Below are 115,343 nucleotides of genomic sequence, written 5' to 3' on the forward strand. Positions count from 1 at the left end.
GCGCCAATGGTACTATGGCTCAAGCCCTGGGAGAGTAGGTCGCTGCCAGGCCTGCAAAGGACATCCCCTCTTCACAATCCAAAACAACAACGCCGCGCTGAAACCTCAGCGCGGCGTTGTCGTTTGTCATGGTGCGGTCGTTCGCGCGGCGACATGCTGCCGGGGTCGAAGCTCGAGCCCCGCCGAGATCTCGAGGCCAGAGTCCGCCGGCGATGACTCGCGGCGCGACCGAGGGCAGGCTGCGATGCTAGGATGACCACGCCGCATCGGTTCGCCTGTGCGGCCAACGCGGTTGAATTGATCGAGAGGCGCGGATGGAAACGACCTCGGCAGCGCAGCCGCATCGCCTGAGCGCAATTGCGAGCTTTCATGCCCACATCTATTTCGATGATGCCACTCGAGCCGAAGCGGCACAGCTGCGGCAGTGGATGGCCGACCGCTTCCTCGTGACGCTCGGACGTTGGCATGACGCGCTGGTCGGGCCTCACGAGCGGCCGATGTATCAAGTTGCCTTCGCGGTCGACGTGTTTCCAGTGCTGGTGCCATGGCTGATGCTCAATCATGGCCGCCTCAGCGTGCTCGTGCATCCGAATACGACGGAGCCGTTGGCCGATCACACCGCGCACGCGTTGTGGATCGGACCGCCGCTCGGCATCCGCGGTGAGAATCTTCCTTCGCACGGCGAGGCAGAGCTGCCGCGCGAACCGAACACCACGCCGACGATCGCCGCCTGAGCTCGCGTGCCCATTGGTGACCGCTCCGTCTCGGCACGCTCGGAGCCTTCAGACTTGCGGGACTACAGCGTGCGCGCGAGATCAAACGCGCGGAGAATGACCTCGGCGGCATCGATGTCGAAATTGCTCGGGCCGAGCAGGCGCGGCGCCAGCGGGCGGCGGCCGGGCAGGGCATGTCCGCCACCTTCGACGCGATACAGCGACACGCCGCCGATCACCTGACAATCGCGCCAGCTGAGTTGCGTGACGGAGGTGTCGCCGGCGAGATCCCGATGCGGCAGCGCCACGGCCTGCCGTGCGCTGCAACCGTCGCGCCGCGCAAAGAACTCCGCCGTCTTTTCAGCGCTCCACACCCGGCCGCGCCCGCCGCGCAGCCCGACCTCGCCGCCGCGATAGGGCACCATGGGATCAGCCGTGCCGTTGATCATCACCACCGGCACCGGCCGCGCGGTGCAGGGCTCGATGCCTTCAGGCATGTTGGCGATCACCGTGCCGATGCCGGCAAACAGCTCCGGCGCCTTGCAGGCCAGGGTGAAGCTCATCATGCCGCCATTCGAGATGCCGGCGAGATAGATGCGCCGGGAATCGGCCGTGCCGTCGGCGACGAGCTGCCGGACCAAGTTGCGGATGAAGCCGACATCATCGGGACCGCCGGAGCGGCCGTCGCGGCCGTCATTCCATTGCCGGTCGACGCCGTCGGGAAAGACCGCGGCGAAGCCATGGGCTCTCGCGGCTTCGGCAAAGCCTGTCGTGCGGGCGGTGCCGGCGCCGCTGCCGAGCGCGCCATGGAGCACGATCACGGTCGGCTGTGGCGTCCTGCCCGTGGTCATCACCAGCGCATGACGCGGACCGTCGCTTGTATCGAGGATGATGCCGCGCTCGGCGGCGAGCGCCGTGGTCGACACGAGCAGAGCGGCCGCCATGGCGGCCATGAATGATCGGCGATGTGACATCATGAGCATCCTTCTCGGCTGGCGGGGGACTCCCCTTGGTGGAGCTTCTCTCCGGGCGCAGCGATCAGCACGCGCAGCCGCATCGCCCAGCTCCGGGCTGCCGCGAGATCGCGGGCGATCGCAAGCCATTCGCCAAATGCGATCCGCAACGGATTGACGCTCGGCGCAACGCCGACGAGGCCGTAGCGCAAGGTCTCGCCGGCCGGGGCCTCGGCGAAACTACCGAACAGCCGGTCGAAAATGATGAGCATGCCGCCATAATTGCGATCGAGACAGGACGCGTTGGCCGCGTGGTGAACGCGGTGATGTCGCGGCGTGTTCAGCACATATTCGAGCGGACCGAGACGCGGTGCGAGCTCGGTATGGATGAAGAATTGGTAGAGCAGATTGACGCCGAGCATGGCGATGATCGCGAGCGGATGGAAGCCGAGCAGCGCCAGCGGCAGATAGAACAGAAAATGTCCGGAGATCTCGCTTGTCCAGCCGAGACGAATGGCCGCCGTCAGGTTCAGATGCGTCGAAGAGTGATGCACGGCATGCGTGGCCCACAGCCAGCGAACCCGATGCGAGGCGCGATGGTGCCAATAATAGACGAACTCACTGGCGAGAAACAATGCGAGCAGGGCCAGCGGCCGGCTCGGATCGAAATCGAACATCCTGTGGCGATAGGCGATGATGAAGGGAACGGCTGCGACGAGCGCGACCATTGCGCGGATGAGGTGCTGTCCGACCGCGATGGCGAACGAGGCCGCGGTCTCGCGCAGGTCGTGAGTCTCGCGACCGGCGAGCCGGCCGAGCCCATATTCCAGCGTCATGAAGCCGACCGCCGTCAGCAGCACGATCATGCGGGTCGATGGGGGCAGGGAAGGGAGGATGGGCATGGCGCGTGTCCGGCGTCATCGGATGGAGACGGCGCGCCGGTCCGCTCCGGAACAGCAAGCGGACCGGCGATGTCAATTGCTTCGGGAGGACCACGGCCAGCGGCGCCGCGGCGTCCGTTCAGCGCGTGACGGTGCGGCTGTAGCTGTAGGAATTGCCGCGCGGTCCCGTGCCCTGGCCCTGCCGGGTGCAGCTGCCGTCGCTGCAGCTCGCGGAGCCAGAGCGCGACCAGCTGCGGCCGGCGGGACCCGTGCCGCCACCCTGCCAGGCGCAGGCACCCCCGGAGCAACTACCGGAGCCGCCAAATGAGGTGGTGCCGCGCGGTCCGGTGACCGAGCCGCTGCGGGTCCAGGCATTCGCGTCGACCGCTGCTGCCGCCGAAAGGACTGCCACGAGCAGAAATGTCGCGATGGATGTCTTCACGTCAGTCTCCCAATTCGTTCGCGCGGGCGATCGTGTCGCCTGCAGAGGGATACTGCGCGTTCGATGTCGCGGCCGGATGCACCGCCGGTGTCGTTTGGTCGCGGCGATTGGCTGGATTGTCACGGCTTGTCACACGACGGCCGTCCGATGCCGCAACCTCGAGCGGGGCGGACTCCGGCCCGCCGCTCCCGTTCAGGCCGCTACCGGCCCGCCGTTGCGCTTCACCACCGGGTCTTTGTCGCCGTGTTGACGTTGATCACCGCGGTGGCCGTGTTGGACGTCGTCGTCGCCGTGTTGTTGATCAGGGTCAGAAGCTTGTAGTAGTCGACCACCTTGGCATTGGCGACGTACATCACGTCCTTGCTGCGCATCTGGAAGCCCGAAGCCAGCAGCATGCCGGAGGGATCGCGCAGGTTGACGTGGTAGATGGTCGGAATGCGGTCGTAGATGAAGCGGCTGGTATCGATGCCGAGCTTCTGCAGTAGCGGGCGCTCCTCGTAGCGATAGAGGAAGACCTCGGCGGGATCCGATTGCTGGTCGTTCAGGCCGCCCGCCTTGCCGATCGCCTGGGCCAGCGTCAGCGTCTCCGTATCGAACGCAATCTCGGAATTGAAGCCGAAGACGTTCTGGTTGAGGGCGCCGAGGGCCGTAAACGTCGGGGATTCCCGCGTGATGTAGATGACGTCGTTCGGGCGGATGAAGATGTTCTCGCGCGGATCCTGCACCACGCGGCTGAGCAGCACGCGCACGCGCTTGCCGTCCCGCTGCAGGGTCACGTAGCTTTCGATCGCCTCGTGCCTCGGGCCGCCCGCACGCGCGATCACCGCCAGCAGGCGTTCACCCACGCTGTTGAGGGCCAGCACGCCCGGCGTGTTGACGTCGCCGAGCACGCTGACCACGCTGGAATGCTGCTGGTTCAGGCTGACCACGACCTGCGGCTCGAGGGCGCGCTTCTGCAGCCGGAGGACGATCTCCTGCTCGATCTGCGGCAGCGTCCGGCCGGCGGCGGCGATCTCGCCCGCATAGGGAACGCGGATATTGCCTTGCTGGTCCACCGCCTGCGCCGGCAGATCCACGAAGTTGCCAGGTCGGGCGCCGGCGGCCGTGGCCGGCGTGAACAGCCCGCCTGGGGCGGCTTCGAAAATGGACACGTTCAGCACGTCACCGATGCCGGCGAGCTGCACCGGCTTCGGCCGCTTGTCGGGAAACACGCCCTGGAACGTGACCATGTTGGGCTGCGACAGGAAGCCGATCGTCTCGGGGCTGACGTCGACCAGCGCATAGGGGAGCGCCGTATTCGACCGCACGCTGGCCGTGGCATTGTCGCTCACTGCGTCGCTGGTCGGCCCCGTCCCGGGAAGCAGGGAGCAGGCTGGCAGAAGCGCCAGGATCGCCAGAGTTAAGAGCGCGCGCGAGCCACGGCGAAGGCCACGAAAGCCCTTCGGGCCCGCTGCGCTCTTGCGCACAGCAGCCCCGCCACCGGTCGACCCGGGCGGCTTGATCAAGGCTTTCAAACGCTTCCCCAAATACAGCAAAAATACGTTCCCCACGCTGCTCCCTCACCAAGAAGGGAGAACGTCCCACTTGTTTCAACCTACCCGGCGGCCATACCGGACGAAAGCGCACCGCCATTCCGGTTGGTCCGCTTTTGCCCGGCCGTGCCAATTAGGCCACAGTCTGACATTACCATATTACCACTCAAGGCTGTCGACGCCGCCGGAGGGTCCCACGGTGGAGGGACGATCCATTCGACCTAACAGAACCCGAGCAATTTTAAGCACAAAGCCGTTGCGCAACGGTTAGCCTGAGTCGCTTCGCTCGAGCAGGCGCGACGACATCGCAGTCCGCGCAGCGCGTCGGTGAGCCGAGGCAGCCGGACAGCCGAGGGAGGCGAACCCGCGCCGCCCAGGCGCCTCTGTAATCGGCGAGATTCGAAGGCCGTGCGGGCGGCGGGACCGCATGCGGGCGGCCGGTTTTCCTAGGCCGCCGATCAAGTCTATGCTGCTGCGCCAGCCTTTGAGGCTGTTTGCAACGGAGCACGCAATTGTCGAACGTGATCAGGATCGCCGCAGGCGCTTTCGCGATCGCCCTCACGGGCCTATCCGATCCCGCGTCGGCGCGCGGCCTCTATCCGCTGACGGAGTGCGGGCCGGATCTCAGCCGACTCTGCCGGCTGCACGGGGCATTCGAGGCCACTCCGTTTCATTACAATCTCGCGCTTCATCCCGGATGCATTCGGCGCGTCGCCGTCGAGACGCCCCGGGGCGTGCTGTACCGCCGCGCGCTGGTGTGCGGGGCGCCGGCGCGGCCCATGTTGTGGTAACCTGGGCCCCTTCCTCGACGTCTCCGAACGGCGCTGGACGCTCCGCTCGGCCGAGTCATGGTCAATCTCGGCGCAAGATGGCGGCCGCGATGGCCGATAAGGGCGGTGCTCGGCCGGTCCCGCCGCGTTCGGGGAGCGTCGATCATCGCGCAGACGATTAAATGGGCAGCTCCGCACCGTATTCTTACGTAATCTAGAATTAAATTAATTGTGTAGAGACGATTCTGCACGGTCGGAGACATAAAAGGGTAGACTGAACAAACTAAAGCTTCAATTGTACCGGACGAAAGGTACTTAAAAATACCTTTCTGGCAATGCGGTAGCATTTTACTGCAAACCGCAGCGAGCGCTAGAAGTATTTAATGTCTTGATGTCAAATGGTAAATTAACTTGTCGCGAGTGGTTAATTTAATGCCGAAAATCGAATTCGTGCATCGTTGCGATGACGGTTCGGCGGCATTCGGCGAAGAAGCCCTCGAAACTCGCCAACGAGTGGGGTCCGTCCTTGTGTGACGAGCTTGGTGCCGCGTTGATTGAGGATATTGAGATGGGTGGCGGCGGTAGCGCTTTGAAGGCCGTCCTGAAATCGCTGAATAAAATACGCCTTGCCAAATTACGTTTCGGCCGGCCAACGTCGGGCCGTTCGCAGCAATCCGCGCTGCGGTCGCAGATCGAGCTTTGTGATGCCTTGCTCGATGAGATCCAATCCATCAGCAGCAGCCTCGGCAAACGCGCGAAGAAGTCCACGGCTTCCAGGCGTCGCCCGATGGCCACGCGGCACGGCCGCGGGACGGCGCACTTGATTCCGCCCCGGCCGGCGGTGCCGGGTCGAACCAGGCAGCAGAAATAATCGCATCGGAATTTGATCGCCGCGCCGGCCGGCCGTCATGGCCGCGCCGGTTGCCGGCGCGAGGCGACAGCCGCTCGGCATTGACCCCTGATGACGCATCAGGTCGCCCAGTGCGGCTGTCGGTGGCGCTCGACGGCCGGATGTCATCTGGACGTTCTTCAGCCGTCGTGTCCCGCAAGACGGCGCTCCGAGACGGGCCGGAAACCATATCGCGGCGAACCATGCGATGCTGCCGCTTCACCTGGCGCACGGGCCTCTGACGTAGCCCCCACGAGCGATGACTTTGGACAACGGGTGCCGGGATCGGCCGCCGGGTGTCCGCAGCCGTCCTCAACCTCACGGCCGATCGCAGCGGCAGTTAGTTCCGCTGCCGATGGTGTGCCCGTCTGACGCCGCGCGCCCCCCGGATGCTGTCGGCGCGACGTGAGCGAGTCTGATTCGCGCGAACGCTCCTGAAGGGTTCAATATTTGGGGAAGGCGTTTGATTCGCCGGAACAATGTCGGCGGCTTTGCGGCATATTCACGATGGCGTGCTCAATTAAACTCGCTCGCGACATTTTGTGCGCATGCAAAAATATCTCGGTCCGGGTTATCAGGGTGCTCGCTCGAATAGGTTGTAAGTCCGCCGCGGCAGCTTTGAAAACCATGGCGTGGGGAGAATATCAGCTATCAAATACGCGCAAGTTCGATCATCGAAACTACGTCACTTTGACGCGGTCTTGCCGTAATATGCTGCGAATTCGTCGCAGAATCGTGTTGATTCGGCGACTTCTTCCGGTGTGCAGACGAATGCTGCCGCAATCTCGAAGGCGGCGCGACATCGTTTCGGAAACGGGGTTGCAGGTTGCACTTTATTTGAGTTACAACCATTTGGCTTGGCCGGGGTGGTATAACTCAAATATTCAGTTTTTCCGACCACGAGCCACTTGCGGAACGAAATACCGAATTATATGACGTTAATCCGGCAGGATAGAGATCACAGACAAAGGTCGCTGTATGTCCACCAAGAAGATCGATTTCGAGGCGATGTCCTTCGATGACCTCTGGTCTCTCCACGAGCAGATCAGTCAGATCCTCGCCGTGAGGATCACGTCGGAGAAGCGCGAGCTCGAACGTCGACTGGCGGTTCTCAACCGCAGCCGCGGTGCCATCGAAGGTGCCGGCAGCGAGAGTGGGCAGTCCTACACCACGAGCGGCAAGGCGCGGCGCAAATATCCCCGCGTGCTGCCGAAGTATCGCAATCCGCAGACCTCCGAGACCTGGTCCGGCCGAGGCAAGCAGCCGCGTTGGCTGGTGGCGGCGATCAAGACCGGGCATCGGATCGAGGAGTTTGCGATCAATGGGGCTGCCGCTTCGAAAAGTCGCCGTCAGCGCGCCTGATCGAGGTAGCTTCAGTCAGGCCCGTTCAGAGTTTGAGCGACGTGCCGCGTCGATGCGGCACCTGATTCGCACTGTCTGCATTGGGGAGCGACATGTGAGCGGTCTGACGCCCATGTTGCGATCCGCCGGCCAAAACCCTGAAATCGGTCCGATCTGCCCGCACGGCTCCGCCGATGGGCTCGCGATCATCATCCGTTGCGAATGCGCCTAATAGGCATTGTTGCCGCGGATCAGCTCGATCGGCGTCCTCAGCAGGATCGCGATGTCGAGCGACAGGCTCCAATTGTCGATGTACCAGAGATCGAATTCGACGCGCTGTTCGATCGACGCACGCGTGGGCGTCGGGCCGCGGCAGCCATGCACCTGCGCCCAGCCGGTCAGTCCGGGCTTGACGCGGCGACGGAACGCGTAGTTGCGCACGAGCTTGTCGAATTCGTTGTCGTGCGCCAATGCGTGGGGGCGGGGACCGACCAGGGACATGCTGCCGTCCAGGACGTTGAGCAGCTGCGGCAGCTCATCGATGCTGGTCCGGCGCAGCCAGGTCCCGAGCCGGGTGAACCGGCTGTCGCCGATCTGGGCCTGGACGATCGAAGGCCCGTCCTCGAGAACGGACATCGTGCGAAACTTGTAGATCTGAAAAGATCGGCCGTTGAATCCACAGCGCTGCTGCCGGAACAGCACTGGCCCGGCCGAGTCGAGCTTGATGGCGATCGCCACCAGCAGCAGCAGCGGCGACATCAATGCCAGCGCGATGCCCGCCAGCATGACATCCATGAGCCGCTTGGTGGCGTGTTCGAGCGGGCTCAGCAGGCCGCGCTGCAGCTCGATGCAGACCGCATTGCCGAGCTCGCGGCACGGCCGCTTGAAGAGGTCCGACGCCGTTCCGAGCGGCACGAAACTCACTGGAAACGGCAGGACTCTCAGCTCGGCGCCGAGCGTGCGCAGGTCGGACAAGGGTTCGGGATTGGCGCCGACGACGATCTCTTCGATGTCGGAGCCGCGCACATAGTCGATCACGCTGGAGACGATCCGCTGTCGCTGATCCGGATCCGCGTCGGGCTCGGGAAGCAGGAAGTGTCGCTGGACGCGAAAGCCGGTGTCGGTGAGCACCTGGGTCAGTCCAGGGTTGTCCTTGCTGGCTTCATCGGTGATCAGAACGATGTTGCGGCCCGAAAACCGTCTCTCCGCCAGCCCCTTTGCCAGCAGATAGGCGGTGGTCCGGCGATGCAGGATCAGCGCCACGAGCCCGAGCATCGCGAATACGATGCTGCTGCCGCGTGAGAATTCGCTCCCGATCTTGAGCGCGAACAGCGCGCCGGCCAACACGAGGAACGCCGTGACCCAGGTCAGGCAGGCCGCGCGGATCTGGCGCGGCAGGATCAGCAGCTCGGCCGGCCGGTACATCCCGCGGATCTTCATCAGCGAGACGAACAGTGCCGACACGAGGATCGCCAGGCCGAGCGATTTACTGACGTCGTTGGCGCCCGCCGCATCCTGCAGGTGATACAGAAACCCGGACAGGACGCTCGACATGGTGATCGTTGCGATGTCCGCCACGATCGCGAAGGGCTCCACCGAGTCGTAGTGGACGGGCCATTTGCGCCCTTGGAATTGCCGTTCCACGAGGACGGTCGGCATTCCGTTTCGGTCGAGAGTCTCGGGCTGATCCACGTAATGCATGGGATGTCGGTGTTCGAAACTCGGTTAAATAGCGGTTAGCCGTCATTATATGTTTTGGTATTTAATTTAAACAGTTAAAAATTGCCATTGGGATTTATTCGCGCCGCCGGATTATCTCCCGATACCGCGGATCATCTCCCGATACCGCGACGAGGTCGATGACACCGGAATGGCGGTTCTTGAAGCGCGGAAACGATGCCGAGCGCGCGCCCTCCAGGCGGTCCCGGCAAATGCCGGTGTGGCGGATTAATGTTCGTGCGGCGGATATTTCAATGCCGGACGCCAAGAACGGCATTTAAAAATAAATATAATTGGATTATTAATCCGGAGCCGGGCGCCCGCGACGCGGGTGACGTCCGCAGCAGACCGAATGCAGGGGAGGTTTTCCTCGCGCAGTCGGGAGGGCGAAACGGGGGCACGGCGAGCCGTCTCCGAGGCCGGCCGGCGAGATTGGAAGATAATGATGCTCATTTCAACGATCGAGAACCCGAAGGACGTCGCGCCATGAAGGTCGTATTGTTCTGTGGAGGACTCGGGACGCGGATCCGGGAATACTCCGACAGCATTCCGAAGCCGATGATCCCGATCGGCCATCAGCCGATCCTCTGGCATGTCATGCAGTATTACAGCCAGTACGGGCACCGGGATTTCGTTCTGTGCCTGGGCTACAAGGCCAATGTGGTGAAGGAGTATTTCCTGAACTACAATCAGGCGTCCACCACCGACTGTACGATCTCGCAGTTCGGCAGGAAGGTCGAGCTGCTGGGCGATCGCCCACCGGATTGGCGGGTCTCGCTGGTGGACACCGGCATCTGGCGCAACATCGGCCAGCGACTGCGGGCCGTCCGGCACATGGTCGAGGGCGAGGAGATCTTTCTCGCCAACTACAGCGACGGCCTGACGGACGCGCCGCTGCCGGAGATGATCGATCGTTTCAAGCGCAGCGGGAAGATCGGCTGCTTCATCGCCATCCATCCGCCGATCAGCTTCCACCTCGCCGAATTCGACGCCGACGGCACCGTGGGCCGCATGGCGGCGAGCAATGATTCCAACATCTGGATCAACGGCGGCTACTTCATCTTCCGCAAGGAGATCTTCGACTATATCGAGGAGGGGGATGAGCTGGTCGTGCAGCCGTTCAAGCGGCTGATCGACCGCGGCGAGCTGATGGCCTACCGCTACGAAGGGTTCTGGCGGGCCATGGACACGCTCCGCGACCGCCAGGTGCTCGAGGAGATGATCGAGCGCGGCGACACGCCTTGGCATCTCGGCTCCAGCCTTCCGGCTGTGGTGAACGGATGAGGGCGCTGCAGCTCGCCGGTCGCGGCGACCGGCTGTCGGTCCTGTGCCTCGGTGCGCATTCCGACGACATCGAGATCGGCGCCGGAGGCACGCTGCTGTCCTGGCTCGACCAGGGCATCCGCCTGGATGTTCATTGGTGCGTGCTCAGCGGCAATGGCGAGCGCGGCGTCGAGGCGCGGGCGTCTGCCGAGGATTTCCTCGCCGAGGCCGCCGGCCGCAATCTCGAGATCATGCAGTTCCGCGACGGCTTCTTCCCCGAGCAGGGCGAGGAGATCAAGGCCTGGTTCGAGCAGCTCAAGGGCCGCATCAATCCCGACGTCATCCTCGCCCACCGCCGCGACGACGCCCATCAGGACCATCGGCAGGTCAACCGCCTGGTCTGGAACACGTTCCGCGATCATCTCGTCCTGGAGTACGAGATTCCGAAATGGGATGGCGATCTCGGACGGCCCAATGTCTACATGCCCGTCTCCGAGCGGATCATGAAGCGGAAGGTCGCGCTGCTGATGGCGCATTTCGGCAGCCAGCGCTCCAAGCAATGGTTCGACCCGGAAACGTTCATGGGACTGGCGCGGTTGCGGGGCATGGAATGCCGCGCCGCCGAGCGCTATGCCGAGGCATTCGTCGCGCGCAAGCTGTCACTGGGGTGAACGGCGGCCGAAGGCGCTCGCCGCGAAGGGCGCATCGATATCCGATCGGCGAGGAGATGATCGGCGCTTGGCCGCGATGCGTCGCTGCGCCCGGCGGTCAGCCGGCCGCCCGTCGGGGAAGTTCGACGATCTCCTCTGCCGGCGGCCGCTCGATTGCGGTGGACGGCACCTTCTCCAGCCAGACCTCGCGCCACCACGCATAGATGCCGCGTGGGCAGAACAACCGGTTCTCGCTGTAGCGCGACTGGCAATAGACGCCGTCGAGGATGACGGCCGGCGTCTTCATCCGCCGGATGTAGCCGGTGCGTTCGTCGATGAACTTCTCGACCCGCGTTCGCACCCGGAACACCTTGCCGCAATAGGGCACCATCTCGGCGTCGAAGCCCATGCCGCGGTTGTTGGTCTGTTTGTCGATGGTGGCCAGGATGTCCTGGTGCGGGCGCACGCGGACAAGATCACCGGGCTGCAGCCCGAGATCGGCGATCGGCGCGTCCTTGTCCGTTAGGAGATCGCCGCGCTTGCGCGGAAACGGTACGCCGCCCCACAGCGACTGGACGCGGTCGTAGATCCAACGCGCGGGCCGGCCGAGCCGGGGACGACGCGCCATGGTGGCGCCGACATAGGCGAAGTAGAGGAAGCCCCGGAACATCTTCGCGAGCGAGACATTGCCGGACGCGATGTCCTCGGCGTATTGCCGGGCGTCCCACCATTTGAGCGGCTGGGTGTAGGTCGGCAGCTCGGTCGCCTGGCAGGCGTAGCGCGGGCCCTTTCCCGGCTGCTGGTCCGGCGACTTGGTCGCATCCCACACCGCGCGCACCGTGCAGCCGCCGGGCGGCGGAAGGGGAGCCGCGCGATCCGGGCCGGCCGACGCTGGTTTGGCCGGATCGACCGGGGTGAGCCACGCCTCCTTCCAGAAGATCAGGCAGGCCGCCTGGCAGCCGCCATAGGCCTCGCCGTCGCAGCGATGCTCGAGATGCACCGCGTCGGGGAGGCGCCGTCCGAGCCACTCTCCGGTGTTGTATCCGGTGACCGTGTCGCAGGTCTTGTGGGCGCGCTTGTAGACCTGGAAGCGCTGGCCGCACCATTTGAACATCTGCGGCATGAACGGCAACCCTTCGAGGCGTCCGTTGGCATCGAGCGTCGCCAGGATCTCTTCCTTGCTGCGCACTTCGACCCAGTCGCCGGCGGATAGTGTCATGCTCTGTCTTTCAATGCTTCAATCAATGCGTCATCGAGGCGGGCGGGGCATCCCGCGCGGGACGCCTCATTTGCAGGGATCGAATTAAAGCTGCCGAGGTCTGCGATCAACATTTGTTCGTTTTGCGGCATTATTTAATTGAGCGAATTAATTAAATCAAGAGGGGGCCTGATGCCGCGCCGGCCGGATGATCGCAACATCAGGCGGGTCGGGGTAAATACACGGGTTTTCCCGGAGTTTTGTGCGTCGTGCCGGAGAAATCGGCGGGCGGCGTCGCTTGCCGACGGATTCACTGGACGCTGGCTAGAATATTAAATTATAATCCACTACAGGATGATTTAAATTCTTGTTTTGGCTTGTGGCATAGAGGGTGCGATTTTGAAGGTACTGATCACCGGAAACATGGGCTATGTGGGTCCGGTCGTCGCGCGGCATCTGCGGGCGCAGCGCCCGGATGCGACGCTGCACGGCTTCGACAACGCCTATTTCGCGCACTGCCTGACCGGAGCGCCGGTTGTTCCGGAGCGATGTCTCGACGAGCAGATCCATGGCGACGTCCGCGACATGTCGCTCGACCTCCGCGGTTATGACGCCGTGGTCCAGTTGGCGGCGATCTCCAACGATCCGATGGGCAATCGCTTCCAGGATGTGACGCTCGACGTCAACCAGAATGCCACCGTATCGCTCGCCAGGAGGGCTGCGGCGGCCGGCGTGAAGAATTTCGTGTTCGCGTCGAGCTGCAGCGTCTACGGCATCGCCGACGGACCGCCGCGCAAGGAGAGCGATCCGCTCAATCCCATCACGGCCTACGCCAAGTCGAAGATCGGATCGGAGCAGGAACTCGCCGCGATCGACACCGGCATGACCATCACCTGTCTGCGCTTTGCGACGGCCTGCGGCATGTCGGATCGGCTGCGGCTCGACCTCGTCCTCAACGATTTCGTGGCCTGCGCGCTCACCCGTCGCCAGATCAGCGTGCTCTCCGACGGCACCCCGTGGCGTCCTCTGATCGACGTCGCCGACATGGCGCGGGCGATCGACTGGGCCATCGACAGGCCGGCGGCGACGGGCGGCCGCTTCCTCACCGTCAATGCCGGCTCGGACGACCGCAACTACCAGGTCAAGGATCTCGCCAACGCGGTGGCTGCGCGCGTGCCGGGGACCAGCGTGTCGATCAACACCTCCGCGCCGGTGGACAGCCGCTCCTACAAGGTCGATTTCGGCCTGTACCGCTCCCTCGCCCCTGATCATCAGCCGCAGGTCACCCTCGACCAGTCGATCCAGAACCTGGTCGATGGTCTCAAGAGAATGCAGTTCAAGGATGCCGAGTTTCGCTCGTCCGATCTGATCCGTCTCAAGGTCCTGCAGGAACACATGGAGACGGCCAGGATCAACGACAGGTTGCAATGGACGTGATCGCGCCGGGGCAGACGCTTCGCCTCAGCCGGCAAAGACAGTAGTGACGGAGACATCATGGAACTGACCCTTCCCACCGCCGTCGGCGTCGCGCCCAAGTGCCGGCACTGCGGCGACGACCTGACCCTCAAGCTGATCGACCTCGGCGCCTCGCCGGTTGCGAACGACTACATCGATCCGGCCAACTACATGCGCGCGGAGCCGTTCTATCCGCTGGAGACCTTCGTCTGCCGCGAGTGCCGTCTGGCGCAGACACGCGACCTCCTGGCCGCGTCCGAGATCTTCCGCGCCGACTATGCCTATTTCTCCTCGCACTCCACCTCGTGGCTCGAGCACGCGCGGTGCTACGTCGAAGCCATGGCCGATCGCTTCAAGCTCGGTCCGGCCTCGCGGCATGTCGAGATCGCGTCAAATGACGGGTATCTGCTGCAATACTCCCTCCAGAAGGGGATCGACTGCCTCGGCGTCGAACCCTGCGAAAGCGTTGCGCTGGCCGCGCGCGCCAAGGGCATCGAGACCCGGGTCGAGTTCTTCGGCCGCGACTATGCGGCCCGCCTCCGGGAGGAGGGCTGGTCGGCCGATCTCCTCACGGCCAACAACGTGCTCGCACACGTTCCCGACATCAACGACTTCGTCGGCGGCGTCAAAATCCTGCTGGCCCCCGAGGGCGTCGCGACCTTCGAGGTTCAGCACCTGCTGACCTTGATGCAGCGGCATCAGTTCGACACCATCTATCACGAGCATTTCTCCTATCTGTCGCTGATCGCGGGCCTGCGCATCTTCGCCCAAGCGGGCTTGCGGGTGTTCGACGTCGAGCTCCCGGAAACGCATGGCGGCTCGATCCGGTTCTTCGTCTGCCACGCGGGCGCCGCTCATGCGGAGAGCCCGAACGTCGCCGATGTTCTGGCACGAGAGCGGGCCTATGGGCTGCATGACGACGCGATCTACATGGCCTGGAACGAGCAGGTCAAAGAGACGAAGCGGGCGCTGCTCGAGCTGCTGACGGCGCTGAAGCGCGACAACAAGAAGATCGTCGGCTACGGAGCCCCGGCGAAGGGCGTGACGCTGCTCAATTATTGCGGGATCCGCACCGATTTTCTCGACTTCACGGTCGATCGCGCCCCGTCCAAGCAGGGCCGCTACATGCCGGGCGTGCGCATTCCGATCCTGCCGCCGGAAGCGATCTTCGAAGCCAGGCCCGACTACGTCCTGATCCTGCCGTGGAACATCAAGAGCGAGATCAAGGCGCAGATGGCGGCCATTCGCGATTGGGGCGGCCGCTTCATCGTGCCGGTCCCCAAGGCCACCATCGAGGAGTAGAGCAAGGCATTGCCGCACGATTGCGCGAAGAGTTTTGAGCCATGAGGTTTGTCCAGCTGGGACGTTCGGATGCGCGGCTGATCGAGCTGACCGTTCGCTCCGACGAGCGCGGCAGCTTCACGCGAACCTGGTGCGCGAAGACCTTTGCGGAGCAGGGCATCGCGTTTGTCCCGGTGCAGGGCAACAGCTCGGTGACCCGACGCCGCGGCACCGTCCGCGGAATGCATTTCCAGCGTGCGCCGAAGCCTGACGCCAAGATCGTCCGCTGCAGCGCCGGCTTGATCCACGACGTCATCGTCGACATCAGGCCGGAGTCTGCGACGCGCGGCGAGGTCTATGCCTGTGAGCTCGGTCCCTCGACGGCGCGGATGCTCTACGTCCCCGCGGGCTTTGCCCATGGATTCCAGACGCTGACCGACGACGTGACGGTCGAGTATCTGATGGGCGAGGATTATGTCGAGGAGCTCTCGGACGGTTTCCGGCACGACGATCCGATGATCGGCATCCGATGGCCGCAGCCGGTGACGGTGTTGTCGGCCAAGGATGCTGCCTGGCCCTCGCTTGCCGAACGGGGGCTGTGGTGAAGCAGCACGGCGGCAGCGAGGTGTCTTGGGGGAGGAATCTGGCGGCTCCGGAGCGGCCCGATCGCCTCGAAGGTTCTGACGATTTGTCGAGGAGGATCACGGAATGACGAACATTTTCGTTGATGCCATCATGCCCGATGACGAGCGGCGCCAGAAACTGTACGAGGGTGCGCTGTTCCTGTACTCGCCGACGCCTTCGCTCGATGCGCTGGTGGCGTTCGCCAGGGAGCTGATCGAGGAGGCGTTTCATCCTTACGATCCGCGGACGGCGCAATTCGAGCTTCCTGTCGAGCGCTACGTCGAGATTCTCGTCAGGCTGAAGCCATTCTTCATTCATCACGCCCGGTCGAAGGAGCTGGTGCAGGGAGCGCTCCGCGAGCTTGGCTGCGACCCCGAGCTGACCTATTTCGACGTGCCGCGGCTGCGGTCGGCAACGAGCGACGACTATCTCACCACCGGGATCGCATTCGCATTCCACCCTCATCGCGACACCTGGTACTCGGCGCCGCCGTGCCAGCTCAATTGGTGGCTGCCGGTGTATGACATTGCGCCGGACAACGGCCTTGCATTCCACCCGCGCTATTTCGACGAAGCGATCAAGAACGGCTCCAGAAACTATAACTATTACGAGTGGAACCGGACCTCACGCGCATCGGCGGCGCGGCACATCAAGACTGATACACGGGTGCAGCCGAAGCCGGAGCAGGAGATTGCACTGGATCCACAGATACGGGTGATCGCGCCGAGCGGCGGCGTCACGATCTTCTCCGGAGCGCATCTGCATTCGTCGGTGCCGAACACCTCGGGCGTGACGCTGTTCAGCATCGATTTCCGCACCGTGCATTTTGCCGACGTCAGCGGCCGGCGCGGCGCCATCAACGTCGATTCGGAGTCGACAGGCACGAGCCTGCGCGACTTCCTGCGGGTGACCGATCTTGCGCGGCTGCCTGAGGAGGTCGTCGCGCCATACGATCAGGTGGAAGCTCCCGCGGAGTATCTGGTCTACCAGCCGACGATCGTGCCGCTGCCGACCGGCGATCTCGCAGCCGATGCCGCGCAGGCGTCGGCCTGAATGATGGTGTAGGGTCGACGCGCCATGTTGGACATCCTCAAATCCACGGCTGGTCCGAGAATGCCGGCGATCGATCTCCACGATCTGGTCGCTGAGCTGTTTCCGATCAATCGCAGCCTCACCGGGGCGGGTGTCCGGCAGACGCTCGGCATTGTCGCGCGTCACGTGGGTCTTACGATTCACGAGGTACCCTCCGGGACGCCCGTCCTGGACTGGCATGTGCCGGCGGAGTGGAACATTCGTCGCGCGACGATCTCGACCCTGTCGGGTCGCGTTCTCGTCGACTTCGCCGACAACAATCTGCACGTGATGGGCTACAGCAAGCCGGTCCAGGCAGTGCTCAGCCGTGCCGAGCTTGCCAAGCACGTCCATAGCTTGCCGGATCAGCCTGATCTCATTCCATACCGGACAGGCTACTATGCCGACGATTGGGGCTTCTGCCTGCCGGACCGTCTGTGGCGGGAAATGACGGAGGACAGCTACCGCGTCGAGATCGAGAGCGAGCTCTCGCAGGGATCGTTGACCTATGGCGAATTCTTCGTCCCTGGACAGACGGACAAGGAAGTCCTGATCACCTGTCACATCTGTCACCCGAGTCTCGCCAACGACAATCTCTCAGGGATTGCCGTCATGACGGCGCTGGCGATGCGGCAGGCGCAGCGGACCCGCCGGCTCGGGTACCGATTTCTGTTCCTGCCGGCAACGATCGGCGCGCTCGCATGGCTCGACCGCAACGAGCGGAATCTCGGCCATGTCGAACACGGCCTCGTCCTCACCTGTCTCGGCGATCCCAGTGGATTTCACTACAAGCAGAGCCGGAGCGGAGCGAGCATCGATCGCGCCGTCGCCCATGTCCTGAAGCACGCCGGCCATCCGCATGAGATTCTGCCATTCAGTCCCTATGGATACGACGAGCGGCAGTTCTGCTCACCGGGATTCGATCTGCCGGTCGGGTGCCTGATGCGCGGCGTGCACGGCACGTTCCCCGAATATCACACCTCGGCCGACAATCTGAATTTCGTCAAGCCGGACTGTCTCGACCAATCCTACGCGGTCATCGAGGAGGTGCTGGATCTGCTCGATCGCGACTGCATCTATGAGCGCGTCGATGGGCGAGGGGAGCCGCAACTGGGACGGCGCGGCCTGTATCGCGCGATTGCCGGCCAGCGCGAGGCAGGCGGTGCGACGCAGATGGACCTCCTGTGGGTCCTCAACCTTGCGGATGGCAAGCACAGCCTGCTCGACATGGCGGTCCGGGCCGACGTTCCGTTCGCGCGCATCGATGCCGCCGCACGGATCGCGCTGGACGCGGGTCTCATCCAAACGCCGGTTTCATCGTCGTGACGTCGCCGCCTTCTCCGCACAGCACCGTGCAAGTGATCCAACAACACCAGAGTGAGGCGTCATGAGTTCGCAGCCGGGCAAGCCCCGCATCGCCGTCTTCTCACTTCGAAACATCTTCGGCAAAGCCCTCAATCGCGGTCCTCACGTCGAGTTCGAGGACATCATCTGCGAGGTCGATTCAGCCGAGATGTTTGCGCCCGTGCTCGACCCGTCGAGCCGACGGGCGAGCTTCGCCACCCGGCTGGGCTACCACGCGCCCGTGCTGTTGAATCCCGGGCTGGCGCGGATCGAGCCGCAACAGCAATACGACGTTCTGTTCGCGATCTGCGGATTCCCGCAGGACCTGATCATGTTCGATGCGATCGAGGATCTGAGAGGCGCGTGCAGGACCTCGGTGTGTCTGCTGGATGAGCTCTGGGTGAAGGAGATCGCCAAGCACCGGCATTTCCTGAAGATCCTCGCCAAGTTCGACGTCGTGATGCCGTTCCAGATCAGTACGGTGAAGCCGCTCAGCGAGGAGATCGGCAAGGCATGCGCGCATCTTCCGCTCGCCATCGATGCGATCCGGTTTTGTCCCTATCCCGATCCGCCCGCAAGGGTCATCGACGTCTTTAGCATGGGACGCCGCTCCCGTGTCACGCACCAATCACTGCTCGCGATGGCGCGGGACAGCGGCCTGTTCTATCTCCACGACACGATCGGCGGCAGCCAGGCCATCGATCTCCGGGAGCACCGGACGCAGATGGCAAACCTCGCCAAGAGGAGCAGGTATTTTCTGGTCAATCCCGGCAAGTTCGACGAGCCGCAGGAGACCGGGCGGCAGGTCGAGTTCGGCTATCGGTATTTCGAGGGCGCGGCGGCGGGAGCCATCATGCTCGGCGAGCGTCCCGACAACGAGCTGTTTCCGCGGCTGTTCGATTGGCCCGAGGTGATGATCGACGTGCCGCATACATCGCCCGACATCGACCGGGTCATCAGGGAACTGGACGACGATCCGGTCCGCCAGGACCGGATGCGGCGAACCGGCATGGTCCAGACGTTGATGCGGCATGACTGGGTGTATCGGTGGGAGACGATCCTGGAGGCCACGGGTCTGCAGCCGATGCCGGGCCTCGCTGCCCGCAAGGATCGGCTGAAGAGGCTGGCCGCGATGGCGGCCGGTCCGGCGATCACGCGCGAGCAGGAGTTAAATCGCAAGCCGGTATTGTTGGCGCAGTGACGTTTCAATCCTTTTCTCCGCCACAAGGAGACGTCATCGCTCCCCGCGGCCTCCGATCTCGGCCGCGAACGATTCTATACCGGCTGCATTTTCGATGGTCGGATTTTCATGGCCCTGGACGGATCTGTTTGGCCCGTGACTGGGAATCGGAAGGTTGGTTACGATGATTGAAAGCGATTGAACGGAGATGTCAGAAGCCGTCGCCGCCTATTTCGAGGAACATCGGGAGTCGAGCGATCTCGGACGCCGCGCGCTGCGCGGCGGCCTGATTTCCATCGTCATCCAATACGGCAATTCCGTGCTTCAGATCGGAGCGGCCATCGTTCTGGCCCGGCTGCTTGCGCCAGAGGATTTCGGGCTCGTCGCCATCGTCACCGTGCTGACGAGCTTCGCGCCGCTGCTGATCGACTTCGGCCTGCTCGATGCCACCGCCCAGCGCAGCAGGATCACTCCGGCCCAGGTCAGCGGTCTGTTCTGGGTCAGCACCGGCATCGGCGTTGCGGTGGCGATCGTCGTCGCGGCATCCAGCCCACTGATTGCCTGGATCTACGGTGATCCGCGACTGGAGCCGATCGCGCTCTGCGTCGCGATCACCTTCGTGCTGTCCGGGCTGACCAACCAGCACATGGCGCTGCTCCGGCGCACGCTGCAGTTCGGCCGCATCGGCCGGATCCAGCTGTTCGGCACGCTGGCAGGGACGGTTGCCGCCGTCGCCATGGCGTTCGAGGGCTACGGCTATTGGGCGCTGGTCATTCGCCCCGTCGTGACATCGATTTGCGTCGTGGTCGCCGCGTGGTCGGCCTGCCGTTGGCGGCCCAGCGCGCCGGTGTTCGACGCCGAGGTGCGATCGATGGTGCGTTTTGGCCTCCACGTCGTCGGATTCACGGTGGCCTATACGTTGTCGCGGGCGGTGGACCGGATCGCGCTCGGTCTGCTCTACCGGCCCGATCAGGTCGGGTACTACCAGAATGCGATGAACCTGTACGACAACTCGATCTATGCGGCGCTCAATCAGACGCATGCGGTGGGAAGCTCGGCGCTGAGCAAGTTCCAGGCAAATCCGGCCGCGCTTCGGCAGAAGTATGAGGCGGCACTGTCGATCCTGGCCTTCTTCCTGATGCCGGCGGCGGCGATCCTCTCCGTCACGGCGGAGGACCTCACCGTCGTGCTGTTGGGGCAGAAGTGGCAGGCTGCGGGAGCGCTGCTCAGCATCATCGCGCTGCGCGGCATTTCGCACGTCGTCGAGGGCTCGCAGGGCTGGCTGCATCTGTCGCTCGGGAGGGCGGACCGCTGGCAGACCTGGGGCATCATCTCTCTGGTCGCGCAGGTCGTCGCGGTGCTGGCCGGGCTGCCGTTTGGTCCGGTCGGCGTGGCCTGGGGCGTCGTGGCCGGATACTCGCTGATCGCTTTGCCGTCGGTGATGTATGCCGGACGTCCGATCGGGATCGGTGCCGAGCTCGTGGTCCGGGCCGTCGGAGCGCAGACCATCGGCGCCGTCGCAACCGCAGCGACCGGCTGGTGGCTGCAAGCGACGTTTCTCGGAGCCTATCCCGCGCTCGTGCGCATGATCCTGTCCGGCTGCTTCTGCGGCTGTCTCTATCTCGCGATCGTTGTCGGCGTGTTCCGAGTCCGCGAGCCGCTCAGGATCGCAGGTACGATCGTCCGGGACTTCATCGGCAAGCGTTGAGAGGGAGCGAAAGGAGCCCGGAACCCCGCCCTCGTGCCGCGATTAACTATCGCAATCGTTAAATGCCACATATAAAATATCCCGTGATTTAAATGTTTTAAATGGTCATGACCAGCGACAACCACCCAGGCTTGGATGTGATGGAGGCGGAGCCTGCGCCGTCGGCGCAGCGCGACCCCGAATGGTCCGCGTACGGTTTCGCCGATCGCCGGCGGCTCAGCATCCTCAGCGTCTCGCACATGCCGGCGAGCCCGCCGCGGTTCGGGGCACAGGCGCGCATGCACGGGCTGATGACCCAGCTCGCGCGCCGCCACGACCTCACGGCGGTGATGATGGTCGATGACGCCTTCGACATCGAGGAGTGCCGGCGGGCCATGCAGGCCTATTGCCGCGACGTGGTGCTGGTGCCGAACCCTTACGGCCGCGACGGTCTTGCGAAGCGGCTGCTGCAACTGCGCTCGCTGGTCTCGGTGCGGAGCTTCGACCGGCTGCGCGTGGCCCTGCCGGAATTGCAGCGGGTGCTGGATCGGGTGCTGCGGACCACGCGGTTCGACGTCGTCAATCTCGAATTTCCCTATCTGGGCCACTGCCTGTTCCGTCAGGCGCCGGCCGGCGCGCCGCCGCCGCGGCTGATCATCGACTCGCATGAGATCGCCTACGATCTGGCGCGGCAGTTCGCCGCCACGGGCGCGAGCCTGGGCCGTCGTCTCTACGCCGGTGCGAACTGGCGCAAGCTGCGCCGCGAGGAGATCGCGGCCTATCGCGAAGCCGATGGCGTCTATCTCTGCAGCGCGGACGACGAGAAGCGTCTGCATGACGACATTCCGAACGCCCGCACTGCGGTCATCCCCAACGCCGCCGATGTCGAGTTCTATCAGCCGCGCAGCACCGACCCCGCGCCCGACGGCCGTACGCTGGTCTATTTCGGCTTGCTGTCGACGGTGCCCAACATCGATGCGGTCACGCATTTCGTGCACGACATCTGGCCTCGTATCGCCGCCCGGCACCCGGATGCGCGCTGCAAGATCATCGGCGGCCGGCCGCCGCCGGCGTTGACGGCGCTGGCCGGGCCGCGGATCGAACTGACCGGCTTCGTGCCGGACCTGCGGCCGCACCTCGCCGCGGCAGCGGCGGTGATCGTCCCGCTGCGGCTCGGTGGCGGCACGCGGCTGAAGATCGTCGAGGCCATGGCGATGGGCAAGGCGATCGTCTCGACCAGCCTGGGTGCCGAGGGCATCGAGGCGATGCCCGGACGCGACATCCTCATCGCAGACGAGCCCGACGCCTTTGCAGATGCGGTCAACGGGCTGCTCGCCGAGCCCGATCTTGCGGTGCGGATCGGCGGCGCGGCGCGGCAGGTCGCGGTCGAGAAATATGCCTGGAGCGCGGCCGCACAGGCGCTCGAAGACTTCTATTGCGAAATCCTGGAGACCCGTTCGTGATGAAGGCCGTGCTCATCGGGGCAGGGCAGATCGCCCGCCAGCATCTCGCCTGCCTCAACACCTTGCCGGGCGTTCAACTGGCCGGCATCTGCGACCTGTCGCCGGCAACGGCGGAGGCCGCGGCCGAGCGTTACGCGATCCCGTCCTGGTTCACCGATCATCGCACGATGCTGCAGACGGTGCGGCCCGATGTGGTGCACGTGACGACGCCACCGACCTCGCATTTTCGACTCGCGATGGACGCGCTCGAGGCCGGCGCGCATGTGATCGTCGAGAAGCCCGCGACCTCGACCTTCGACGAGCTGCAGACCCTGACCTTGCGCGCCAAGCAGACCGGCCGCCATGTCGTCGAGGACTACAACTACGTCTTCAACCGGGCGCCGCAGGAGATACTCCGTCGCATCGAGACCGGCGAGTTCGGTGCCGTGACCCATGTCGACGTGCTGATCTGCCTCGACATCCTCGGCCCCGACGGCTTTGCCGATCCGAATTCGCCGCATCCGGCGCTCAAATTGGCGGGTGGTGCGATCGCCGACTTCCTGCCGCATCTCGCCTCGCTGTCGCATGCCTTCGTCGGCCCACACCGCAAGGCGGAGACGGTCTGGAGCAAGCGCAAGGCCTCGCCGCTGCCGTTCGACGAGTTTCGCTGTGTGGTCGAGGCCGAGCGCGGCACGGCGACGCTCGGCTTCAGCGCGAGCGCGCAGCCCGATGCGTTCTGGCTGCGGGTCTATGGCGAGCGGATGCAGGCGACCGCCAATCTGTTCGAAACGCGGTTGACCTTCGATGGCCCGCGCAACGTGCCGAAGCCGCTGCGCCCGTTCTTCAGCGGACTGGAGGAGGGCCGCGACATCCGCCGCGCGGCGCTTTCGACCTTGCTGCGCAAGTTCAAGGGCCCAGGCGCCTATGAGGGGCTGTGGGAGTGCCTGGCGCGCACCTATCAGGCGCTCGGCTCGGGAACGGCCTTGCCGATCACGATCGAGGACGTCCTGGCCGTCAATCGGATGGTCGAAGCGATGAAGCCGACGGAGCAGGCGGACATGAGGAAGCTGGCGATATGAAAGCCCTGGTCACTGGCGCCAACGGGTTTCTCGGCCGGCATGTCGTCGATGCGCTGCTGGCCCGCGGCATCGAGGTTCGCGCCATGGTGCGTCCGGCGACGCGCGTTGACGCCCTTGGCTGGCCGTCGTCGGTCGACATCGTCAGGGCCGACCTGCGCACCTCGCGCGACCTTGCTCGCGCGTTCGAGAATGTGGATGTGCTGATCCATCTGGCGGCCGTGGTCGCCGGCGGCGAGGACGCGCAATTCGCCGGCACGGTAGGCGGCACCGAGCGGCTGCTCGAGGCGATGGCAGGCAGCGCCTGTCGCAGGCTCGTGCTGTGCAGCAGCTTCTCGGTCTACGACTACACTGCGACCCGCGACGTCCTCGACGAAAGCGCGCCGCTGCAGCAGACCCCCGACGTCTACACCCGCGGCGGCTACACCGTCGCCAAATGGTGGCAGGAGCGGGTGACGCGCCGCTACGCCGAGAAGAACGGCTGGGATCTCACCGTGCTGCGTCCCGGCTTCATCTGGGGACGCGGCCACGGCTATCTCGCCGCGCTCGGCCAGCAGATCGGACGCCACCACGTCGTCATCGGGCCGCTGACCCGCATCCCCATGACCCATGTCGAGAACTGCGCCGACGTCTTCGCGCTGGCGGCCACGGATTCGCGGGCGATCGGCCAGACGCTGAACATTGTCGACGGTCCCGGCGAGCGGGTCTGGACTTATCTGTCGGACTACATGCGCGGCACCGGCGAGCGCGGCCTCCGGTTGCCCATCCCGCATTGGCTCGCCAGCAGCATCGTACGGCTGGCGTTTGCGACCGTGTTCAGGCGGGCGACCAAAGTGCCGGCGATCCTGACGCCCAAGAAGTTCGACGCGATGCTCAAGCCGCTGCGCTTCGACAACCGCAAGCTGAGGGAGACGCATGGCTGGACGCCGCCGCTCGACTACGAACAATGCCTGGCGCGGACCTACGGTCCGCTGCCGGCTTCGGCGCCAGCGCCGGCGTCCTGGTCGTCCGGAACGGCTGCTTCCATTTGAGGGCCGAGATGGTCCTGCGATGCCCGAGGTCTGGTCGCACGCGATCTCGCGCGCGAGGCCGTTCCGTGTCGTCGGTCATTTTGACGTCGCGCGTCTCAAACGGAATGTTCTGATGTGTGGCATCGCTGGGATCATCGGACGGGTCGACGACGACAACCGCGCAGCGCTGCAGCGGATGAACGATGCCATGCTCCATCGCGGTCCGGATGCCGGGGGAGTCTGGACCTCGCCCGCGGACGAGCGTGGCTGGGGCGCGCTGCTGGCGCACCGCCGGCTCGCGATCCTCGATCTGTCGCCCGCCGGTGTGCAGCCGATGACCGATCCGGTCACCGGGCATGTCATCGTCTTCAACGGCGAGATCTACAATTTTGCCGACCTGCGGCAGCGGCTGGTCGCCGGCGGCCAGCAGTTCAGCTCGACCGGCGATACGGCGGTGATGCTGCGCGCGCTCGGCCTGCATGGGCCGGAGGCGGTGGCGTGGTTGCGCGGCATGTTCGCGTTCGCCTGCTGGGATCCGAAGGAGCGCCGGCTGCTGCTGGCGCGCGATCCCCTCGGCATCAAGCCGCTGTACGTCGCCCGCGCGTCGAAACCCGACGCCGGCTGGTCGGTGGCCTTCGCATCCGAGCTGCGTGCTCTCCTGGCATCCGGCCTTCTGGGCAGGGCCCAGCTCGATCCGCAGGCCGTCGCCAGCGGCGTCTGGAACGGTTTCGTGGTCGGTCCCGACACGGCGGTGAAGGGCGTCGAACTGCTGCCTCCGGGCCATCTCACCACGTTCGACGGTGTCGGCAACATCATCCGCGATGAGGATTTCTGGTCGATCCCGGAGCGGGCTCCGGACCCGACGATGGACGAGGATCAGCTTGCCGAGATCCTCGAGGAGGGGCTGAGGCTGCATCTCGCCAGCGACGTGCCGCTCGCAGTGTTTCTCTCGGGCGGCATCGATTCCTCGGTCATGGCCAACCTGGCGCAGCGCGCGGCCACGGGTCCGATCCACACCTTCACGCTGGCTTTCGAGGAGCAGGAGCTGAACGAGGGGCCGATCGCGCGCCAGATCGCCGCCGCCATCGGCACCGAGCATCACGAGGTGGTGCTGACGGAGCAGCACTTCGTCGACAACCTCGATGCCGCGCTCGACAGCCTGGACCAGCCGACCTTCGACGGCCTGAACTCATACTTCATGTCGCACGCCATCCGCGGCGCAGGCTTCACGGTGGCACTGTCGGGGACCGGCGGCGACGAGCTGTTCGGCGGCTATACGTCGTTTCGCGACCTGCCGATCCTGCAGCGATGGTCGGAGCGCACGGCCTGGGTGCCGGCCGGCGTCAAAGCCGCTGCGGCGAAGCTGGCCGCGCAGATGCTGTCGCCGTCGCGCGGTACGGTGGCGCCGCAGACGCGCTGGGCCAAGCTCCCGGAGATGGTTCGACGCGGCGACGATCTTCTGGCCCTCTACCAGATGGCCTATGCGCTGTTCCTGCCCGGTTTTCAGCGCGAGCTGCTCGCGCCTGATCTCGTCGATACGCTGACAGATGGGCTGCCGGCCGCGATGAGAGCGAAGATCACCGCGGAGACGCGCGCGCGCACTCCGCTGTCGGCGATCAGCGTCATGGAGCAGCGCCTGTTTCTCGGCGAGCGCCTGCTGCGCGACAATGACGTGGCGAGCATGGCGGCCTCGCTGGAGCAGCGGGTGCCGCTGGTCGATCAGGTGCTGTTCGAAAGCGTCGACCGGCTGCCCGATGCGACGCGCTACGCGCCGCTGCGAAGCAAGGCGATGCTCAGGCGGATCGGCCTGCGTGGCCTCGATCCGTCGCTGTTCGACCGGCCGAAGAGCGGCTTCGTGCTGCCGCTCGATCGCTGGATTCGGCGCGGCCTGCAGGATGCAATGGACCGGACCCTGCGGGACCCGCAGGCCGTTGCGCCGGTGGGGCTGGACCCCACGGCCGTGGAGCGCCTCTGGCGCGCCTTCCTCGATGGGGCGCCGGGGATCTATTGGTCGCGCATATGGTCGATCTACGTGTTCGTGCGTTGGTGCCACCGTCATCGCGTCTTCCGCTGACGCGCGATCGACATCACGAGAATCGGCCGCATCGAGGCGCGCGTGCTCAGGCCTCCGGCATGACGACTCCGCCGCACACCGGCACGCGAACGCCGGTCACGAAACCGGCGAGGTCCGAGGCCAGAAACGCGATCATGTTGGCGACGTCCTGATCGTAGCCGCGCCGTCCGAGCGGCACGGACCGCTCGTAGAGCGGCTGCACCTCGTCACGGTCACGACGGTCCTTGTCGGAGACGACCCAGCCCGGGGCGACCTGATTGACCGTGATGCCATGCGGTCCGAGCTCCCGCGCCAGGGACCGCAGCATGCCGTCCATGGCGCATTTGGCCGCCGTGTAGGGCGCGCGGTTGGGCAAGGCCAGGCTCGTCATCTCCGTGCCGAGAGAAATCAGGCGTCCCCATTTTCGCTCGATCATCGGGCCGGAAAACACCCGCGCGGTCGCCCAGGCCTGCAGGACCGAGGAGCGAAACACCTTGTCGAACTGGTCGGGCGTCTGCTCGACGACGGGGCGTTCGTCGTACCATGTCACCGCATTGTTCACGACGATGTCGACAGGGCCGAGCACACCCTCGGTGACGCGGCGCATGGCCTGCACATCCTCGAGCTCGGCAACGTCACCCGAAATGGTGCAGGCGTGCTGCGGCTGGAGCTCGTTCAGCTCCTCGCACAGCCTCTCCGCAGCAGCGCGCGCCGTCAGATAATGGATGGCGACCTTTGCACCACAGGCCGCCAGTGTCCGGGCGATCGGGCGGCCGAGCTCTCCCGCCGCTCCCGTGACCAGCGCGACCTTGCCCGAGAGATTGATCTGGAGCGGGGACCTCAACGGTCGCAGTGCCGGATCGTCCGGCAGGGGACCGAGCGTATGTCGTCGAATTCGTCGTGCAACTGCGCTCGCGATCCGCATCCACCCGTCCCCGAAAGTATTCATTGGTCGGGGTCGCAGTATTAAATGCGGGACTAATTATTTAAACTGCACAATTTGACGCATTTGTGCAGCAGGCGATGGAGCGGTGAAGGGGTGCCGATGCGCTCAGGATGCGCGCGGCGTCGGACTCTCGGCGAGACGGTTGCCGAGCCGCCAGTCTGCGCCGGACGCGTCCTGCGCTGCTCTCGCAGCAGGCGCCGGCCTGAACTTGCGCCGGAGCTGTCTGAAATACGGCTCGATGAAGCGCTCGATCGCCGCCGCGTAGATGACGGAGATCAGGAGCGCGAGCGGAAACAGGAGGTAGGGCTTGGCAGCGATCGCGGGCAGGTTCCTGTCGATCGTCCGGATCACGACGTTGTGGATCAGATAGATCGCATAGGAATAGGTGCCGAGCGTCATCACCCAGGAGCGGTTGAGATGACGAAACAGCGGCGCGTCGGCGAAGCGGACTGCGAAGTAGAACAACGGCATCAGCGCCAGCCCCTGAAGGCTGTAGCGGGCGGTCTCCCGGAACACCGCATCACGGTAGACCAGCGAAGCCAGCAGCGCCGCCGCGGCGACGGCCAGCAGCGCCCATTGCGCCGCCGACATCCGCCCCGAGGCAGAGCGCTGCCGCACCGGGTTCATGACCAGCGCCAGAATGCAGCCATAGGCGATCGAGTCGATGCGGGTGTCCGAGGCGTAATAGGTGCGGTCGGAGAAGAACCCAGGGGCATGCACGAGATGGATGCGCCAGGCGAGGACGCCGAGGCAGACGAGCCCGAGCAGCGCGCCGATGGTGCGCGGCCGCAGCGCCGATCCGAGCAGCAGCGTCATCAGCAGGGGATAGACGATGTAGAAGTGCTCCTCGACCGCGAGCGACCAGAGAATGCCGGTGCCGTCGGGCACCGTGTTGCCGGGATCGAAGAACAGACCGTAATAGTTGGCGAAATACAGCACCTGGGCCGCCAGGCCCTTGACGGTCATTCCGCCGTCCAGCAGGCCGGCGGCGGTGAGGCCGTAGGCGATCGCCAACGACAGCAGCAGAGGCGGCATCAGCCGGAACACGCGCCGCGCATAGAAGCTGGGAACGTCGAGCGCGCCGGTGCGCTGATGCTCGGCCAGCATCAGCGTGGAGATCAGGAAGCCGCTCAGGAAGAAGAAGATGGTGACGCCGAAGCCGCCGGGGACCATGGCCTGAAGCCCGGAATGGCCCAGGACCACGATCAGCACCGACAGCGCGCGGATGCCGTCGAGTGATGGAATGAGCGGGGATGCGCTGCCATGGGCGTTCGTGCTGCGGGACGCTGCCGGCGCGGTCGCCTCGCCGCCAGGCGCCGTTATCGGCGGCACGGCGGAAGCGGCACGAAAGCGGCTGAGCTCGAGAATCTTGGCCATGTTGTCCAGACGGGGTCGGAGAAACACGTAGCTTCGTCGTCGTCGTGTCAATGCCGCGGCGATCGGCCGCCGAGCGTCATCGCGTGTCGGCCGCGGCGTGGCTGGCGCGCCAGAGTTGGGCCCGCTCCGCGTTGATCCGGGCCGTGGCGGCGCGCTTGCCCAGGCGCAGGCAGGCATGCTGATAGGCGCGGAGGAAGCGGCGGAATTCGAGATCGTCGTAGCGCGGCAGGCCCGTCAGCCAGCTCCGGAAATAGCCCCACAGCATCGCGGTGCTGCCGATCAGGGCGGGATAGGCCGGCAGGTGATAGACCGCCACCGCGAGCTGATACAGCGGCGACGTTCCCATGAAGTACTGGCCGAAACCCTTGCGCAGCCGTCCGGTCCAGATGCCCTTGTGACTGGCGCCCTGCGGCCGCAAATGGATGAAGCGCAGCGCTTCGGTGTCGATGCTCTCGGCGATCCAGCCGAGCATGCGGCAGCGGTGGCAGTCGATGCCGTCCCACATGACCTGGCGCACGAAGCCGCCGATCTCCTGGAAGCAGGCGACGCGGTAGAACTTGGTCATCCCGACCGACATCTCGTCGCCGCAGACCTCCGGCTCCAAGGCGCCGGTCTGCGGGTGGACGAACCACGGCTTGCCCGAGGTGGTCCCGACCCGCGGATCGCTCTCCATCCGCTCCATCAGCAGCTCGAAGTAGCGCGCGGGCAGATCGAGGTCCATGTCGAGCTTGCAGAGATAGTCGAAATCCTCCAGCCGCACGCTCTCCAGGCCGGCATAGAATGCCTCGATCACGCCGGGTCCGACCTTGCGTCCGCCGCGGTCGGCGCGGCGGATCACGCGCAGATAGGGCAGGCGCTGGGCGTACTCGTCGAGAATGGCCGGGGTGTCATCGGTCGATCCGTCATCCACCACGATCCACAGCGCCGGCGGCACCGATTGCGCAGCGACGCTGTCGAGAGTCCGGCGGAGATATTGGGCCTCGTCCCGGCAGGGCGAGATGAGCAGGTAGCGGCGCGATGGCGTCACGTATCAAATCCCTTGCCGAAGGCGGAAGATTGGGACGAAGCTCTGCCGAGCAGGGCGTCGCCGGCCGCCTTTCAATAAATTAAATCGTGAATTAATATTATGTCATGGCGCGTGTCAAAGTCATGGTGTTTTTAAATCGGCGCCCGTTTTGGCTGTGTGACCGGTCCTGCGAGAGGTTCCCATGGATGACATCGGCCTCGTGATCCCCGGCTGCACCCAGGCTTCGTCCCGGCCGGTCGCGCGCGTGACGCGCCGGATCGACGCCGCCTGCATCCGGGCGCTGTTCACGGCAGCGCTTGCCCTGCTGTTCCTTCGCGGCGTTGCCGCGGCCGCCGAGCCGACCGCGTCCACCGGGCCGTCACTGGCCGGCAATCTGCTGCCGGTGGAGCGTCTCGCCGCCTGGAATCCCGGGCTGATGTCAGCCGGCGGTATTCCGAACCGGACCATCATTTACCGCACGCTGTCTCCGAGTGGGAGAGACGACAGCAGCGCGATTCAGGCTGCCTTGACCGCTGCACCCGCCGGCCAGGTGGTGATGCTCGGCCCCGGGACGTTCATCGTCAACGAGCCGCTCCTGATCAGCCGGCCAGTGACGCTGCGCGGCGCCGGCGCAGGCGCGACCAGGCTGGTGAAAACCAACGGTGCGCGGGCACGAACGCCGGTCGTGATTGCCGGCACCAAGGGAATCCTGACGCCGGTCGACCCGAGCTCGTACAGCTACGACGCCAAGCCTGTCATCATCGTCGGACCTTCGCGCTGGAACAATGGCCCCGACAGCAGCGCGTCGCAGGACCTGTTGGCGGACGGCGATCAGGGGACGTCGACCGTCGCCCTCGCCAGTGCCGCGGCCTTGAAGCCGGGCGATTTCGTTCTGCTCGACGAGGTCTCAGGCGCATCGTGGCAGGCGACGCCGGCGGGTTTTCCAGCGGGAGCGAAGGTCTGGCAAGGCGACCGCGTCGCCTGGAACATGCACTATCCGGTTCAGCCGGGCGACGACAATGCCGGTGCCAATGCCGGAGGTCCCTATGACCAGGCTCCCGGCGTGTTGCCGAAGTCGATGTCGTGGTTTGCCCGGACCGACCGGGCGACCGCCGAGATCAAGGAGATCGCCTCGGTGACCGGCAGCACGGTGACATTCACCTCGCCGCTCACGATCAGCTATCGCCGGGATCACCAAGCGCAGCTCACGCCTTATAGCACCGACCCGAACAGCGGTCGCCACGCCGCCAACAATCGCGACATCCACGTTGCCAAGGTGGGCGTCGAAGATCTGAGCATCGTCGGCGGGGCGGACGGCGCGTTGCGGTTCGAAGCCGCTGCTTATTCCTGGGCCAGATCCGTCGAGGTGACGCAATGGCTCGGCGAGGGCGTGGCGATCGACAATTCGTTCCGGGTCGAGCTCCGCGACTCCTACATCCACGCCGGCTCGTGGCCGCAGCCGGGCGGCGCCGGATACGCGATCAGCCTGGCGACGGGCTCCTCGGAGGTCCTGATCGAGAACAACATCCTCGTCGACGTCTGCAAGAACATGGTGTTCCGGTCGTCCGGCGCCGGCAGCGTCGTCGGCTACAATTATGCCGACGACTCGTTCGATTTCGACAATCCCGGCTGGGTCGAGGTCGGCATCAACGCGTCGCACATGGCCGGCGCCCATCACGTCCTGTTCGAAGGCAATCTGTCCCACAATGCCGACAGCGACTACACCCATGGCAACGCGATCTATCTGACCTTCTTCCGCAACCATCTCACCGGCCAACGCCAGCGCTTCGTCGATCGTTCGGGCGTTCGAGCCGTCGGTCTCGCCTATGGCTCGTGGTGGGATTCGTTCGCCGGCAATGTGCTGGGCCAACCTGGACGCATGAGCGGTTGGAGCTACGACGATCCATCGATGCGGGCCGGAACGGCGGTTTGGGGGCAGGGCGGTGTCGGCAACGTCTGGGTGCTTGGCTACGACCCGGAGCGATGGACCATGGCGCCTGATCCGAAGACGCTGGCCACGGTGATCCGCGGCGGCAATTTCGACTATCTCACCGGCAAGGTGGTCTGGACGGACGCTCTCGCGGCGCAGCCGCTGCCGGCGTCGCTGTATCTGAGAGCCAAGCCCGGCTTTTTCGGCAGTCATCCGTGGCCCTGGGTGGACCCAACCGGGGATACCAAGCTGCATACGTTACCGGCCAAGGCGAGATTCGATGCGGGCGCGCCATTCGCGGCGGCGCCGGGATCAACGCAATAGCGCTGGCGTGACGCTTCAACGGGCCTCCCGTCAGGTGCGGACGCCGAGCCGTGGCCGCCAAGCCGGCCGTGTACGGCTCCAACGAGCCGACCGCCTGTTCGCCGGCTGAGCGGCGGGCATGCTCTGTTGCGACCTCCGCCAGTATCGCGCGGCCTCGACCGTGACGAGCACGAATACCACCCAGGTCACGTCGAACGCGCGCAGCCACAGGGTTTCGAGCAGGTTATAGAGCATGACGAACAGCGCGACGGACAGCAGGATCCACGCCCGCTTGTAGTCGTGCTTCATCACGCGGCCGATGACGTGAACGGTGGCCGCCAGAAACACGAGGAGAAAGGCAAATCCGACATAGCCAAGTTCCAGCATCGCATCGTAGTAGCCGTTGTGGGAGTTCGGCATGGCCTTCACCCAGCCGGGTGCATCGGTGATGCTTGGTGCGTCGGCACCGACCAGCCAGAAGCTCTGATAGCCCCATCCCAGGAGCGGCCTCTTCGCGATCTCCAAGTTAGAGAAGGCCCATATGGTGGTTCGGCCGGTGAAGCTGGAATCACCCGTCAGCAGATAGGCGATGCGGCTGGTCGTGAAGCCCGCGAGCTCGCCGACCACGAAGTAGCCGAGGATGATCGCCACCAGGATCAGAAGCGGTGCAACCCGCAGCGTTCTCGCAAGCGCCAGCGTCAGGATGGCCAGGATCGGGGCGACCAGAGCGAGGCCGAGCGCGGTCTTCGAGCTCGAGAAGAAGATCAGGACGATGGCACCGACGGCAACGACGATCCCGAGCGCGCGGCGCGTTCCGGGATAGAGCAACTCGTGAACCGAGAGCAGGAACGCAATGGCGGCAAACTCGCCCAGCAGGTTCTTGCCCGAGAAGTAGCCCTGGTAACCGATGTCGACCAGCGCGTTGCCGTACTGCGCGTAGGTCGCGTAGCCGCCGGGGATCAGCAGAACATTGAGGATCACCCCTGCTGCAAAGCAGAGGAACACGCCGCGCAGGATGTCGGCGCTCGGCCTCGATAGCAGGGCGGGCAGCACGATGGCGGTGAGGACCATCGCTTCCTGGACGAAACGGACGAAGGCGAATTCGGGTTTGAATGCCCACGCGATGCTGGCGCCGGCCAATCCAAAATAGACGCAGAGACTGATGATGTTGGGCGCAGCGGCAAGCCGCTCGCCGCGGGCGAGGCGTTGCATCGCAACGACGATGGCGATGGCCGCGAGGACAGGCCAGAAGATCCGGTTCTCGATCCGGCTCTCGAGCAGGCCCTGGAGCCCGGGCGATGGCGGGAAGCCAAAATAGATCAGCGGCTGAATGAGGGACGAGTAGGCGAAGGCGAGGACCGGAATCAGCGCACAGACATCGAACGTCCCCGCGGAGGCGCGCGGCCCGGCCGACATCGACGTCGTCGCTGAAATTCTCGGCATCGATCTCACCCGGATATTCGAACGGCGTGGCCCCGGCAGCCGCCGGGAATACCGTCCGTGAACATTATCCGGAGATGCAATTAAATAAAAGGACTTCGACGTGCGCCGGGAAGGTATTGCTGCAGCCGCGCCGCAAATCTGCCCTGGCATTTACAAATAAACCGTATTAAATAAATGGTATGATTTAAAATTAAATAGTGGCTTTTGGGTCGCACGTTATTCGGTCGGGGAGGTGCGGCAGGGATCCGCAACCCGGAATCCTCGTGCGGCGGGCAGATTGAGGGAGAGCGGCGGATGCTGACCACGCATGAATTGCAGGAGCCGGGATCCCCCCTTTATCGCGTGGGGCGCTCCGGGGCGGGTCGCGATCGGCCGGAGGTCGATGCTGCCGCCCTGGCCGACGCCGCGATTCCCGACGACCTCGCGCGCGACGTCTATTGCGTCCTCGGAATACCGGTCGATGCCATCGGCATGCGCGGCGTACTGCGCCGCATCCGCGACGCTGCCCGACGCAGGACCCGGCTTCTCATCTCGACTCCCAATCTCAACTTCCTGGTCGCCAGCCAGTCGAACAGGAGCTTCAGGGAGTCGCTGATCCTGAGCGATCTTTGCACGGTGGACGGCATGCCGGTGGTCTGGATCGCTAGGCTGCTTGGGATTCCGATCAAGAGCCGGACGGCCGGCGCCGATATCTTCGACGCGCTGAAGTCGGAGGCCGCGCCGGCAAACGCGCTGAAGCTCTTTCTTTTCGGTGGCCCGGAGGGGGCCGCCGAACGGGCCGCCCGGACGCTGAACGGCCAGTCGGCGGGATTGCAGTGCGTGGGCTGGTTGAACCCCGGCTATTTGTCGGCCGAGGAGTTGAGCCGGGATCACATCATCGACGAGATCAATGCCAGCGGGGCGGACTTCCTGGTTGCCTCGCTCAGCAGCGTGAAGGGACAATCATGGCTGCAGCGCAATCATGAGTGCCTCGAGATTCCAGTTCGCGCCCACCTCGGCGCCGCGCTCAACTTCCAGGCCGGCACGGTGAAGCGCGCACCGGCGATCCTGCGCCAATCAGGCTTCGAGTGGCTGTGGCGCATCAAGGAGGAGCCCTATCTCTGGCGCCGCTATTGGAACGATGGCACGGCGATGCTCGGCCTCATGCTCACCCACGTGTTGCCGTTCGTGGTGTGGACCTGGTGGATGCGCCGCACGCATGAGCGGGGTGAGGCGCTGACCATCACGCAGGACTATGGGACGCGCGCGGTCACGCTCAGCCTGTCGGGGCCCGCCGATGCGCGTCACGTAGACCGGGCCATTCCGGTGTTCCGCGCCGCTTCGGCGTCCCGCAAGCCGGTCACGATCGATTTCTCGAACGTCTGCGCCATCGATGCGCGCTTCCTTGGATTGTTGCTCATGCTGAGGAAGCAATTGGAAGCCCAGGGCTGTACCGCGACCTTCGTGGGCGTTTCGCCGCTGATGGCCCGCATCTTCCGCTTCGGCGGTCTGGACCAGCAATGAGAGAGGGAGGCCTGTCATCGGTCGCATCACGGCTTCAGCAGTCGGTGGTTCGATGATCGCCGCCGCGACGCTTGCCCGCGTTGCGAAGGATTGCCTGAGCCGTCAGTCCGACCGGCGCCCATCGGCTGACCGTCGCCCATGGAGCGACGTGTGTTCGGAGATTGAGCGGTGAGCGCAGCAGGCCAGAAGAGGCGCGAGCTTCTGATCGACTTCTATCGAAGCTGCGCGATGTTGTTCGTGTTCTATCATCACACGGCCAACGTCTTTCCGGACTCCGTCGATCTGTTCACGAAATTCAACCCCTTCGCCGAGCTGTTCGTCGTGATCTCGGGGTTCATGGTCGGGTACGTCTATCTGCACAAGGAGAGGCACGGAGAGCTCCTCGCCCGCGGCTTGAAGGTGCTCGCCGCCTATTTCGTCATCTCGGTGCCGGTCGCGGTCGGCATGGCTGTTCTGGGGAACAAGCGAGAGCCGGTGGGGCAGGCGATTTTCGACGTGCTGACGTTTCAGTCCGAGCCGACCGCCATCACAATCCTCAAGTTCTACGGGCTGATGTTCCTGCTGCTGCCGGTGATCCTGCCGATGTTCAAGCGCGGCAGGCTCCTGGTGCTCGCGTTGTCGGCTGCGATCTTCGTGGCCTCCACCTGGTTCAGCAACACGAGCACGGCAGCCAAGCTCGAGAGTCCCGCCATCATTCTGTTGCTGTTCTCGCTCCAGGCGCAGATGTTCTTCGTGATCGGTATCTGGCTCGGAGATCTCCATCGGTCCAACCGCTTGATCGGACCCGCGTTCTATACGGCGCTGGCGGGGATCTTCACCTTCGGGCTGCTGCTCGATTACAGCCTCGGCTTTCCCAGCAACGGCGAAAAATACCCCTATCGGTTCGACAAGCTCCTCAACCTGCTTTGGACATTGCCGCTGCTGTTGGCGCTGCTGTGGGCGGTGTTCGCGCGCACCCGGCGATCGCCGGCGGTCGCGCTCATCCTCAACGTCGGCCAGAACTCGCTGATCGCGTTCCTCGGGTCGGAGGTGGTGCGGCAATCGGTCAAGCTCGCGCTCCTCCTGGGCGGCGTCCACCCGCAGGTTTACGGCCAGACCGTGATGGGCCTGTTCGATGTCGTCCTGGTCACCGCGGTGCTTTGGCTCTACCGGGCGCACTGGCTGAACCGCCAGACAATGCTGCACCCGCTCAGCGGGCCGTAGCCGCATCTTTCGCCTGAAAGTGTTGCCCTGATGCGCTTGTTCGAATCCTCCCGGGCGGCTTAGCTCATCGCTAACCAATGGCCGCTAGCCTCTCGAAACGCCCGAGGAGGCATGAACTGATGTGGGTGATCGCGCTTCATTTTACAGCCGGGGTGGTTGCCGGGACGATGTTCACGGTTCGCACGCTGCTGGCGCTCGCCGCGATCGTCTTCATGGAGTGCATCGCGGCGTCGATCATCAGCGGGCTACCGGCCGCGCTCTATGCCGGCGCCGGTCTGATTGCAGTCCAGGTGGGCTATCTCTCGGGCGTCTATGTCCGCAGCGCTCTGGAGCGTGCCGGCATCGCCCATCCCTCCATTCGCCCCGAGCACCAGCGCTGACCGTCGATCGATTTCCGTTGCCGGCCGCGGCCTATGGCGCGCACCGGCCGGCGCGCGCTGATCGACCTACTCGGCCATCACGCTCCCGTAACGGGCGTAATATTTGTGGTTGTAGTAGTCGCCGAAATGATTGGCGTAGCGCTTCAGCGCCTTCATGTTCGTCTTGTTGAGCACGACGCCGAACAGAGCATCGTAGACGTTGGGAGCCGTGTTCAGCGCGTGCTCGACCACCTCGGCCGGCGTGCGCCCCCATTCCACGACGAGGACGAAGCTGTCGAGCAGCGCGGAGATGGCGCGCGCGTCGACAACGGGCGCGAGCGGCGGAAGATCGACGATGACGTAGTCATAGGCTGCCCGCAGCTGCTCGAACAGCTTGCGCATCTGCTCGTTGCCGAGGATGTCGCTGGTGTCGCGCTGCATGGCACCCGTTCCCGGCAGGAAATCCAGGCGCGTCAGCGGGTCGGTCCAGACTGCGTCTGCGAGCTGGCATCCTCCCAGGACGATGTCGGCGATCCCAGTGCTGGCATCGGGGGCCAGCATGGCGGAAAGCGACGGATTCCTGAGGTCGCAATCGACCACGATCACACGCTTGCCTGAATTTGCGATGAGCTGAGCCAGCGACGCGGCGATGATCGACTTGCCTTCGTTGGGCAGGGCGGACGTCAGTCCGAAGACCTTCCGCGAAGTCGGGCTTGGATCCTGGTCGATGGCGACTTTCAACGAGCGGATGGATTCGGCGAAGCGCGATGTGGGCATGGCGGATGCGGCCCAGCAGGTCCCGGGGCCTCTCGTCACCATTCGCGGGCTGGAATCGGGTTCGACCTTGGAAACGGCGTTGACCGTCGCTTTCTTGGTGAACCGGTCGACCTCGCCTCGTTTGAGCAGAGGGACGACCGAGAGGCAGGGCAGGCGCAGGCGATCCTCGACCTGGTCGGTCGTCCGAAAGCTGCGGTCCTTGACTTCTGCGAGCAGGCCGAGGCCGCCGCCGAGCGCCAGGCCCCCGAACAGGCCGAGCGCCATCAGCACGATGGACTTCGGCTTGATCTTCTTCTTCGGCGGCGTGGCCGCTGAGATCACCCGCGCCTTCGCAATCGGGAAGGAGCCCTGCTGGACTGAGCCCATGTAGCGCTGAAGAAAGGTGTCGTAGAGCGTGCGATAGCTCTTGGCGCTGGTCTCCAGCTCGCGGAGGCTGAGCTCGGCCGCCCTGGTATCCTGCGACCGGACAACGGCCTGTGCAAGCTGCTTCTCGATCTCCTGCTGCTGCTGCTTGGACTCCTCGTAATCGTGCTTGGCGACGTCGGCAAGGCGCCGCACCTCGTCGACGATGGCCTGGCGGATGCTCTTCATCGTCGCGCGAATATTGACGACCGCGATATGATCCTTGCCATATTTGGCGGAATACTCGTACTCGCGCTTGGCGTTATCGAGGTATTGCTGACGCAAGCTGTTGATGATGAGCGTGCTGTTCGAATTGCTCAAGGAGAGACCGTCGGGCGGATTGACATTGCCGCTGAGCTCTGCCGGGGAGAAGTCGGAGACCGCGGCTACGCGGTCGATCGTCATATCGGCACTGCTCGTCGCGAGCATGTCGTCGAACCGATTGAGCCGGGTCATCAGCGAGGCGGTACGCGTGCGCACTGCCACCAGGCGGTTGGTGAGCTCGGTGACCTGCTGCTGGTCCATGAACCTGCCGTCGGCCGAGACGATGTTGTACCGGCTTTTCAGCTCGTTCACGGAACGTTCGGTCGCGGTCGCGTCGTTGCCGAGATCCTGCAGGCGGTCGTGAAGCCAGGCGGTGATTGTGCGGTGCTCGTTCGCGTCCGCCTTCAACTGCTGATCGAAATACTCCTTGACGATGGCGTTGGCGATCATCGCCGCCCGATTGGGGTCGCTGGCGCTGAAATCGACCTCGACGACCGTGCTCGTGCCAATTCGGAAGGCGTTCATTCTGCGCTGGAATTCGTCGAGGAGATCGTCCATCGAGGGCGCGTTCGGCTGCGGCGCCGAACCCACGAGGCGGCGAACCGCATCAACCGCACCATGCAGCGGGCTGGCTTTGCCGTTGAAGTCGGGATCGTCCGCCAGATTGAGCTTGTCGATGACCGCTGTCGCGATCGACTTCGATTTGAGAATCTCGATCTGCGATTCCATGTCGAGCGGCGGCTCGTCCTGAACGGGCGGTTGCGGCTGGACGACTGCGGCCTTCGAGGTGGTGCCCAGCATGATCTTGACGTCGGCCGAGTAGGTGGGCGGCAGGATTTTCAGCAGGGCGAAGCTCGCCAGGAGCGAAAGCACGGTGGTGATCGCAATCACCAGATAGTGCCGGCGCAGGAATCCCAGCGCCATGTCGAACGGTCCGGGTCCGCTACGTTCCCAACCTTGCTCCTGTGGGGAGGGGTAGGTAACCGTGCTCGCGTTGGGATTGTGCAGCATGTTTGTGGGGCTTTTCAGTTGCGCTTCGGACGTCAGAGCCGCCCGGTTTGCCTGCGAGAACGAGGATCTTGTTTTATAACCATTAAATGATCTGGGAGTGCCGCGCGATTTAATTTATATTAAATCTGATTTTGCTCAGCAAGTGGCTCTGCAAAATTAAATGTCGCCGGCGTGCAGGACATGCCTTGCGCTTGCGGCGGCCTTCTCGGCCGGCCAATGCCGGCGTCGCGGTCGGCCGCATACCGGTATTTGGCTGCCGCGTAACGGCTTGTAACAGTCGCTCCCGGCCCATTGCCAAGCTACGGGTTTTGGGCATCAGTCCTGGCGATGAGCATGCCTGCGGCCACGCTTTTGATGGTGGAGGACGACCCGGAGATCAGCCGGCTCGTCAGCGATTTCATGCGCCGGGAAGGGTTCGAGATCGAGGTCGCCGCCACGGCGCCGGCGATGGATGCCGTGCTGCGGCGGCTGCGGCCCGATCTCATCATTCTCGACCTGATGCTGCCGGGAGAGGACGGGCTTTCGATCTGCCGCCGGCTGCGGCAGAGCGACGATATTCCCATCCTGATGCTGTCGGCCAAGAGCGACGAGATCGATCGCGTGGTCGGGCTGGAGCTCGGCGCCGATGATTACATGGTCAAGCCGTTCGGGCCGCGCGAGCTATTGGCCCGCGTTCGCGCGCTGCTGCGGCGCACCCAGGCGAGCCCACCGCGTGACGCGAGCCGGCGTTTCGGTTTTGACCGGTTCGTACTCGATGTCGATGCCCGCAGCATCGAGATCGTGGAGGCGCAGGCCGCGCCGATCCAGCTGACCTCGGCGGAGTTCGACCTGCTCGCCTGCTTCGTGCAGCGGCCACGGCGGGTGTTGAGCCGCGACCAGATCCTGGACTGGACGCGCGGCCGCTCCGCCGAGCCGTTCGACCGCACCGTCGACATGCTGATCTCGCGGCTGCGGCGCAAGCTCGATGCCGCCAGCCCGGGAACGAACCTGATCACCACCGTCCGCAACGGCGGATATCTGTTCACGGCGACGGTGAGGCCGGTGGCGTGATGATGCGGCTGACGCTTGCGATGCGTATCGGCCTCATCGTCATCATTGGTCTGCTCGCGATCTGGATCGTCACCCTGGCGCGATTCTACCGCGCCCGGACCGCGGACCTCGAAGGCGCGACGCCGCCGCCGACGCGGCTGGCCGCGCTTGCCGAACTGATCGAACGAACACCCGGGACTGAGCGGGGCAGGGTCGTCGATGCCGTGTCCTCTGACCGCTTCGAGGTCCGGCTGGTCGGACCCGACGCGGCGGTCCGCCTTCCGCGGACCGAGCCCGCGCCGGTCCGGTCCGGATTGCGCGACGCCTATGCCGATGCGCTCGGTGCGCGCCCGCTGACCATCACCTTCGTGCCAGAGCCGGAGGGACGGTGGTTGCCCAGGCTCGCGCGGACGCCGCAGAATGCCCTGGAGTTTCGCATTGGCCTGAACGGCGGCGATGTTCTCGTCGTGGACTCGCGCGCGTCGCTGGTGCTGACCCAGCAGGGGCTGCCGATCGGCTTCGGCGCGGGCCTGTTCGGTACGCTGGTCGCGCTGTTTGCGCTCCTGATCATGCAGCGTGAGACGCGGCCGCTGGCGCGCTTGGCGGCCGCCGTCGACCGGGTCGACCCCGGCGGGGCGGCGGTGCCGCTGCCGGACGTTCGCCGCAATGCGCCCGAGGTTCGCGCCGTGGTGACGGCGTTCGGGCGACTGCAGGACCGGCTCGCCGATCTGATGCAGGCGCGCATGGCGCTGGTCGGCGGCATTGCTCACGATGTTCGCACCTTTGCCACGCGGCTGCGGCTGCGCGTCGACCAGATCCCGGATGACGCCGAGCGGCAGCGCGCTGTGATCGATATCTCCGACATGATCCGCCTGCTCGACGACGCGCTGCTTGCGAGCCGGGCGGGTGCCGGCGAACTGCCGCAGGAGCTCGTTGCCTTCGACGAACTGGTGCGCGCGGAGGTCGAGGATCGCCGCGCGCATCAGGCGCGGGTGCGCTTCGACCATGCAGGCGACGGGCGCGAGCAGCTGATGCTGGGCGACCGCGTCGCGCTGCGTCGTATCGTCGCCAACATCATCGACAACGCGCTCAAATATGGCGAGGCGGCGCATGTCTCGCTGCAACGCCAGCCGGAGCACGCCGTGCTGACGGTCGACGACGAAGGGCCGGGGATTCCCCGCGACCAGCGCAAGGCCATGCTGGAGCCGTTCACGCGCCTGGACACGTCGCGCAATCGCGGCACCGGCGGAGCCGGGCTCGGACTGGCGGTGGTGCGGACGCTGGTGGAGGCCCATCGCGGCAGCATCGCGATCACCGACGCGCCGCGCGGCGCCCGCATCGTCGTGCGGCTGCCGCTGTTTCTCGACGGGCCCGGCGACGTGCATTCCGATCTGACGTGATCGACGGCAGCGTCGCGATCGGGGCGCTGTCTTTAAGCGGTGGCAGCCCGTCGTTCTTCTCGTAAAAGTTGAGACGACGACGTAGCCGGTGGGAACGATGCGGCGGCCTCGTCTTCGCCTGACGCGATGTCGACGATGCGCCCGCTTGATGATCGCGTGGAGATTGTGATAGGTATTCGATGCATCCTCATTCCATCGCCACGCGGATTGAACTGGGCGTGGCGCCGATTTTGTAAACCCATAGTACCGAATGTCATTCAACCGCACGGGCCGCGCGGATCGCGGACCCGTGCGCCGATGGACGACGTCGTTCCGGCTCGCCCGGGCGAGAACGTCCGAGGTCAGGGGATCATCGACATGGCAGCAACAAAGACCCGCGTGGCGATATTGGGCGGCGGCATCGGCGCGTTGAGCGCGGCCTTCGCCTTGAGCGAGATCGATCCGCGCGGCGAGCGCTACGAGATCACTCTCTATCAGCTCGGTTGGCGTCTCGGGGGCAAGACCGCCAGCGGACGCAACGCCAAGCAGGGCCAGCGCATCGAGGAGCACGGACTGCATATCTGGGCCGGCTTCTACGAGAATGCCTTCACCATCCTGCGTGCCGCGCTGAAGGCGCTCGATGCACCGCCGAGCGATCCGATCAGGACGATCGATGATGCGTTCAAGCGGCAGAGCGAGATCTTCTACGCCGAGTACACCGACGGCCAATGGCTGCCCTGGCCGTTCTGGTTTCAGCCGGATGTCGATGAATCGGTCTATCCCGGCAGGGATAGCCTGTGGGCGCCCGCCGACAACATCGTGCCACCGCTCTCGACCCTGCTGCTGCGGACCATCGCGAGCATCATCTTCAACCTGAACTACTATCTCGAGGACTGGCCGGGCGACCAGAATGCCGAGCTGGCGAAGGCGATCGCCGCCATGCCCGCCGAGCGGCAGGTCCGGCTGGCGGCCGTCTCGCCTGATGGCAAGGGCCATCCGCTGCTGCTGCTGGCCCACCGCGTCGGCGAGAAGCTGCACAGTGACGTCGAAGCGATCCGCCGCGATGCCCAGGGCGACATGGCGGCGCTGCTCCATGCGTTCCGCGGCATCGTCAAGGAGCACCAGACGATCGACGGCCTCGAGGAGGGCCTGCGCCGGCTGTTGATCCTCGCCAATCTCGGCATCTGCATGCTGCTCGGCATCATCGAGAACGACTGCCTGACGGACGGGCTGGAGGTTCTCGACAGATACGAATTCCGCAGCTTTCTGGCGCAGCAGGATGAAGAGGCCGCCAACAACGCCATCGTGACCGCTCTCTACGAATACATCTTCGCCTTTCGCAACGGCTCCCGCGAGCCGTCGCAGCAGCAGGTGTCGGCCTGCTCGGCCGTTCAGGGACTGCTGCGGCTGTTCTTCACCTACAAGGGGGCGTTCTTCTATAAATCCGTCGTTGGAATGGGGGATACGATCTGCACGCCGATCTACCAGCTCCTGGCGCGGCGCGGCGTGAACTTCAAGTTCTTTCACAAGGTCACGAGTCTCGAGCCGACAGAGGACGGCAGCAACATCGCGACCATCCACATCGACAAGCAGGTCGAGTTCGTCGATGGCAGATATGATCCGCTGATCCTGGTGAAGGACTACTGGTGCTGGCCGTCCGAGCCCAAATGGCAGGAGATCGAGAACGGCGAGTACTACGCGCTGAAGGGCTACAATTTCGAGAACGCCTATGGTCCCCCCAACCCGCCGCAGCCGCCCCCGGCGGCCCGGCTCAGCCTGCAGCTCGGCAAGGATTTCGACCAGGTGGTCCTCGGCATCTCGGTCGGCGCGCTCGATGAGATCTGCCGGCCATTGATGCAGCAGAAGCCGGCCTGGGCCGACATGGTTGGCAATCTCCCCACCGTGCGCACGATGGCGCTGCAGCTCTGGCTCGACTGCGCGGTCGGAGATCTCGGAGGTCCCTATGTGGCGCCTGGACCGTCGCTCGAGACGATGGGACCGATCGTCACCACCTGCAAGCCGCCGCTCGACACCTATTCCGACATGTCGCAATTGCTGCCGGCCGAGGACTGGCCGGCGCCGGGGCCACGTTCGATCGCTTATTACTGCGCCATCATGAGTGACGACAGCGCGCCGAACGACGAGCAGCTTGCCGCGGACTATGTGAAGAACGCATCCAAGGACTGGATGACGTCCTGGCTCGATACGCTGTGGACCAACATCGGCAGCGGCAGCACGTTCCGCTGGGATCTCCTGCACGCGCCGAGCGACATCAGCGGATCGGCGCGGCTCGACTTCCAGTTCTGGCGTGCCAACATCAATCCGAGCGAGCGCTATGTGCTGAGCCTGCCGGGCACGCTGCGGCATCGCATGGAGCCCGGCAAGTCCGGCTACGACAATCTCTTCCTCGCCGGCGACTGGACCCGTGTGCCCGAGATCAACGCCGGATGCGTGGAGGTCGCGGCGATGTCCGGCCTCGCCGCCGCCTCGGCGCTGTCCGGCGTCTACATTCCGATCGTCTCGACCAGTCCGGAACCCTACATCACGAACGCCTACGTCAACTACGCCGGATGGATCACGCTTCCGCCGGCGCCCTATATCTGCAACGACTCGACCTTCTACGGCTTCGCCATACCGGCCGACCTCGGCGCCTGCCAGCGGTTCCTCGACCGCTCCTTCAACCGCGTCGCGGGCCGCGACCAGTTCCGCGTGATGCTGGACATGGCCTTCGTCAACGTCATCCAGGTGCGCAAGAGCCAGGCGGCCACGCCGCCCTTCGCGGAGCAGGGCACGATGTCCGAGACCGATGTCGGGCTGTGGCTCCTGGTCGGCAGCTATGAGCGCGGCGCGGTGCTGCCGAAAACGATCGGCTTCGTGCCGGCCTATCTGTTCGTCGACAATGCCTGGTCGGTCGTTGCGGGGCAGGAGGTCTGGGGCTTTCCCAAATATCACGCGACGATCGCCCAGCCCGCCAGCGCGCCATCGAACGATCCGTTCGACGTCTCGGGACTGGCGATTGCCTGCTACGGGCCGGAGGCCCATGCCTCCCAGCAGCGCATCATCCGAATCGAAGGCACGGCGGGATCGACCCCGACCGCGGCGGGCTCTCCGGCGGATGCATTCCGGCAGCTCTGTGCCGGGGCCGACCAAGAGCGAATGAAGCAGCTCACGACCGGGCCGGGCATGGCGTCGTTCCTAGGCGGCGTCTGGGGCCTGCCGATCCCCGTGTTCTATCTCAAGCAGGCGCGGTCGGCGGACAGTCTCACCGCGGCGAGCTACAAGACGCTGTTGAACGGCGCGCTCGACCTGACGGGGCTGCGCAGCTGGCAATTGCAGTCGGGCAACTGGTCGATCGAGATGAGCGCGCTCGATAGCCTGCCGTTCATTCGCGATCTCGGGCTCGGCACGCCCGTCGACGGCAAGCTCGTGCTGACCGCGACCACGCGCATCTGGGCCGAGATCGATTTCACCGTCGCCAGGGCCAGCCCCATGGCCTGAGCAGGTCGTCACGCCGATTGTCGCCTCGGCGCGTCATCGTCGATGGCGGCGAGCCGCGCCGCCGCGCGGCGCAGGAACGCCGACGCGCCCTGCGCCTCGGCGACCGCGACGGCCTCGCGTAGCGCGGCCGTCACCTGGCCCGGTGCGGTGTCGGGGAGGGCGGCCAGGATCTCGGCGCGCCGCCGATGCAGCGGCGACAGGAAATAGCCGTCGCCATAGCGCCGCGCGGCGTCGATCGCCGCGTCGATCGTCTGCATCGCCTCGGCCGTCTTGCCGACGATCAGTTGCAGACCGGCGACCTCGCCGAGATAGAAGCAGGAGAAATGCATCATGCCGAGCGTCTGGAACGCCGGCAACGCCTCAGATGCCGCCGCCAGCGCCTCGTCTGGAGTCCTGCCGAGATGGCCGCGGGCATGCGCCTGCAGGCTGCCCGCCACCAGCTGATAGAGCGGATAGCCATGGTCACGGCAGATGCGCAGGGCCTCCTCGGTGGCGAGGAGGACATCCTCGTAGTCGCCGCGTGCGAGCTGATAGAAGGCGAGCCACGACAGCGCCCAGGCGAGGTCGAACGGACGTCCGAGCCGGCGCGCATGCGCGATGAGATCGCTGGCGACGGCGGCCGCGCCGGCATCGTCGCCCATCGCATGCAGCACCTGCAGCAGCGAGGCCTGGCCGGCGACCAGCGGATCCTGGGAGGACAGTTGCGGTAGCCGCGCGCCGTCCGACGCCTGATAGAGCTGCACCGCGGCGGCCAGCAGCCGGCGCGCAGCGGGGAGGTCGCCTCTGGCGAAGAGAATGTAGCCCAACGCAACGCCGCTCTCGATGCGATGCTCGGGAAGGCCGGTCTGCTCGCCGATTCCCAGGCACAGATGTGCCATCTCCTCGGCACCATCGAGATCGCCCGCGATGATCAGGAAACTGCAGATGCCGCGCAGCACGGCGAACAGGCCGGCGGTGTTGCCGAGTGCGTCGCAAATCGCCCGTGCCTCGGACAGCGCCTTGCCGACCTCGGGCACGGTGTAGCCGCGCGAGGCAGCGAGGCTGACGGCAAGCCCGATCAGGAGCTCGAGCTCCAAGTCGGCGCGCTCGCCGTCGGCGGATTGATGACGCAGCAGGTCGAGCGCCGTTTGCAGATGTCGCGCCGCTTCGACATGCGCGGCGCGCGAGGCGGCGCGCCGGCCCGCGTCCGCCCATAGCGGGATGGCTTCGGCGATCGCGCCACTCTCGGTGAAATGGTAGGCCAGCAACTCCGGCTCGGTGTCCCGCGTCTCGGGAAAGCGATCGCGCAGCACCGCGGCGATCCTGCCGTGCAATGTCTGGCGTTCGCGCCGGAGCAGGGACTCGTAGGCGGCGTCGCGGATCAACGCGTGCTTGAACGTGTAGAGGCTGTCGGGCGGTGCGCCGCTGCTCTCCACGAGGCCGGACTTGACGAGCTGATCCAGGCTCTCGCCGAGCCTGGCTTCGGGCTCCGCCACGATGGCCGACAACAGATCGTAGCTGAAGCGGCGGCCGATGGCGGCACCGAGATTGGCAATCCGGCGCGCCGGCCCCAATCGGTCGAGCCGCGCAACCAGGGAGTCCTGCAGCGAGGCGGGAATGGCCACGCTCGCATGGCCGTCCCGTGCGGGCGCCGCGGAGGCTTCGACGACGTACTTCGCCAGCTCTTCCAGGAACAGCGGAATGCCTTCGCCACGGCTGACGATCTGGCGTAGCGTCGCTGCCGGCAGCGCGGCCGAAGCGGCCACATGGGTGCAGATCCGCTCGGCGTCGCCGTGACTCAATCGCCCGAGCGGGAGCCGCGTGACCTTCGGGCTCGCGGCCCAGGGCGGCTCATATTCGAGCCGGGCCGTGACCACGATCAGCCAGCGGCGTTGTGCGGCGCGCTGGATCGCCCGATCGAGCAGCTCGAGCGTGGTCGTGTCGCTCCAATGCGCGTCTTCCAGCACCAGCAGCGCGGGCCCGGTCGGCACCATCATGTCGATCAGCCGGAGCAGCGTCTCCCGCGTGACCTCCGAGCGCTTCTCGACGGTCATCGTCTGCAGCGGATTGTCCGGTTCGGGCGCGACGCCAAGGACGTCGGCGAGCACGGCGCGCGCGGTGGTGTCGGTGATGCCGTGCGCGTTCATGAAGCGATCGAGCTTGTCGCGACGCGTCGCTGCGCCGTCGGTGCGGTCGAAGCCGGCGATGAGCGCGAGCTGTTCCGAGATCGGATACAGCACGCTGTCACAACGGGTGGGGCTGCAGTGCCAGATCATCTGCAGCTGGGAGACGTCGGCCACGCGCCGCCGCAGCTCCTCGACCAGCCGCGACTTGCCGATGCCCGGCTCGCCATGGAGCAGCACCACCTGTCCGCTGCCGAACCGCGCCGCCGCCCAGCAATCGAACAGCCGCGCCAGCTCCTGGTCGCGCCCGACCAGGGGGGAGCTTTCGCCGCGAATGCGGGCGTGGAAACGGCTCGCGACGGCGGCTTCTTCCAGCACCTCGAACGCCTCGACCGGTGCGGCGAATCCCTTCAGCGCGAACGTGCCGAGATCGCGGAAGTCGAACATGCCGCGCGCGATGCGCTCGGTCGTCCGGGCCACGACGATGCTGTCGGGGGCGGCGATCGATTGCAGCCGCGCCGCGAGATTCGGCGTCTCGCCGACGATGTCGACCGGGCGGCCGTCGGCGCGGGGCATGAGGTCGCTGACCACGACGAGGCCGGTGGCAATGCCGATGCGCAGACGCAGTGGCTGGCCTTGCGGGGCATCGAGCCGGCCGACGGCGTCGCGCAGCGCGATGGCGGCGCGGATCGCGGTGGCCGCATCGTCTTCCCCCGCACGCGGATAGCCGAAATAAGCGAGCACGCCGTCGCCGGCATATTGCGTGATGGCGCCGCCATGGCGGCCGATGACGTTTTCGCAGGTCGTCAGGAAGGCGTCGATGACGCTGGTCATATCTTCCGGATCGAGCCTGACGGTGAGCGAGACGGAGCCGACGAGATCGCAGATCAGCGCCGTCACCTGCCGCCGCTCGGCGCGATGCATGCCGAGCAGGCGCGAACTCGTCGTCGTATCGGATGACGGCTGTCGCAACACCCCGCCACACCCGCCGCAGACATCCGAGCCCGGTGGATTGGGCCGGCCACAGGTTTCACAATCCATCTGCGTTCGGGCTCCCGGACACGGCTACGGAATGCGAATGAGCGCGAAGCGCGGAGCTGGCGATATGGGCGCGATCGCGGCGCCCGTATCGACCGACGTCGCGCGCCGAGCGCGAAGCATCGGTTTGCGGTACTGGCATTTCGCGTGCGACCAGGACCGGCTGATCATGTTCAACTCATAGCGCATTCGTGGCAGGGTAGCAACGGTGCCGCCATACTCGCGATGGCTCCGGGGAGCGGGGACGATATCGGACGGCTCCCCCGGGTGTCCTCGATGCTGGCGGGACCGTTCAAGCCTGCGACGATTTGACATCAATGTGAAACATCAGGTCGCCTCCCTTGCGGACAGGCGCGCGTGATCGCGCGATCCCGCGGCGGGCGACCCGTCCGGGTGATGCATCGTGAAGCCCTCGCGACGCGTGAGGGCGCAGGGAAGGCCGGACCTCGACTGAGGCCCGTGGCCCGCCTGCGAAAAAAATGCAGGCGGCAGGTACCACAGGTCAGCCGGAAACCCGGCCCTCCCTGCGCGATGGCTTTAACGGCTGCTTCGCGTTCTCCCTGGTGCGCCGGGCTTTCTGGCCACCATCCCCACGCGAAGCGAAGCCTCAACGTGAGTTGATATCAGCATCGGGATATCAGGACCGCGCGACTTGACCGTGCGTGGCGAATTGTTCGTCGGCGCGGGCAACCCGCGCTGCAATCCACCACGCCCACCGCTCCCCGCCTCGCGTCTCGTGACGACCGCGATACGCCCCTCAGCTCGAGACGGGATGCGGGAATAGAACCATGATTTCCGGAAAAACGAAAGAGAAATATTTTCGGCGCGGGGACTGGACAGGCCAAATCAGCTTGATCGCGCAGCGGAAATCAGTTTCCCGGCGCATTGAGCATCCAGGGTTGCGCCGCCCGTGCGAACTCGGGATTTGCTGCTCCGACGCTGACACGTCGTCCTGGACTGACAAAGAGGACGACCGAGGCGCTTGGCCGCGCCGCGCCGTCACGGCCAGTCGGCGAAGTTGAGCATGGTCCGTGGCTGGCCTTTGGTCCGCTGCGACGAAACACCCTTGCGCCAGGCGCCCGGTGATTGACCGGTGTGTCTGACGAAGAAGCGGTTGAAATAGGCGCTGTCCTTGAAGCCGAGCGCGAAGGCGATCTGCTTGATCGTCGCGGTGGTGGTTTCGAGCCGGGTCGCCGCCTCCTGAATGACGCGCTGCTGAATCAGCGCGCTCGGTGACCGCTGCAGCACCCGGGTGCACAGCGCGTGCAGGCGATCCGGCGTGACGCCGAGCAGCGCAGCGTAGTCGGCGACCCGCAACTGCTGATGAAAGCGTTCCTCGACGAGCCGGCGAAAGCGGCTCAGGATCTCGGCGCTGGAGCCTTGTGCCTCGCCGGCGCTCTCGTCGGCAAACAGCCGCCAGAAGCGCAGCACGCACAGGGTCAGCTCCGATGACATGATCGAGGCCGCGCCGCGCCGTGAGGGATTTTCGATCTCCGCTGCAATCGCCGACATCGAGCGCGCGATGACCGCGGCGAACTCAGCCGTGACGGAGAAGGCCAGGACGGCCTCGGTGCCTGCGAGGTCGAGATAGGCGGGCTCGGCCGAGGAGGGCAGGTGGCGGTGCCAGAGCCCGGAGCGCAGCCGCAGGAGATGCCCGGCGGAACCTGCCGCGACGTCGAGATGCTCGGCCCCTCCCGCCGGTACCCAGACCAGCGCCGCACCGGCCCAGATCTGGATTTCGTCTTCGGCGAAGCGCACCGAGGCCGTTCCGGCGGTCAGGCAGAGCAGGTGGACGAACGGCCGCGCGGCATCCGAGCGCAGGGCCCAGCGCCGTGCCTCGAAATGCGAGGGGATGGCTTCGGCCCCGAGCGCTGCCGGGGTGCCACGGGCCGCCGGCGGCAGCGTCCGAGGCGCGGCATTACGCGCGGTCGTCGCCCCAGAAAAGTGCACTCTTTTACCGGAACTGTCCATTGCGCCACCCAAGCCTGCGGTGTTTCCCTCGTCAAGTCCCGACGACCGCAAACAAAAAACCGCGGACGACGCCGGGGCAGAGGAACGTCACCGATTCACCCGCGCGGTCCGCGCGCGTGAACATGGGAGGAGGACAGAGAGATGACTTCGACCAACCGTCGTCAGGTGTTGCGGATCGCGGGGGCGGCGATCGCAGCCGGCTTTGCCGTATCGGCCGCCCAGGCCCAGCAGGACAAGATCCGCATCGGTTATGCGATCTCGAAGACCGGCCCCTATGCCGGCGGCGCCGGCATCACCACGCTGCCCAACTATCAGCTCTGGGTGAAGGACGTGAACGCGGCCGGTGGCATCAAGCTCGGCGACAAGCGGCTGCCGATCGAGATCGTCGAATATGACGACCGCAGCTCGTCGGAAGAGGCGGTGAAGGCGATCGAGCGCCTCGCCAACCAGGACAAGGTCGACTTCATCCTGCCGCCCTGGGGCACCGGTCTCAACCTTGCGGTCGGTCCGACCTTGAACCGGCTCGGCTATCCGCATCTCGCGGTGACGTCGGTGACCGACAAGGCGCCAGAACTCGCCAAGCGCTGGGCCAATGCCACCTTCTGGCTCGGCACGTCGGCGCAGATCTCCAATGGGCTCGCCGAACTGCTCGGCAAGCTGAAGAGCGAGGGCAAGATCGGCGGCACCGTCGCGATGGTCAGCGTGGCCGACCAGTTCGGCATCGAGCTGGCCGCCGCCGGGCGCGAGGCCTTCAAGAAGGCCGGACTGACCGTCGCCTACGACAAGACCTATCCGATGGGCTCGCAGGATCTGCAGCCGCTGCTCAAGGATGCGATCGCGAGCAAAGCCGATGCCTTCGTCGCCTTCAGCTATCCGCCGGATACGATCGGGCTGACCGAGCAGGCGCAACTGCTCAAGTACAATCCGAAGGTCTTCTATGTCGGCGTCGGCACGGCGTTCCCGCTGTTCAAGGGCAAGTTCGGCGCGGGCAGCGACGGCGTGATGGGCATCGGCGGCTGGAACGCCGACTCGCCCGCGCTCAAGGACTATCTCGCCCGCCACAAGGCGGCGACCGGGCAGGAGCCGGATCGCTGGGCGAGCCCGATCACCTATGCCAGCCTGCAGGTGCTGCAGCAGGCGATCGAGAAGGTCGGCAAGGTCGACCGTGCCGCGGTCGCCAAGGAGATCCGCGAGGGCTCTTTCGACACCATCATCGGCAAGGTGAAGCTGAAGGACGGCCTGCTGCAGGAGGTCTGGAGCGTCGGCCAGTGGCAGAACGGCGAGTTCTACGCCGTGGCGCCGGCCTCGCTGCCCGGCGCACGCGCCGCGGTCGTGCCGAAGCCCGAGTGGAAATAGCCGGAACGAGGTCGTGAGCTTGCGGACGCGCGTCAAGGCGCGCGCGTCCGCGGGCCTCGCGCAAGAGGCACCATCCCATGCTGCTGCTCGACATCCTGCTGCCCGGTCTGGTGCTGGGGGGCATGTATGCCCTGATCGCGCTCGGCCTGACGCTGCAATATGGCGTGGCGCGCATCATGAACCTGTCCTATGGCGAGTCGCTGGTCGCGGCCGCGTTCGGCACGCTGTCGCTCTATTCCGGGCTGCAACTGAGTCCGCTGCTGGCGCTGCTGCTCGCGATGCCCGCCGCGGGACTGCTGAACTGGCTGCTCTACAGGCTTTTGCTGCAGCGCCTGATCCGCCGCGGCAAGGACGCCGGTGCCCAGGAGGTCGACAGCATCCTCGTCACCTTCGGCGTGCTGTTCGTGATCCAGGGCATCATGCTGGTCGCTTTCGGCGGGCAGTATTACAGCTACAGCTATCTCTCCATTCCCGTGACAGTGCTCGGCTCGACGCTCGCGGTGAACCGGCTGGTCGCGCTTGGTTTCGCCGCACTGATCGGCACCGGCGTCTATCTCGCGCTGACGCGGACAAGGATCGGCACGGCCGTGCGCGCCGTCGCGGTCGATGCCAATGCCGCGCGGCTGGTCGGCATCGATGTCGCTTGGCTCGCAGGACTGGCGTTTGCGTTCGGTGGTGGACTGGTCGCGGCCGGCGGCGTGCTGGTCAGCATGTTCCTCACCTTCAACGCCTCGATGGGCGTCGTATTCACGATGAAGGCGCTGGTGGTCGTGATCATGGGCGGCGTCGGCAACGTCATGGGCGCGCTGGCCGCAGGGCTGCTGCTCGGCGTCGTCGAGACCGCGGTGGCGCGGCTGGTCGATCCCGGGCTGACCTTGGCCGCGACGTTTGCGATGTTTCTCGCCGTGCTGCTGATCCGGCCGACCGGACTGTTCGGAAAGGCGGCGTCGTGATCAGCCCCGGCAAGATTCTGGCCTGGTGCATCGGGCTCGTCGGCGTTGCCGCCGCGGTGACGCTGCCGCTCTATGCCAACGGCTACTATCTCGCGCTCGGCATCAGCATTCTCTATTTCACCGTGCTGGCAACCGCCTGGGCCATGTTCTCCGGGCCGACCCGCTACGTCTCGCTGGCGACGGCTGCGTTCTTCGGCATCGGCGCCTATACGGCGGCGGTGACGGGCGAGACGCTGAGCTGGCCGCTGCAACTGATGACCGCTGCGGGTGTCGGCGCGCTGGTTGCCGCCATCACCGGCCTGTCGACGCTGCGGCTGTCCGGCATCTACTTCATCATCTTCTCGTTCGGCCTGGCCGAGCTGATCCGCCAGCTCGTGATCTGGTACGAGGTCAACATCCACAAATCGGTCGGCCGCTATCTGTTCAGCGACATCACCCAGGAGATGCTATACTGGCAGCTCTGCGCGCTGACGGCGCTGGTCTTCCTCGCCGGCTTTCTGCTGACGCGCTCGCGCTATGGCCTCGCGCTGCGCGCGATCGGCGCCGACGAGACCGCCGCGCGCCATTCCGGCATCGATGCGACCGCGGTGAAGCTCGGGGTCTTCATCCTCAGCGCGGTGTTCATGTCGGTGACCGGCGCGATCATGGCGCCGCGCTGGACCTATATCGATCCGGCGATCGCGTTCAACCCGATGATCTCGTTCCAGGTCGTGATCATGGCGCTGCTCGGCGGTGCCGGCTCGCTGATCGGCCCGGTGCTCGGCGTCATCCCGCTTGTGCTGCTGTTCGAGGTGCTGACAGCCGCGCTGCCCAACCATTTCAGCATCGTGCTCGGCCTCATCTTCATCGGCATCGTGATGGTGCTGCCGAGGGGCGTGATCGGGTTGGTCGATCGGGTCTGGCGGCGCGAGCCCAAGGTGGTCGGCGCCAAACCGGAGCAGGGCGGAACGCTGCTCACGGCCGAGACCGTCGGCAAATCCTTCGGCGGCCTGCGCGCCGTCGACCAGGTCAGCCTGGACGTCCGCGCCGGCGAGATCCTCGGCGTCATCGGCCCCAACGGCTCGGGCAAGACGACGCTGCTCAACATGCTCTCGGGCGCGCTCGTGCCCTCGGCCGGCACGATCCGCTTCGGCGACACCGTCATCAGCGGCCTCGCGGCGCACCGGATCGCCCGGCTCGGGCTTGCCCGCACCTTCCAGTTGGTGCGGGTGATGCCGGACCTGACGGTCGCCGAGAATGTCGCGGCGGCGGCGTTGTTCCGCATGCGCCAGACCGGTGCGGCCGCAGAATCGATCCATGAGCTGCTCGCCCTGGTCGGCCTCGATGGCATGGCGGAGATGCCGGCGGGCGATCTCACTTACATCGACCAGAAGCGGCTGGAGCTCGCCCGCGCGCTGGCGCTGCATCCGCGTCTTGTGCTGCTCGACGAATGGCTGGCTGGGCTCAATCCGACCGAGCTGGAGACCGGCATCAGGCTGATCGCCTCGCTGCGCGACCGCGGCATCACCATCGTGATGGTCGAGCATGTGATGGATGCGATCCGCGCGCTGTGCGACCGCTGCGTGGTCATGAGCGCGGGCGTCGTGATCGCGCGCGGCACGCCGGACGAGGTGCTCGCCGATCCCGCGGTGATCACAGCCTATCTCGGAGAGCCCGATGCTTGAGATCAAGCGGCTGTCGCACGCCTATGGCAAGCACCAGGCGCTCACCGATGCCGCGCTCGAGGTCGCGCGCGGCGAGATCGTCGCCATCCTCGGCGCCAATGGCGCCGGCAAGTCGACGTTGCTGAAGGCGATCGCGGGACTGATCCAGCCGTCGCCCGGAGCCGTGATCCGGCTCGGCGGGACGGACATCGGCTCGCTCGCGCCGCATCTGATCGTCGAGCGCGGCATCGCGCTGGTGCCGGAAGGCCGCGGCGTGTTCGGCGATCTCACCGTCGCCGAGAACCTCCAGCTCGGCGCTTATCCTTCGCGCGCCCGCGACGGCGAGGCCGCGCGGCTGGCGCACGTGCTCGCGCTGTTTCCGCGTCTTACCGAGCGCATGGGGCAGGCGGTGCGCACCATGAGCGGCGGCGAGCAGCAGATGGTCGCGATCGGCCGCGCGCTGATGTCGCGGCCCGACCTGCTGCTGCTCGACGAGCCGTCGCTCGGCCTGTCGCCGCTCTTGAGCAGCGAGGTGTTCCGGGCGCTGAGAACGATCCGCGGCGACGGCGTCGGCATCCTGATGGTCGAGCAGAACGCCCGCGCCAGCCTCGACATCGCCGACCGCGTCTACCTGATCGAGCAGGGACGCAATGCCGGCGAGGGGCCGGCGCCCGAGATGAAGAACAATCCCGACATCCAGCGCGCCTATCTCGGCCAGTCGCGCGCCCCGGCTTCCGCAACCGCAACAACCCCATCGACCTAGGAGCGCCCCATGAACGCGATCAATCTCCTGATTGGCGGCAAGGACCAGTCCGCCACCAATCAGCGCACCTTCCAGCGGCTCAATCCGATCAGCGGCGAGATCGCGACCATCGTTGCGGCGGCGTCGATCGACGACGCGCTGCGCGCCGCCGATGCCGCCGCGGCGGCGTTTCCGGCGTGGTCCCGGCTCGGTCCGGGCGAGCGCCGCAAGCGGCTCAATGCGGCTGCGGATGCGCTGGCGCGCAACGCCCCGGAGTTCATCGCGCTGATGATGGCCGAGACCGGCGCCACCGCGGGCTGGGCCGGCTTCAACGTGCATCTCGCCGAGGGCATGCTGCGCGAGGCCGCGGCGATGACGACGCAGATCGCGGGCGAGGTGATCCCGACCGACGTGCCCGACAACATTGCACTGGCGCATCGCCAGCCGGTCGGCGTCGTGCTCGGCATCGCGCCGTGGAATGCGCCGGTCATCCTCGGTGTCCGCTCGGTGGCGATGCCGCTCGCCTGCGGCAACACCGTGGTGCTGAAGGCCTCGGAGATGAGCCCTGGGGTGCACCGGCTGATCGGCGCGTGCCTGGCCGAAGGCGGTCTCGGTGACGGCGTCGTCAATGTCGTGACCAACGCGCCCGAGGATGCGCAGGCCGTGGTCGAGGCGCTGATCGCCCATCCCGCGATCCGGCGCGTCAACTTCACCGGCTCGACCCGCGTCGGCCGTCTCATCGCCATGGCCTGTGCCAGGCAATTGAAGCGCGCGCTGCTCGAGCTCGGCGGCAAGGCGCCGCTGGTCATTCTCGACGATGCCGATCTCGACGCCGCGGTGAATGCCGCCGCGTTCGGCGCCTTCATGAACCAGGGCCAGATCTGCATGTCGACCGAGCGCATCGTGGTCGACGACAAGGTGGCGGATGAATTCGTCGCAAAGTTCGCGGCCAAGGCCAACAGCCTGCCTTACGGAGATCCGCGCAAGGGCGATGTGGTGCTGGGCTCGCTGGTCAGCGCCGCCGCCTGCGACCGTGTCGGCGGCCTGATCGAGGACGCGGTGGCCAAGGGTGCCGTGTTGGCCGCCGGCGGCCGCGGCAGCGGGACGATCATGCCCGCGACCATCGTCGATCACGTCACGCCGGCGATGCGCATCTATGGCGAGGAGAGCTTCGGTCCCGTCGTCACCATCGTGCGCGTCAGCGGCGTCGACGAGGCCGTGCGCGTCGCCAACGACACCGAATATGGCCTGTCGTCGGCGGTGTTCGGCCGCGACATCGCCCGCGCGCTCGCTGTCGCCAAGCGAATCGAGTCCGGCATCTGCCACGTCAACGCGCCGACGGTGCATGATGAGCCGCAGATGCCGTTCGGCGGCGTCAAGGCCTCGGGCTATGGCCGCTTCGGCGGCAAGGCCGCGATCGACGAGTTCACCGAGCTGCGCTGGATCACGGTGCAGACCGGCGAACGGCACTATCCATTCTGAGACGGCGTTTGCGTCCCGGCCCTGGCGCATCGTCGGATGCAGCCAGAGCCGGTCGTATTCCGCGCGGCCACGCGGAAGCGATTCCATATGTATCCGGGCATCGCGCAAGGGCGACTTCGGCGCACGCCCTCACGGCAGCGACACGCGCCGTCCGTGAGCACCGACGGTGCGAGGTGCGATCGAAATTCACGTTGCAGCTCCGCTGGTTGCGGCGGACAGGCGCGCTACCTTAAAGAAATTCCAACGGCTTTAGATCGATTCAGTTTGCTGCGGCCCTTCTCTTGCCGGACGTTCGGCTCATCACGTGCAACGTCGATGACGAAGGATGGGTTCGGGCGCATGCGGCTGTGGGTTCAGGTTCACACGTGGACGTCGCTGATCAGCATGATCTTTCTGCTGATGCTGTGCCTGACCGGGCTTCCGCTGATCTTCCATGAGGAGATCGATCATCTCTTCGAGGATGAGATCGTCGCGCCGGCGATGCCGGCCGACACGCCGCTGTTGCCGCTCGACCGCCTGATCGCGGCGGCCAAGCAGCAGTTGCCGGAGCAGCATGCGCTGTTCGTGAGCCTGAAGCAGGCGGAGCCGCTGATCGTGGTCGCGATGTCGCCGACCGCCATTCCGGTGCCTGGGCAGTTTCATCGGCTCACCGTGGATGCGCGCACCGGCGTCGTTCTCGGCGAGGAAGCGCCGCATCAGGACGTCATGGACGTGATCCTGCGCATCCACCGCGACATGTTCACCGGCCTGCCGGGCGAGCTCTTTCTCGGACTGATGGGACTGGTGTTCTCAGCGTCCATCGTCTCGGGCGTCGTCGTATACTGGCCGTTCATGCGTCGCCTGCAGTTCGGCACGGTGCGGGATCGCTCGGCGCGGCTCAAATGGCTCGACCTGCACAATCTGCTCGGTATCGTCACGGTGAGCTGGGCGCTCGCGGTCGGCTTGACCGGCACCATCAACACGCTGGCGGTGCCGCTGTTCGACCTCTGGCGCGCGAAGACCATGCCGGCACTGCTCGCGCCCTATCAGGGCAAGCCGCTGGCGGAAGCGAAATCGGTCGAGGCCGCCGTTGGCGCCGTCCGCACCGCGTTTCCGGACCGGCTGGTGACGTCCATCACCTTGCCGACGACGACGCGGTTCGGCAGCCCGCAGCATCTGATGATCTGGACCAAGGGCCGCACGCCATTCACCGCGCGCATGTTCAAGCCGGTCCTGGTCGACGCCCAGGACAGCAGCAAGATGGTCGCGCCCGAGCTCGCCTGGTATCTCACCGCGTTGCAGGTATCGCGGCCGCTGCATTTCGGTGACTACGGCGGGTTGCCGCTGAAGATCATCTGGGCCGTTCTCGATCTCATCACGATCGTCGTGCTGTGCAGCGGACTCTATCTGTGGGCCGCCAAGCGGCGGGGCTTCCGCAGGAAGGTGTCCGGCGTCGTGACATCGGCAGCGCCTGCGGTGGTGTCGCCATGAGCTCCTCGGCGGCATCGGCGAGGCCATCTGCCCGCGCCGCGCAACTCTCGACCTGGCAGGTGTTTCGTGCGCCGCTGCTGATCGGTCTGGTTGCCGCAGCCGGGCTCGCCTTCGGACTGTTCGGCGACGGGCTCTGGGACGCGCTGTGCTGGCTCGGACTGTCGATTCCGATTCTGCTGTCGCTCGCCTACGGGACGAAGCGGAGCCGCGGCGCGAAGGCCGGAGCGCAAGGCGCTCGGGCCGGGACGCAGGATAGGCCGCTCTGAGCGCTGACGTCCGCCGCCGGTCGGTGGAAGATGCCCCGCATCATTGACCTCGATCCGCGCCGCCGGACTATGCGCTCGGCCAGCCAACGATCCCACGCATCTCTTGTCTTACGTGTCTTCTCTCGCGCGACGCGTCATCGCGATGGCAGCACGCTGCGTCGGCCGCGCGCGATCGATCTCGCGCAGCGAGCGCCGACGCGAGCGGCGTCGCTCCGGCCTGGAAACAAGCAGATACAAATGTCTCGATGCCTTCTCCGATCTGCGCGTGGCGCGGCGGAGATGTGGCGCATTTGAAAGCAAAGATTGATTCAAAAGTGGCAATGTGATTAGTTATCATCGTACGATTGATCGAAATTATTTCGATGAGTTTGAGACGATCGGTGTCGTGAGTTGTATCAGCCGACGCGATCGCATCGCTCTTCCCCGCGACATGCGCTTCTTTTGAAGGCTTCAAAGAAGCGGAGGGAAAAGAATCTCGTAGTAGCGACAACCTATTGAGCTGATCGATTCGGCGAAGCTGTCGCTCGTTAGACGAGTTCTACGTCGCGCGACGCCATCCTCAAATACCTGTGTGTTAGGACCACCGACGAGCCGAGTTGGAACTTGGAATGATCGGGGTGTCAGGATGGTCTGTCGCATTTGGGATAAAGACATTGGATTGACGATGTCGTTGGGACTTGTGAGCTCATTGGCGCTCACGCTGAATGTCGGAGGCGTTCAATCGGCCTTTGCGCAGACCAAGCTCCCCGATGTGACCGTCGACGCGCCGAAGCCGAAAGTCCGGCAGACCGCCTCGAGACCGCAGACGACCGCGACGCGGACCGCTCAGCAGCGCCGCGTCGCTCCGCGCAACCTGCCGCCGACCGCCCCGGTGGCCTATGTGACGCCGTCGACAGGAACGGTCGGCGCGCCGCCGTCGCCCTATGCCGGCGGCCAGGTCGCGAGCGGCGGCGGCCTCGGGCTGCTGGGCAACCGCGGCGTCATGAACACGCCCTTCAACCAGACGAGCTTCACCTCGCAGCTGATCCAGAACCAGCAGGCGCGCACGATCCGCGACGTGCTGATCAATGATCCCTCGGTGCGCACGATCCAAGCCGCCGGCGGCGGCGCCGACAGCCTGTTCATCCGCGGCTTCTACTACGACAGCGGCGACTACGCCCTGAATGGCCTCGCCGGCATCGCGCCATATTATTCGACGGGCGCCAATTTCATCGAACGGGTCGAATTGCTGAAGGGGCCGGCGGCTCTGCTCAACGGCATGACGGTTGGCGGCACTGGCGCCTCAAGCGGCGGCGCGGTCGGCGGTAGCGTCAATCTCGTCACCAAGCACGCGCTCGACACCGACATCACGCAGCTAACGGCGACCTATGCGTCCAAGACGCAATTCGGCGAGCAGATCGACGTCGGCCGCCGCTATGGCGAGCACAAGGAGTGGGGCGTACGGCTGAACAGCAAGTATTCGAACGGCGATACCCCCTGGAACCGGCAGACCGACGAGTTCGGCAACGCCCACCTCGCCGTCGACTATCATGGCGAGAATGTCCGAATCGATGCCGATGTCGGCTATCAGGCGGACAAGCTGAATCCGCCGCTGCGATTCTTCGGCGTGGGTACTGCTGTCACCAGCATTCCGTCGCCACCGTCGTCCGGCACCAATTTCCAGGTGCCGTGGGCGTATTATGCGCCGACCGATTTCTTCTCGACGGTGAAAGGCGAGGTCGATCTCAACGATCGTATCACCGCCTATGCCGGATTCGGCTATCACGACAGCAACATCAACTACCGTTATCCGTCGCCGGTGCTCTCGAGCAACGCTGGCCTGTTGTCCGGGACTCCTGGAACGGGAAGCGAGACGTACAAGACGTACGCCGGGGAGGCTGGCCTGCGCATGACCGCCGATACCGGCCCGATCAACCATGCCGTCAATGTCGGCTACTCCATCACCGACCGCACCTATACCCAGCAGGTGGTCTCCGGCAAGATGCCCAACTGGAGCCTTTACAGCGAGCCGACCAACATCGCGTTGCCAAGCTTTCCGACGCTCCAGGCCAATCAGACCGTCGGCGCGAATCTCTGGAGCATCGGCGTCTCCGACACGATGTCGCTGCTGAACAAGCGGATTCAACTGACCGTCGGTGTGCGCAGACAAACGGCGGGAACGGAAGTCACGAATCTCGTTACTCCAGCATCGAGCCGCCCGTTCGAGGACACCTCGGTGTGGACGCCAGCCTATGCGCTCGTGGTCAAGCCCGTCGAGTTTGTGTCGCTGTATGCCAATTACATCGAGGGCCTGCAGACCCCGACCGTCGTTGCCGCCGGCTATGCCAACAGCGGCACGGTCTTCCCGCCAGGGCAGACCAAGCAGGTCGAGACCGGCATCAAGGTCGACTTCGGCCGAATCACGACCACGGTCAGCGCATTCGATATCTCACGCCCGAGCGTGATTACCACGAGTTCAGGGGGAGTGCTGACTCAAGAGCTGAATGGCCGGCAGCGAAATACGGGCGCCGAGTTCAACGTATTCGGCGAGGTCACGCCGACGCTGCGGCTGTTGGGGGGCGTGGCGTATATTCACGGCGTACAGGAGAAGACTTCGGGCGGCCTGACGGACGGCAAGCGGGCGATCGGCGTGCCCGAGCTCACAGTGAATCTCGGCGCCGAGTGGGATACACCGTTCGTGCGGGATCTGACGCTGACGGGGCGAGTCGTCTATACCGGTGCACAATATGTCGACGCGGCCAACAAACTCTCGCTGCCGGATTGGACACGCGTCGACCTGGGCGCCCGCTACACCTTCAGCTCGCCCTGGAACGGCAAGCCGATCGTGCTGCGGGCGAGCGTCGAGAATGTATTCGACAAGGCGTATTGGGCGTCGGCCTATAGCGGTGTGATCACCCTGGGGGCGCCGCGCACCTATCTCGTTTCCACGACGTTCAATTTCTAGGACGTCGATACGCGTTGGCGATGATGAGGCCGCCGCACGGCCATTGTGCGGCGGCCTTGTTAGTCTGAGCGATGCGGACGGCGTTCAATTCCAATCTGATAAAAATTTGCGTAGCTCATCGATCGCGTTGAGGCGTGATCATCTCCGCGGTGACAACGCGTCGGGTCAGCAAATCATCTCGTTGGAGCCGATGCATCCTGATGTTGAATCGTCACCTACGTGTCACCTTGGAGAGATTAAAAACTTCGATCGGCGGTATCCTTTTGACTGTCATTATCAACTGCATTACTCGTAGTTCATCAACGTCGTTTGTTAGTAGGAGTAGCCGGGCATGATGGTCTTCGACAGAGATGACGTCACCTTCACCGTCGTCGTGAATCACGAAGAACAATATTCGATCTGGCCGACGTTCAAGGACATCCCGAACGGGTGGACGGCCGTCGGCGTGACCGGGAGCAAGAAGGAGTGTCTGGACCATATCGAACAGGTGTGGACCGACATGCGGCCGCTCTCGCTGCGGAAATTCATGCAGGAGAACGCCCAGGCCTCTGCCGAATCCTGAAGCGAAGGAGGCTGGCTGCCATGCGGCTGATCTGTTTGCCCTATGCCGGCGGCAGCGCCATGGTCTATGCGCGCTGGAGGAGAGCTCTTCCGTCCTGGATCGAAATCGTGCCGCTGGAGCTGCCCGGACGGGGCGCGCGGATGGACGAGCCGCTGCAAACGGACGCGGCAGCATTGGCCGATCAGCTCGCGTCCGAACTGATCGGGACGCCGTTGGCGGAGCCTTACGTCCTGTTCGGGCACAGCCTCGGCGGCTTGCTCGCCTTCGAGCTGGCGCACAGGCTGCTCGCGCTCGGCGCGCCAAAGCCGCAGATGCTGCTCGTGTCCGGAACGGAGGCGCCGGCCGTGCGCGACGGCAGCCGCTGGCGCGAGCCGCTCGGTGACGACGCATTGCGCGAGGAGCTTCTCAGGCTGAACGGCACGCCGCCGGAGGCGTTGCAGAGCATGGAGATCATGCGCGGCACGCTGCCGATCCTGCGAGCCGATTTCCTGATGTGCGGAAACTACGTCTATCGGCGGCGCCGGCCCTTGCCGTGTCCGCTGCACGTGTTCGGCGGAGATCTCGACGAGACGCGTGCCGAGGCACTGGAGGCGTGGCGGGCCGAGACCTCCGGCGCGTTCGGTCGCGACATGCTGCCGGGCGACCACTTCTTCATCCATAGCCGACAGGCGGATCTGCTGAAGCTCGTTGCCGCATTGCTGGCACGTCGGGCATGGCCGGGACTCGCCGTTGCTCGCGCGGGGCCTTGAGCGGCGTGCCGAAAGCACGACCCAGCCGGAAAAGCCGGCCGGTGAAGAAACTTCGATGCTGAAATCGACGGGAGACGGGGAGAAGTCATGTTCGCAATACAATCTAAAATAGAACAAGAATCGCTACCGTTCCTTCTGCGGGCCAGCCGCACGCAGCAGCCGCTGATGGAGGCCGTCAGCGAGGTCCGCGACATGATCGAGCGCCAGCTCTATGCGTGCGGCGGAATTCTCTTCCGTGGCTTCCATCTCGACGGCGCCGAGGCGTTCAGGAGCTTCGCCGCGAGCTTCGGCCATCCGCTGCTGTCCTATGAATTCGGCTCGACGCCCCGATCGCAGGTCAGCGCCGGCGTCTACACCTCGACCGAATATCCGCCGCACCAGAGCATCCCGCTGCACAACGAGCAGGCCTATACGCGCGACTGGCCGATGAAGATCTGGTTCTATTGCGAGCAGGCGGCACAGCAGGGCGGTGAGACGCCGGTCGCCGACAGCCGGTCGATCCATCGCGACATGCCGGCCGCGATCCGTAACCGCTTCGCCGAGCGGGGCGTCATGTATGTCCGCAACTACGGCAGTGGACTCGATGTCGACTGGCGACAGGTGTTCGGCACGGAGTCGAAGGCCGAGGTCGAGGCCTATTGCGCCTCCCATGCAATCGCCTGCGAATGGAAGGATGGCGACGAGCTACGGACGCGGCAGGTCTGCCAGGGGACGGCGGTGCATCCCGTGACCGGGGACATGGTGTGGTTCAATCAGGCGCATCTGTTCCACGTCTCCAGCCTCGCGCCCGAGGTTCGGGAAAGTCTTCTCGACATCGTCGGCGATCCGCTCGAGCTGCCGCGCAATGCGTTCTACGGCGACGGCGCGCCGATCGAGGACGAGACGCTGGCCACGGTCAGAGCCGTGCTCGACCGGCACAAGATCGTCTTTCCCTGGCAGACCGGCGACGTCGTCATGCTCGACAACATGCTGACGGCGCACGCGCGCGAGCCATTCAAGGGGCCGCGCAGGGTGATCGTCGCGATGGCGCAAGCCCATCGCGTCAATTGAGCCTGCGGCATCGATCCTCACGTTGTCATCGGACCTTTGGAAAATGCCGACACAGACCCTCGTCGAACGACTCCGCGAGCATGCCGCCTCGCGTGCTGACCATCCGGCGCTGCGCTTCATTGAAGGCGACGATGTCGTCCACGAGCTGACATTCGCTGCGCTGGACCGGCGCATCCGCGCGCTTGCGGCGCATCTGCAGGAGCTCGCGCGTGCCGGCGAGCGCGCCGTGATTCTGCTGCCGAACGGTCCGGATTATGCCGTCGCATTCTACGCCTGCCTCTATGCCGGGGTCATTGCCGTGCCGGCCTATCCGCCGGAGACCGGCAAGGAGCGCTACGCCAGCCGCCTCGATGGCATCCTGCGCGATGCGGCGCCACGACTCATTCTCACCCAGGCGCGGCTTCGCGACGTCGTCGTCGCTTCGGTCGGCGAGACCGATGCTCATGTTGTTGCCGTCGACGAGGTGCCGGTCGATGCCGCCGCATCCTGGCGCGAGACGGACTTGCACGGCGATGCGATCGCCTTCCTCCAATATACGTCGGGTTCGACGTCGCAGCCGAAGGGAGTCTGCGTCACTCACCGGAACCTGGTCGCCAATGAGATCGCAATCGAAGCGGCGCTCGGCGGGACCAGGGACGACGTCTTCGTCAGCTGGCTGCCGCTCTATCACGACATGGGATTGATGGGCGGATTGCTGAATCCGCTGTTCACGGGCTTCACGGCGGTGCTGATGTCGCCGCGCAATTTCCTCGAGCAGCCGCGACGCTGGCTCGACGCCATCCACCGCCACGGCGGCACCTGCAGCGGCGGGCCGGACTTCGCGTTCGCGCTCTGTGCGGACCGGATCTCGGACGAAGCGATCGCGCGCCTGGACCTCAGCCGATGGCGGTTCGCGTTCTCCGGCTCGGAGTTCGTGCGCCGCGCGACGCTGGATCGATTTGCCGCGCGCTTCCGGCCGGCGGGCCTCGATCCTCGCGCGCTGACGCCGTGCTACGGCCTGGCCGAGGCGACCTTGCTGGTGACGGCGGGCGACCGCGCGAGCCGGGCGGTTTGTCACACGCTCGATCCCGCGGCGCTCGCGGGTGGCCGCGTTGCGGAGGCCGGCGAGGGCACGGACCTGATGGCGTGCGGCGCCGTGGCAGACGGCCATGCCGTGCGCATCATGAGGGTCGATGCGTCCGCCGACGCCGGGACGAATGAGGTCGGCGAAATCTGGGTCGCAGGTCCGAGCGTCGCGCAGGGCTATTGGAACAATCCCGAGGCGACGCAGCAGACATTCGTCCTTCGCGATGGCGCGCGCTGGCTGCGGACGGGCGATCTCGGCTTCGTCCGCGACGGCGATCTCGTCGTCACCGGCAGGCTCAAGGATCTGCTGATCGTCCGCGGCCAGAACATCTATCCGTTCGATCTGGAGCAGGCCGTCGAGACCGAGGTGGCCTCGGTGCGGAAGGGACGTGTCGCGGCCTTCCCGGTCGAGATCGATGGCGTCGAAGGCATCGGCGTCGCCGCCGAGTTCGGCAGGGCGGTACTGCGGCGAACGCCGGCCGACGTGCTGATCAAGGCGATCGGCGATTCGGTCATGCGGCAGACGCAGGAATATCCGGCGGTGGTCGTGCTGCTGAACCCGCAAGGCATGCCGCTGACCACCAGCGGCAAGCTGCAGCGGTCCGCCTGCCGCGCCAGGTGGGCGCAGGGCACGCTCGACAGCTTCATGGTGTTCGAGCGGCGACGCGAGGCGACGGACCCCTCGCCGTCACCGGAGCTTGCGACGGCGACCGAACGCCGTCTTGCGCTGATCTGGCGGGATGTGCTGCGGCGCGCGACCGTCGACCGCAACGACGACTTTTTCATGCTCGGCGGCAATTCGGTCGCGGCCGCTCAGATCGCGGCGATGGTGCGCGAGCAGTTCGGGGTCGAGCTCGCGCCGCGCGGCTTCTTCGATGCGCCGACGCTCGTCGCGCTCGCAGCGCTCATCGATGCGGCCGGCGCGGACGCGAAAGTGCTCCCGCCGCTGCAGCCCGCACCGGCGGGGCTGCGCGAGCTGCTGTCACCCGCGCAGGAGCGGCTGTGGTTTCTCTGGAGCATGGATCCGGCCGGCACGGCCTACACCATCGCTTGCACGGTTCATTTCGACGGCCCGCTCGATCAAGCACGGCTGGTGCAGGCGCTGACCGAAATCGTCGCCCGCCACGAGACGCTGCGCACCACCTTCTCTGCCCCGGATGGCCGCGTCGTGCAGGTCATCCATGCGTCGCCGGACATTCCCGTCGCGGTCGAGGATCTGCGGCGCAGCCCGGCGGCGGAGCGCGCGTCGCGCGTCGCGGCGCGAACACGCGAGGAGCTGGCGCGGCCGTTCGATCTCGTCAATGGCCCGCTGCTGCGCGCCGTGCTGATGCAGCTCGCGGACGACCGCCACGAACTGCTGCTGTCGGCGCATCACATCGTCGCCGACGGGCTCTCGCTCGACGTGCTGCTGGCCGAGATCGCCGCGCTTTATGACGGGCTCCGGCGCGGGGCAGGGGCGCTGCCGCCGCCGTCCGCGATCCAATATGCCGACTACGCCGCATGGCAGCGGGATTGGCTCTCCGGCCCCGAGGCCGCGCAGCAGCTCTCCTACTGGCGCGAGCGGCTCGGTGATGCGGATACGCCGCTTGCATTGCCGTTCGACCGGCCGCGGCCGCCCGTACAGAGCTATCGCGGCGACACCATCCACGTGGAGATCGCGCCAGATCTGGTGCTGAGGCTCCGCGCGCTCGCCAGGGAGCATCGCGTCAGCATGTTCATGCTGCTGCTCGCCGCCTATCAGCTGCTGCTGTTCCGCTACTCCGGCCGCTCCGACCTGCGCGTCGGTGTGCCCGTCGCCGGGCGCCGCCAGGCCGAGCTGGCGTCGCTGATCGGCTGCTTCGTCAATACGCTGGTGCTGCGCGCCGACGTGACCGACGGCATGAGCTTCGCCGAGCTGCTGGCGCGGGCGAAGGAGGAGGTCATTTCCGGGCTGGCGCATCAGGATCTGCCGTTCGACCGTCTCGTCGACGCGCTGAAGCCGACTCGCTCCGGCGGCCACAATCCGCTGTTCCAGGTCAAGTTCAACTACATGGCCGCGCCTGCCGGACTTGCGCTCGGCGACGGCCTGCACGCCCAGCCGCGCATCGTCGATCTCGCCGGCTCGCATTTCGATCTCGCGCTCGACATCGTCGACGGCCCGACGGGCATGAATGCGAGCCTGAATTTCGCAACCGATCTGTTCGACGTGACGACGGTCGAGCGGATCGGGAACCAGCTCGTCGATTTCCTGCGGCAGATCGCGGCCGCCACCGACCGGCCGCTGCGCGACTTCGCGATCGCGCGCGGCGTCGAGCAGACCGTCGTGGCGGAGGCGACGAGCTTCCCCGCGACCGACATCCTCGATCTGATCGGTGTTGCGCTCGCGCGCCGCGATGATCGGATCGCGCTGCGCCAGGGACGGGACACCGTCAGCGCAGCCGAGCTCGTGCGCTGGTCGGACCACATCGCGGGTGTGCTCGTCGCGGCCGGCATCACGCGCGAGGCGCCGGTGGCGCTGTGGATCGAGCGGTCGCCGGCCTTCGTCGCGGCGCTGCTCGGCGTCCTCAAGGCGGGCGGCTCCGCAGTGCCGCTCGATCCGGCATGGCCGGTGGCGCGCGTCGATCGCATCCTTCGTGGCGGCGGCATCGGCACGCTGGTCGCAACCGGCGAGCACTTGGCTGCGGCGAGGGCGCTGGAGTGTCATACGCTCGACGGTGAACTGCGCGGCGATGCGTCCTCCGGCGCGTTCGATGCCCCGCGGCCGCATCCGGCGCAGACCGCCTACATCATCTACACCTCGGGCTCGACCGGTGCGCCCAAGGGCGTCGCCGTGTCGCACGGCGCGCTCGCCAACTACGTTCAGGCGCTGTTGTCCCGGCTGCAGCCGCGCGCCGGCGCCGGCATGGCGATGGTCTCGACGGTCGCCGCCGATCTCGGCCATACCGTGCTGTTCGGCGCGCTTGCGAGCGGCGTGACCTTGAATCTGCTGCCGGCCGATGCCGCCTTCGATGCGGATGCGTTTGCGCAAGCGATGCGCGACGGCGAGGTCGGCGTCCTCAAGATCGTGCCGAGCCATCTGCGCGGCCTGTTGCGGGCGCGGCGCTCGGCCGACGTTCTGCCGCGCGACGTGCTGATCCTTGGCGGCGAGGCCTGCGATCCCGGCTTGATCGAAGAGGTCCGCCGGCTGCGGCCGCACTGCCGGATCGTCAATCACTACGGCCCGACCGAGACGACGGTCGGCGTGACGACCCATGAGTGGACGGACGCCGAAGCCAAAGGTGTGCTGCCGGTCGGATTGCCGCTTGCGAACCTGGGCGCCTACGTTCTCGACGATGCGTTGAATATCGTCCCGGCCGGGGTCGCCGGTGAACTCTATGTGGGCGGCGCCGGGCTGGCGCGCGGCTATCGCGGTGCGCCTGGACAGACGGCCGAGCGCTTCATTCCCGATCCGTTCGGACCTGCAGGCGAACGCCTCTACCGGACCGGCGATTTGGTGCGCTGTGATCGAGCGGGCCGGATCGTGTTCCTGGGCCGACGCGATGATCAGGTAAAGCTGCGCGGCTACCGCGTCGAACCGGCCGAGATCAGCCGCGTCGTCTCCTCGTTGAACGGCGTCGCCGATGCCGCCGTCGTGGCCCGCGCCGTCGACGCCGAGCAGGAACGCCAGGAGCTCGTGGCTTATTGCGTCGCCGCGGCCGGCGTCGTGTTGCAGCCGGAGGCGCTGCGGCAGCAACTCTCGGCGATGCTGCCGGACTACATGGTACCGTCGCGCATCGTCGTGCTCGAGCGGCTGCCGCTGACCGCCAATGGCAAGCTCGACCGCGCGGCGCTGCCGCAGCCGGACGATGACGCCGTGCTGTCGTATGTCGCCCCGGTCGGCGCGGTGGAGCAGGCCATCGCCGCCGTCTGGCAGGACGTGCTGGGCCGCGAGCGGATCGGCCGCAATGACAATTTCTTCGAGCTCGGCGGCGACTCCATCCTCAGCCTGCAGATCATCGCACGGCTGCGCAAGCGCGGCGTCATGCTGACGCCGAAGCAGATGTTCGCGCAGCAGACGATAGCGGCGCTGGCCGGCGTGGTTGCGACCACCTCCGCGCCGGCCATGACGCCGCCGGCAGCAGCACGCAACGCAATGAACGCCTGCGCTGCGGAGCTGCTGCCGATCCAATTGCGCTTCTTTGCCGAGGAAATCTCCAACCGCGATCACTTCAACCAGGCGGTGCTGCTGACCCCGCGGGACCGGATCGACTGGAGCGTGCTGCAGCAGGCGCTCGCTGCCGTCGTGAGGCATCACGATGCGCTTCGCATGACGTATCGGCGGATCGTGGGTGAATGGCAGGCGGTGCCGGCCGACCTGCCTGCTGCGCCCGAGCTGCTTTGGCTCCGCACGGCAGTCGAGCCGGCCGACGTCAGCGCGATCGCGTCGGGGGCGCAGGCGAGCCTGTCATTGGCATCGGGATCTCTGCTGCGCGCCGTCGGATTCGACATGCGCGACGGCAGCCAGCGGCTGCTGGTCGCCATCCATCATCTCGCCGTCGATGGCGTGTCATGGCGGATCCTGCTCGAGGACATCGCGTCGGCCTACGAACAGGCGGCGGGGCAGGCGGCCGCCGTCAGCCTGCCGCCCACGAGCTCCGCGCCGTCTTCCTGGGCGCAGCGACTGCGCGCGCATGCGGCCTCCGATCGGCTCGCAGGCGAACTGCCGTTCTGGCTCGCGTCCTCCCGCGGCAGCGAGTTGCCCTGTGACGACGATCATGGTGGCACCGACGCCGAGGCCGACGCCGAGGAGGTCGTGCTGAACCTCGAGGCGGAGCTGACCGAACGGCTGCTCGATGCCGCGCCTGCGGCCTATCGCACGCAGGTCAACGACCTGCTGCTGGCCGCGCTGGCACGCGCGCTCTGGAGCTGGAGCGGGATCGAAGGCGTCGTGATCGAACTGGAGGGCCACGGCCGCGAGGATGTCTTCGCGGACGTCGATCTCACGCGGACGGTGGGCTGGTTCACGAGCGCATTCCCGGTGCGTCTCGACGGCGGCAGCGAGACCGATCGCGCGCTCATCACCCGCGTCAAGGAGACGCTGCGCGCCATGCCCGATCGCGGGCTCGGCTATGGCGTCCTGCGTTATCTCAGCGCGAAAGAGCATCGCGACGCGTTGGCGGCGACGCCGAACCCGCGTATCGTCTTCAACTATCTCGGCCGCTTCGACGGCCAGCTCGGTGCGGCCGCGCCGTACCGGATCGCGGCGGAGAATCCGGGACCGATGCGGGCCGCCGACACGCCGTTGCGGGCCTGGCTCAGCATCAACGGCGAGGTGCGTGACGGGCGGCTGCGGCTCGGCTTCCGCTATGGAAGCCGGCGGTATCGGCGCGCGACCGTGGAACGGCTCGCCGAACTCTATCGCGCGGCGCTGCATGGTCTCGTCGATCATTGCCTCGGCGGCGCCGGCGGTCTCACGCCGTCCGACGTTCCGCTCGCGGGGCTCGATCAGGCGGCGCTCGACCGGCTCTGCGCGACCGTCGACTGTCGCTCCGTCGAGGACATCTACCCGCTGTCGCCGATGCAGCAGGGCTTGCTGTTCCATGCGCTGCGCGATGGCGCCGATGACGTCTATGTCAACCAGCTCTCGATCGAGCTCCGGGGCGTGACGCCGGCGCGGTTGCGTGCGGCATGGCAGACGGCGAGTGCGCGGAATGCGGTGCTGCGGACCGGGTTCGCCTGGCAACAATTGTCCGGAGCAGCCCAGCAGATCGTCTACCGGCAGCTCGACGTGCCCGTCGTCGACGAGGATTGGCGCAGCCGTATCACGGGCGGGGCTGCCGCGGCGGAGATCGATGCGGCGCTTGCGGAGGCGGCACGGCGCGAGCGCGAACTCGGCTTCGACATTACCCGGCCGCCGCTGCAGCGGCTGCGGCTGATCCGGCTCGGCGAAGACAGGCTGTGGCTGATCTGGACGCATCATCACATCGTGATCGATGGCTGGAGCTCGGCGCGGCTGCTCGCCGACGTGCTGCAGCAGATCGGCGGCGCCGCGCCGTCGGCGGCGCAAGGCGGCTACCGCGACTACATCGCCTGGCTGCAGACGCGCGACCAGGCGGCAGCCGCTGATTTCTGGCGCGAGACGCTGCGCGATTTCGAGCCCACGCCGCTCGCCGACGCCTTGCGTGCGAGCCGCGCGATCGACGCTGCGAGCGGCCATGGCCGGCTGACGCTGCGCGTGGACGGTGATCTCGCGGCTCGCCTGCGGCGGTTCGCGACGCAGCAGCGCATCACGATGAATACGCTGCTGCAGGGGACCTGGGCCCAATTGCTGCGGCAATATACCGGGCAAAGCGCGGTCTGCTTTGGCGTCACGGTCTCGGGCCGTCCGGCCGAGCTTGCCGGCGCCGAGAACATGGTCGGCCTCTTCATCAACACGCTGCCGCTGATCGATCGCGCGCATCCGCAGACCGCGACCGGCGACTGGCTGCGCGCCCTTCAGGCGCAGAGCGTCGCGGCGCGCGACTATGAGTGGCTGCCGCTGCACGAGATCCAGCGTCTGGCCGGCAGGGCCGGGCAGCCGCTGTTCGACAGCCTGATGGTATTCGAGAACTATCCGATCGATCAGTCGCTCACCGCGCGCGACGGTGCCGGGCCGCAGATCGGGCGGGTCGAACACGTGACGCCGACCAACTATCCGATCGCGGTCATCGTGTTCGATGGACCCGAGGGCCTGCGCCTCGACTTCAACTACGATCGCGCGCAACTGGACAACCATGCGGTTCGCCGGGTGAGCGCGTCGTTGCGAGACTGGCTGACGCGGATTTCGGCGGATGCCACCCGTCCGACCGGCAGCCTTCGCATGGTCGACGGAGAGGCGCTGGCGTGCGTCCTGCGCTGGAGCGGAGCTGCGATCGGCGAGACGTCACGCCGACCGTCGTCGATCGGCGCGGCGCCTGGCCTCGTGGCGCAGATCGAGGCGCGGGCGAAGGCCGTCCCGGACGCGGTTGCGATCGTCTGCGGCGACCGCCGAATCAGCTACGGCGAACTGAATGCGCGGGCAAACCGGCTGGCGCGGCGACTGCGCGCGCGCGCGATCGGCGCCGATGTCGTGGTTGGACTGGCGCTGGAGCGCGACGCCGAGATGATTGTGGCGCTGCTCGCCGTGCTGAAGGCCGGCGCCGCCTACCTGCCGCTCGATCCGGACTATCCGGCCGAGCGTCTTGCCCACATGCTCGGCGACAGCGGCGCAAGACTGCTGCTCACGCAAGCCGAGCTGCAAGATCGGTTCACGCCCGCGCTGGCCGACAGCGGAGCCGAAGCCTGGCTGCTCGATCGCATCGACGATGGAGGCGACGCCGGCAACCTCGACCTCGCCATTCATCCGGAGAGCCTCGCCTACGTCATCTATACCTCGGGCTCGACCGGCCTGCCCAAGGGCGTGATGGTGCGTCACGGCGCAGTGACGAATTTTCTGGCGACGATGGCCGAGCAGCCGGGGATCGCATCGGACGACCGCGTGCTGGCATTGACCTCGCTGTCGTTCGACATCGCGGTGCTGGAGCTGTGGCTGCCGCTGACCCGGGGGGCCCGTATCGTGCTGGCCGACCGCGCCTCCGCGCAGGATCCGACGGCGCTGAAGGCGATCGTGGCCAGGCACGGCGTGACCTTGATCCAGGCGACACCGTCGAGCTGGCGCATGCTGCTCGATCATGACGGGGCCGCCGCGCTGCCTCGTCGCTGTCGCGTGCTCAGCGGCGGCGAGGCGCTGGCTCCCGATCTGGCACGGCGGCTCGTCGCGCTGAGCGGCGAGGTCTGGAACATGTATGGGCCGACCGAGACCACGGTGTGGTCTGCGCGCCACCGGCTCGATTGCAATGATCCCATGCCGGTGCTCGGTGGTCCGATCGGCAATACCACGCTCTACGTGCTCGACGCCAATCTCAATCTGGCGCCGCCCGGGGTGGCCGGCGAACTGTTCATCGGCGGCGAGGGGTTGGCGCGCGGCTATTGGAAGCGGCCCGGGCTCAGCGCGGAGCGGTTCATTCCGGATCCGTTCGGCGGCCCCGGTGCGCGGCTGTACCGGACCGGCGACCTGGCGCGCTGGCGTGCCGATGGCGCGCTCGACTATGTCGGCCGCGCCGATCACCAGGTCAAGATACGGGGGCATCGCATCGAGCTCGGCGAGATCGAGGCGCGGCTGCGCGCGCTGCCCGGCGTCCGCGACAGCGTCGTGGTCGCGCAGGATGTCGGTGGCGGTAGCAACCTGATCGGCTATGTCGGCAGTGAGTGCGCGCTCGATGGCGGCGAGCTGCGCGCGGCGCTCGCGACGGCGCTGCCGGACTACATGGTGCCGTTGCGCGTCATCGTGCTGCCGCGGCTGCCGCTGACGCCGAACGGCAAGGTCGACCGCAAGGCGCTGCCGCTGGCCTCACAAGGCGACGCGGGGGCCCACTATCAAGCTCCGGTCGGCGAGATCGAGATCACGCTGGCCGGCATCTGGGCGGAGCTGCTCGGCCTCGACCGGGTCGGGCGGGGCGATCACTTCTTCAATCTCGGCGGCCACTCTCTGCTGGCGGTACGGCTGCTCAGCCGTGTCGCGCAGGAGTTCGGCACATCGATGCGATTGTCCGAGCTGTTCGTTCATCCGGAATTGGCGGAGTTCGCGCGCGTCCTCTCCATCAGACTGATCGAGCAGCAGTTCGCCGAAGGTGAACTCGAGGACCTGATGACAGCGGAGCTATCATGAGCGGACAATCAGGACAGCCTCTTCTGCACAACCTCGATCCGGAGGCGCTGCGCCGGTTGGCATCGCGCGCGCGACAGCGCGGCCGCAATGTCCCCAGACGCGATACAAACACGATCCCGATCGCCGATCGCGGGGGCTCGCTGCCGCTCTCCTTCGCGCAGCAGCAGCTCTGGCTGCTGGCCCAGCTCGAGAATGGAAGTACCAACTATCACATCGATGTGGCGCTGCGGCTGCGCGGCCGGCTCGACATCGGCGCATGGCGCCGCAGCCTCGACCGGCTGTTCTCCCGCCACGAGGCGCTGCGGACGGTCTTCGTCGCCGGGCAGGGCGAGCCGCGGGTCGCGCTGTTGCCGCCGGACACCAGCCTGCCGCTGGAGGTGCACGATCTTCGCGGGCGGCCGGACCGCGAAACGCGGCTGGCCGATCTGCTGAATGAGTGTACGCGCGCGCCGTTCGATCTTGCGCGGGGTCCATTGATCCGCAGCCATTTGATCGACCTGGGCGATGATGATCATGTCCTTCTGCTCAGCCAGCATCACATCATCTCCGACGGATGGTCGATGGGCGTCATCGTCCGCGAGCTCTCGGCGCTGTATGCCGCCTTCGTTGCAGGCGGCAATGATCCGTTGCCGCCGCTGGCGATTCAGTATCCGGACTATGCAGCATGGCAGCGCCATTCGCTGACGGCAGATCGGCTGCAGCGGCAGCTCGATCATTGGATCGCCGTGCTGCGCGACGCGCCGTCCTTGCTGGCACTGCCGACGGACCGGGCGCGATCTGCACCGCGATCCAACGCCGGCGCCGCGGTGCCTGTCGAGATCGACGACGGTCTTTCGGCCGATATCAGGCAATTGAGCATCGCGCTCGGCGCCACCCCGTTCGTCATCGTGCTGGCCGCCTGGGCCCTCGTGCTGTCGCGGTTGGCCGGCCAGCAGGATCTCGTCATCGGCACGCCGACCGCCAATCGGATGCGTTCGGAGCTCGAAGGCCTGGCCGGCTTCTTCGTCAACATGCTGGCGCTGCGGCTCGACCTCTCGGGCGGTCCTGCTGTGGCCGAGTTGATCGAGCGGGTGAAGACGGCCGTCCTTGCGGCGCAGGATCATCAGGACCTGCCGTTCGAGCATCTTGTCGAGGCGCTCCAACCCCCGCGGCATCCGGAATACACGCCCGTGTTCCAGGTGGTGTTCGCATGGCAGAGCAATGATATCGGTTCATTGGCGCTGCCCGGCCTGGCGGTCGAGCGCCTTGCGACCGAGCAGCACAAGATCAAGTTCGATCTCGAGCTCGATCTCAGTGAGAGCGGTGGACGCATCTCCGGCAAGATCAACTACGCGACGGCGCTGTTCGACGCCGAGACCGTGCAGCGCTATCGCACCTATCTGCTGGCGGTGCTGCGCGCCATGGTCGCCGACACCAGCCAGCCGGTCGATCGCATCGAGCTGCTGCCAGCCGAGGAACGTGCGCTGCTGCTGGATGACTGGAATCGCACGCGCTCGTTCACGCCGCCTGACTGCTGCATTCAGGATCTCGTTGCCGAGCAGGCGCGCCGCCGGCCGTCGGCGGTGGCGCTGGTCCATGACGAGGTCAACCTGACCTATCGCGAGCTCGAGCTGCGCGCCAATCGCCTCGCGCATCATCTCGTCGCGCTGGGCGCTGGTCCGGACCGGCTGATCGCGATCTGCCAGCAGCGCGGCATCGATGCGATCGTCAGCGTGCTCGCGGTCCTCAAAGCGGGAGCGGCCTATCTGCCGCTGGATCCCACCTATCCGCCGCAGCGGCTGCGCGAGACCGCGGCCGATGCCCGGCCGACGCTGCTGCTCTGTGACGGCGCGAGCGCCAGTACGCTCGGCAGCGTGGCATGTCCGGTCGTGGATGTGGAGAGCGATGCGCCGGCCTGGAGCGGGCTGCCGGAGGGCGCACCGGATGTTGTTGCCCGTGGCCTGACGCCGCGCAACCTCGCCTATGTCATCTACACGTCGGGCTCGACCGGACAGCCGAAGGGCGTGATGATCGAGCACCACGGCCTGGTCAATCTCGCGCAGGCCCAGATCGGGCTGTTCGACACCGGTCCGCACAGCCGGATCGCGCAATTCGCCTCCTTCAGCTTCGATGCGAGCGTGTGGGACATCGTCATGGCGCTTTGCGCCGGCGCCGAACTGCATCTGCTCGGAAGCCGCGAGCACCGCGATGCGGCGGAGCTGGTGAACTATCTCGCCGAACATCGCATCACCCATGCCACGTTGCCGCCGGCGATGCTGCAGGGCCGCTCGGACCTCGCGCGGCTCTCCGGGCTCGACGTGCTCGTTCTCGCTGGCGAGTTGCCAAAGCCGGAGCTGTTCGAGGCCCTGCCGTCGGACATCGCAGTCTTCAACGCCTACGGCCCGACGGAAACAACCGTCTGCGCCACCGCATGGCGCCGTCCGCCCGGCTTCGCCGGCGGGGTCGTCCCAATCGGTCGCCCGATCGCCAACGCGCGGATCTATCTGCTCGACGCCCAGGGCATGCCGGTGCCGCGCGGTGCCGTCGGCGAGATCTGGATCGGCGGGGCAGGGGTTGCCCGCGGCTATCTCAACCGTCCCGATTTGTCGGCGCAGCGTTTTGCCGTGGATCCGTTCGGGCTGTCGTCCGACGCGCGGATGTATCGAACCGGTGACCTTGGCCGCCATCTCGCCGACGGCAACATCGAATTCCTGGGCCGCAACGACCATCAGGTGAAGATCCGCGGCTTCCGTATCGAGCTCGGCGAGATCGAGCATCGGCTGAATGCGCAGGCCGGAGTGCGGGACTCGGCGGTGCTGGCGCGGCGCGATGCGCAGGGCGATCTCAGGCTGATCGCCTATGTGGTGCCGGCGGACGATGCAGGTGATCCCAGCGCATGGGCGGCGCGCCTGCGCACGCAATTGCAGACGTGCCTGCCGGACTACATGGTTCCCTCGGCGATCGTTCGCCTCGATGCGTTTCCGCTGACACCCAACGGCAAGGTCGACCGGCAGGCACTGCCGGCGCCGGACGACGAGGCGTTCGGCCGTGGCGCCTATGATCCGCCCCACGGCGAGATCGAGCAGGTCCTCGCTGCTATCTGGCGCGAGCTGCTGGGCATCGAGCGCGTCGGTCGCAACGATCATTTCTTCGAGCTCGGCGGCCATTCGCTGCTCGTCGTCCGCATGCTGGACCGGCTGAAGCGCCATGCGCTGACGATCGATGCGCGGATGGTGTTCGCCAAGCCGGTGTTGCGCGATCTCGCGGCCAGCCTGCGGCAAAGCGAGGAGACCGCAATTCCAGACAACCCGATCACGGCGCAGAGCCCGGTCATCACGCCGGACATGCTGCCGCTGGTCGCGCTGAGCCAGGGCGAGATCGACCGCCTGGTGGGCCGTGTGCCGGGCGGCGTCGCCAACGTCCAGGACATCTACGCGCTGTCGCCGTTGCAGGAGGGAATCCTGTTTCATCATCTGCTCGCGACCGATGGCGACCCCTACGTGCTGGTCGCGCAGATGGCATTTGCGGGCCGTGATCTGCTGGATCGCTATCTTGCGGCCGTTCAGGACGTGATCGACCGGCATGACGTCCTGCGGACGTCGTTCCTCTGGGATGGGCTGTCGGTGCCGGCGCAGGTGGTCTGGCGCCAGGCACCGCTAAGCGTCACCGAAGTTGAGCTCGAAGGCAACGAGCCGGCCCAGGTCGAGCTGGCGCGCCGCTTCGATCCGAGGTCCTGCCGGCTCGACCTGACCCAGGCGCCATTGCTGCGTCTCGTTGTCGCCCGCGACCCACGAAATGATCGCCTGCTGCTGCTGGTCCTGCTGCATCACATGGTCGGCGACCATACCACTCTGCAGGCGCTGCACGAGGAAGTGCAACTGATCCTGGCGGGCCGCCGCAGCGCTCTTCCTCCACCGAGTCCGTTCCGCAACCTCGTGGCCGAGACCCGCAAGGCCGGCGGGCAGGATGCGCAGCAGCGCTTCTTCCGGAGCATGCTCGCCGACATCGATGCGCCGACGGCACCATTCGGATTGATGGAGGTGCGCAGCAACGGCGACGGCGCGCGCGAGGCAAGGCTGCCCGTGCCGGCTACGCTCGACGCGCGGCTGCGCGCGCAGGCGCGGCGCCTTGGCGCGAGCCTCGCCAGCCTCTGTCATGTCGCCTGGGGCCAGGTGCTGGCGCGCAGCAGCGGACGTGATCAGGTCGTGTTCGGCACCGTGCTGCTCGGCCGCATGCAGGCCGGCCACGATACCGGCCGCAGCCTGGGCCTGTTCATCAACACGCTGCCGTTGCGGCTCGATCTCGACGGCACGTCGGTTGAGGACAGCGTTCGCGCAGCGCATGGGCGGCTGGCGGAGCTGATGGCGCATGAGCATGCCTCGCTGGCAATGGCCCAGCGCTGCAGCGGCGTCGCGCCGCCGACGCCGCTGTTCTCCGCGATCCTGAACTATCGGCACGGCCGGAGGCAGGATGCGCGGACAGATGCAGAGTCCCTGCAAGGCGTCGAATGGCTCGGTGGCGAGGAGCGTACCAATTATCCGCTGATGCTGGCGGTAGACGACGACGGCCATGGGCTTCACCTGACGGTCCAGGCCGTGGCGCCGGTCGCGCCCGAGCGGGTCGGCGCGATGATGCAGCACTCGCTCGAGCAGCTGGCGCTGGCGCTGGAAGCGGCGCCGCATACGCCGGTGCGCAGGATCGACGTCGTTCCGGACGAAGATCGCGCGCGGCTGCTGCAGGCCTGGAGCGCGACGGCGACCAACGATGCAAATGCGCTCTGCGTGCACCGGCAGTTCGAGGCCCATGCGGCGCGAGCTCCCGATGCGGTCGCACTGGTGCATGGGCAGGAGATGATCAGCTACGGCGCGCTCAATGCGCGGGCGAACCGGCTGGCGCGGCGGCTCCGGGATCGCGGCGTCGGGCCGGATGTGGTGGTCGGGCTGGCGCTGGAGCGCGGCGTCACGATGATGGTGGCGCTGCTCGCGGTGCTCAAGGCGGGCGCGGCCTATCTGCCGCTCGATCCGGACTATCCGTCCGAGCGTCTCGCGCACATGCTGAACGACAGCGGCGCCAAACTGCTGCTGACACAGGCCACGCTGCATGACCGGTTCGCGCCGGTGCTGGCCCGGAGCGATGCCGAGGCCTGGCTGCTCGACGTGGCGGCCGGCGATGGCCTCGGCCAGACCGATGATCTTTCCGTCGATGGGCATGCGGAGAGCCTCGCCTACGTCATCTACACTTCCGGCTCGACCGGGCTCCCCAAGGGCGTGATGGTGCGCCACGCCGCGGTGACGAACTTCCTGGCGACGATGGCCGAACAGCCGGGCATCGCGGCCGACGACCGCGTGCTGGCGCTGACCTCGTTGTCCTTCGACATCGCCGTGCTGGAGCTGTGGCTGCCGCTGGCCCATGGCGCCCGGATCGTGCTCGCCGATCGCGCCGCGGCCCATGATCCGGCGGCGCTCAAGGCGCTGGTCGCACGGCACGGCGTGACCATGATCCAGGCGACGCCGTCGAGCTGGCGCATGCTGCTCGAGCACGATGCGGCCAATACCAGCGAAGCCGCTCCATGGCTGCCGAAAGGCTGCCGCCTGCTGAGCGGCGGGGAGGCGCTGGCCTCGGATCTGGCGCGGCGGCTCAGCGCGCTGAGCAGCGAGGTCTGGAACCTGTATGGGCCGACCGAGACCACGGTATGGTCGGCGCGTCACCGCCTCGATGCGACGAATCCGGTGCCGTTGCTCGGCAGCCCGATCGGCAGCACCCGGTTGTACGTGCTCGACGGCGATCTCAACCTTGCGCCGGTGGGCGTCACCGGCGAGCTCTTCATCGGCGGTGACGGACTCGCGCGCGGCTATTGGAAACGCGCTGCGCTGAGTGCCGAGCGCTTCATTCCGGATCCGTTCGGCAGCGACGGCGCGCGGCTGTACCGGACCGGCGACCTCGCGCGCTGGCGAGCCGACGGTGTGCTCGACTATGTCGGCCGCGCCGATCATCAGGTGAAGATCCGCGGACATCGGATCGAGCTCGGCGAGATCGAGGTGCGGCTGCGGGAGCTGCCCGGCGTGCGCGACAGCGTCGTCGTCGCGCAGGAGCTCGGCGGCGGCCGTCAGTTGGTCGGTTATGTCAGCGGCGAGGCCTCGCTCGATGGCAGTGACCTCCGCGCCGCGCTCGCAACGGCGCTGCCGGACTACATGGTGCCGTCGCGCGTGATCGTGCTGCCGGAACTGCCGCTGACCCCGAACGGCAAGATCGACCGCAAGGCGCTGCCGCGGCCGGACGCGAAGCCGCCGGGGGCGCACAGAGTCGGCCCGCGCAATCCGACCGAGGCGGCGCTCGCGACGATCTGGGCCGAGCTGCTGCACAGGCCGGAGGTCGGCGTCACCGACAACTTCTTCGAGCTCGGCGGCGACTCGCTGGTGGCCGTCCAGCTCGTCGGCCGCATCAAGCGCGATCTTGCGCGGGAGCTGCCGCTGAAGCGGTTGTTCGAGCTGACCACGGTCGAGGCCATGGCGTCCGCGCTCGCCGCGGACCCGCCGACGAGCAGGCGCAGCGACGACATCGCCGCCATGTTCGATCTGCTTGAGGAAGTCGAGTTCGCCAATGAATGATCAGTCGGGACTTCAGACCCAGCAGCTCAGCGAGATCGCGCGCCGGTTGGCGCGTCTCGATGCGCCGAAGCAGCGGGCCTTCCTCACGCAGTTGGCGGCCAAGGGCATCGATCTGTCGATTTTGCCGATCGCGCGCCAGCATCTGCAGCGCGCGCCGTTGTCGTTCGCGCAGGCCCGCCTCTGGTTCCTGTGGCGGATGGATCCGGGCGGCTCCGCCTACAACATGCCGGTCGCGATCCGCCTGCGGGGTCGTCTCGACGCCGCTGCGCTTCAGAAGGCGCTCGACGGACTCGTCATGCGCCATGCCGCGCTCCGCACCACGTTCCGGCAGGACGGCGGCGAGCCGGAGCAGATCGTAGGCAAGTCGGCGCCGGTCGCGCTTCGCCGTATCGAGATTGCGGGCGACGATCGCGAGCAGCAGGCGCGCCGGCTGCTGCGTGAGGAAGCGGCGCTGCCGTTCGATCTCGAATCCGGACCGCTGCTGCGCGCGGCGCTGCTCGGGCTCGGCGAGCACGAGCATATCCTCTCGGTCACGCTGCACCACATCGTCGCCGATGGCTGGTCGATGCAGGTCCTTACCGAGGAGTTCTGGCAGCTCTATCGCGCTGCCGTCCGCGGCGAAACCGCCTCATTGCCGGCGCTCGAGATCGACTACGCCGATTTCGCCGCCTGGCAGCGACTGTGGCTCGGTGCCGTGGAGGAGGAGCGGCAGCTCCGGTACTGGACCGACCGGCTGCACGGCACGGCCATGCTGCAACTGCCGCTCGATCGCCCCCGATCGGCCCAGACCGACCAATCCGGCGATGCCATACGCCTGTCGCTCGGCGCCGAGCTTTCCGATCGTCTGCGCGGGCTCGCCCGACAGCATCACACGACGCTGTTCGTCGTGCTGCTCGCGGCGCTCAAGCTGGTGCTCTATCGCTACAGTGGGCAGGGCGACATCTGCGTCGGCGTTCCGCTCGCCAATCGCGACCGGTCGGAAACGCGCCGGCTGATCGGGCTGCTGGTCAACACCCAGGTGCTGCGCACGCGCATCGACAGCCGGAGCACGATCGCCGACGTCATTCACGCCCTGCGCGAAGCCTCGCTCGAGGCCAGGGATCACCAGGATCTTCCGTTCGAGCGGCTGCTGGACGTGCTGCAGCCGCAGCGCAGCCAGAGCCAGACGCCCCTGTTCCAGGTGCTCTACAACCATCAGCATCGGCGCGAGGCGGCACATGCGCCGGCTGCGTCCGAACTGCAGATCGAGACGATCGCGGCCGAGATCGAGACGGTGAAATTCGACCTCGCGCTCGACAGCGAGGAAGCGCCGTCGGGAGACGTCTCGGCGCTGTTCTCCTTTGCCACCGCGCTGTTCGACCGATCGACCATCGCACGGCTCGCCGGGCATTGGCTGACGATCCTGCGGGAAACGGTCGCGGATCCCATGCAGCGGATCGCGGCGCTGGAGCTGTTGTCGGACCGGCAGCGCGACGACGTCAGGCAGTGGAATGCCTGCGCGCCCGCACTCGCGGGGTTCCAGCCGGTGCACCGGATGCTCGCGCGGCACGCAAAGGAGAGGCCGGGCGTGACAGCCCTGGTGTTCGGGGCCGAGACGATCAGCTATCAGGCGCTCGATCGCCGCGCCAATGCCATCGCGCAGCATCTGTTGGCGCTCGACGTGCGACCCGGCGAGCTCGTCGGGCTCTCGATGCAGCGCTCGCCCGATCTCGTCGCAAGTCTTGTTGCCGTCCTGAAGGCCGGCGCGGCCTATCTGCCGCTCGATCCCGATCATCCGCCGGCGCGGCTCGCCGCCACCGTTCGGGATGCCGGCGCGCGCGTCGTGCTGGTCGATGCGGCGGGACGATCGCAATGGCCGCCGATGCCGGGCATCGCGGTCGTCGATCTCGGCGCGATGGCGGCTGAGACGACGGAGAGCGACCCGGCGGTCGATGTCCATCCCTCGAGCCTCGCCTACGTGATCTATACGTCCGGCTCCACCGGCGTGCCGAAGGGCGTCGCGGTCGCGCATGGACCGTTCGCGATGCATTGCGACGCCACCGCCGGTCTCTACGAGATGGACCGGCAGTCGCGCGAGCTGCACTTCCTCTCCTTCACCTTCGACGGCGCGCATGAGCGGTTGTGGACCGCGCTGAGCTGCGGCGCGACCTTGGTGATGCGTGACGCCGATCTCTGGTCGGCGGAGAAGACGCTCGACGTGATGGGCGCGGAGCGCGTGACCAATGCCGGCTTTCCGCCGGCCTATCTGCAGCAACTCGCCGACTTCGCGGCGTGGCGCGGCGATCCGCCGCCCGTGTCGTTGTATTCGTTCGGCGGCGAGGCCATGCCCAAATCGGGCTTCGACAAGATCAGGCAGGCGCTGCGGCCGCGCAAGCTGATCAACGGCTATGGTCCGACGGAGACAGTGGTCACGCCGCTGGTCTGGAAGGTCGACGTCGATGCCGAGATCGACTGCGCCTATGCGCCGATCGGCCGCCCGGTCGGCCGGCGCTCGGCCTATGTTCTCGACGGCGATCTCAACATCGTTCCGGTCGGCGTCACCGGCGAGCTTCATATCGGCGGCGAGGGGCTCGCGGCCGGCTATCGGAATCGGCCGGCGTTGACGGCGGAGCGCTTCATCCCCGATCCGTTCGGCGCACCGGGCACGCGGCTGTATCGCACCGGCGATCTGGCGCGCTGGCGCGCCGATGGCGTCATCGACTATGTCGGCCGGTCCGACCACCAGCTCAAGATCCGCGGCTTCCGCATCGAGCCGGGCGAGGTCGAGGCACGGCTGACGCGGCAGGCGGGTGTTCAGTCGGCGGTGGTGGTGGCACGCGAGATCGGCGGACGCCAGCAGCTCATTGGCTATGCCTGCGGCGAGGATGGCCTCGAGGAGACCGGGCTGCGCGCGGCGTTGTCCGAGGAACTGCCGGACTACATGGTTCCGGCCCGCATCGTACTGATGTCGCGGATGCCGCTCACGGCGCATGGCAAGGTCGATCGCGACGCCTTGCCGGCGCCCGAGCAGTTGTCTGCTGAGGCCGACTACGTCGCACCGCAATCCCCGGCTGAACTGGAGCTGGCGGCGATCTGGGCTGAATTGCTCGGCCATTCGCGGGTCGGGCTGACCGACAACTTCTTCGAGCTCGGCGGCGATTCCATCATTTCATTGCAGGTGGTCGGACGTGCGCGCCAGCGCGGGCTTGCCATCGAGCCGCGCGACCTGTTCCGGCATCAGACGCTGCAAGGGCTGGCGCGGGTCGCGCGCCGCGATCGGGCGGCGGTCGTCTCCGCCGAGCCGCTCGCGCGCGATGGCGATCCGGTGCCGCTGTTGCCGATCCAGCGCCGCTTCTTTGCCGAGGACGCCGGCGAACGGCATCACTGGAATCAGGCGTTGATGCTGGTGCCGTCGGCACGGCTCGACTGGCGGGTGTTGGCGCCGGCGGTCGAGGCCGTGGTGGCGCATCACGAGTCCCTGCGACTGCAATTCCTCCAGAGCGACGGCGCGTGGCACGCGAGATATGGCGCGATGCCGGCGAGCGCCGATCTGCTCTGGACCCGCGCTGTTCAGGATGCGGCGGAGATCACCTCGGTTGCCGCCGCCGCGCAGGCAAGCCTGTCCCTGCAGGGGCCGTTGCTGCGCTTCGTCGGCATGGACGTCGCGGACGGCAGCCAGAGGCTTCTCATCGTCGTGCATCACCTCGTCGTCGACGGCGTATCCTGGCGTGTGCTGCTCGAAGACATCATGTCGGCGCATCGACAGGCGGCGCAGGGCGCGGTTGCGATTGCGTTGCCCCCCAAGAGCCAGTCCATGGCGTCGTGGAGCAGGAGGCTTGAAGACTACGCGGTGAGCGAGGAGCTGGCCGATCAGCTCGACTATTGGAGACAGCGCAGTGCCGCCGGCGGCCTGCCATGCGACGACGATCACGATGAGACCGACCGCGTCGCCGATGGCGAAGACGTCGCCGTGTCGTTCGATGCCGACATGACCGGGCAGCTGCTCAAGCAGGCACCCGCTGCCTACAGGACCCAGGTCAATGATCTGCTGTTGGCGGCGCTGGCCCGCGCCGTCAACCGCTGGTGCGGACTCGATGAATGCCTGGTCGAGCTCGAAGGCCATGGCCGTGAGGATCTGTTCGAAGGCATCGACCTGTCGCGCACGGTCGGCTGGTTCACGACCGCATTTCCGCTTCGCCTCTCCGGTGGCGCGGGCGACGATGCCACGCTCATCAAGTCGATCAAGGAGGAATTACGGGCCATCCCGGCGCGTGGGCTCGGCTATGGCGTGCTGCGCTACTGCGGCAGCCCTGAGCAGCGCGCCGCCCTGGCGGGCGGCGCCGAGCCGCGGATCGTGTTCAACTATCTCGGCCAGTTCGGCGCCGGCCCTGACCCTGCCTTCGCGCTCGCGCCGGAAGGCGCGGGTCCGTCACGCAGCGCCGGCGCACCGCTTGGCCGCTGGCTCAGCATCAACGGCCAGGTGCTCGACGGCCAGCTGAGGCTGACATTCAGCTTCGGCCGCCGACGCTATCGCCGCGCGACGATCGAGCGGCTGGCCGCGTGCTATTCCGCGGCGCTGCGCGAACTCGTCGCGCATTGCACGAGCGGCGTACATGGCCTCACGCCGTCGGACGTTCCGCTGTCGGGCCTCAGCCAGCCGGAGCTCGACCTGCTCGGAGCCTCGCGCGATTGGCGCGATATTGAGGACATTTATCCGCTGTCGCCGATGCAGCAGGGCATGCTGTTCCACGCGCTGCGCGACGGCGACAGCGGCAACTATGTCAGTCAGATCGCAGTCGACGTCAGCGGCGCCGATGCGGCGCGTTTACGCGCGGCGTGGCAGGCGGTGACGGCTAGACACGCGGTGCTGCGGACCGCGTTCGTGTGGAAAGAATTGTCGGGCGCACCGCAGCAGATCGTCCATCGGCAGGCTCCTGTCCCCTTCGTCGAAGAGGATTGGCGCGACCGTGTGGACTCGATGGATCAGGCCGCGCGTGACGCGGCGCTGGCCGAGGTGGCGGCAGCCGAATGGCGCGCCGGTTTCGACCTGTCACGGCTGCCGCTGCAGCGGGTCCGTCTCATCGATCTCGACGGCGGCGTTTTCCGCCTGATCTGGACCCATCATCACATCCTGCTCGACGGCTGGAGCGCAGCAAGGCTCATCGGCGAGATCATGCAGCATGTCGGCGGCGCCTCGCTGGGCGCACCGCGCGGCCGCTATCGCGATTACATTGCCTGGCTGCAGCGGCAGGATCGAGAGGCGTCGAGCATGTTCTGGTCGCGCTCGCTCTCGACGCTCGGCGAGCCGAGCCTGCTGGCCGATGCGCTGGGCGGGCCGGCCGCACCTGCCGACGGCCATGCCTCGATCGATCTCGTGATCGATGCGGTGAAGACCGAGCGGCTGCAGGTCGTGGCACGGCGCGAGCGGGTGACGTTGAACACGCTTCTGCAGGGGGCGTGGGGCCAGCTGCTGCGACGTTTGACCGGCCAGGATGTCGTCTGCTTCGGCGCCACGATCTCCGGCCGGCCGCCCGAGATCGCAGGCGTGGAAGAGGCGGTCGGCCTGTTCATCAACACCGTGCCCGCGCTCGAGGACGCGAGACCTCAAACGCCGGTCGGCGAGTGGCTGCGCAGCTTGCAGGATCGCAACGTCGACCTGCGCGAGCAGGGCTGGATGCCGCTGCACGAGATCCAGCGCCTTGCCGGCCGCGCCGGCCGGCCGCTGTTCGACACCATCTTCGTGTTCGAGAACTATCCGGTCGACGCGGCGCTGCGCGATCAGGCCGGCGGGGGGCCGCGCGCCAGCCGCGCCGAGCAGATCTCGATCACCAACTATGCGCTGACGGTCGCGGTGTTCGTGACCGACGCCGGCATCCGGCTCGGCTTCCGTTACGATCGCAGCCGGTTCGACCAGGTGCAGATCGAGCGGATACAGGCGGCGTTCGCCTGCCTGCTCGGGCGCATCGCCGACGACAGCAGCCGCCCCGTCGCGGAGCTGCATGGCTTGGATGCCGCCGCTTTGCAACGGGTGCTCGGCTGGAGCTCGGGACCCGCCGCGCCGACGGTGAAAGACGGCTTCGTCGACGTCGTGACGCAGATCGAACAGCAGGTCGCACGGTCGCCTGCGGCCATGGCCGTGATCTCCGATCAGGAGGGGATCAGCTACGCCGAACTGAATGCGCAGGCGAACCGACTGGCGCGACAGATCAGGCAGGCCGGCGTCGCTCTGGATGCCCCGGTCGGCTTGGCATTCGAGCGCAGCGCCGACCTGGTCGTGGCCGTGTTGGCCGTTCTGAAGGCCGGGGCCGGCTACCTGCCGCTGGATCCGGATTATCCCCACCAGCGGCTCGCCGCGATGCTGGGCGACAGCGGCGCGCGGCTGGTGCTGACGCAGCCGCAGTTGCGTGAACGGCTGATGGAGATCACGGCAGGGGCGGGCGCCGAGTTGATCGCCGTCGGCGACAGACGCGCCTCGCAGGACACGGGCACCGGCAGCTTGGATCTCCAGAGTCCGACCCACGCCGAGAGCCTCGCCTATGTGATCTACACGTCCGGCTCGACCGGCGTGCCGAAGGGCGTGGCCTGCACGCGTGGCGCGCTGGCAGCGCGGCTCGCCTGGATGCAGCGGGAGTACGGGCTCGATCCCGGCGAAACGCTGTTGCAGAAGACGCCGTTCAGCTTCGACGTCGCGGTGTGGGAAATCCTGTGGCCGTTGACGGTCGGTGCGCGGCTTGCGATCGCGGCGCCGGGGGCCCATCGCGAGCCGAAGCGGCTGGTCGATGCGGTCACTGCGCATGGTGTGACCACGCTGCATTTCGTGCCGCAGATGCTCGCGCAATTCGTGGCTGAGCCGGAGGCTCAGCGATGCGTGACGTTGAAGCGCCTGTTCTCCGGTGGCGAGGCCCTGCCGGTCCCGCTGAAGGACCAAGTCTACGCGGTATTCCCAGCAATCCGGTTCGACAACCGCTATGGGCCCACCGAAGCGCTGATCAATGCCAGCTTCTGGAACTGCCGCGCGGCGAGCGGGGCGCGCGTGCCGATCGGCTTTCCGATTCCAGGCACGATCCTGCGCATTCTCGACACCGACCTCAATCCGGTCGCCGAGGGCACGACGGGCGAGCTCCATATCGGCGGAGACGGGCTGGCGCGCGGCTATCTCGGGCGCGCGGCGCTGACGGCCGAGCGCTTCATTCCCGATCCTTTCGGACCTCCCGGCGCGCGGCTCTATCGAAGCGGCGATCTGGCGCGCTGGAGCAGCGACGGCGCCATCGACTATGTCGGCCGGGCCGATCACCAGGTAAAGGTTCGCGGCTTCCGCATCGAGCTCGGCGAGATCGAGGCGCGGCTGCTGCAGCAGCCATCGGTCACTGCGGCCGTCGTCATCGCGAGGGAGTTCGGGGCTGGCCGGCAACTGGTCGGCTATGTCCGCGGTGACGGCACGCTCGATGGCGAGGTGCTGCGCGACGCGTTGTCCGCGACGTTGCCGGACTACATGGTGCCGGCGCGGATCGTGGTCCTCGACCGCCTGCCGCTGATGGTGAATGGCAAGGTCGATCGCAACGCGCTGCCGGCGCCGGAGGCGCCCGCTGCAACGATGCGGATTGCGCCGCGGACGACGGCCGAGGCTGCGTTGGCAACCATCTGGGCCGAGCTGCTGCATCAGCCCGATGTCGGCATGACCGACAATTTCTTCGAGCTCGGCGGCGATTCCATCATCTCGCTGCAGATGGTCAGTCGTGCGCGGCGGGCCGGCCTTCTGATCGAGCCACGAGACGTCTTCAAGCATCAGACGCTGGAAGCCCTGGCGCGCGACGCGCGGCAGGTCGTCCGGCTGGAGACGACGGCGGAGCAGGGTCTCGTCTCCGGGCCACTCCCGTTGCTGCCGATTCAGCTCCGTTTCTTCGAGCAGGAGCTGGAGGCGCCCGATCACTGGAACCAGGCCTTGCTGCTGCAGCCGCAGCAGCGGCTCGACTGGGATGTGCTGCGGCGCGCGGCAGTGGCCGTCGTCACTCATCACGATGCGCTGAGACTGCGCTTCGAACGCATCGACGGCATCTGGCGCGCCGAGCACGGGCCGGCGCCGGCGGTCTCCGACCTGTTGCGGTCGTGCGAGCTGGCCGATGGCGAGGCGGTCACCGCGCTCGCCGCTGAGGTCCAGGCGAGCCTTTCGCTCGCGGAGGGACGTCTGGTGCGGCTGGTCGGCATCGATCTGCCGGAGGGCGGGCAGCGCTTCCTGATCGTGATTCATCACCTCGTGACCGACGGCGTGTCGTGGCGTGTGCTGCTGGAGGATCTCGCGGCTGCCTATGAGCAGCTCATGCGTAGGCAAGAGGCGACGCTGCCGCCCAAGACGCACGCCTATGCCCAATGGGGCGCAGCGCTGCGCGCGTACGCGGCCTCGGATGTGCCGGCTGCAGAGTGGGATCATTGGTCCGGTCTCCGGCAGACGGAGGAGGTGCCGTGCGATTTCGATCATGCGGATCGGGATACGATTGCAGACGCCGACGACGTGCCGCTTGCGATCGACGCCGAGCTGACCGCGCGTCTGCTGGGCACGGCGCACGGGGCGTACAGAACCCAGGTCAATGATCTGCTGCTGTCGGCGCTCGCGCGTGCGCTGTGGCTGTGGTCGGGCCGGGAGATCATGGCGATCGAACTCGAGGGTCACGGCCGCGAGGATCTCGGCGGCGGGCTCGACCTGTCGCGAACCATCGGCTGGTTCACGACCGCGTTCCCGGTACGACTGGCGGCTGGATCGCAGCCGCCCGCGGTGCTGATCAAGGCGACCAAGGAGATGCTGCGGTCCGTCCCCAGCCGGGGACTTGGCTACGGTGTCCTGCGCTACCTGGGTTCTGATGCCCAGCGCGCGGCGCTGACGACGGGCGTGCAGCCGCGCATCGGGTTCAATTATCTCGGACAGGTCGATGGCAGCGCGGACGAGACGGCGCTGTTCTCGATCGCGCCCGAGAGCGCCGGCCCGTCGCGCGCCGCATCGAGCCCGTTGCGCCACCATATCGCGATCAATGCGAGGGTGCTCGACGGTCGTCTGGAGCTGTCGTTCGGCTTCAGCGGGAAGCGTCAACGCCGCGAAACGATTGCGCGCCTGGCGGACTGTTTTGAGGCGGCGCTGCGTGAGCTGGTCGATCACTGCACGAGCGGCGTCCATGGCGTGACGCCGTCCGATGTGCCGTTGTCGAAGCTGAGCCAGGCCGAGCTCGATGCGCTGGCGCTGGATTGGCGCGAGGTCGAGGACATCTATCCGCTGTCGCCGATGCAGCAGGGCATGCTGTTCCACGCGTTGCACGACGACGGCACCGGGGTCTACGTCAACCAGGTTGCCGCCGAGACCCGCGGTCTCGACGCCGGCAAGCTGCAAGCCGCGTGGCAGGCGGTCAGCAATCGCCATACCGTGCTTCGCACCGGTTTCCTGTGGCGTGAATTGCCGGGACCACCGCAGCAGGTCGTCCATCGCAGTGCCGACGTTCCCTTCGTCGCGGAAGATTGGCGGGAACGTGCGGCGCAGCTCGCTCCGGCCGCTTTGGATGCTGCGCTCATGGCGGCGGCAGACCGCGAGCGCGCCGACGGCTTCGATCTCTCGCGGCCGCCGCTGCAGCGCGTGAGGCTGATCCGGATCGCCGACGACCGGCATTGGCTGATCTGGACTCATCATCACATTCTGATGGACGGCTGGAGCTCGGCCCGATTCATCGCCGAGGTGATGCAGCACGAGGGGCAGGGGGCGCTGCAAGGACAGCCGCCGCGCTACCGCGACTACATCGCATGGCTGCAGGCGCAGGACCACGGTGCTGCGGCCGAGTTCTGGCGAGCGGCGTTGGCCCGCCTCGACGAGCCGAGCCTGCTGTCGCGGCCTGCGGTCGACGCTCGCGTCGGCCATGGCTCGCTCACCATGGCGGTGGACGCCGATCTCAGCGAGCGGCTGCAACGCTTCGCGACCCGCGAACGGGTCACGCTGAATACGGTGGTGCAGGCGGCATGGGCGCAATTGCTCCGTCGGTTCACCGGGCAGGATACGGTCTGCTTCGGCGTGACGGTGTCGGACCGGCCCGCTGGGCTCGCTGGCGCCGAGGAGATGGTCGGCCTGTTCATCAACACCTTGCCCGTGGTCGATGCCGAGGATCCGCAGCGGCGGGTCGGTGCGTGGCTGCGCGACCTGCAGGATCGCAATCTCGCCTTGCGGGATCATGGCTGGATGCCGCTGGCCGACATTCAGCGGATCGCGGGCCAGGCAGGGCGTCCGCTGTTCGACAGCATCCTGGTGTTCGAGAACTATCCGGTGGACGAGGCCTTGAAGACCCGAGACGGCCGCGTGAGCGTCGGCCGGACGAGGATCCTCGAAACGAGCAACTACCCGCTGTTCGTGAGCGTCGGTCTCGAAGCAGAGCTGCGGCTGGTATTCAATTTCCAGCGGCAACATTTCGACGAGGCCCAGATTCGCCGGCTGCACAAGGCGTTCGTGCAACTGCTCGCGGCCATCACTGGCGATGCCGAGCAGGCGGTCGGCTGCCTTGCGGCTGATGATCCCGCGGACATCGCGCTGCTGGCGCGGGTCAACGCAACGGCCGGGGCCGTGATAGCGCCGGGTGTCGTCGCTCAGTTCGAGGCCCAAGCAGGGCGCGCGCCCGATGCGATTGCGCTCGTGCACAATGAGGAGACGATCAGTTACGGAGCGCTGAATGCGCGCGCGAACCGGCTGGGCCATAGGCTCAGGGAGCACGGCGTCGGTCCCGATGTGGTGGTGGGACTGGCGCTGGAGCGCAGTGTCACGATGATGGTGGCGCTGCTCGCGGTGCTCAAGGCGGGCGGAGCCTATCTGCCGCTCGATCCGGACTATCCGGCCGAGCGTCTCGCGCACATGCTGTCCGACAGCGGCGCGAAGCTGCTGCTGACGCAGGCGACGCTCCACGACCAGCTCGCGCCTGTGCTGGCGGACGGCCACGCCCAGGCCTGGCTGCTGGACGAGGAGTTTAGAGAAGATTCGGTCGGCGTCGGCAATCTCGACGTCGCCATCCATCCAGACAACCTGGCTTACGTCATCTACACCTCCGGTTCCACCGGCCTTCCCAAGGGCGTGATGGTGCGCCATGGCGCCGTGACGAATTTCCTGGCGACGATGGCTGAGCAACCGGGCATCGCGCGCGATGACCGCGTGCTCGCTTTGACCTCGCTGTCATTCGACATCGCGGTGCTTGAGCTCTGGCTACCGCTCATTCATGGCGCGCGGATCGTGCTGGCGGATCGCGCCTCGGCCCATGATCCGGCGAGATTGAAGGCGATCGTCGCCCGTCATGGCGTGACCATGATCCAGGCCACGCCGTCGAGCTGGCGCATGCTGCTCGATCATGACGATGGTGCGCGCGGCTGGCTGCCTCAAGGCTGCCGCTTGCTGAGCGGCGGCGAGGCGCTGGCGCCCGACCTGGCGCTTCGGCTGCTCGCGCTCGGAGGCGAGGCCTGGAACCTGTTCGGGCCGACCGAAACCACGGTGTGGTCGGCGCGCCATCGGCTCGACGCACGCGATCCCGCACCCGTCCTGGGCGGCCCGATCGGCAGCACCACGCTGCATGTGCTCGACGGCAATCTCAAACCCGCCCCCGTCGGCGTGACAGGCGAGCTCTTCATCGGCGGCGAGGGCCTGGCCCGCGGCTATTGGCGGCGAGCGGCGCTCAGCGCCGAGCGCTTCATTCCCGATCCATTCGGCGATCCCGGTGCGCGGCTGTACCGCACCGGCGATCTGGCGCGGTGGCGCGCCGACGGTTTGCTCGACTATGTCGGCCGTGCCGACCATCAGGTGAAGATCCGCGGCCACCGCATCGAGCTCGGCGAGATCGAGGCGCGGCTGCGCACGCAGACCGGCGTGCGCGACAGCGTCGTGGTGGCGCAAGAGCTCGGCGGCGGCCGGCAGCTCGTCGGCTATGTCAGCGGCGACGATGCGCTCGACGGAGCCGAGCTGCGCGCGACTCTCGCGTCAACGCTGCCGGACTACATGGTGCCGTCGCGCGTGATGGTGCTGCCGCGGCTGCCGCTGACACCGAACGGCAAGATCGATCGCAAGGCGTTGCCGTTGCCCGATACGCGGCTTGGGCAGGGACAGCGCGTCGCGCCACGCAATCCGACCGAGGCCGCACTTGCTGCGATCTGGGCCGAGCTGCTGCACCAGCCGGACGTCGGCGTCACCGACAATTTCTTCGAGCTCGGCGGCGACTCGATCATCTCGCTGCAGATGGTCAGTCGCGCACGCCGGGCTGGTCTCGAGCTGGAGCCGAGAGACGTGTTCCGGCTGCAGACGATCGAGCTGCTCGCGCCGGCCTGCGTGGCGGCGCGGAACGACCAGCCCGCAATCACTCGCGCGCGCGGCGCATTGTCCGGGCTGACGAGCGAGGAGCTCGCGCGGCTCGGTGTCGACTGGGACCGCATCGAGGACGTCTACCCGCTCTCGCCGATGCAGCAGGGCATGCTGTTCCATAGCCTGCGCGATGCCGGAAGTGGCGTCTATGTCAACCAAGTCAGCGTCGAGATCCGCGGGCTGGACGTCGAGCGGCTGCGCACCGCGTGGCAGGAGGTCTCTGCCTGTCATCCGATGCTGCGTACCGGATTTCTCTGGCGCGAGCTGTCCGGCGCACCGCTGCAGGCCGTCCATCGCGCGGCCAGTGTGCCGTTCGCAACGGAAGACTGGTGTGGGCAAGCTGTCGATGAGGCGCGGCTGTCGTCAGCGCTGGCCGCGGAGCGTGATGCCGAGTTCGATCTCGCGGTGCCGCCACTGCAGCGTGTCCGCTTGTTGCAGCTCGACCACGATCGTCATCGCCTGATCTGGACCTACCATCATATCCTGATGGATGGCTGGAGCTCGGCCCGCTTCATCGGCGAAATCCTAGGGTGCTATGCCGGGCGGGCGCTCCCGGCTCTTTCGGCGCACTATCGCGATTATGTTGCCTGGCTGCTGGCCCAGGACGCGCAGGCCGCCGAGCGCTTCTGGCGAGGACAACTCACGGCCTTCGACCAGCCGACGCAACTGGCCGATGCCTTCGGCGCGCGGCGCTACGACGCGCACGGACACCGGCGCTGCTACACCCGGCTCGACAAGGATGCGACCGCGGCATTGAAGGCGTTCGCCCGGCACGAGCGCATCACCCTGAACACGCTCATCCAGGGCGTCTGGGCGCTGCTGCTGCAACGCTACACCGGCCAGCAGACCGTTACATTTGGAGTCACCGTCGCCGGCCGTCCGGCTGGTCTCGACGGGGCCGAGCAGATGATCGGCCTGTTCATCAATACGCTGCCCGTGGTCGAGACGCCTTCGCCGGCCGCAACGGTCGGTGACTGGCTGCGCGCCATGCAGGACCGCAACGCGGCGATGCGCAACTTCGAGCAGACGCCGCTCTACGACATCCAGAGCTGGGCCGGGCGTGCCGGCGAGACCATGTTCGACAGCATCATCGTGTTCGAGAACTATCCCGTCGACCGAGGCCTGCTGCAGGGGGACGGCTCGCTTCAATTCGGCGAGCTGCGCAACGTCGACGTCACGAACTATCCGATGGACCTGTCCGTCATGGTTGAGGATACGCTGCAGGTCGAATTCACCTATATGCCGAGCCACTTCACGCCGGAACAGGCGGAGCAGGTGAGGGCGCAATTCGAACATCTGCTCGCGGCCATGCTACGAGGTCCGGAAGCCAGGCTTGGCGCGATCGATGCGTCCACCGCTCAGGATGTGCAGCGCGCTGATGCCTGCAATGGCCGAGCGGCGTTTGCCGCGATGCGTCCACTCGTCCACGAGATGATCCGCGATCATGCAAAGCGCGATCCGGAACGTGTCGCCCTGACGATCGGCGGCCGGAACCTGTCCTACGGTGAGCTCGATCGTCGCGCCAACCGGATCGCGCACCACCTCGTCGAGGCCGGGCTCGGGCCCGACCAGCGCGTCGGCGTCGTCGTCGAGCGCAATGAAGCGACGATGGCCGCGCTGCTTGCCGTGCTGAAGGCGGGCGGAGCCTATGTCCCGCTCGATCCCGAGCTGCCGCCGGACCGCGTTGCTCATGTGATGCGCGATTCCGGGATGAGGATGCTGCTGTCCGGCGCGCGTGACATCTCTGTTATCGAAGGCGTTCAGGCGATCGATCTGGCCTCGTTCGATTTCGCCAGCGGTCCGAACCATGCGCCGGATCCACGCCTGCATCCGGAGAGTCTCGCTTATGTGATCTACACGTCCGGTTCGACCGGGCGGCCGAAAGGCGTCGCCGTCGCGCATGGACCGCTGGCGATGCATTGCCGAGCGACCGCTGCGCTCTACGAGCTCGACGAGCACGCAAGCGAGCTGCATTTCCTGTCGCTGGCCTTCGACGGCGCGCATGAGCGGTGGCTCACGGTGCTGTCGCAGGGCGCTCGGCTGGTCATGCGCGATGCGGAGCTGTGGACGCCCGAACAGACCGTCGCTGAGCTTCATGCGCAGCGGATCACACATATCGGCCTGCCGCCGGCCTATCTGCAGCAGGTCGCAGAGTGCGTGGAGCAGGCCGGCAATCCGCCGCCCGTGAGGCTGTATTCGTTCGGCGGCGAGGCGATGCCCAAGGCCGGCTTCGACAAGGTCAGGCGGACGCTGAAGCCGCAGATCCTGATCAACGGCTATGGTCCGACCGAGACCGTCGTGACACCGCTCGTGTGGAAGGTCGACGGCAACACGGCGTGCGACAAGGCCTATGCGCCGATCGGCATTCCCGTCGGCCGCCGCACCGCCTACATCCTCGATGGCTCGCTGAATCTCGTTCCGGCAGGCGCAGCCGGCGAGCTCTACATCGGCGGGTTCGGGCTCGCGCGCGGGTACCACGCCAAGCCAGGCATGACGGCGGAACGCTTCGTGCCGGATCCATTTTCGGCGGACGAGGGCGCACGCCTCTACCGCACCGGCGACCTTGCGCGATGGGATGCGAGCGGCACGATCGAATATCTCGGACGCAGCGACGATCAGGTCAAGGTCAGCGGCTTCCGGATCGAGCTTGGCGAAATCCAATCGGCTCTGCTGAGCGACCTAGCGGTCGCGCAGGCTGCCGTGCTCGCCGTGGTGGGTGCGGGAGGAAATCAGCTCGTGGCCTATGTGGCGCCACGGGCGCCAGGCGACGCCGCCGCGGCTGCGGCCGAGCGGCTGTCTGCAACGCTGACTGCCGCGCTGCGCCGGACTTTGCCGGCCTACATGATTCCATCCCGCATCATCGTGCTCGAGCGTCTGCCGACGCTGTCGAGCGGCAAGGTCGATCGCAAGGCGTTGCCCGCGCCTGATATCGCAGCCGGGCGCGCGTTCATCGCCCCGGAAAGTCCCGCCGAGGTCGCGATGGCGAAGCTGTGGGCGGAGATCCTCGGTGTTGCGCAAGTCGGCGTCACCGACAACTTCTTCGAGCTCGGCGGCAACTCGATCCTGAGCCTCAATGTGATCGCGCGCCTTCGCCGTGCCCCGATCCTCGATGGCGAGATCAAGCTGCGGGATCTTCTCCAGAAGCCGACCATTCGCGCCTTGCTCGGCACGCCCGCAGCATCATCCATGCGGCCGTCGGCGCTGCTGCCCCTGAGTTCGCCGATCGATGGCACGCCGCCGGTGTTCTGTCTTCACGGCGGCTTCGGCACGGTGTTCGACTACGCGCCGCTGGCGCGGCGCCTGGAGGGACGGAGGCAACTGATCGGACTGCAGTGCCGGATGCTGATCGAACCGTCCTTCACCGACGAGTCGCTGGCGGCAATGGCCGTGGACTATGTCGATGAGATCGCGCGGAAGCAAAGCAAGGGACCCTATCATCTGATTGGCTGGTCGCTTGGCGGACTGGTCGCGTGCCTGGTTGCTGCCGAACTTGAGCGGCGCGGCGAGCGGGTCGAGCGCCTGGCGCTGATCGACAGCTTCGTTCCGCATGGTGACGAGCAGCCGTCGCCCGGGCGGCATTGGACCGACGACTTGCTGACGCTGCTGCCGGTCGCGGCGCCGGGCGTGCAGCCTTCAGCCATTGCGTCGCAGGTGACGGCGATTCGTTCCGGCGATGCGCCGGTGACGGACGAGGTGATCCGGCGCCTGGTCGTCGATGCAATCGGCACGGCGCCGCTGCAGCCGCGCGACGGTCTTCTCGGCGTCGACGACATCGTCTCGGCCTTCAGGGTCGGGCGCCACCTCGCGCAACTGGCTCGGGCGGCCGAATGGCCGGCCGATCTCGTTGCAGCGCCCGGCTGCTGGTGGACCTCCGGCCGGCTTCGACAGCGCGATCGGCTCGCGGCGGGACTGCCGCAGGCGGCAGATTTGGGCGTGGTCGGCGACGACCACTTCTCGATCCTTGGCAACGAATCCTTCCTGGCGGCGCTCGGCGTGTGGCTGGAGCCGGACCAGGCGGCGCAGACATCACCGGCTCTGCAGCCGGAACCGGCTGAATGAGGTGACCATGGGCCTTCATCCTGATATCGCGGCACTGCTCGAGATGATCCAGCTCGGAACGGAATCGGGCGCGCGCATTCCGTTTCCGCAACTGACGCCAGCGCAGGCGCGTGCCGATTTCGACGCCTCCTCGCCGCTGCTGGATGTCGATCCGCCGCCGCTCGCCTTCGAGAGGCAGCTTGCGCTGCCGATGCGCGACGCGACGGAGATCGCCGGGCGCCTCTATGCAGCGCGGCCGTTGGACGTCGCCGATCCGATGCCCGTGCTGCTCTACATGCATGGCGGCGGCTTCGTCGTCGGCAGCCTCGACTCGCACCAGCCGTTGTGCCGGGGCCTTGCCGATGACAGCGGCGCGGCAGTGCTGTCGATCGCCTACCGGCTGGCGCCGGAGCACCGGTTTCCGACGGCATTCGAGGACTGCGTCGATGCCCTCGCCTGGATCGGGCGCGAGGGGCCTGCACTTGGCCTCGACCCGCGGCGGGTCGCGATCGGCGGCGACAGTGCGGGGGGCACGCTGGCCGCGGCGCTGGCGATCGCCGCGCGCGACGACCGGGCCTTACCGCAGCCTGTCCTTCAGGTCCTCGCCTATCCCGGGCTCAGCCCGCAGCAGGTCTCGGACTCCTACGAGAAATACGGTTCGGGTTATCTGCTTGAGCGCGAGACCGTGGACTGGTTCTTCGACCACTATCTCCGCCATGACGCCGATCGCCACGACTGGCGATTTGCGCCGCTGGCCGCGTCCGATCTCACGCGCGTCGCGCCCGCGCTGATCGTGCTCCCCGAGTTCGATCCGCTGGCGGACGAGGGAAGGGCCTATGCCGCACGCTTGCGCGCGGCCGGCGCCGCCGTGGATCTGAAGGTCTATCCCGGCATGATCCACGAGTTCCTGCGCATGGGCAACGTGGTTCCGGACGCTTTGCACGCCCGCGCCGACATCGGCGCCAAGCTCGCCGCTGTCTTCGCCACGCGAATGGGAGCCGGCAATCCATGATGACGCCATCCAATCCAGGCGTTGCCAGCGTCGGAAGCCTGCTGCGGCCCTATTGGCTGCTGCTCGCCGCAGCCATTCTGCTCGGTCTCCTCGGCGGCGCCAGCGTTGCGGGCCTGCTCGCCGTGGCGAACCGCGGCCTCTACGCAGGGGCAGGCGACGTCGGTGGCCTCGTCGCCTCGTTCGCGGGTCTCTGCATTCTGATCGTGATCGGGTCGGTCGGCTCTGACATCAGCGCGAATGTCGTCGGCCAGCGGATCGTGGCCTCGTTGCGCAAGTCGCTGGCCGCCAAGATCCTGATGGCGCCGATCGACCAGCTCGAATCCTATCGGTCGCACCGCCTCATCCCGGTCCTGACCAAGGATGTCGACGCCATCAGCGATTTCGCGTTCTTCTTTCCGGCCTTCCTGGTGTCGGGCGTCATCGTCGCCGGCTGCCTGATCTACTTGGCGGTGCTATCGTGGCCGCTGTTCCTGGTCACGGCAGCCTTGATCGCGCTCGGGTCGTTCGTCCATTATCTCGCCCGCAAGCGCGGAATGATGGGCTTCACTCTCGCGCGCCAATACGAAGACGACCTGCAGAAGCATTACCGCGCGATCTCCGAAGGCGCCAAGGAGTTGCGCCTGCATCGCCCGCGCCGGCGCCACGTCCATGTCGATCTGATCGGGCGGACGGTCGACCGGATCGGCAACGTGCAGATCAAGGCCATCAATCTGCTCGTGACGGCGCGTGCGCTCGGGACGGTTCTCCTGTTCCTGGTGATCGGGACCGCTCTGGTGCTGCGTCCACTGCTGTGGCCCGACAGCCCGGCCTCGGTGTCCAGCGGCTTCGTTCTGGTGCTGCTGTTCATGCGCGGACCGATCGACCAGTTGATTGGCATGCTGCCGTCGCTCGGCCGCGCGCAGGTCGCGATGCGCCGGATCGCCGAGCTGTCGGACCGTTTCACCGCCGCAGAGGCGGAACTGCTCGATGATCCGCAGGATCGAACCGCCGACCAGATCGAATCGATCGAACTGCGCGGCGTCTCCTACGCCTTCCCGGCGTCGTCGTCCGAACGCCCCTTCACCATCGGACCGATCGACCTTCGCATTCGCCGCGGCGAGATCGTCTTCATCGTCGGTGAAAACGGCAGCGGCAAGACGACGCTGATCAAGCTGCTGCTTGGACTCTATGTGCCCGACCGCGGCGTGCTGCTGCGCGACGGCAGCCCGGTCGTCAACGAGACCCGCGACGATTATCGGCAGCTCTTCACCACAATATTCTCGGACTATTTCCTGTTCGACACCTTGGCGCAGCAGAGCAGTCAGCGGCCGGAGCTCGCGCAGCGCTATCTCGACCGTCTCGAGCTCGCCCACAAGGTTTCGATCGATGGCGGCGCATTCTCCACCACCGACCTGTCGACGGGCCAGCGCAAGCGGCTCGCCCTGATCAATGCCTGGATCGAGGGACGGCCGGTGCTGGTGTTCGACGAATGGGCGGCCGACCAGGACCCGGCGTTCCGTCAAATCTTCTACACCGAGCTGCTCGCCGACCTCAAACGTCTGGGCAAGACGATCATCGTGATCTCACACGACGATCGCTACTTCCAGTGCGCCGATCGGATCGTGCGCCTGCGCGACGGTCGGATTGACGCCAGCGACGCCGCTGAACGCCGCGAGCCGGCACAAAGGCAACGCACGCTCACGAACGTTATGCAGGAGCCCGCTCCGTCGCTTGGAGCATCGAATCCGTGAGCGGCATCTCTGTAGTTAATCTAAAGGCAGCGCTACAGACTTTGTTGTCTTCTTCATGCCGGCCGATCTACATCCTGAGCGGGAGTGGACAGAGATGGCGCCCGTGCAGATCAATGAGAGGGAAGGAGTTCGCATGAGCGCGACTGCGAGCGTTAGGGGTAGTGTCCGGACATTCCCTGTCGCAACCGATGCGACAATGTCGGTCGTTCGCGACGATGACGGGCTCCGGGTGATCGCGGACGGCGCGCCATTGCTGTCGCTTCGGCCGGATGGCGAACTGACGCGTCTGATCGTGCACGACGGGATCGATGATTGGCGCCGGGTGTCGCGCGGAGTGGTGGCAATGGCCGAAGCGGTCTTCGGCTGGGCGCCGTCGCTCGAGAGGCTCGTCATCACGCTTGACGACAACCCGGCAGCAGCATCGGCCTTGGCGAAACACGGCGTTGCGGTCGCGACCGACGGCAGGCTGGCGCTGTATCCGGACATGGTGATGCAGCTTCGCGAGAACTGGCTGACGGACGCCGCGCGCCCGGCGTTTCCGCTGTCCTACGCGATGACCGACGGCAGGCGCCATCCGCGGCGGCCGCCCAAGCCGGTCGGCACCGTCTACGCCCGCTTCATTCCCTGGCTGTCCGACGTCGTCAGTTTTCGCGTCGTCGACATCGCTCGCGATCTCCTGCTGGTCCACCGCTGGCTCAACGATCCGCGGGTCGACTCGTTCTGGAATGAAGCGGGGGATATCGACAAGCACCGACAGTATCTGTCGCGGATCATGTCGGACCCGCACATGGTGCCGCTGATCGGCTCCTTCGGTGATCAGCCGTTCGGCTATTTCGAGCTCTATTGGGCGAAGGAAAATCGCATCGCGCCGTTCTACGATGCGGCGGACTATGATCGCGGCTGGCACGTGATCGTTGGCGAGGACGGCTTCCGGGGCCGCCGCTTCATCACGGCCTGGCTTCCCTCGCTCATGCACTACATGTTCCTCGACGATTGCCGCACCGAGCGCATCGTCGGCGAGCCGGCGGCGGCGCATTCGCAGCAGCTGCGCAACCTGGATCTGGCTGGGTTTGCCCGGCTCAAGAACTTCGATTTCCCACACAAGCGGGCAACCCTGGTCATGTTGCTGCGCGAGCGCTTCTTCGGCGACCGGCTGTGGCAGCCGGCGACCAATGAAGCACCCACAGAAGCCTAGCGCGGACGGAGCATCACCATGTCGTATCATCCTGCCCCTGACTATGATGTCGTCGGCATTGGCTTCGGGCCATCGAACCTCGCACTGGCGATCGCGATCGACGATTGCGCGAGACAGCAGCGCTTGAAATGCCGGTCCCTGTTCCTGGAGAAGCAGCAGGACTTCAAGTGGCATGGCGGCATGCTGCTGCCCGGCAGCAACATGCAGATCTCCTTCCTCAAGGACCTCGTATCGCTTCGCGATCCGACCAGTCCGTTCACCTTCGTCAACTACCTGCACAAATCCGGGCGGCTGCTCGACTTCACCAACTGCAAGACGTTCTATCCGAGCCGGATCGAGTTCAACGACTACCTCCGTTGGGTCGCCGGTCAGTTCAGCGGCATGGTTGCGTATGGAGAGACGGTCGAGGCTGTCGAGCCCGTGCACGCCGGCCAGTCCGTCACCGCGCTCCGCGTGCTCACGCGCATGGCTGACGGGAAAGAACGGTCACGCGTCACGCGGCACCTCGTGGCCGCCGTCGGCGGCGTGCCGCACATCCCGTCGGTATTTCGAGCGGTCGCGATCGATCCGCGGGTCGTGCACACCAGCGGCTATCTCGGCTCGTCGCTTGCGGCAGGATCGAACAGCCGGTCGCCGCGGGTGGCGGTCGTCGGCGGCGGGCAAAGTGCGGCTGAAGTCACGCTCGATCTCAGCGAACGGGTTCCCGACGCCCACATCGATCTGGTCTTCCGCGGGCACGCCCTCAAGCCGGCCGATAGCAGCCCGTTCGTGAACGAGATCTTCAACCCGGACTACACCGATTATTTCCATTCGCGGTCCGACAGCCAGCGCGAGAAAATCGTCCGCAGCTTCCGCAATACCAATTATGCGGTGGTCGACCCCGACCTGCTCGATCAGCTCTACCGGATGACGTACCAACAGCGTGTCGCCGGGGCTCGGAAGCTGACGCTCCATCCGCGTAGCGAGATCGTCGCAGCTCATGCCGTCCCGGAGGGGATGGAGCTCGAGTTCGTCAACAAGGACGAGGAGGTCCGCCGCCGGGCAGTGTACGATGCCGTCGTGCTCGCCACCGGCTACGAGCGATCTCCGGTCCCGGCGTGTCTCGATCCGATCAGCCGCTACATCGAGTCGGCGTCGCTCGATCGCGACTATCGTCTGCAGACAAGCCCGGCGTTTTGTCCACAAGTCTATGTCCAAGGCTGCGCCGAAACCTCGCACGGCCTGAGCGACACGCTGCTCTCGGTGTTGCCAATGCGGGCTCAGGAGATCACGAAGTCGCTCGTGTCGACAACGGCGAGAGACCAGGATGCAGCGCCGTCTCACGACCGGGCGGAGCGCGTGTACTCGTGATGGAAAGTCGAGTGCAGAGTGACGATGAGCGCGCCGCGCGCGGCGTCGTGGAATGAGGCGAAAGGGTATCGTCGCGGCGACCGGGCCGTCCCTGGCGTGTCACGGTCGAATTGTCATCGGGGGGGCGCCGTGCCTGCATTCGTCGGATTGCCGACCTTTCGGGTCGGCCGGCGGGCACGGTGGAGTGCAGGATTGGAAATGGGTGAGCCGCATCTGCCTGAGCGGGTCGTAACCTTGCTGGTATCGAGTGAATACGCGCGGCTCGTCGGCCGGACCATGTCGGAGCGGCTCGACTACATCGTCGACATCGCCTCGCTGCATACGCGTGAAGAGCTGGTGCGGCGGCTGGACCTCGGCCGCGTGGTCGTGCGGCAGGTCGAGAAATGGCTCGCGTTCCACGGGCGCCGCGTTCGGCGCCCGAATGAAAGCATCGATATCGTCATGTGCGGGTTGGAATTCCGGAAGCGGCGCATCCGTCGCTCCCGGGTGACGGTACGATCGCGACGACTGAACGCCAAGACGAATCCGAGGGAGCCGGGCCGAGGCAGTTGAGTTGCTCGGGCTCTGCAGCGCGGCGAGGTCGCCGACCGCGCCTGCCGGGGACTGACGGGACCGCGACGCACGCGGAATGCATCACGCCCTTATCGCGTCGCATCATGGAAAATGAGACTCGTCGTCAAGGTCGAGGCCAGGCGGGTTGCACGCGCGCTCGGCTCATCCGGTAGCCTCCGCGGTCGATGGGGACTGACCGTCGCTCGTCAGAGATGACGCGAGGCGCCGGGAAGGTCCGCTGCCAACATGGCCAGAAAAACAGTGGCCGGCACACGCTCGTGTGCCCCGGCAATGGGCGACAAGGGAGGAGTTCGATGCACATGCGAAGTGTAGGTATCGCCGTGTTCACGGCGCTTTTGCTGTCCGGCACGGCATTCGCGCAGGAAAAGATCAAGGTCGGCGTCACGGCGACGCTGGAGGGCACCTATACCGTGCTCGGTGAGGACGGGATGCGCGGACACGTCACCGCGCTGAACGTGCTCGGCAAGAAGGTCGGCGACAAGGAGCTGGAATTCGTCGTCGCGTCGACCGACGCCACGCCGGACTCGGCCGTCCGTGCCGTGCGCAAGCTGATCGAGCAGGACAAGGTACAGATCCTGCTGTCGCCGCTGTCGGGCGACGAGGGCATCGCCGTCAAGAACTTCGCCAAGACGCACCCTGAGCTGACCTTCGTGAACGCGGCGTCCGGTGCGCAGGAGACGACCTATGTCGATCCCGCGCCGAACTTCTTCCGCTTCAACATGGACGGCGCCCAATGGCAGGTCGGCCTCGGCAAATATGCCTACGAGACCAAGGGCTATCGCAAGATCGCGACCGTCGGCGAAGACTATTCCTTCATCTACACCCAGGTGTTCGGCCTGGCGCTGGAGTTCTGCGGCCTGGGCGGCAAGATCACCAGCCGGCAATGGGTCCCGCTCGGCACCAAGGATTTCGCGTCGGTGATTGCGGCGCTGCCCGATGATGTCGATGCGATCTATCTCGGTCTCGGCGGCGCCGATGCCGTCAACTTCCTCAACCAGTATCAGCAGGCCGGCGGCAAGGCGCACCTGATGGGCGGCTCGATCATGATCGACCAGACCATCCTGTCGTCCAAGGGAAATGCCAAGAACGCCCTGATCGGTACGATTGCGGCGTCGGGTCAGGCCGATACCTGGGAGGATCCGCGCTGGCAGAAGTTCGTGAAGGCCTATCAGGACTCGTTCCCGCCGGAGAAGCGCTTCCCGAGCCCGTCGCTGCTTGCCACCAACTACTATGGCTCGACCATGGCGTTGATCCTGGCGCTGCGCGAGGTCAATGGCGATCTGTCGAACAACCAGGCCAAGCTCAAGGCGGCGCTGGCGAAGATCGAGATCGATGCCCCCAACGGCAAGATCAAGCTCGACGCCAACCGCCAGGCCATCGGCACCAACTTCGTCACCGAGGTCGTCGACGACGGCAAGGGCGCGCTGTTCAGCAAGGTGGTGAAGGTGATTCCCGACGTCAACCAGACGCTGGGATATGATGCCGCCACCTTCGCCAAGATCGGCCTGCCGAGCCGCACCGTGCCTGAATGTAAGAAGTACTGACCTTTCTGCAGAGGGCGACGCGGCTCGAGCGGGCTCGGGCCGCGTCGTCGCGTCCCTTGCGTTCTGCCAAGCAATGATCGACGCTGACGAACAATAAGAACCATTTCGGTGAGGAAGTGATGAGTAGGGCGCTCGCCGTCTTTCATGCTCGCTTCGGCCGTGCGACGGTTTATCAGCTCAATCGGCCATTCAATGTGCATGCCCATCGAGAGGGACATCTGATCTTTCACGTTGGCGGCACGCCGGCCGATATTGACGTCTGCGATCAGCATTATCAGATCGGCGAGAACTGGATCGTCGCGGTCAATCCGTGGGAACCGCACAACTTCCTGCCGAACGATGTCGGCAACGGCGCCATCTTCTTCGTGCTCTACGTCAATGCGGAGTGGTTCATGCCGTCGGCCGCGCGCGAGCAGGGCCTGCGGTTTGGTCGTACCTGCTTCCGGCGGACCGCCGCGCTCGACCGCTGCATTCGCCGCGCCGCAGCGTTGGTATGTGGCGCGCCATCGCTCGGTTGCCTCGACGGCGAGCTGCGGCAGCTGATCGACAGTTGCTACGAGGAAAGCTGGCGCGTTTCGGAGCAGATGCCCGAGCGGCCATGCGCGGAAGTGACGGATTTTCGTGTTCGCAAGTGCATCAAGCTGATGTCGGACAGTCCGTGCGCCGAGATCGAGCTCGATCACATCGCCCGCGAATCCGGACTATCGCGGCCGCATTTCTATCGGCTGTTCCGCAGCCAGACCGGAGTGACGCCCAATCTCTATCTGAATACGCTGCTGATGGAGCGGGCGCTCGATGCCGTCGTGGCAACGGAAGCACCGATTGCCGACATCGGCTTCGATCTCGGATTCACCTCCCAGAGCGGCTTCACGCGCTTCTTCGCCGGCAATGTCGGCATGGCGCCGACCGACTATCGCCGCGCTGCAAAGGTGCTGCGCGCCTGACGTGCTGCTGCGCGTCGCGCGAAAAGAGACTGTCGATCAAGTGCGCACTCTCGTCTGCCGCTACACTCTGGGCAACGTGATCCGCAAAAGGATCCGACGAGGGAGGACGAGCGATGGCCGGCAGACCCGGCGATCTTCGGCTGAATGCACCTTTCCGCTGTGACGACGGATCCGTCCCTCTTGTCGTGAGGGCGGGCTGATGAGCCGCTTCATCGAGCGTCACCCGATCTGGTCCCTCATTGTTCTTCTCGCCTTGGCGCTGCTGGCGTGGCTGATCTTCGCCGTCTGGCCGCCGGGGCTCGAGGAGGCGATCGGCCGCAAGAAGGTGTTCCTGAGTGCGGTGTTCAATGGCATCACGCTGGGCGGACTGTATTTCCTGGTCGCGAGCGGGTTCACGTTGATCTTCGGCTTGATGCGAAACGTCAACCTTGCGCACGGCTCGCTCTATCTGCTCGGCGGCTATGTGGGCTACGGCGTGTCCGCCGCGACCGGGTCATGGATCCTCGCCTTCGTCGCCGCCTTCATCCTCGTCGCGGCCATCGGCGTTCTCCTGCAGCTGCTCGTCTTTCGTCGCATGGAGGGCCAGGACCTGCGCCAGACCATGGTGACGATCGGCCTCTCGATCGTGTTCGCCGATCTGATGCTGTGGGCGTTCGGCGGCGACTTCTATCAGATCCAGACGCCAGCCTGGCTGATCGGGCCGGTACAGCTGCCGCTGATGACGGCGATGAAATCGTCGGGCGAGGCGGTGTTCCTGCAGTATCCGCTGGTGCGGCTGGTGATCTTCTGCGGCTCCGTCGTGATCGGCGTCGCGATGTGGCTCGCGCTCAACCGCACCCGCGTCGGCATGATCGTGCGCGCCGGCGTGGATGATCGCGAGATCCTGGCGGCGACCGGTGTGCAGATTCAGCTCGTCTTCGTGCTGGTGTTCGCACTGGGCGCGGGGCTGGCCGGCATTGCCGGCGTGGTCGGCGGAACCTTCCAGTCGATCTCACCCGGCGAGGACACGCGCTTTTTGCTGGCCTCGCTGGTCGTCGTCATCGTCGGCGGCATGGGATCGATCCCGGGAGCCGCGCTCGGCGCGCTGATCATTGGGCTCGCCGAGCAGCTCGGCTCGGTCTACATCCCGACCTATGCGATCGTCGTGACCTTCCTGATCATGGTGCTGGTGCTCGCGCTGCGGCCCCAGGGCCTCCTGGCGAGGCGATGAGATGTCGCTGATCCAGGAGGCACGTGCGCGGGAGAGCATGCTGGCAGGCGGCGCCGCACGGCAGCCGGCCGCATGGTCGGCCACCGAGCAGCCCTGGGCCTGGGCGGTCTCCGCGCTGCTGCTGATCATGCCGCTGATCGCCAACGGCTTCTTCCTGATCGAGATCTTCGGCACGACCCTGATCCTCGGAACCATCGCGTTGAGCCTGATGTTCCTCGCCGGCTATGGCGGCATGGTCAGCCTGATGCAGCTGACGATCGCGGGCTTTGCCGGCTACATGGTCGCCGTGTTCGGCGTCAGCGGCAACGCCAATATCAGCCTCGGATGGCCGTGGTGGTTGGCGATGCCGATGGCCCTGGTGCTCGCGGTGCTGTTCGGCACGCTGGGCGGCGCGCTGGCGGTACGCACCGAGGGCATCTACACCATCATGATCACGCTCGCGATCGGCGCGGCGTTCTATTATTTCACCAATCAGAACTGGGCGATATTCAACGGCCACACCGGCATCAACACGATCGCCACGCCACATTTTCTCGGCGTCGATTGGCGCATGGACGTCGCGTTCTATTACCTGACGCTGGCGGTGGCCGCACTGTGCTATTTCGCTGTGCTCTATCTGTCGCGCGCGCCGTTCGGCCTGGCGCTGCAGGGCGTGCGCGACAATCCCAGGCGCATGGCCGCGCTCGGCTTCAACGTCAATGCACATCGCATCGCCGCCTATGCGTTTGCGGCTCTGATCGCCGGCATGGGCGGTGTGCTGCAGGTCTGGAACTATCGGCAGATCTCGCCCGGATCTGTCGCGGTCGAGCGCTGCATCGACATTCTCATCGTCGCCGTCGTCGGCGGCATCACCCGGCCGGTTGGGCCCTATATCGGCGCCTTCATCTTCGTCATCCTGCGCACCTTCGCGCTCGACTTCCTGGTGAAGGTCGGGCTCGACGGCAACCGGTTCCGGCTGCTGATCGGGCTCGGCTTTCTCGCTATCGTGTTCTGGTCCTCCGACGGCGTCATCGGGCTCTATGAGCGGTGGCGCCGTCGCAGCGGGGCATCGGAGCCGAGGTCGCGCCCCGGAGGTCACGGCCATGGATAGGGTCGCTGACCGGCTCTCGGCGCTCGGCTCGACTGCAGCCCTCGAATTGCGCGGTGTCACGCGGATGTTCGGTGCGCTCGCCGCGCTGACCGACATCACGATCACGGTGCGGCCCGGCGAGCGGCGCGCGGTGCTCGGCTCGAACGGCGCCGGCAAGACCACCCTGTTCAACTGCGTGACCGGCGACTTCCTGCCGACCTCAGGCACGATCCGCTTCTTCGGCGAGGACATCACCGCCTTTCCGCCCTACGAGCGGATCCGCCGCGGGCTGCGCCGCACCTACCAGATCTCGGCGCTGTTCCTCGGCCTGTCGGTGCGCGACAATGTCTATCTGGCATGCCGTGGCGTCTCGCGCGCGCGCTTCTCGATGCTGCGTCCCAGCGCCAATGACGCCCTGATGCAGGCGGCCGAGCACCTGATCGAGGCCGTGCATCTGACGTCCGTGCGTGACCAACTGGTTTCGGAGCTCGCCCATGGCCAGCAGCGGCAGCTCGAGATCGCGCTGGCGCTGGCCGGCGCGCCCCGATTCATCCTGTTCGACGAGCCGGCGGCGGGTCTGTCGCCGACCGAGCGGCGCGAGCTGGTCGAGATCCTGACGTCACTGCCGCCGCACATCGGTTACATCATCATCGAGCACGACATGGACGTGGCGCTGCGCGTCGTCGAGAGCGTGACGATGATGCACAACGGCCGCATCTTCAAGGAAGGCGCACCGCAGGAGATCGAATCCGATCCGGAGGTGCAGGAGCTCTATCTCGGAGGCGGCCATGAATGACGTCCGCCGCTCCGCGCCTGCGCTCGAGGTCCGCGGCCTCGACGTGTACTACGGCCATTCGCATGCGCTGCAGGGCGTCGATCTCCGGCTCGACAGCGGCGTCTTCTCGCTGGTCGGCCGCAACGGCATGGGCAAGACGACGCTGTGCAAGGCCATCATGGGCCTGCTGCGGCCGTCCGCCGGCACGGTGCGTCTGCGCGGCAATGATATCACCGGGCTCAATCCGGCGCGCATCGCGCGGCTCGGCGTCGGCTATGTGCCGCAGGGGCGGCGTCTGTGGCGCTCGCTCAGCGTCGACGAGCATCTGCGACTCGCCGCCGGCCTGCGCCGCGGCGCCTGGACCGTCGAGCGCGTCTACGAAACATTTCCGCGGCTCGCCGAGCGCCGCAACAATGGCGGCGGCCAGTTGTCGGGCGGCGAGCAGCAGATGCTGGCGATCTCGCGCGCGCTGCTGACCAATCCGCAGCTCCTGATCATGGATGAGCCGACAGAGGGCTTGGCGCCGGTCATCGTCGCCCAGGTCGAGGAGATGCTGATCCGGCTCAGCCAGGACGGCGACATGGCGGTGCTCGTGATCGAGCAGAACATCGGCGTTGCGACCGCGATCTCGTCGCGCGTCGCGATCATGGTCAATGGCCGCATCAACCGCATCATCGACTCGGCCCGGCTCGCCGCCGACCGCGAACTGCAGCAGCGCCTGCTCGGTGTCGGCCAGCATGCCGGCGACGAGACCGATCTCGGGACCGGCGAAGTTCAGGAGATGCCCGCCGCACGTGCGGCGGTATCAACGACGCCGAAAGCTGCGCCCGTCAAGGTTTACGTCTCTAATCCCGTGCTGCCGACGCGCTGGTCGCAGCCGGTGCCGATCGCGCAGATCGAGGCCAAGGCGCGCACGCTCTCCACCAGCGTCAGCCGACTTGACGAGGCCGCGCGCCAGGGCCGCGAGCGCGCCGCGCCGTTCACGTCAGGTCCGCCCGCGGTGATCGTCGCCGGCACGCTCGACACCAAGGGTGACGAACTGCGCTTCATCCGCGATCTCGTCGCGAGCCACGGGCTGCGCACCCGGCTGGTCGACGTCTCCACCAGCGGACGCCATACGAGCTGCGACGTCTCGGCCCAGGAGATTGCGCTCAATCATCCGCGCGGCGGTCCCGCTGTGTTCGGTACCGATCGCGGCGCATCCGTCATCGCGATGGCGGATGCGTTCAGGCGCTGGCTGCGCCGGCAGGACAATGTCGCAGGTATCATCTCGGCGGGCGGCTCCGGCGGAACGTCGCTGGTCGCGCCGGGCATGCGCGAGCTCCCCGTCGGCGTGCCCAAGCTGATCATCTCCTCTGTCGCATCCGGTGACGTCGGCGCCTATGTCGGGCCGGCCGACATCGCGATGATGTACTCGGTCACCGACGTTCAGGGTCTCAATTCGATTTCGCGCGCGGTGCTGAGCAATGGCGCGCATGCGCTAGCCGGCATGGTGATGGCCCGCGAGCGGCAGTCCGCTGTCGCTGACAGCACCCGACCGCAACGTCCCGCGATCGGCATCACCATGTTCGGCGTGACCACGCCGGCGGTGCAGAAGCTCACGGCCGAGCTGCGCGATGACTACGAGTGCCTCGTCTTCCACGCCACCGGCGTCGGCGGCCGTTCGATGGAGAAGCTGGTCGATTCCGGCATGCTCGCCGGCGTGATCGATCTCACCACGACCGAGGTCTGCGACCTGCTGATGGGCGGTGTGTTTCCGGCAACCGAGGATCGCTTCGGCGCGATCATCCGCACCCGCGTGCCCTATGTCGGCTCGGTCGGCGCGCTCGACATGGTGAATTTCGGCGCGCCCGAGACCATTCCCGAGCGCTACCGCGGCCGCAAATTCCACGTGCACAATCCGCAGGTCACGCTGATGCGGACGACGGCCGCGGAGAACGCGCAGATGGGGCGCTGGATCGGCGAGCGGCTCAATCGCATGGATGGATCGGTCCGGTTTCTCCTGCCGGAAAAGGGCGTCTCCGCGCTCGATGCGCCGGGGCAGCCGTTCTTCGATCGCGAGGCGGATGAGGCGCTGTTCCGCAGTCTCGAGCAGACCGTGCGGCAGACCTCGAGCCGGCGCCTGATCCGCGTGCCGCATCACATCAACGACAATGAGTTCGCAGCAGTGGTCGTCGGCGCCATCCGGCCGATGCTCGGGCGGCTGCCGGCGCGGCGCAGACAGGCGAGGTGATGGTCATGCCGAGATATGAGCGCGCACCGCTGCTGAAGAAGTTTCGCGACATGGTGCGCCGTGGCGTGCCGATCATCGGCGGCGGCGCCGGCACCGGCCTGTCGGCCAAATGCGAGGAGGCCGGCGGCATCGACCTGATCGTGATCTACAATTCCGGCCGCTATCGCATGGCCGGCCGCGGCTCGCTCGCCGGACTGATGGCCTATGGCGACGCCAATGCCATCGTGGTCGAGATGGCCAGCGAGGTGCTGCCGGTGGTGAAGTCGACCCCGGTGCTCGCGGGCGTCAACGGCACCGACCCGTTCCGCGACATGGATGTGTTCCTCGATGAGCTGAAGGCGCTTGGCTTCTCCGGTGTGCAGAACTTCCCGACCGTCGGCCTGATCGACGGCACTTTCCGCGCCAATCTCGAGGAGACGGGCATTTCCTACGCGCTGGAGATCGACATGATCGGGCGGGCGCATGACAAGGACCTGCTGACGACGCCTTACGTCTTCAATGAAGCCCAGGCCGCGGGCATGGCGATCGCGGGCGCGGACATCATCGTCTGCCATCTCGGTCTGACAGCCGGCGGCTCGATCGGCGCGCAGACCGCGCCCAAGCTCGAAGACTGTCCCGGCCTGATCGACAGCTGGGCCTCGGCCGCGCTCAGTGTCAACCCCGAGATTCTGGTTCTGGCGCATGGCGGCCCGATCGCGGAGCCGTCCGACGCCGACTTCATCATGAAGCACACCAAGAACTGCCATGGCTTCTACGGCGCCTCCTCAATGGAGCGGCTGCCGGTGGAGCGCGCGTTGACGGAACAGGTGCGACATTTCAAGGCGATCAGCTCGCGGCCGCGCCGCGTCTGAGGCGACAACATGAGATCCGGCAGCAGCGGCGCTGAGGCGCCGCATTCGCCGGACGAGAGACTGAGGGAGGAATGAGATGTCCGGGGCTCTGATCGGTGAGCTGATTCTTTGGCTGATCATTGCGATCATCGTCATCGTGGTCGCGGTCTACATCGTCAACTGGCTGTATCACCGCTCGTCGAAGGAGGTGTCCTTCGTCCGCACCGGCTTCCTCGGGGAGCGCGTCGTGATCAATGGCGGCGCCTTCGTGCTGCCCTTCATTCACGACTATACGCCGGTGAACATGAACGTGCTGCCGATGGGTATCACGCGCGCGCGGCAGGACGCCGTCATTACGCGCGACCGCATGCGGGTCGACGTCGAGGCCGACTTCTACGTTCGTGTCCAGCCGACGCGCGAGGCGGTGTCGATCGCGGCGGCGACGCTCGGCCGTCGCACGCTCGAGCCGGAGCGGCTGCATGCGCTGCTGTCCGGCAAGTTCATCTCGGCCATGCGCTCGGTTGCCGCTGAAATGACCATGGAGCAGATGCACGAGCAGCGCGGCGACTACGTGTCCCGTCTCAAGGCGGCCGCGGCCGAGGCGCTGGCCCAGAACGGCCTGGAGCTGGAATCGGTGGCAATCACCGATTTGGACCAGACAGATCTCGAATTCTTCAACCCCTCGAACCGGTTCGATGCCGAGGGCCTGACGCGGCTGATGGAGGACATCGAGAGCAAGCGCAAGCTGCGCAACGACATCGAGCAGGACTCGATGATCAAGATTCGCACCCGCAACCTCGAAGCCGAGCGCGAGGCGCTCGATATCGAGCGCGAGAGCGAGACGGCGCGGCTGGAGCAGGAGCGCGACATCGAGATGCGCCGCGCCCTGCAGCGGACGGAGGTGGCGCGCGAGCGGGCGCTGCGCGAGACCGAGGCCGAGCAGGCACAGATCATGGCGCGCGAGGCGATCGAGAAGGCGCGGATCGCGAACGAACTGACGATTGCCGAGGCCCGAATCGCTGCCGAGCGCGACACGCGGCAGCGCGAGATCGAGCGGACGCGTGCCGTCGAAGAGAGGGAGCTGCTGGCGCGCGAGGACATCGAGAAGGCGCGGATCGCCAACCAGCGCGCGATCGACGCCGCGCGCATCGAATCTGAGCGCGAGGTGCGCCAACGCGATATCGAGCGGACCCGCACCATCGAGGAAGCCGAGATCGCCGCGCGCGAGGCGGTGGAGAAGGCCAGGATTCAGCAGGACCGCGTCGTCTCCGATGCGCGCATCGCCAATGACGAGGAGACACACCGCCGCGAGATCGAACGCACCCGCGCGATCGAGCAGGCGGAGATCGCCGCGCGCGAGGCGACAGAGAAGGCGCGCATCGCGCAGACCATGATCGTCAATCTGGAGCGCATCAGCTCCGACGAGCGCACCCGCGCCACCGAGATTGCCCAAGTGCGCAACATCCAGGAGGCTGAGATCGAGGCGCAGAAAGCGGTCGAGGCCGCCCGGATCGCGCGCGAGCAGGCATTGTCTGCGGAACGGATCGCCGCCGAGCACGCCACGCGCAGGCTGGAGATCGAGCGCAACCAGGGCATCGAGATCGCCGGCATCGCCGCGCGCGAGGCGACGGAGGCCAGCCGTATCGCGCAGGAGGAGCGGGTGCGTGCGCTGGAGATCGCGCGCGTCAGGACCATCGAGGAGGCCGACATCGCCTCGCGCGAGGCGATCGAAGCGGCCCGCATCGCCCAGGAGCTGGCTGTAACAGCCAAGCGGATCCAGTCGGAGAAGGAGACGCGCAGCCTGGAGATCGAGCGCACGGAGGCCGTCGAGGCCGCCGATCTCAAGCGTCGGGAGGCGGTCGAGCGGCGTCGCATCGAAGTCGAGCTGGCGCTGGAGGCCGAGCGCATTGCCTCGTCGCGGACGCGCGAGGTGCTCAACATCGACCAGAAGAAGGCGATCGAGCTCGCCGACGAAACCCGCGTCATCGAGCTCGCCGCCAAGCGAGCCGAGCGCATCGATGCGGATCGCCAGGTCAAGGAAGCCGAGATCGTCGCGCGCAGGCAGGTCGAGACCGCCGATGTCTCGCGCGAGCAGGCGCTGGAGGCCGTCCGGTTGGAGCGTCGCCGGGCGATCGAGCAGCTCGAGGTCGCGCGCGTCCAGTCGCTGCAGGAGGCCGAGATCGCGGCCCGTGAGGAGGTCGAACGCGCCCGCATCGCCTCGGATCGTGGTCTCGACGAGGCCCGCATCGGCCGCGAGCGCGAGCTGCGCAAGCTCGAAGTGAACCGCGAGAAGGACGTCGAGACGGCGCTGATGGAGAAGGCCATCGCGCTGTATCAAAAATCGCTGGAGGAATCCGCGGCCAAGGTCGCGGCCGAAGAGGCGCGCTCGCGTGCAACGGAAGCGGCGGAGAAAGTCGTCACGGCGCGCGAGAGCGAGATTGCCCGCCGCCGTAAGACGGTCGAGGTGCTGCTGGCCGAGAAGCAGGCCGAGGAGACGCGGATCGCCGCAGAGGCCGAGCGGGTTCGTGCCGCGGTCGAAGCGGAGGCGCAGAAGCTGCTCAACGAGGCCGAGAACGTCCTGACCGACCAGGCACGCTACTCGCTGTTCCGGCGCAAGCTGCTCGACCGCATCGAGGGCATCGTGCGCGAGAGCGTCAAGCCGATGGAGAAGATCGAGGGCATCCGCATCCTGCAGGTCGACGGCTTGAACGGAAATGGCGGCAACGGCAATGGCGGCCGCAGCGCGACCGACGAGGTGATCGATTCCGCGCTGCGCTACCGCGTCCAGGCGCCGCTGATCGACTCGATCCTCTCCGATATCGGCGTCGAGGGCGGCAGCCTTGCCAAGATGCCGGGCCTGATCCGCGAGGCCCGGGACATGCAGGGCATCCGGAAAGAAACCTCGGCGCGCAAGGAGACAGGCGGCGGCGCCGGATCGGGCGAGGGCAGCCCGTCCGAGCCGCCGACCGATCGCGGTCCGCGGAAGAAGGGTTGAGGCGTCATGGCGAGGGTCTACGTCTCCACAGTGGTCAATGCCCGCAACGATCGGGTGTGGGCGCGGGTCCGCGACTTCAACGGCCTGCCGAACTGGCATCCGGCGATCGCCGAAAGCCGGATCGAGGGCGGCGAGCCCGCCGACAAGATCGGCTGCGTCAGGGATTTCCGGCTTCGCAACGGCGACCGCATTCGCGAGAAGCTGCTCGGCCTGTCGGACTACGACATGTTCTGCACCTACTCGATCCTGGAATCGCCGATGGGCGTATCGAACTACGTCGCGACCCTCAGGCTGACACCGGTCACGGACGGCGACAAGACGTTTCTGGAGTGGACCGCCGAGTTCGACTGCGCGCCGGAGCGCGAGGCTGATCTGGTGGCTTCGATCGGCGGCGGCGTGTTCCAGGGCGGCTTCGATGCGCTCAAGCGCGCGTTCGGGGGCTGACGCCGTGCCGCACGTGGTCAAGAGCACCATCATCGATGCGCCGACCGAGGCCGTGTGGGAGGTGCTGCGCGACTTCAACGGTCATGATCGCTGGCACCCGGCGGTGGCGACCTCTGCGATCGAGCGTTCGCAGACGTCCGACAAGATCGGTTGTGTCAGGCGCTTTCGTCTGAAGGACGGCTCCGAGCTGCGTGAGCAACTGCTGGCGCTGTCCGACCTCGAACAGGCCTTCAGCTACTGCCTGCTCGATACGCCGGTCCAGCTGTTCAACTACGTCGCCCATGTCCGGCTGCTGCCGGTCACCGACGGCGACCGCACCTTCTGGCACTGGGAGAGCCGCTTCACGACGCGGCCCGAGCAGGCCGAGGCGCTGACGCGCATGGTGGCGGAAGACATCTACCAGGCCGGCTTCGAGGCGATCCGATCGCATTTGAAGCAGGCGGCATGAGGACGAGGTGAATCGATGCCGGTCACGGTGAAGACGTTTCAGGCCGCGAGCGAAGCAGCGTCTGCGCTGTCGTCGGACCGCGCGGCGCGCTACCTGGGCGGCGGCACGCTGGTCATGCGCGATCTCAATGAGGGCGACGTCTCGATTGCGACGGTCATCCGCGCCACCGACCGGACCTTGCAGGGCATCGATGCGGCAGGCGCACGCATCAGGATCGGCGCCGGCGTCACCTTCGCCCGCGTGCTGGCCGAGCGCGATCTCGCCTTCCTGCATCCGGCGGCGCGCTCGATCGGCGGCCCGGCGGTGCGCAACATGGGGACCGTCGGCGGCAATCTGTTCGCGCCGTCGCCGTTCGGCGACTTCACGGTGGCGCTGCTGGCGCTCGACGGCATGGTCTCGCTGCAGGGCGGCTTCGGCGTCAGGGACATGGCGATCGAGGAGTTCCTGCAATCGCGCGACCGCCAGGCCGGTGCGCTGGTGGTCGCCGTGTCGTGCATCCGGCCTGCGTCGGCGGATGCGTTCCGCTATCGCAAGATCGCCCGCATCAAGCCGAAGGGCGGATCGGTGATCACGCTTGCGGCGCATCTTCCACAGAGTGGCGGCCGCGTGACCGGCGCGCGGATCGCGCTGGGATCGATGGCCCCGACCGCCATCCGCGCCAAGGCGGCCGAGCGCGCGCTCGAAGGGCGGCCGTTCGACGCCGGCGCGATCAGTGCCGCCGCTGCTGCGGCGGCCGAGGGAACGGCACCCACCGACAATTCGCTGGCCAGCGCGTGGTATCGCCGCGAAGTGGTCGGCGTGCATCTGCGGCGGCTGTTGTCGGGACAGGAGAGCTAGAGCATGGCCAAGACCCCACTTCAGTTCCGGCACAATGGTCGCGATGTCGCGCTGTTCGTCGACGGCGGCACCAATCTGCTGGTCGTGC

General features: G+C 66.4%; 69 protein-coding genes (1 of these 69 running past the window's edge). 56 read left to right on the forward strand and 13 right to left on the reverse strand.

Annotation, left to right across the window (positions count from 1 at the left end; all coding sequences use genetic code 11):
- Positions 1-314: 314 nt before the first annotated feature.
- Complete coding sequence (locus tag QX041_RS07725; protein ID WP_316164856.1) at positions 315-734, forward strand: DOPA 4,5-dioxygenase family protein; 420 nt, start codon at positions 315-317, stop codon at positions 732-734.
- A gap of 62 nt (positions 735-796) precedes the next feature.
- Here the strand turns inward: QX041_RS07725 and QX041_RS07730 are convergent, their stop codons facing one another.
- The 4 genes from QX041_RS07730 to QX041_RS07745 form a co-directional block, all read right to left on the reverse strand.
- The gene (locus tag QX041_RS07730; protein ID WP_315717379.1) at positions 797-1,687 is read right to left on the reverse strand and encodes an alpha/beta hydrolase family esterase; all 891 of its coding nucleotides are present in this window, start codon (positions 1,685-1,687) and stop codon (positions 797-799) included.
- A complete protein-coding gene (locus QX041_RS07735; RefSeq protein WP_315827753.1) occupies positions 1,687-2,568 on the reverse strand; it encodes a sterol desaturase family protein in 882 nt (293 codons plus the stop codon). Before QX041_RS07735 ends, QX041_RS07730 begins: the two co-directional genes overlap by 1 nt.
- Before the next feature lie 118 nt (positions 2,569-2,686).
- Positions 2,687-2,989: a hypothetical protein gene (locus QX041_RS07740; protein ID WP_315717381.1), complete on the reverse strand. Its 303-nt coding sequence runs from the start codon at positions 2,987-2,989 to the stop codon at positions 2,687-2,689.
- 221 nt (positions 2,990-3,210) lie between these two features.
- Positions 3,211-4,320, reverse strand: coding sequence for a polysaccharide biosynthesis/export family protein (locus QX041_RS07745; protein ID WP_315717382.1), 1,110 nt, complete (start codon positions 4,318-4,320; stop codon positions 3,211-3,213).
- Positions 4,321-5,042: 722 nt separating this feature from the next.
- Between QX041_RS07745 and QX041_RS07750 the strand changes: the two genes are divergently transcribed.
- The 3 genes from QX041_RS07750 (at position 5,043) to QX041_RS07760 (ending at position 7,542) form a co-directional block, all read left to right on the forward strand.
- Entirely contained in the window at positions 5,043-5,312 is a 270-nt protein-coding gene (locus QX041_RS07750; protein WP_315827888.1) for a hypothetical protein, read from the forward strand.
- Positions 5,313-5,754: 442 nt separating this feature from the next.
- A complete protein-coding gene (locus QX041_RS07755) occupies positions 5,755-6,162 on the forward strand; it encodes a hypothetical protein (RefSeq protein ID WP_315717384.1) in 408 nt (135 codons plus the stop codon).
- 996 nt (positions 6,163-7,158) lie between these two features.
- The gene (locus tag QX041_RS07760) at positions 7,159-7,542 is read left to right on the forward strand and encodes an H-NS histone family protein (protein ID WP_315717385.1); all 384 of its coding nucleotides are present in this window, start codon (positions 7,159-7,161) and stop codon (positions 7,540-7,542) included.
- 207 nt (positions 7,543-7,749) lie between these two features.
- Here the strand turns inward: QX041_RS07760 and QX041_RS07765 are convergent, their stop codons facing one another.
- Entirely contained in the window at positions 7,750-9,222 is a 1,473-nt protein-coding gene (locus QX041_RS07765) for an undecaprenyl-phosphate glucose phosphotransferase (RefSeq protein ID WP_315752488.1), read from the reverse strand.
- A gap of 504 nt (positions 9,223-9,726) precedes the next feature.
- On the opposite strand from QX041_RS07765, the gene QX041_RS07770 reads away from it, so the two are divergent.
- A complete protein-coding gene (locus QX041_RS07770) occupies positions 9,727-10,524 on the forward strand; it encodes a glucose-1-phosphate cytidylyltransferase (RefSeq protein ID WP_315717387.1) in 798 nt (265 codons plus the stop codon).
- A complete protein-coding gene (locus QX041_RS07775) occupies positions 10,521-11,174 on the forward strand; it encodes a PIG-L deacetylase family protein (RefSeq protein WP_316164857.1) in 654 nt (217 codons plus the stop codon). The genes QX041_RS07770 and QX041_RS07775 overlap by 4 nt, the downstream gene beginning before the upstream one ends.
- A 97-nt stretch (positions 11,175-11,271) precedes the next feature.
- On the opposite strand, the gene QX041_RS07780 is transcribed toward QX041_RS07775, so the two are convergent.
- Positions 11,272-12,372, reverse strand: coding sequence for a hypothetical protein (locus QX041_RS07780; RefSeq protein ID WP_316164858.1), 1,101 nt, complete (start codon positions 12,370-12,372; stop codon positions 11,272-11,274).
- A 378-nt stretch (positions 12,373-12,750) separates the two neighbouring features.
- On the opposite strand from QX041_RS07780, the gene QX041_RS07785 reads away from it, so the two are divergent.
- The 11 genes from QX041_RS07785 to asnB all read left to right on the forward strand — a co-directional run bounded on the left by QX041_RS07785 (position 12,751) and on the right by asnB (position 26,595).
- Entirely contained in the window at positions 12,751-13,788 is a 1,038-nt protein-coding gene (locus QX041_RS07785) for an SDR family oxidoreductase (protein WP_315752491.1), read from the forward strand.
- 57 nt (positions 13,789-13,845) lie between these two features.
- Positions 13,846-15,108, forward strand: coding sequence for a class I SAM-dependent methyltransferase (locus tag QX041_RS07790; protein ID WP_315752492.1), 1,263 nt, complete (start codon positions 13,846-13,848; stop codon positions 15,106-15,108).
- Between the two features lie 41 nt (positions 15,109-15,149).
- Positions 15,150-15,692, forward strand: a complete 543-nt coding sequence (locus QX041_RS07795) for a dTDP-4-dehydrorhamnose 3,5-epimerase (RefSeq protein ID WP_315752493.1) — start codon at positions 15,150-15,152, stop codon at positions 15,690-15,692.
- 103 nt (positions 15,693-15,795) lie between these two features.
- Positions 15,796-16,764, forward strand: coding sequence for a hypothetical protein (locus QX041_RS07800; protein ID WP_316164859.1), 969 nt, complete (start codon positions 15,796-15,798; stop codon positions 16,762-16,764).
- 24 nt (positions 16,765-16,788) lie between these two features.
- Entirely contained in the window at positions 16,789-18,108 is a 1,320-nt protein-coding gene (locus QX041_RS07805) for a DUF4910 domain-containing protein (RefSeq protein ID WP_316164860.1), read from the forward strand.
- A gap of 61 nt (positions 18,109-18,169) precedes the next feature.
- Positions 18,170-19,327, forward strand: a complete 1,158-nt coding sequence (locus tag QX041_RS07810; RefSeq protein WP_316164861.1) for a glycosyltransferase — start codon at positions 18,170-18,172, stop codon at positions 19,325-19,327.
- A 187-nt stretch (positions 19,328-19,514) separates the two neighbouring features.
- Positions 19,515-21,014: a lipopolysaccharide biosynthesis protein gene (locus tag QX041_RS07815; RefSeq protein ID WP_315752497.1), complete on the forward strand. Its 1,500-nt coding sequence runs from the start codon at positions 19,515-19,517 to the stop codon at positions 21,012-21,014.
- Positions 21,015-21,121: 107 nt separating this feature from the next.
- Entirely contained in the window at positions 21,122-22,456 is a 1,335-nt protein-coding gene (locus QX041_RS07820) for a glycosyltransferase family 4 protein (protein ID WP_316164862.1), read from the forward strand.
- Positions 22,456-23,514 (forward strand): Gfo/Idh/MocA family oxidoreductase, encoded by a 1,059-nt coding sequence (locus QX041_RS07825; RefSeq protein WP_315717398.1) that lies wholly within the window; start codon positions 22,456-22,458, stop codon positions 23,512-23,514. The genes QX041_RS07820 and QX041_RS07825 overlap by 1 nt, the downstream gene beginning before the upstream one ends.
- A complete protein-coding gene (locus QX041_RS07830; protein WP_316164863.1) occupies positions 23,511-24,542 on the forward strand; it encodes an NAD(P)-dependent oxidoreductase in 1,032 nt (343 codons plus the stop codon). Before QX041_RS07825 ends, QX041_RS07830 begins: the two co-directional genes overlap by 4 nt.
- Before the next feature lie 112 nt (positions 24,543-24,654).
- Positions 24,655-26,595, forward strand: a complete 1,941-nt coding sequence (gene asnB, locus QX041_RS07835; RefSeq protein WP_316164864.1) for an asparagine synthase (glutamine-hydrolyzing) — start codon at positions 24,655-24,657, stop codon at positions 26,593-26,595.
- Positions 26,596-26,641: 46 nt separating this feature from the next.
- On the opposite strand, the gene QX041_RS07840 is transcribed toward asnB, so the two are convergent.
- The 3 genes from QX041_RS07840 to QX041_RS07850 all read right to left on the reverse strand — a co-directional run bounded on the left by QX041_RS07840 (position 26,642) and on the right by QX041_RS07850 (position 29,924).
- Positions 26,642-27,418, reverse strand: coding sequence for an SDR family NAD(P)-dependent oxidoreductase (locus QX041_RS07840; protein WP_315717401.1), 777 nt, complete (start codon positions 27,416-27,418; stop codon positions 26,642-26,644).
- A gap of 207 nt (positions 27,419-27,625) precedes the next feature.
- A complete protein-coding gene (locus QX041_RS07845) occupies positions 27,626-28,897 on the reverse strand; it encodes an acyltransferase (protein ID WP_315827760.1) in 1,272 nt (423 codons plus the stop codon).
- A gap of 76 nt (positions 28,898-28,973) precedes the next feature.
- Entirely contained in the window at positions 28,974-29,924 is a 951-nt protein-coding gene (locus QX041_RS07850) for a glycosyltransferase (protein WP_315717403.1), read from the reverse strand.
- Between the two features lie 181 nt (positions 29,925-30,105).
- Between QX041_RS07850 and QX041_RS07855 the strand changes: the two genes are divergently transcribed.
- Positions 30,106-32,157: a glycosyl hydrolase family 28-related protein gene (locus QX041_RS07855; RefSeq protein WP_315827761.1), complete on the forward strand. Its 2,052-nt coding sequence runs from the start codon at positions 30,106-30,108 to the stop codon at positions 32,155-32,157.
- A gap of 30 nt (positions 32,158-32,187) precedes the next feature.
- Here QX041_RS07855 and QX041_RS07860 read toward each other — a convergent pair whose 3' ends face one another.
- The gene (locus QX041_RS07860) at positions 32,188-33,729 is read right to left on the reverse strand and encodes an O-antigen ligase family protein (protein ID WP_315827762.1); all 1,542 of its coding nucleotides are present in this window, start codon (positions 33,727-33,729) and stop codon (positions 32,188-32,190) included.
- 144 nt (positions 33,730-33,873) lie between these two features.
- Between QX041_RS07860 and QX041_RS07865 the strand changes: the two genes are divergently transcribed.
- From QX041_RS07865 to QX041_RS07875, 3 genes are all read left to right on the forward strand, one after another.
- Complete coding sequence (locus QX041_RS07865; protein ID WP_315827763.1) at positions 33,874-35,082, forward strand: WecB/TagA/CpsF family glycosyltransferase; 1,209 nt, start codon at positions 33,874-33,876, stop codon at positions 35,080-35,082.
- 168 nt (positions 35,083-35,250) lie between these two features.
- Positions 35,251-36,285, forward strand: a complete 1,035-nt coding sequence (gene opgC, locus QX041_RS07870; protein ID WP_315827764.1) for an OpgC domain-containing protein — start codon at positions 35,251-35,253, stop codon at positions 36,283-36,285.
- A gap of 119 nt (positions 36,286-36,404) precedes the next feature.
- Positions 36,405-36,665 carry a hypothetical protein gene (locus QX041_RS07875; RefSeq protein WP_315827765.1) on the forward strand — a complete coding sequence of 87 codons (261 nt, stop codon included), beginning with the start codon at positions 36,405-36,407 and terminating at the stop codon, positions 36,663-36,665.
- 66 nt (positions 36,666-36,731) lie between these two features.
- On the opposite strand, the gene QX041_RS07880 is transcribed toward QX041_RS07875, so the two are convergent.
- Positions 36,732-39,011, reverse strand: coding sequence for a polysaccharide biosynthesis tyrosine autokinase (locus QX041_RS07880; protein WP_315717409.1), 2,280 nt, complete (start codon positions 39,009-39,011; stop codon positions 36,732-36,734).
- A gap of 414 nt (positions 39,012-39,425) precedes the next feature.
- Between QX041_RS07880 and QX041_RS07885 the strand changes: the two genes are divergently transcribed.
- The 3 genes from QX041_RS07885 to QX041_RS07895 all read left to right on the forward strand — a co-directional run bounded on the left by QX041_RS07885 (position 39,426) and on the right by QX041_RS07895 (position 45,004).
- Positions 39,426-40,148, forward strand: coding sequence for a response regulator transcription factor (locus QX041_RS07885; protein WP_316164865.1), 723 nt, complete (start codon positions 39,426-39,428; stop codon positions 40,146-40,148).
- Positions 40,148-41,527, forward strand: a complete 1,380-nt coding sequence (locus tag QX041_RS07890; RefSeq protein ID WP_316164866.1) for an ATP-binding protein — start codon at positions 40,148-40,150, stop codon at positions 41,525-41,527. Before QX041_RS07885 ends, QX041_RS07890 begins: the two co-directional genes overlap by 1 nt.
- Before the next feature lie 357 nt (positions 41,528-41,884).
- Complete coding sequence (locus QX041_RS07895) at positions 41,885-45,004, forward strand: NAD(P)-binding protein (RefSeq protein ID WP_316164867.1); 3,120 nt, start codon at positions 41,885-41,887, stop codon at positions 45,002-45,004.
- 8 nt (positions 45,005-45,012) lie between these two features.
- Here QX041_RS07895 and QX041_RS07900 read toward each other — a convergent pair whose 3' ends face one another.
- Positions 45,013-48,081 (reverse strand): ATP-binding protein, encoded by a 3,069-nt coding sequence (locus QX041_RS07900; RefSeq protein WP_316164868.1) that lies wholly within the window; start codon positions 48,079-48,081, stop codon positions 45,013-45,015.
- A gap of 103 nt (positions 48,082-48,184) precedes the next feature.
- Between QX041_RS07900 and QX041_RS07905 the strand changes: the two genes are divergently transcribed.
- On the forward strand, positions 48,185-48,328 hold the full coding sequence (locus QX041_RS07905; RefSeq protein ID WP_316164869.1) for a hypothetical protein: 144 nt from the start codon (positions 48,185-48,187) through the stop codon (positions 48,326-48,328).
- Between the two features lie 815 nt (positions 48,329-49,143).
- On the opposite strand, the gene QX041_RS07910 is transcribed toward QX041_RS07905, so the two are convergent.
- Complete coding sequence (locus QX041_RS07910; protein ID WP_316164870.1) at positions 49,144-50,127, reverse strand: helix-turn-helix domain-containing protein; 984 nt, start codon at positions 50,125-50,127, stop codon at positions 49,144-49,146.
- Positions 50,128-50,256: 129 nt separating this feature from the next.
- Here QX041_RS07910 and QX041_RS07915 point away from each other — a divergent pair, with 129 nt between their 5' ends.
- From QX041_RS07915 to QX041_RS08065, 31 genes are all read left to right on the forward strand, one after another.
- Entirely contained in the window at positions 50,257-51,471 is a 1,215-nt protein-coding gene (locus tag QX041_RS07915; protein WP_315752510.1) for an amino acid ABC transporter substrate-binding protein, read from the forward strand.
- Between the two features lie 77 nt (positions 51,472-51,548).
- Positions 51,549-52,424 (forward strand): branched-chain amino acid ABC transporter permease, encoded by an 876-nt coding sequence (locus QX041_RS07920; RefSeq protein ID WP_316164871.1) that lies wholly within the window; start codon positions 51,549-51,551, stop codon positions 52,422-52,424.
- On the forward strand, positions 52,421-54,088 hold the full coding sequence (locus QX041_RS07925; protein ID WP_316164872.1) for a branched-chain amino acid ABC transporter ATP-binding protein/permease: 1,668 nt from the start codon (positions 52,421-52,423) through the stop codon (positions 54,086-54,088). The genes QX041_RS07920 and QX041_RS07925 overlap by 4 nt, the downstream gene beginning before the upstream one ends.
- Positions 54,081-54,830 carry an ABC transporter ATP-binding protein gene (locus QX041_RS07930; RefSeq protein ID WP_316164873.1) on the forward strand — a complete coding sequence of 250 codons (750 nt, stop codon included), beginning with the start codon at positions 54,081-54,083 and terminating at the stop codon, positions 54,828-54,830. Before QX041_RS07925 ends, QX041_RS07930 begins: the two co-directional genes overlap by 8 nt.
- 9 nt (positions 54,831-54,839) lie before the next feature.
- Positions 54,840-56,291 carry an aldehyde dehydrogenase gene (locus QX041_RS07935; RefSeq protein WP_316164874.1) on the forward strand — a complete coding sequence of 484 codons (1,452 nt, stop codon included), beginning with the start codon at positions 54,840-54,842 and terminating at the stop codon, positions 56,289-56,291.
- Between the two features lie 339 nt (positions 56,292-56,630).
- Entirely contained in the window at positions 56,631-57,761 is a 1,131-nt protein-coding gene (locus QX041_RS07940) for a PepSY-associated TM helix domain-containing protein (protein ID WP_316165433.1), read from the forward strand.
- Complete coding sequence (locus QX041_RS07945) at positions 57,758-58,027, forward strand: hypothetical protein (protein ID WP_316164875.1); 270 nt, start codon at positions 57,758-57,760, stop codon at positions 58,025-58,027. The genes QX041_RS07940 and QX041_RS07945 overlap by 4 nt, the downstream gene beginning before the upstream one ends.
- Before the next feature lie 664 nt (positions 58,028-58,691).
- Positions 58,692-60,971 carry a TonB-dependent receptor gene (locus QX041_RS07950; protein WP_316164876.1) on the forward strand — a complete coding sequence of 760 codons (2,280 nt, stop codon included), beginning with the start codon at positions 58,692-58,694 and terminating at the stop codon, positions 60,969-60,971.
- A gap of 331 nt (positions 60,972-61,302) precedes the next feature.
- Positions 61,303-61,533 (forward strand): MbtH family protein, encoded by a 231-nt coding sequence (locus tag QX041_RS07955; RefSeq protein WP_315717422.1) that lies wholly within the window; start codon positions 61,303-61,305, stop codon positions 61,531-61,533.
- A 20-nt stretch (positions 61,534-61,553) separates the two neighbouring features.
- Positions 61,554-62,282 (forward strand): thioesterase II family protein, encoded by a 729-nt coding sequence (locus QX041_RS07960; protein WP_315752515.1) that lies wholly within the window; start codon positions 61,554-61,556, stop codon positions 62,280-62,282.
- A 165-nt stretch (positions 62,283-62,447) separates the two neighbouring features.
- Entirely contained in the window at positions 62,448-63,332 is an 885-nt protein-coding gene (locus QX041_RS07965) for a TauD/TfdA family dioxygenase (protein ID WP_315827776.1), read from the forward strand.
- Positions 63,333-63,375: 43 nt separating this feature from the next.
- A complete protein-coding gene (locus tag QX041_RS07970) occupies positions 63,376-73,101 on the forward strand; it encodes a non-ribosomal peptide synthetase (protein WP_316164877.1) in 9,726 nt (3,241 codons plus the stop codon).
- A complete protein-coding gene (locus tag QX041_RS07975) occupies positions 73,098-79,688 on the forward strand; it encodes a non-ribosomal peptide synthetase (protein WP_316164878.1) in 6,591 nt (2,196 codons plus the stop codon). Before QX041_RS07970 ends, QX041_RS07975 begins: the two co-directional genes overlap by 4 nt.
- Complete coding sequence (locus tag QX041_RS07980; RefSeq protein ID WP_316164879.1) at positions 79,681-96,087, forward strand: non-ribosomal peptide synthase/polyketide synthase; 16,407 nt, start codon at positions 79,681-79,683, stop codon at positions 96,085-96,087. Before QX041_RS07975 ends, QX041_RS07980 begins: the two co-directional genes overlap by 8 nt.
- A gap of 7 nt (positions 96,088-96,094) precedes the next feature.
- Complete coding sequence (locus QX041_RS07985) at positions 96,095-97,078, forward strand: alpha/beta hydrolase (RefSeq protein WP_316164880.1); 984 nt, start codon at positions 96,095-96,097, stop codon at positions 97,076-97,078.
- Complete coding sequence (locus tag QX041_RS07990) at positions 97,075-98,808, forward strand: cyclic peptide export ABC transporter (protein WP_316164881.1); 1,734 nt, start codon at positions 97,075-97,077, stop codon at positions 98,806-98,808. Before QX041_RS07985 ends, QX041_RS07990 begins: the two co-directional genes overlap by 4 nt.
- Before the next feature lie 133 nt (positions 98,809-98,941).
- Positions 98,942-100,003, forward strand: coding sequence for a GNAT family N-acetyltransferase (locus tag QX041_RS07995; protein ID WP_410051859.1), 1,062 nt, complete (start codon positions 98,942-98,944; stop codon positions 100,001-100,003).
- Between the two features lie 18 nt (positions 100,004-100,021).
- Entirely contained in the window at positions 100,022-101,353 is a 1,332-nt protein-coding gene (locus QX041_RS08000) for a lysine N(6)-hydroxylase/L-ornithine N(5)-oxygenase family protein (RefSeq protein WP_316164883.1), read from the forward strand.
- Between the two features lie 198 nt (positions 101,354-101,551).
- The gene (locus QX041_RS08005) at positions 101,552-101,905 is read left to right on the forward strand and encodes a hypothetical protein (RefSeq protein WP_315752523.1); all 354 of its coding nucleotides are present in this window, start codon (positions 101,552-101,554) and stop codon (positions 101,903-101,905) included.
- Positions 101,906-102,219: 314 nt separating this feature from the next.
- Complete coding sequence (locus QX041_RS08010) at positions 102,220-103,470, forward strand: ABC transporter substrate-binding protein (protein WP_315752524.1); 1,251 nt, start codon at positions 102,220-102,222, stop codon at positions 103,468-103,470.
- A gap of 119 nt (positions 103,471-103,589) precedes the next feature.
- A complete protein-coding gene (locus QX041_RS08015) occupies positions 103,590-104,414 on the forward strand; it encodes an AraC family transcriptional regulator (protein ID WP_315752525.1) in 825 nt (274 codons plus the stop codon).
- A gap of 199 nt (positions 104,415-104,613) precedes the next feature.
- The gene (locus tag QX041_RS08020) at positions 104,614-105,624 is read left to right on the forward strand and encodes a branched-chain amino acid ABC transporter permease (protein WP_315752526.1); all 1,011 of its coding nucleotides are present in this window, start codon (positions 104,614-104,616) and stop codon (positions 105,622-105,624) included.
- A gap of 1 nt (position 105,625) precedes the next feature.
- On the forward strand, positions 105,626-106,714 hold the full coding sequence (locus tag QX041_RS08025) for a branched-chain amino acid ABC transporter permease (RefSeq protein WP_316164884.1): 1,089 nt from the start codon (positions 105,626-105,628) through the stop codon (positions 106,712-106,714).
- Complete coding sequence (locus QX041_RS08030) at positions 106,707-107,489, forward strand: ABC transporter ATP-binding protein (RefSeq protein WP_316164885.1); 783 nt, start codon at positions 106,707-106,709, stop codon at positions 107,487-107,489. The genes QX041_RS08025 and QX041_RS08030 overlap by 8 nt, the downstream gene beginning before the upstream one ends.
- Positions 107,482-109,701, forward strand: coding sequence for an ABC transporter permease (locus tag QX041_RS08035; RefSeq protein WP_316164886.1), 2,220 nt, complete (start codon positions 107,482-107,484; stop codon positions 109,699-109,701). The genes QX041_RS08030 and QX041_RS08035 overlap by 8 nt, the downstream gene beginning before the upstream one ends.
- A gap of 5 nt (positions 109,702-109,706) precedes the next feature.
- Positions 109,707-110,552, forward strand: coding sequence for a phosphoenolpyruvate hydrolase family protein (locus tag QX041_RS08040; protein ID WP_316164887.1), 846 nt, complete (start codon positions 109,707-109,709; stop codon positions 110,550-110,552).
- A gap of 76 nt (positions 110,553-110,628) precedes the next feature.
- On the forward strand, positions 110,629-113,526 hold the full coding sequence (locus QX041_RS08045; RefSeq protein ID WP_316164888.1) for a flotillin family protein: 2,898 nt from the start codon (positions 110,629-110,631) through the stop codon (positions 113,524-113,526).
- A 6-nt stretch (positions 113,527-113,532) separates the two neighbouring features.
- Positions 113,533-113,970 carry an SRPBCC family protein gene (locus QX041_RS08050; RefSeq protein ID WP_316164889.1) on the forward strand — a complete coding sequence of 146 codons (438 nt, stop codon included), beginning with the start codon at positions 113,533-113,535 and terminating at the stop codon, positions 113,968-113,970.
- 4 nt (positions 113,971-113,974) lie between these two features.
- Positions 113,975-114,418, forward strand: coding sequence for an SRPBCC family protein (locus tag QX041_RS08055; RefSeq protein ID WP_316164890.1), 444 nt, complete (start codon positions 113,975-113,977; stop codon positions 114,416-114,418).
- A 15-nt stretch (positions 114,419-114,433) separates the two neighbouring features.
- The gene (locus QX041_RS08060) at positions 114,434-115,255 is read left to right on the forward strand and encodes an FAD binding domain-containing protein (protein ID WP_316164891.1); all 822 of its coding nucleotides are present in this window, start codon (positions 114,434-114,436) and stop codon (positions 115,253-115,255) included.
- Positions 115,256-115,258: 3 nt separating this feature from the next.
- A protein-coding gene (locus QX041_RS08065; protein ID WP_315717444.1) for a (2Fe-2S)-binding protein crosses the window boundary here: on the forward strand, positions 115,259-115,343 show its 5' end (the start). It continues 395 nt past the right edge of the window; the window shows 85 of its 480 coding nt (coding positions 1-85); it begins with the start codon at positions 115,259-115,261; the stop codon falls past the right edge of the window.

It is taken from the genome of Bradyrhizobium sp. SZCCHNRI2009, from assembly GCF_032485115.1.
Classification (GTDB): Bacteria; Pseudomonadota; Alphaproteobacteria; order Rhizobiales; family Xanthobacteraceae; genus Bradyrhizobium.

Coding starts and splice junctions, on each gene's coding strand:
- asnB (WP_316164864.1), top strand. CDS start 24,655: ATGTGTGGCATCGCTGGGATCATCGGACGGGTCGACGACGACAACCGC.
- QX041_RS07855 (WP_315827761.1), top strand. CDS start 30,106: ATGGATGACATCGGCCTCGTGATCCCCGGCTGCACCCAGGCTTCGTCC.
- QX041_RS07730 (WP_315717379.1), bottom strand. CDS start 1,687: ATGTCACATCGCCGATCATTCATGGCCGCCATGGCGGCCGCTCTGCTC.
- QX041_RS07800 (WP_316164859.1), top strand. CDS start 15,796: ATGACGAACATTTTCGTTGATGCCATCATGCCCGATGACGAGCGGCGC.
- QX041_RS08045 (WP_316164888.1), top strand. CDS start 110,629: ATGTCCGGGGCTCTGATCGGTGAGCTGATTCTTTGGCTGATCATTGCG.
- QX041_RS07995 (WP_410051859.1), top strand. CDS start 98,942: ATGAGCGCGACTGCGAGCGTTAGGGGTAGTGTCCGGACATTCCCTGTC.
- QX041_RS07825 (WP_315717398.1), top strand. CDS start 22,456: ATGAAGGCCGTGCTCATCGGGGCAGGGCAGATCGCCCGCCAGCATCTC.
- QX041_RS08060 (WP_316164891.1), top strand. CDS start 114,434: ATGCCGGTCACGGTGAAGACGTTTCAGGCCGCGAGCGAAGCAGCGTCT.
- QX041_RS07820 (WP_316164862.1), top strand. CDS start 21,122: ATGACCAGCGACAACCACCCAGGCTTGGATGTGATGGAGGCGGAGCCT.
- QX041_RS07965 (WP_315827776.1), top strand. CDS start 62,448: ATGGAGGCCGTCAGCGAGGTCCGCGACATGATCGAGCGCCAGCTCTAT.
- QX041_RS07795 (WP_315752493.1), top strand. CDS start 15,150: ATGAGGTTTGTCCAGCTGGGACGTTCGGATGCGCGGCTGATCGAGCTG.
- QX041_RS07770 (WP_315717387.1), top strand. CDS start 9,727: ATGAAGGTCGTATTGTTCTGTGGAGGACTCGGGACGCGGATCCGGGAA.
- QX041_RS07950 (WP_316164876.1), top strand. CDS start 58,692: ATGTCGTTGGGACTTGTGAGCTCATTGGCGCTCACGCTGAATGTCGGA.
- QX041_RS07970 (WP_316164877.1), top strand. CDS start 63,376: ATGCCGACACAGACCCTCGTCGAACGACTCCGCGAGCATGCCGCCTCG.
- QX041_RS07905 (WP_316164869.1), top strand. CDS start 48,185: ATGAGCGCGAAGCGCGGAGCTGGCGATATGGGCGCGATCGCGGCGCCC.
- QX041_RS07755 (WP_315717384.1), top strand. CDS start 5,755: ATGACGGTTCGGCGGCATTCGGCGAAGAAGCCCTCGAAACTCGCCAAC.
- QX041_RS07980 (WP_316164879.1), top strand. CDS start 79,681: ATGAATGATCAGTCGGGACTTCAGACCCAGCAGCTCAGCGAGATCGCG.
- QX041_RS07830 (WP_316164863.1), top strand. CDS start 23,511: ATGAAAGCCCTGGTCACTGGCGCCAACGGGTTTCTCGGCCGGCATGTC.
- QX041_RS07915 (WP_315752510.1), top strand. CDS start 50,257: ATGACTTCGACCAACCGTCGTCAGGTGTTGCGGATCGCGGGGGCGGCG.
- QX041_RS07975 (WP_316164878.1), top strand. CDS start 73,098: ATGAGCGGACAATCAGGACAGCCTCTTCTGCACAACCTCGATCCGGAG.
- QX041_RS07865 (WP_315827763.1), top strand. CDS start 33,874: ATGCTGACCACGCATGAATTGCAGGAGCCGGGATCCCCCCTTTATCGC.
- QX041_RS08015 (WP_315752525.1), top strand. CDS start 103,590: ATGAGTAGGGCGCTCGCCGTCTTTCATGCTCGCTTCGGCCGTGCGACG.
- QX041_RS07985 (WP_316164880.1), top strand. CDS start 96,095: ATGGGCCTTCATCCTGATATCGCGGCACTGCTCGAGATGATCCAGCTC.
- QX041_RS08050 (WP_316164889.1), top strand. CDS start 113,533: ATGGCGAGGGTCTACGTCTCCACAGTGGTCAATGCCCGCAACGATCGG.
- QX041_RS07765 (WP_315752488.1), bottom strand. CDS start 9,222: ATGCATTACGTGGATCAGCCCGAGACTCTCGACCGAAACGGAATGCCG.
- QX041_RS07810 (WP_316164861.1), top strand. CDS start 18,170: ATGAGTTCGCAGCCGGGCAAGCCCCGCATCGCCGTCTTCTCACTTCGA.
- QX041_RS07815 (WP_315752497.1), top strand. CDS start 19,515: ATGTCAGAAGCCGTCGCCGCCTATTTCGAGGAACATCGGGAGTCGAGC.
- QX041_RS07935 (WP_316164874.1), top strand. CDS start 54,840: ATGAACGCGATCAATCTCCTGATTGGCGGCAAGGACCAGTCCGCCACC.
- QX041_RS07920 (WP_316164871.1), top strand. CDS start 51,549: ATGCTGCTGCTCGACATCCTGCTGCCCGGTCTGGTGCTGGGGGGCATG.
- QX041_RS07955 (WP_315717422.1), top strand. CDS start 61,303: ATGATGGTCTTCGACAGAGATGACGTCACCTTCACCGTCGTCGTGAAT.
- QX041_RS07930 (WP_316164873.1), top strand. CDS start 54,081: ATGCTTGAGATCAAGCGGCTGTCGCACGCCTATGGCAAGCACCAGGCG.
- QX041_RS07725 (WP_316164856.1), top strand. CDS start 315: ATGGAAACGACCTCGGCAGCGCAGCCGCATCGCCTGAGCGCAATTGCG.
- QX041_RS07940 (WP_316165433.1), top strand. CDS start 56,631: ATGCGGCTGTGGGTTCAGGTTCACACGTGGACGTCGCTGATCAGCATG.
- QX041_RS07790 (WP_315752492.1), top strand. CDS start 13,846: ATGGAACTGACCCTTCCCACCGCCGTCGGCGTCGCGCCCAAGTGCCGG.
- QX041_RS08000 (WP_316164883.1), top strand. CDS start 100,022: ATGTCGTATCATCCTGCCCCTGACTATGATGTCGTCGGCATTGGCTTC.
- QX041_RS07760 (WP_315717385.1), top strand. CDS start 7,159: ATGTCCACCAAGAAGATCGATTTCGAGGCGATGTCCTTCGATGACCTC.
- QX041_RS07780 (WP_316164858.1), bottom strand. CDS start 12,372: ATGACACTATCCGCCGGCGACTGGGTCGAAGTGCGCAGCAAGGAAGAG.
- QX041_RS07775 (WP_316164857.1), top strand. CDS start 10,521: ATGAGGGCGCTGCAGCTCGCCGGTCGCGGCGACCGGCTGTCGGTCCTG.
- QX041_RS07735 (WP_315827753.1), bottom strand. CDS start 2,568: ATGCCCATCCTCCCTTCCCTGCCCCCATCGACCCGCATGATCGTGCTG.
- QX041_RS08025 (WP_316164884.1), top strand. CDS start 105,626: ATGTCGCTGATCCAGGAGGCACGTGCGCGGGAGAGCATGCTGGCAGGC.
- QX041_RS07990 (WP_316164881.1), top strand. CDS start 97,075: ATGATGACGCCATCCAATCCAGGCGTTGCCAGCGTCGGAAGCCTGCTG.
- QX041_RS08035 (WP_316164886.1), top strand. CDS start 107,482: ATGAATGACGTCCGCCGCTCCGCGCCTGCGCTCGAGGTCCGCGGCCTC.
- QX041_RS07860 (WP_315827762.1), bottom strand. CDS start 33,729: ATGCCAGGGCAGATTTGCGGCGCGGCTGCAGCAATACCTTCCCGGCGC.
- QX041_RS08010 (WP_315752524.1), top strand. CDS start 102,220: ATGCACATGCGAAGTGTAGGTATCGCCGTGTTCACGGCGCTTTTGCTG.
- QX041_RS07845 (WP_315827760.1), bottom strand. CDS start 28,897: ATGGCCAAGATTCTCGAGCTCAGCCGCTTTCGTGCCGCTTCCGCCGTG.
- QX041_RS07895 (WP_316164867.1), top strand. CDS start 41,885: ATGGCAGCAACAAAGACCCGCGTGGCGATATTGGGCGGCGGCATCGGC.
- QX041_RS07960 (WP_315752515.1), top strand. CDS start 61,554: ATGCGGCTGATCTGTTTGCCCTATGCCGGCGGCAGCGCCATGGTCTAT.
- QX041_RS07805 (WP_316164860.1), top strand. CDS start 16,789: ATGTTGGACATCCTCAAATCCACGGCTGGTCCGAGAATGCCGGCGATC.
- QX041_RS08040 (WP_316164887.1), top strand. CDS start 109,707: ATGCCGAGATATGAGCGCGCACCGCTGCTGAAGAAGTTTCGCGACATG.
- QX041_RS08005 (WP_315752523.1), top strand. CDS start 101,552: ATGGGTGAGCCGCATCTGCCTGAGCGGGTCGTAACCTTGCTGGTATCG.
- QX041_RS07880 (WP_315717409.1), bottom strand. CDS start 39,011: ATGGCGCTGGGATTCCTGCGCCGGCACTATCTGGTGATTGCGATCACC.
- QX041_RS07885 (WP_316164865.1), top strand. CDS start 39,426: ATGAGCATGCCTGCGGCCACGCTTTTGATGGTGGAGGACGACCCGGAG.
- QX041_RS08020 (WP_315752526.1), top strand. CDS start 104,614: ATGAGCCGCTTCATCGAGCGTCACCCGATCTGGTCCCTCATTGTTCTT.
- QX041_RS07890 (WP_316164866.1), top strand. CDS start 40,148: ATGATGCGGCTGACGCTTGCGATGCGTATCGGCCTCATCGTCATCATT.
- QX041_RS07875 (WP_315827765.1), top strand. CDS start 36,405: ATGTGGGTGATCGCGCTTCATTTTACAGCCGGGGTGGTTGCCGGGACG.
- QX041_RS07945 (WP_316164875.1), top strand. CDS start 57,758: ATGAGCTCCTCGGCGGCATCGGCGAGGCCATCTGCCCGCGCCGCGCAA.
- QX041_RS08030 (WP_316164885.1), top strand. CDS start 106,707: ATGGATAGGGTCGCTGACCGGCTCTCGGCGCTCGGCTCGACTGCAGCC.